The organism is Gracilibacillus kekensis (genome assembly GCF_900143085.1).
Lineage (GTDB): Bacteria > Bacillota > Bacilli > Bacillales > Amphibacillaceae > Gracilibacillus > Gracilibacillus kekensis.
On the sequence record NZ_FRCZ01000009.1, the window covers coordinates 1 to 113,915 of the forward strand.

The 113,915-nt window shown below is 35.1% G+C and carries 93 protein-coding genes, 2 tRNA genes, 2 rRNA genes and 2 pseudogenes; 23 read left to right on the forward strand and 76 right to left on the reverse strand.

Annotated elements, in window-relative coordinates; genetic code table 11:
- On the reverse strand, positions 1-230 hold a 230-nt coding region (locus tag BUC25_RS17200), incomplete at its 3' end, for a helix-turn-helix domain-containing protein (protein ID WP_139251858.1).
- Positions 231-670: 440 nt separating this feature from the next.
- Positions 671-832, reverse strand: coding sequence for a DUF2798 domain-containing protein (locus tag BUC25_RS19920; RefSeq protein ID WP_483188993.1), 162 nt, complete (start codon positions 830-832; stop codon positions 671-673).
- A gap of 440 nt (positions 833-1,272) precedes the next feature.
- Here BUC25_RS19920 and BUC25_RS19635 point away from each other — a divergent pair, with 440 nt between their 5' ends.
- Entirely contained in the window at positions 1,273-1,527 is a 255-nt protein-coding gene (locus BUC25_RS19635; RefSeq protein WP_244535210.1) for a tyrosine-type recombinase/integrase, read from the forward strand.
- A gap of 118 nt (positions 1,528-1,645) precedes the next feature.
- On the opposite strand, the gene groL is transcribed toward BUC25_RS19635, so the two are convergent.
- The 5 genes from groL to BUC25_RS17240 all read right to left on the reverse strand — a co-directional run bounded on the left by groL (position 1,646) and on the right by BUC25_RS17240 (position 7,243).
- Positions 1,646-3,283, reverse strand: coding sequence for a chaperonin GroEL (gene groL / locus BUC25_RS17220; RefSeq protein WP_073203119.1), 1,638 nt, complete (start codon positions 3,281-3,283; stop codon positions 1,646-1,648).
- 64 nt (positions 3,284-3,347) lie between these two features.
- Entirely contained in the window at positions 3,348-3,632 is a 285-nt protein-coding gene (gene groES / locus BUC25_RS17225) for a co-chaperone GroES (RefSeq protein WP_058306250.1), read from the reverse strand.
- Between the two features lie 619 nt (positions 3,633-4,251).
- Positions 4,252-5,703: an N-acetylglucosamine-specific PTS transporter subunit IIBC gene (gene nagE, locus BUC25_RS17230; RefSeq protein WP_073203198.1), complete on the reverse strand. Its 1,452-nt coding sequence runs from the start codon at positions 5,701-5,703 to the stop codon at positions 4,252-4,254.
- Between the two features lie 190 nt (positions 5,704-5,893).
- Entirely contained in the window at positions 5,894-6,721 is an 828-nt protein-coding gene (locus BUC25_RS17235; RefSeq protein WP_073203120.1) for a PRD domain-containing protein, read from the reverse strand.
- A gap of 36 nt (positions 6,722-6,757) precedes the next feature.
- The gene (locus BUC25_RS17240; RefSeq protein ID WP_073203199.1) at positions 6,758-7,243 is read right to left on the reverse strand and encodes a PTS sugar transporter subunit IIA; all 486 of its coding nucleotides are present in this window, start codon (positions 7,241-7,243) and stop codon (positions 6,758-6,760) included.
- 375 nt (positions 7,244-7,618) lie between these two features.
- Between BUC25_RS17240 and nagA the strand changes: the two genes are divergently transcribed.
- From nagA to BUC25_RS17265, 5 genes are all read left to right on the forward strand, one after another.
- Positions 7,619-8,824 (forward strand): N-acetylglucosamine-6-phosphate deacetylase, encoded by a 1,206-nt coding sequence (gene nagA, locus BUC25_RS17245; protein WP_073203121.1) that lies wholly within the window; start codon positions 7,619-7,621, stop codon positions 8,822-8,824.
- A complete protein-coding gene (gene nagB, locus BUC25_RS17250; protein ID WP_073203122.1) occupies positions 8,805-9,539 on the forward strand; it encodes a glucosamine-6-phosphate deaminase in 735 nt (244 codons plus the stop codon). Before nagA ends, nagB begins: the two co-directional genes overlap by 20 nt.
- A 73-nt stretch (positions 9,540-9,612) precedes the next feature.
- A complete protein-coding gene (locus BUC25_RS17255; protein WP_073203123.1) occupies positions 9,613-10,335 on the forward strand; it encodes a GntR family transcriptional regulator in 723 nt (240 codons plus the stop codon).
- Positions 10,336-10,342: 7 nt separating this feature from the next.
- Positions 10,343-11,254: an N-acetylmuramic acid 6-phosphate etherase gene (murQ, locus tag BUC25_RS17260; RefSeq protein WP_280174068.1), complete on the forward strand. Its 912-nt coding sequence runs from the start codon at positions 10,343-10,345 to the stop codon at positions 11,252-11,254.
- 82 nt (positions 11,255-11,336) lie between these two features.
- On the forward strand, positions 11,337-12,236 hold the full coding sequence (locus BUC25_RS17265; protein ID WP_073203124.1) for a Gfo/Idh/MocA family protein: 900 nt from the start codon (positions 11,337-11,339) through the stop codon (positions 12,234-12,236).
- 177 nt (positions 12,237-12,413) lie between these two features.
- On the opposite strand, the gene BUC25_RS17270 is transcribed toward BUC25_RS17265, so the two are convergent.
- From BUC25_RS17270 to BUC25_RS17385, 25 genes are all read right to left on the reverse strand, one after another.
- Entirely contained in the window at positions 12,414-12,977 is a 564-nt protein-coding gene (locus BUC25_RS17270) for a DUF624 domain-containing protein (RefSeq protein ID WP_073203125.1), read from the reverse strand.
- Between the two features lie 29 nt (positions 12,978-13,006).
- Positions 13,007-13,879: a sugar phosphate isomerase/epimerase family protein gene (locus BUC25_RS17275; RefSeq protein WP_073203126.1), complete on the reverse strand. Its 873-nt coding sequence runs from the start codon at positions 13,877-13,879 to the stop codon at positions 13,007-13,009.
- Between the two features lies 1 nt (position 13,880).
- Positions 13,881-14,738, reverse strand: a complete 858-nt coding sequence (locus tag BUC25_RS17280) for a sugar phosphate isomerase/epimerase family protein (protein WP_073203127.1) — start codon at positions 14,736-14,738, stop codon at positions 13,881-13,883.
- A 20-nt stretch (positions 14,739-14,758) separates the two neighbouring features.
- Positions 14,759-15,817, reverse strand: a complete 1,059-nt coding sequence (locus BUC25_RS17285) for a Gfo/Idh/MocA family protein (RefSeq protein WP_073203128.1) — start codon at positions 15,815-15,817, stop codon at positions 14,759-14,761.
- Positions 15,818-15,885: 68 nt separating this feature from the next.
- Positions 15,886-16,701: a carbohydrate ABC transporter permease gene (locus tag BUC25_RS17290; RefSeq protein ID WP_244535211.1), complete on the reverse strand. Its 816-nt coding sequence runs from the start codon at positions 16,699-16,701 to the stop codon at positions 15,886-15,888.
- A 62-nt stretch (positions 16,702-16,763) separates the two neighbouring features.
- Positions 16,764-17,654, reverse strand: a complete 891-nt coding sequence (locus BUC25_RS17295; RefSeq protein WP_073203130.1) for a carbohydrate ABC transporter permease — start codon at positions 17,652-17,654, stop codon at positions 16,764-16,766.
- 238 nt (positions 17,655-17,892) lie between these two features.
- Positions 17,893-19,245, reverse strand: coding sequence for an extracellular solute-binding protein (locus BUC25_RS17300; protein WP_073203131.1), 1,353 nt, complete (start codon positions 19,243-19,245; stop codon positions 17,893-17,895).
- Positions 19,246-19,588: 343 nt separating this feature from the next.
- Positions 19,589-21,103, reverse strand: a complete 1,515-nt coding sequence (locus tag BUC25_RS17305) for a response regulator transcription factor (protein WP_073203132.1) — start codon at positions 21,101-21,103, stop codon at positions 19,589-19,591.
- Between the two features lie 6 nt (positions 21,104-21,109).
- A complete protein-coding gene (locus BUC25_RS17310; RefSeq protein WP_073203133.1) occupies positions 21,110-22,846 on the reverse strand; it encodes a sensor histidine kinase in 1,737 nt (578 codons plus the stop codon).
- The gene (locus BUC25_RS19735; RefSeq protein ID WP_280174069.1) at positions 22,846-22,980 is read right to left on the reverse strand and encodes a hypothetical protein; all 135 of its coding nucleotides are present in this window, start codon (positions 22,978-22,980) and stop codon (positions 22,846-22,848) included. The genes BUC25_RS17310 and BUC25_RS19735 overlap by 1 nt, the downstream gene beginning before the upstream one ends.
- Positions 22,981-23,085: 105 nt before the next feature.
- Complete coding sequence (locus tag BUC25_RS17315; protein ID WP_073203134.1) at positions 23,086-23,808, reverse strand: GntR family transcriptional regulator; 723 nt, start codon at positions 23,806-23,808, stop codon at positions 23,086-23,088.
- Between the two features lie 15 nt (positions 23,809-23,823).
- Positions 23,824-24,837, reverse strand: a complete 1,014-nt coding sequence (locus BUC25_RS17320; RefSeq protein ID WP_073203135.1) for a sugar kinase — start codon at positions 24,835-24,837, stop codon at positions 23,824-23,826.
- Complete coding sequence (gene dagF / locus BUC25_RS17325; RefSeq protein WP_073203136.1) at positions 24,830-25,582, reverse strand: 2-dehydro-3-deoxy-phosphogluconate aldolase; 753 nt, start codon at positions 25,580-25,582, stop codon at positions 24,830-24,832. Before dagF ends, BUC25_RS17320 begins: the two co-directional genes overlap by 8 nt.
- 3 nt (positions 25,583-25,585) lie before the next feature.
- The gene (locus BUC25_RS17330) at positions 25,586-26,689 is read right to left on the reverse strand and encodes a DgaE family pyridoxal phosphate-dependent ammonia lyase (RefSeq protein ID WP_073203137.1); all 1,104 of its coding nucleotides are present in this window, start codon (positions 26,687-26,689) and stop codon (positions 25,586-25,588) included.
- Complete coding sequence (locus BUC25_RS17335) at positions 26,667-27,770, reverse strand: amidohydrolase/deacetylase family metallohydrolase (protein WP_084543518.1); 1,104 nt, start codon at positions 27,768-27,770, stop codon at positions 26,667-26,669. The genes BUC25_RS17330 and BUC25_RS17335 overlap by 23 nt, the downstream gene beginning before the upstream one ends.
- A 202-nt stretch (positions 27,771-27,972) precedes the next feature.
- The gene (locus BUC25_RS17340) at positions 27,973-28,431 is read right to left on the reverse strand and encodes a GNAT family N-acetyltransferase (protein WP_073203139.1); all 459 of its coding nucleotides are present in this window, start codon (positions 28,429-28,431) and stop codon (positions 27,973-27,975) included.
- A gap of 1 nt (position 28,432) precedes the next feature.
- Entirely contained in the window at positions 28,433-29,461 is a 1,029-nt protein-coding gene (locus BUC25_RS17345; protein WP_073203140.1) for a lactonase family protein, read from the reverse strand.
- Between the two features lie 65 nt (positions 29,462-29,526).
- Positions 29,527-31,434 (reverse strand): beta-N-acetylhexosaminidase, encoded by a 1,908-nt coding sequence (locus BUC25_RS17350; RefSeq protein WP_073203141.1) that lies wholly within the window; start codon positions 31,432-31,434, stop codon positions 29,527-29,529.
- Between the two features lie 39 nt (positions 31,435-31,473).
- The gene (locus BUC25_RS17355; protein WP_073203142.1) at positions 31,474-32,355 is read right to left on the reverse strand and encodes a carbohydrate ABC transporter permease; all 882 of its coding nucleotides are present in this window, start codon (positions 32,353-32,355) and stop codon (positions 31,474-31,476) included.
- A 21-nt stretch (positions 32,356-32,376) separates the two neighbouring features.
- Positions 32,377-33,240 carry a carbohydrate ABC transporter permease gene (locus tag BUC25_RS17360; RefSeq protein ID WP_073203143.1) on the reverse strand — a complete coding sequence of 288 codons (864 nt, stop codon included), beginning with the start codon at positions 33,238-33,240 and terminating at the stop codon, positions 32,377-32,379.
- Positions 33,241-33,325: 85 nt separating this feature from the next.
- Positions 33,326-34,615: an ABC transporter substrate-binding protein gene (locus BUC25_RS17365; RefSeq protein ID WP_073203144.1), complete on the reverse strand. Its 1,290-nt coding sequence runs from the start codon at positions 34,613-34,615 to the stop codon at positions 33,326-33,328.
- 576 nt (positions 34,616-35,191) lie between these two features.
- Positions 35,192-35,500, reverse strand: coding sequence for a PTS sugar transporter subunit IIB (locus BUC25_RS17370; RefSeq protein WP_073203145.1), 309 nt, complete (start codon positions 35,498-35,500; stop codon positions 35,192-35,194).
- Position 35,501: 1 nt separating this feature from the next.
- Entirely contained in the window at positions 35,502-35,837 is a 336-nt protein-coding gene (locus tag BUC25_RS17375; protein ID WP_073203146.1) for a PTS lactose/cellobiose transporter subunit IIA, read from the reverse strand.
- 2 nt (positions 35,838-35,839) lie between these two features.
- A complete protein-coding gene (locus BUC25_RS17380; RefSeq protein WP_170862728.1) occupies positions 35,840-37,129 on the reverse strand; it encodes a PTS sugar transporter subunit IIC in 1,290 nt (429 codons plus the stop codon).
- Positions 37,122-38,450 carry a 6-phospho-beta-glucosidase gene (locus BUC25_RS17385; RefSeq protein ID WP_073203147.1) on the reverse strand — a complete coding sequence of 443 codons (1,329 nt, stop codon included), beginning with the start codon at positions 38,448-38,450 and terminating at the stop codon, positions 37,122-37,124. The genes BUC25_RS17380 and BUC25_RS17385 overlap by 8 nt, the downstream gene beginning before the upstream one ends.
- A 199-nt stretch (positions 38,451-38,649) precedes the next feature.
- On the opposite strand from BUC25_RS17385, the gene BUC25_RS17390 reads away from it, so the two are divergent.
- On the forward strand, positions 38,650-39,384 hold the full coding sequence (locus BUC25_RS17390; protein ID WP_073203148.1) for a GntR family transcriptional regulator: 735 nt from the start codon (positions 38,650-38,652) through the stop codon (positions 39,382-39,384).
- A 13-nt stretch (positions 39,385-39,397) separates the two neighbouring features.
- Positions 39,398-40,096: a chitin disaccharide deacetylase gene (gene chbG / locus BUC25_RS17395; RefSeq protein WP_073203149.1), complete on the forward strand. Its 699-nt coding sequence runs from the start codon at positions 39,398-39,400 to the stop codon at positions 40,094-40,096.
- A gap of 254 nt (positions 40,097-40,350) precedes the next feature.
- Here chbG and BUC25_RS17400 read toward each other — a convergent pair whose 3' ends face one another.
- From BUC25_RS17400 to BUC25_RS17425, 6 genes are all read right to left on the reverse strand, one after another.
- Positions 40,351-41,034 (reverse strand): copper homeostasis protein CutC, encoded by a 684-nt coding sequence (locus tag BUC25_RS17400; protein ID WP_073203150.1) that lies wholly within the window; start codon positions 41,032-41,034, stop codon positions 40,351-40,353.
- A gap of 327 nt (positions 41,035-41,361) precedes the next feature.
- Positions 41,362-41,616 carry a beta/alpha barrel domain-containing protein gene (locus tag BUC25_RS17405; protein WP_244535209.1) on the reverse strand — a complete coding sequence of 85 codons (255 nt, stop codon included), beginning with the start codon at positions 41,614-41,616 and terminating at the stop codon, positions 41,362-41,364.
- 199 nt (positions 41,617-41,815) lie between these two features.
- Positions 41,816-42,571, reverse strand: coding sequence for a 2-dehydro-3-deoxy-D-gluconate 5-dehydrogenase KduD (gene kduD / locus BUC25_RS17410; RefSeq protein ID WP_073203152.1), 756 nt, complete (start codon positions 42,569-42,571; stop codon positions 41,816-41,818).
- A 25-nt stretch (positions 42,572-42,596) separates the two neighbouring features.
- A complete protein-coding gene (locus BUC25_RS17415) occupies positions 42,597-43,310 on the reverse strand; it encodes an SDR family oxidoreductase (RefSeq protein WP_073203153.1) in 714 nt (237 codons plus the stop codon).
- 17 nt (positions 43,311-43,327) lie between these two features.
- The gene (locus BUC25_RS17420) at positions 43,328-44,353 is read right to left on the reverse strand and encodes a zinc-dependent alcohol dehydrogenase (protein WP_073203154.1); all 1,026 of its coding nucleotides are present in this window, start codon (positions 44,351-44,353) and stop codon (positions 43,328-43,330) included.
- Between the two features lie 30 nt (positions 44,354-44,383).
- Positions 44,384-45,082, reverse strand: a complete 699-nt coding sequence (locus BUC25_RS17425) for an RraA family protein (protein ID WP_073203155.1) — start codon at positions 45,080-45,082, stop codon at positions 44,384-44,386.
- Between the two features lie 81 nt (positions 45,083-45,163).
- Between BUC25_RS17425 and BUC25_RS17430 the strand changes: the two genes are divergently transcribed.
- Positions 45,164-45,973, forward strand: a complete 810-nt coding sequence (locus BUC25_RS17430; RefSeq protein ID WP_073203156.1) for an AraC family transcriptional regulator — start codon at positions 45,164-45,166, stop codon at positions 45,971-45,973.
- A 36-nt stretch (positions 45,974-46,009) separates the two neighbouring features.
- On the opposite strand, the gene BUC25_RS17435 is transcribed toward BUC25_RS17430, so the two are convergent.
- On the reverse strand, positions 46,010-48,046 hold the full coding sequence (locus tag BUC25_RS17435) for a heparinase II/III domain-containing protein (protein WP_073203157.1): 2,037 nt from the start codon (positions 48,044-48,046) through the stop codon (positions 46,010-46,012).
- Between the two features lie 6 nt (positions 48,047-48,052).
- Positions 48,053-49,114, reverse strand: coding sequence for a glycoside hydrolase family 88 protein (locus tag BUC25_RS17440; RefSeq protein WP_073203158.1), 1,062 nt, complete (start codon positions 49,112-49,114; stop codon positions 48,053-48,055).
- Between the two features lie 353 nt (positions 49,115-49,467).
- Here BUC25_RS17440 and BUC25_RS17445 point away from each other — a divergent pair, with 353 nt between their 5' ends.
- The 6 genes from BUC25_RS17445 to BUC25_RS17470 all read left to right on the forward strand — a co-directional run bounded on the left by BUC25_RS17445 (position 49,468) and on the right by BUC25_RS17470 (position 59,898).
- A complete protein-coding gene (locus BUC25_RS17445; RefSeq protein WP_073203159.1) occupies positions 49,468-50,595 on the forward strand; it encodes a CdaR family transcriptional regulator in 1,128 nt (375 codons plus the stop codon).
- Between the two features lie 67 nt (positions 50,596-50,662).
- Entirely contained in the window at positions 50,663-52,084 is a 1,422-nt protein-coding gene (gene glcD, locus BUC25_RS17450) for a glycolate oxidase subunit GlcD (RefSeq protein ID WP_425292880.1), read from the forward strand.
- Positions 52,081-53,406 carry a (Fe-S)-binding protein gene (locus BUC25_RS17455; RefSeq protein ID WP_073203161.1) on the forward strand — a complete coding sequence of 442 codons (1,326 nt, stop codon included), beginning with the start codon at positions 52,081-52,083 and terminating at the stop codon, positions 53,404-53,406. The genes glcD and BUC25_RS17455 overlap by 4 nt, the downstream gene beginning before the upstream one ends.
- A gap of 900 nt (positions 53,407-54,306) precedes the next feature.
- Positions 54,307-55,509, forward strand: a complete 1,203-nt coding sequence (locus BUC25_RS17460; protein WP_073203162.1) for a polysaccharide pyruvyl transferase family protein — start codon at positions 54,307-54,309, stop codon at positions 55,507-55,509.
- A 399-nt stretch (positions 55,510-55,908) separates the two neighbouring features.
- Positions 55,909-57,693, forward strand: coding sequence for a beta-glucuronidase (gene uidA, locus BUC25_RS17465; protein ID WP_073203163.1), 1,785 nt, complete (start codon positions 55,909-55,911; stop codon positions 57,691-57,693).
- Positions 57,694-57,816: 123 nt separating this feature from the next.
- On the forward strand, positions 57,817-59,898 hold the full coding sequence (locus tag BUC25_RS17470; RefSeq protein WP_170862729.1) for a Sip1-related alpha-galactosidase: 2,082 nt from the start codon (positions 57,817-57,819) through the stop codon (positions 59,896-59,898).
- 337 nt (positions 59,899-60,235) lie between these two features.
- Here the strand turns inward: BUC25_RS17470 and BUC25_RS17475 are convergent, their stop codons facing one another.
- Positions 60,236-61,060, reverse strand: a complete 825-nt coding sequence (locus BUC25_RS17475; RefSeq protein ID WP_073203165.1) for a MerR family transcriptional regulator — start codon at positions 61,058-61,060, stop codon at positions 60,236-60,238.
- Positions 61,061-61,163: 103 nt separating this feature from the next.
- Here BUC25_RS17475 and BUC25_RS17480 point away from each other — a divergent pair, with 103 nt between their 5' ends.
- Entirely contained in the window at positions 61,164-61,598 is a 435-nt protein-coding gene (locus tag BUC25_RS17480; protein WP_073203166.1) for a small multi-drug export protein, read from the forward strand.
- Positions 61,599-62,063: 465 nt separating this feature from the next.
- Here BUC25_RS17480 and BUC25_RS17485 read toward each other — a convergent pair whose 3' ends face one another.
- From BUC25_RS17485 to BUC25_RS17505, 5 genes are all read right to left on the reverse strand, one after another.
- Positions 62,064-63,821, reverse strand: coding sequence for a discoidin domain-containing protein (locus BUC25_RS17485; RefSeq protein WP_084543521.1), 1,758 nt, complete (start codon positions 63,819-63,821; stop codon positions 62,064-62,066).
- 211 nt (positions 63,822-64,032) lie between these two features.
- The gene (locus BUC25_RS17490) at positions 64,033-65,976 is read right to left on the reverse strand and encodes a glycoside hydrolase 5 family protein (protein ID WP_073203167.1); all 1,944 of its coding nucleotides are present in this window, start codon (positions 65,974-65,976) and stop codon (positions 64,033-64,035) included.
- Positions 65,977-66,490: 514 nt separating this feature from the next.
- Positions 66,491-70,318: a sugar-binding protein gene (locus BUC25_RS17495; protein WP_073203168.1), complete on the reverse strand. Its 3,828-nt coding sequence runs from the start codon at positions 70,316-70,318 to the stop codon at positions 66,491-66,493.
- Positions 70,319-70,719: 401 nt separating this feature from the next.
- Entirely contained in the window at positions 70,720-71,790 is a 1,071-nt protein-coding gene (locus tag BUC25_RS17500) for a Gfo/Idh/MocA family protein (protein WP_073203169.1), read from the reverse strand.
- Positions 71,791-72,621 (reverse strand): sugar phosphate isomerase/epimerase family protein, encoded by an 831-nt coding sequence (locus tag BUC25_RS17505; RefSeq protein ID WP_073203170.1) that lies wholly within the window; start codon positions 72,619-72,621, stop codon positions 71,791-71,793. It abuts the gene before it with no gap.
- Positions 72,622-72,776: 155 nt separating this feature from the next.
- On the opposite strand from BUC25_RS17505, the gene BUC25_RS17510 reads away from it, so the two are divergent.
- Complete coding sequence (locus BUC25_RS17510) at positions 72,777-73,655, forward strand: AraC family transcriptional regulator (RefSeq protein WP_073203171.1); 879 nt, start codon at positions 72,777-72,779, stop codon at positions 73,653-73,655.
- A 362-nt stretch (positions 73,656-74,017) separates the two neighbouring features.
- Here BUC25_RS17510 and BUC25_RS17515 read toward each other — a convergent pair whose 3' ends face one another.
- Positions 74,018-75,274 carry a Gfo/Idh/MocA family protein gene (locus BUC25_RS17515; RefSeq protein WP_073203172.1) on the reverse strand — a complete coding sequence of 419 codons (1,257 nt, stop codon included), beginning with the start codon at positions 75,272-75,274 and terminating at the stop codon, positions 74,018-74,020.
- 256 nt (positions 75,275-75,530) lie between these two features.
- On the opposite strand from BUC25_RS17515, the gene BUC25_RS17520 reads away from it, so the two are divergent.
- On the forward strand, positions 75,531-76,418 hold the full coding sequence (locus BUC25_RS17520) for a helix-turn-helix transcriptional regulator (protein ID WP_139251859.1): 888 nt from the start codon (positions 75,531-75,533) through the stop codon (positions 76,416-76,418).
- 156 nt (positions 76,419-76,574) lie between these two features.
- On the opposite strand, the gene BUC25_RS17525 is transcribed toward BUC25_RS17520, so the two are convergent.
- The 11 genes and pseudogenes from BUC25_RS17525 to BUC25_RS17570 all read right to left on the reverse strand — a co-directional run bounded on the left by BUC25_RS17525 (position 76,575) and on the right by BUC25_RS17570 (position 91,080).
- Positions 76,575-77,543 carry a 2-hydroxyacid dehydrogenase gene (locus BUC25_RS17525; RefSeq protein ID WP_073203173.1) on the reverse strand — a complete coding sequence of 323 codons (969 nt, stop codon included), beginning with the start codon at positions 77,541-77,543 and terminating at the stop codon, positions 76,575-76,577.
- 163 nt (positions 77,544-77,706) lie between these two features.
- Positions 77,707-78,846: a Gfo/Idh/MocA family protein gene (locus tag BUC25_RS17530; RefSeq protein ID WP_073203174.1), complete on the reverse strand. Its 1,140-nt coding sequence runs from the start codon at positions 78,844-78,846 to the stop codon at positions 77,707-77,709.
- A 115-nt stretch (positions 78,847-78,961) separates the two neighbouring features.
- A complete protein-coding gene (locus BUC25_RS17535; protein ID WP_084543522.1) occupies positions 78,962-79,861 on the reverse strand; it encodes a helix-turn-helix domain-containing protein in 900 nt (299 codons plus the stop codon).
- Between the two features lie 314 nt (positions 79,862-80,175).
- A pseudogene (locus tag BUC25_RS19470) lies at positions 80,176-80,319 on the reverse strand (IS4 family transposase); the annotation flags it as partial.
- A gap of 122 nt (positions 80,320-80,441) precedes the next feature.
- Complete coding sequence (locus BUC25_RS17540; RefSeq protein ID WP_073203175.1) at positions 80,442-82,631, reverse strand: ADP-ribosylglycohydrolase family protein; 2,190 nt, start codon at positions 82,629-82,631, stop codon at positions 80,442-80,444.
- Positions 82,632-82,814: 183 nt separating this feature from the next.
- The gene (locus BUC25_RS17545; protein ID WP_073203176.1) at positions 82,815-84,422 is read right to left on the reverse strand and encodes a response regulator transcription factor; all 1,608 of its coding nucleotides are present in this window, start codon (positions 84,420-84,422) and stop codon (positions 82,815-82,817) included.
- 3 nt (positions 84,423-84,425) lie between these two features.
- Positions 84,426-86,162, reverse strand: a complete 1,737-nt coding sequence (locus BUC25_RS17550; protein ID WP_073203177.1) for a sensor histidine kinase — start codon at positions 86,160-86,162, stop codon at positions 84,426-84,428.
- Between the two features lie 290 nt (positions 86,163-86,452).
- Positions 86,453-87,331, reverse strand: coding sequence for a carbohydrate ABC transporter permease (locus BUC25_RS17555; RefSeq protein ID WP_073203178.1), 879 nt, complete (start codon positions 87,329-87,331; stop codon positions 86,453-86,455).
- Positions 87,332-87,346: 15 nt separating this feature from the next.
- On the reverse strand, positions 87,347-88,204 hold the full coding sequence (locus BUC25_RS17560; RefSeq protein WP_084543525.1) for an ABC transporter permease: 858 nt from the start codon (positions 88,202-88,204) through the stop codon (positions 87,347-87,349).
- A 301-nt stretch (positions 88,205-88,505) separates the two neighbouring features.
- A complete protein-coding gene (locus tag BUC25_RS17565) occupies positions 88,506-90,161 on the reverse strand; it encodes a type 2 periplasmic-binding domain-containing protein (protein WP_073203180.1) in 1,656 nt (551 codons plus the stop codon).
- 220 nt (positions 90,162-90,381) lie between these two features.
- A complete protein-coding gene (locus BUC25_RS17570; protein WP_073203181.1) occupies positions 90,382-91,080 on the reverse strand; it encodes a YesL family protein in 699 nt (232 codons plus the stop codon).
- 666 nt (positions 91,081-91,746) lie between these two features.
- Between BUC25_RS17570 and BUC25_RS19210 the strand changes: the two are divergent.
- Positions 91,747-92,426: pseudogene (locus BUC25_RS19210) on the forward strand (IS3 family transposase); the annotation flags it as partial.
- 486 nt (positions 92,427-92,912) lie between these two features.
- On the opposite strand, the gene BUC25_RS17585 reads toward BUC25_RS19210, so the two are convergent.
- The 5 genes from BUC25_RS17585 to BUC25_RS17605 all read right to left on the reverse strand — a co-directional run bounded on the left by BUC25_RS17585 (position 92,913) and on the right by BUC25_RS17605 (position 99,623).
- Complete coding sequence (locus BUC25_RS17585) at positions 92,913-93,314, reverse strand: hypothetical protein (RefSeq protein ID WP_073203182.1); 402 nt, start codon at positions 93,312-93,314, stop codon at positions 92,913-92,915.
- A gap of 4 nt (positions 93,315-93,318) precedes the next feature.
- Positions 93,319-94,704 carry a sensor histidine kinase gene (locus BUC25_RS17590; protein ID WP_073203183.1) on the reverse strand — a complete coding sequence of 462 codons (1,386 nt, stop codon included), beginning with the start codon at positions 94,702-94,704 and terminating at the stop codon, positions 93,319-93,321.
- Positions 94,701-95,372, reverse strand: coding sequence for a response regulator transcription factor (locus BUC25_RS17595; RefSeq protein ID WP_073203184.1), 672 nt, complete (start codon positions 95,370-95,372; stop codon positions 94,701-94,703). The genes BUC25_RS17590 and BUC25_RS17595 overlap by 4 nt, the downstream gene beginning before the upstream one ends.
- Before the next feature lie 18 nt (positions 95,373-95,390).
- Positions 95,391-97,487, reverse strand: a complete 2,097-nt coding sequence (locus BUC25_RS17600; protein WP_073203185.1) for an MMPL family transporter — start codon at positions 97,485-97,487, stop codon at positions 95,391-95,393.
- A gap of 438 nt (positions 97,488-97,925) precedes the next feature.
- A complete protein-coding gene (locus tag BUC25_RS17605) occupies positions 97,926-99,623 on the reverse strand; it encodes a beta/alpha barrel domain-containing protein (RefSeq protein WP_342039401.1) in 1,698 nt (565 codons plus the stop codon).
- Between the two features lie 309 nt (positions 99,624-99,932).
- On the opposite strand from BUC25_RS17605, the gene BUC25_RS17610 reads away from it, so the two are divergent.
- The 3 genes from BUC25_RS17610 to BUC25_RS17620 all read left to right on the forward strand — a co-directional run bounded on the left by BUC25_RS17610 (position 99,933) and on the right by BUC25_RS17620 (position 101,194).
- Complete coding sequence (locus BUC25_RS17610; RefSeq protein WP_073203187.1) at positions 99,933-100,169, forward strand: site-specific integrase; 237 nt, start codon at positions 99,933-99,935, stop codon at positions 100,167-100,169.
- 100 nt (positions 100,170-100,269) lie between these two features.
- A complete protein-coding gene (locus tag BUC25_RS17615; protein WP_073203188.1) occupies positions 100,270-100,980 on the forward strand; it encodes a CPBP family intramembrane glutamic endopeptidase in 711 nt (236 codons plus the stop codon).
- 4 nt (positions 100,981-100,984) lie between these two features.
- Positions 100,985-101,194 carry a YdiK family protein gene (locus BUC25_RS17620; protein ID WP_058306279.1) on the forward strand — a complete coding sequence of 70 codons (210 nt, stop codon included), beginning with the start codon at positions 100,985-100,987 and terminating at the stop codon, positions 101,192-101,194.
- Positions 101,195-101,249: 55 nt separating this feature from the next.
- Here BUC25_RS17620 and BUC25_RS17625 read toward each other — a convergent pair whose 3' ends face one another.
- Entirely contained in the window at positions 101,250-101,891 is a 642-nt protein-coding gene (locus tag BUC25_RS17625; RefSeq protein WP_139251860.1) for a redox-sensing transcriptional repressor Rex, read from the reverse strand.
- Between the two features lie 205 nt (positions 101,892-102,096).
- Here BUC25_RS17625 and BUC25_RS17630 point away from each other — a divergent pair, with 205 nt between their 5' ends.
- Entirely contained in the window at positions 102,097-104,022 is a 1,926-nt protein-coding gene (locus BUC25_RS17630; protein ID WP_073203190.1) for an ABC-F family ATP-binding cassette domain-containing protein, read from the forward strand.
- A 26-nt stretch (positions 104,023-104,048) separates the two neighbouring features.
- On the opposite strand, the gene BUC25_RS17635 is transcribed toward BUC25_RS17630, so the two are convergent.
- From BUC25_RS17635 to BUC25_RS17690, 12 genes are all read right to left on the reverse strand, one after another.
- Complete coding sequence (locus BUC25_RS17635; protein ID WP_073203191.1) at positions 104,049-105,347, reverse strand: hypothetical protein; 1,299 nt, start codon at positions 105,345-105,347, stop codon at positions 104,049-104,051.
- 10 nt (positions 105,348-105,357) lie between these two features.
- Positions 105,358-107,154 (reverse strand): carboxypeptidase-like regulatory domain-containing protein, encoded by a 1,797-nt coding sequence (locus BUC25_RS17640; RefSeq protein WP_073203192.1) that lies wholly within the window; start codon positions 107,152-107,154, stop codon positions 105,358-105,360.
- A 16-nt stretch (positions 107,155-107,170) separates the two neighbouring features.
- Positions 107,171-108,658: a hypothetical protein gene (locus BUC25_RS17645; RefSeq protein ID WP_073203193.1), complete on the reverse strand. Its 1,488-nt coding sequence runs from the start codon at positions 108,656-108,658 to the stop codon at positions 107,171-107,173.
- Between the two features lie 797 nt (positions 108,659-109,455).
- On the reverse strand, positions 109,456-110,478 hold the full coding sequence (tsaD, locus tag BUC25_RS17650) for a tRNA (adenosine(37)-N6)-threonylcarbamoyltransferase complex transferase subunit TsaD (protein ID WP_073203206.1): 1,023 nt from the start codon (positions 110,476-110,478) through the stop codon (positions 109,456-109,458).
- Positions 110,475-110,921 carry a ribosomal protein S18-alanine N-acetyltransferase gene (gene rimI / locus BUC25_RS17655; RefSeq protein WP_073203194.1) on the reverse strand — a complete coding sequence of 149 codons (447 nt, stop codon included), beginning with the start codon at positions 110,919-110,921 and terminating at the stop codon, positions 110,475-110,477. Before rimI ends, tsaD begins: the two co-directional genes overlap by 4 nt.
- Positions 110,914-111,618, reverse strand: a complete 705-nt coding sequence (tsaB, locus tag BUC25_RS17660; protein ID WP_073203195.1) for a tRNA (adenosine(37)-N6)-threonylcarbamoyltransferase complex dimerization subunit type 1 TsaB — start codon at positions 111,616-111,618, stop codon at positions 110,914-110,916. Before tsaB ends, rimI begins: the two co-directional genes overlap by 8 nt.
- A complete protein-coding gene (tsaE, locus tag BUC25_RS17665; RefSeq protein ID WP_073203196.1) occupies positions 111,618-112,070 on the reverse strand; it encodes a tRNA (adenosine(37)-N6)-threonylcarbamoyltransferase complex ATPase subunit type 1 TsaE in 453 nt (150 codons plus the stop codon). Before tsaE ends, tsaB begins: the two co-directional genes overlap by 1 nt.
- A gap of 4 nt (positions 112,071-112,074) precedes the next feature.
- The gene (thiL, locus tag BUC25_RS17670) at positions 112,075-113,052 is read right to left on the reverse strand and encodes a thiamine-phosphate kinase (protein WP_073203197.1); all 978 of its coding nucleotides are present in this window, start codon (positions 113,050-113,052) and stop codon (positions 112,075-112,077) included.
- A 165-nt stretch (positions 113,053-113,217) separates the two neighbouring features.
- Positions 113,218-113,294 (reverse strand) — tRNA-Asp (locus tag BUC25_RS17675).
- Positions 113,295-113,299: 5 nt separating this feature from the next.
- Positions 113,300-113,376: transfer RNA gene (locus BUC25_RS17680), tRNA-Met, on the reverse strand.
- A 199-nt stretch (positions 113,377-113,575) separates the two neighbouring features.
- Positions 113,576-113,692 (reverse strand): 5S ribosomal RNA (gene rrf, locus BUC25_RS17685).
- A 66-nt stretch (positions 113,693-113,758) separates the two neighbouring features.
- Positions 113,759-113,915, reverse strand: a 23S ribosomal RNA gene (locus BUC25_RS17690); the annotation flags it as partial.

The following is a 113,915-nucleotide window of genomic DNA, read 5'->3' on the forward strand; positions in this document are numbered from 1 at the left end:
AGTTCTGTGGACCATTTTCCGACACGGCCGCAATTTAACCGACGTTCGTTATATTTCTCTTGAGCATATTCAGATTTATAGGATGCTTTTTGTGAATTACGCTTTAACTCTCTTGAAATGGTAGACGGCGAACGCTGAAGTTTTTCAGCGATGGTACGAATAGGTTTACCTTGTTCATATAGCGTTTCTATACGTGCTCGTTCAAATGTGGTAAGATGACTGTAGCTCATAACAGACCTCCGTGTATGTGTTTGTGTGGTTACTTACATTTTACACGAAGTCGTTATGGGCTGTTTTATTTTAGCCACATTTTTAGGTGTTGCACTTAATATTACAATTCGTCATTTAAAAAAACATTCGCAATAATACTAAATAATATCATGGAAATAATGACACCTGCAATAAAGTAACCGATAATTCTGATAGGTCAAGGGAGACGTCCACCTTTATAAGCCGGAGATCCTTCGATTTTCGGTTGATGATCAATGGCGTCGTTAAACGGTTTATCTGGCTCATCATTGTTATTACTCATATTGCTCGTTCCCATTTTTCAATATAAACGGGAAATTCATCTAATAAAATATCAGCCGACCGGTTTTTGAAAATCGATCGACAATGTGTTTATACTTTTATGAAATGTAAATACTAGGCACACTCAGGAATTACGCGCCTAACTAACATGTAACCTTTTCATGGCAAACCTTGCAGCAGGCTGTGCGATTAATAACTCTATCCAAAATGCAATACAAAAGTTTCTCGGCCAGCTGTAAAAGAAATTCTGGATCGTTTCTAGGCTTACTTCTCTGGTACCTACCCTGGAACCAATCACCATGAGTAATATTTAAAGGATTGTTACACTGAACAGAATATGAAATAATATTCTCGCATAAAATCCATCTGTTTCTCCAACGAATTTCTTTAGCAAACTGTTTGTAATAGGCTCCGCTACCTGTGTCACCAATATTACCACGATAATCCACATAAATGGAATAACCTTTAACGTGTAGAGGTAAACCTCTTTGCTAAAGCCAAATTCCAACCCCATAATAAGTGGTGCAATATATAATCCTAAAAGCAATATAAAAAAATATCAACTAGTCTCACCAAAAACAAAAAATCGTATCGTAAAATTATTGTTGATAACGATGTCCTCGATGAACTTAAGAAACATAAAACAGTACAAAATAACATTAAAATGAGATACCGCGACTCTTATCACGAAAAGGGTTTATCTTTGCTTCTAATAACTATCATCCTGGCTATCCAATTTATATCAAAAAAGTACAATTACGTAGGAAAAGATTATTGAAGCTTGCTGGCTCAAATGAAAATTTAACTCCACACTCTTTACGACATACACACACTTCTTTACTTGCAGAAGCAAAAGTTAGCTTAGAGCAGATCATGGACCGTTTGGGGCACACTGACGATCATACGACTAGAAACATATATTTACACGTTACCAAAGAATTAAAAAAAGACGCTTCCCAGAAATTTGGTCTATTAATGCGGAGTTTACAAAAGTAATAGCACCTGTCATAAAGACAGGTGCTATTACTTTTTATTACACTATGTTAGCAAAATGTTTGCATTTGACTCTCACGTTACTCAAAAAACCACTCATATCAAGGGTTTGGGGGCGATATTACATCATGCCGCCCATTCCAGGCATTCCGCCGCCCATTCCACTCATTTCAGGAGCAGCTCCACCTTCTTCTGGTAGATCAGCTACAACAGCTTCCGTAGTTAAGAACATTGCCGCTACAGATGCTGCGTTTTGTAGTGCAGAACGAGTAACTTTTGTTGGGTCTACAATACCTGCATCGATCATGTTTACCCATTCGCCAGTTGCTGCGTTGAAACCAATACCTACTTTTTCACCTTTTAGACGTTCTACAATGATAGAACCTTCAAGACCAGCGTTAGCTGCGATTTGACGTACAGGCTCTTCTAGTGCACGAAGAACAATGTTTACACCAGTTGCTTCGTCATCTTCAAGGTTTAAGCCTTGTACTTGTTTGTATACGTTTAGTAGTGCAGTACCACCACCAGAAACAATTCCTTCTTGAACTGCTGCACGAGTTGAGTTTAATGCATCCTCAATACGTAATTTGCGTTCTTTTAATTCTGTTTCAGTTGCAGCACCAACTTTGACTACTGCTACACCACCAGCTAACTTAGCAAGGCGTTCTTGTAATTTTTCTTTATCGAATTCAGAAGTTGTTTCTTCTGCTTGTGCACGGATTTGAGCTACACGAGAAGAAATTTGTTCTGGATTACCAGATCCTTCAACGATTGTAGTGTCTTCTTTTGTTACAACGATCTTAGAAGCACGACCTAGTTGCTCAATGCTAGTGTTTTTAAGCTCTAATCCGAGATCTTCTGTGATTACTTCTGCACCTGTTAATGTTGCAATATCTTCTAGCATCGCTTTACGACGGTCACCGAATCCAGGTGCTTTAACAGCTACTGCATTAAATGTTCCACGTAATTTGTTTACTACAAGTGTAGCAAGTGCTTCACCTTCTACATCTTCTGCGATTAATAGAAGTGGTTTACCTTGTTGTACCACTTGCTCAAGAACTGGTAATACTTCTTGGATATTGTTGATTTTCTTATCTGTAATTAGAATGTATGGATCTTCAAGTTCTGCTTCCATTTTGTCCTGGTCTGTTACCATGTATGGAGAAGCATATCCACGATCAAATTGCATACCTTCTACAACTTCTAATTCCGTGTTGAATCCTTTAGATTCTTCGATTGTGATAACACCATCGTTACCAACACGTTCCATAGCCTCAGCGATTAATTGACCAACTTCTTTATCTCCTGAAGAAATGGAAGCTACTTGTGCAATCGAATCTTTTCCTTCGATTGGTTTAGAAACTTTACGAAGTTCTTCTGTAGCAATTTCTACTGCTTTTTCGATTCCACGACGTACGCCAACTGGATTTGCACCAGATGCAACGTTTTTAAGACCTTCTTGAATCATTGCTTGAGCAAGAACCGTTGCTGTAGTTGTACCGTCACCCGCTACATCATTTGTTTGAGATGCTACTTCAGATACTAGTTGTGCACCCATGTTTTCGAATTTGTCTTCTAATTCAATTTCTTTAGCGATTGTTACACCATCGTTTGTGATTAGTGGTGAACCATATTTTTTATCTAATACAACGTTACGACCTTTTGGCCCTAATGTTACTTTTACTGCATTTGCAAGAGTATCTACCCCGCGAAGCATTGCGCGGCGTGCGTCTTCACTAAATTTTAGTTCTTTAGCCATTGTTAAAAAACCTCCTTAAAATTATCAAAAAATATGTTATCTATCGTTCATTTCTTCGTTTTGCTTAGCTTACTACTGCAAGAATGTCACTTTCACGAAGAATTAAGTATTCTTTTCCATCGTATTTAACTTCTGTACCAGCAAATTTTGAGTAAATGATAATGTTTCCTTCTTCTACCTCTAGTGCAATTTTTTCTCCGTTGTCTGTTACACGTCCAGAACCAACAGCTACAACTTTACCCTCTTGTGGTTTTTCCTTCGCAGAATCTGGAAGAACAATTCCACTCGCTGTTTTTTCTTCTTGCTCTACAAGCTCAATAATGACACGATCACCTAATGGTTTTAGCATCTCTTTCGTTACCTCCTTGAATTTCTCATTCATTATTTTTTGATTGTTAGCACTCTTCATCAATGAGTGCTAACACAATTCTTATAATAATGAAATCTGAATTTTTTTGCAAGTATTTTAATAGTAATTCGGCAAATTTTTTTCTACTATCGCAAAACACCCACATACTTCTATGTGTAGACGAACTGGTTCAATTTTATTCTAAATATATGTTAAAATTCAGAATACTTTAATATCGGTCCAAAATATACGAATTATATCAAAAGATCTGGAATGTACTTGCAGCAGAAACCAACTTTTTCATTAAGAAATGTTTATCAAGAAATAAATTTTTCCGTTTTATTAAATTGACTATCAAATAGGTCTGCATAGAGGTGATTTGTACCTACCCACTACTAGCGAGCTGCAGATGGGTCACTTTTAAAATATTGATTACAAACTGTCCGCACTTTAAAATATTTAGATAGTTTCAACTCATTTATAAAAAAAGATTAAAACTTCCATAAAGGTGCTATATTAAATCCTTATGCTTTTTGGTGAAGTTTCTCTGCAAATAAAAAAGGCTATCTAATGAAAGTTACATTTACGTAACTTTCCCAGACAACCTCATCTTGATATATTATTTAGCTCTTATTTTTTTTATTTCATCCGCAACAAATTGCACCTGTGTACCTATAATAACTTGTATACTATTTTTTCCAACTACTTTTATTCCTGGAACACCTGTATTTTTAATGCGCTGTTGATCGACTGCATCAATATCTTCCACATCTAAACGTAAACGCGTCACACAATTGTCAACCGTGATTACGTTTTGATCCCCACCTAAGCCTGCATAAATCTCTTTAGCCATCACCGAAATGTCATCATCCGCAGAAGTACTTGATGTCACTATTCCTTCTTCCGTATCGTCTTCACGACCAGGTGTCTTTAAATTAAATTTCACTATTAAGAAGCGGAATAATACATAATAAATCACTGCGACAACAACACCTTGGACCAATAACATATATGGCATATTTGCTAAAGGTAGTCGTGAGCTTAAAACAAAGTCAACGAAACCGGCACTAAAACCAAATCCTGCTGTCCAATCAAACATTGCCGCCACAGCTAATGATAAACCTGTTAATGCTGCGTGTACAACGTATAAGGCTGGCGCTAAAAACATGAAAGAGAATTCTAATGGTTCTGTTACACCAGTAAAGAAGGAAGCGAATGCTGCAGCCATTAAAAGTGATGCAGCTGTTTTCTTTTTCTTCGTTTTCGCTGTATGGTACATCGCTAATGCTGCTGCTGGTAATCCAAACATCATCACAGGGAAGAAACCTGCTTGATACATACCAGTTAAACCTTTCTCACCTTCACCAGACCAGAAATTCGCAATATCATTAATTCCTGCCACATCAAACCAGAATACAGAGTTTAATGCGTGATGTAAGCCTGTAGGAATTAATAATCTATTAAAGAAGCCATATAAACCAGCACCAACTGCATCTAAATCAATAATTGCTTTACCAAAGTTAACTAATCCTGAGTAGATGAAGGGCCAGACAAAAAATAAAATAGCTGAGATCACCAAACTGGCTACAGCTGTCATGATCGGCACAAGACGTTTACCACTAAAAAATGCCAATGCATCTGGTAACTTTACATGACTAAATCGATTATACATAACTGAAGCTATAATTCCTGAAATGATCCCTACAAATTGATTTTCAATACTTCCAAATGCAGCATTCACACTACCTTCCTCTACTCCTTGTAGTAGAGATACTGAACCTGTAGACAATAAGGTAGTAATAACGAGATAAGCAACAAGACCACTTAAGGCGGCCGACCCATCTTTATCTTTCGACATTCCAAATGCAACACCTACTGCAAACAGAATAGACATACTTTGACCAGATACAATTGATTCACCAGCTTTTATTAGAAAAGCTGCAACTACATTCGCTTCCCCCCAGCCACTCGGATCCATCCAGTAACCAAGACCCATTAATATTGCTGCTGCCGGCAGAACTGCAACCGGTAACATTAATGATCTACCGATATTTTGAAGGTATTTCATTATCATTATAACGTCCTCCTTAAAGTATTTATAATAGTTTTTATTATTTCATTATTCTTACAGACAATATTTATTGTGTTAAAAAATTGCGATTTTCAAAAGAAATCAGACTATTGAACAAAAGATAATAATAATTTCATGTCATCATAGGTAAAAGCTATGATCTAAATTCACCTTGCCTATAGAGTACTAATTAACACTTTTTTAATCTTTCAATGTGAAGTGTGATATATCCTAGTTCAGATGGTGGAAATTGAATACCATATTTACTTGTTATGCCTTCTGTTACTTTTAATGTCAAATTGTAAGAAGTTGAAAATTTGTTTTTAATCACCCTAAACATTTCTTCATCCATTTCATGCAATTCATATTGGTTGACACGAGATAAAGTAAAATGCAAATGAGTCACCAATCTTTGATAAGAAATATCGTCCTCCTTAATGTTCATATTCATTTCTTCTAACAAAAACAGCATCATTTCTCTTACAATAGCTGTATGTCTGATTGTTTGGCGATAATCACCTCCTTGAAGTTTCATCGTGTGAATATGTAGCGCAATATGAGCAGCTTCATCTATTGGAACATCAATATTATATTCTTCCCTTATATGTTGTACTGCCCATACACCAATGTCATACTCATTTCTATACAAAATTTTTATTTCATTTAGCAATTTATTAGGTAAATGTATTCCCTCTTGAATTCGCTCTATCGCAAATGAGACATGATCGCTTAAAACAATATGAATATGTTCGCTTAACTTCGTTCCCAAATAATGTTCAGCGTAGGAAATGATTTCTTCTGAAATTAAAAAATGTTCTTCCGGTATTCGACTAAGGAGCTGTTGAAGCTTTATATTTTCTTTCATTACGAATAACTTTTCTATTTTGTTAGTATTGATCAAGTCATTTTTTCGTTTTCCGAAGGCAATTCCGTTTCCAATAGCAACCTTTTCTTTATCTTGATCAAGAACTAGTACAGCATTATTATTAAAGATTTTTTTTAATTTCACTTCTATCATCTCCTTTCTGATTATTCTATTGGTAGAAAGTACTAATCATGTTATAGTAATAACTATTGACTCTCCTGCCACACATGCCTTTTCTTCCGCAATGTCATACGTTTTATCACTATTGTTACTGTTTGTAATCACCATTGGAGTTACAATATCATCTGCATTATTCTTGATGTAATCTAAATCCACGTCCATTAAAGGATCACCTATATTGACTTGATCGCCTTCTTTTACTATAGGTTGAAAACCTTGTCCTTTTAGGGCAACCGTCTCTAATCCAACATGAATAAGAATTTCTATACCTTCGGAAGTCTGTAATCCTATCGCATGCTTACTAGCTGGAATTTGTACAATAGTTCCTCCAATTGGCGCTAAAATTTTTCCGTCTTCAGGAATAATCGCAATCCCCTCCCCCATCATTTTTTGACTAAATACAGGGTCAGAAACGTTCTCAAGTAATATTAATCGTCCAGAAAGTGGAGCTACTAGTTCCACTTTATTTTGCTTTTTAAGAAATTTTTTAAACATAAACATTTTCCTTTCTTTACATTTTGCATTAAAAAAGACATGGAGAATGAACAAGGTTCTAGGCACCTTCTCATTTCTCCATGCCTAATCTTATTAGTAACATGAGAGTCTATATTTTTTTGTCTAATTATTAAATCTTTTTTATATATTAACACAAACAGGTTCGGTTGTCTATACTGATCAACAATATTAGAAATAAAGAAATAGCTCATTAAATAAATGCATTATACTCCATTTATTATAATATATATGCGCTATTTCAATAAAAATCGATTTATCAATCAAGTCTATCCCAATTGGTTTTAAAGGTATAGACAACCATATATATAAGTGTTATTCTATTTCTATCGATATTATAAGAAGGTGTGATTACAGTTGGATAAACAATCGATTTTAATCAAAAATATTCAGATCTATGCTAAAGATAATCATATAGATAACGGATTTATTAAAATCAAAAATCAACAGATCGAAGACATCAACACAATGGAGAATCTCGAAAATAATGATGAGGATCATATCATCGAATTCCAACATATTGAAGCGAAAGCTATACCAGGATTAATTGATGTTCATATTCATGGAGCAAATGGGGCAGATGTTATGGATGGTACAGAGGAAGCATTGCATACTATGTCTAAAACATTACCTCAAGAAGGAACCACATCTTTCTTAGCGACCACTATGACCCAAAGTGAAGAAAGCATTGGTAAAGCCCTTCAAAATATCGCATCATATAAAGATAAACAACCCTATAATGAAGCAGAAATTTTGGGTATTCACTTAGAAGGGCCATTTATTAATAAAGAGCGAAAGGGAGCACAACCAGAAGAGCATATTAAAGCACCTAATATTAAACTTTTCGAAAAATGGAATAAGCTAGCTAAAAATTATATCAAATTGGTCACACTCGCACCAGAAGTAGAAGGTGGTTTGGAACTCACTAAACATTTAGCCACAAAAGGAATTATTGCGTCTGCTGGTCATACAGATGCTACTGCTGAAGATATTTCGATTGCTATTGACCATGGCTTGTCACATATTACACACTTATACAACCAAATGCGCGGCTTTCACCATCGTGAACCTGGTGTTGTCGGATCTGCTTGGACACAAAATAAACTAATCGTTGAATTGATAGCTGACGGTATTCATTCTGCACCAGATGCTGTAAAAACAGCTTATCATTTAAAAGGAAAAGATAATTTACTATTAATTACCGATGCAATGAGAGCAAAATGTTTACAAGATGGTGAGTATGATTTAGGTGGCCAAAAAGTATTTGTCAATAATCAAAAAGCAACACTACAAGACGGCACACTTGCTGGAAGCACACTTAAATTAGGAAATGCTTTAAAAAATATGATGGAGTTTAGTGAGTGTTCTTTAGAAGATGCAATTATGATGGGATCTTCCAATGCCGCAAAAGAATTAGGAGTAGACAATCGAAAAGGTGCCATAGGGATCGGGAAAGATGCAGATATTGTCTTATTAGATGAAAATAATGACATCCTTCTTACTATTTGTCGAGGGGAAATTGTATACGAAAGGAAACATTCAAATGAAACTTATTCGAACTAAAAATTACCAAGAGATGAGTAAAGAAGCTGCAAGATTTATCAATAAGAGAGTCCATGCAAATCCAGCATTAACATTAGGATTAGCAACAGGAGGTACCCCCATACAAACCTATGAAAATTTAGCAAAAGATTATCAACAAAACGAGACATCTTATCAACAAATTACCACTTTTAATTTAGATGAGTATATCGGTTTACCGGAAACGGATCCTAATAGTTATCATTTTTACATGCAAAAACACCTCTTTAGTAAAATTAATATTCCAAACGAGCAAACTTTTATCCCCAATGGACAATCTGACAACCTGGCGGAAGAATGTATAGCGTACGAAGATCTCATTAAAAAGCATGGAGGGATTGATCTTCAAATATTAGGATTAGGGCACAATGGGCATATTGGTTTTAATGAACCAGGCACTTCTTTTGAGCAACGCACTCACATTGTGAAATTAGCTGAATCAACTATCAACGCAAATGCTCGCTTTTTTGATACCATGCAAGAGGTGCCTAAAAAAGCTATTACAATGGGCATAAGCACTATTATGGAAAGTAAGGAAATATTATTGTTAGTAACGGGAAAAGAAAAATACAATGCATTAACTAAGCTTTTACACGGGGAAATAGACCCTTCTTTCCCAGCCTCCATCTTAAATGAACATAATAATTTAACAGTTATTGCTACTGAAGATGCTATAATAAGTAATAAGATTTCATAAACAATCGAAGTAATTTATCAATGTAAAATAATTAGAAAGAAACACCATGATCTATTGGAAAGGAGAAAGCAAAATGATTGATAAACAATCACCCATTCCCATTTACCATCAACTAGAAGAACAGATAAAAGCGAGAATTGAAAATGGTGAATTGTTACCTGGCGATTTATTACCTTCTGAAAGAGAATATGCAGAACAGTTGAATATTAGTAGAATGACAGTCCGACAAGCAATAACCAATCTTGTAAATGATCGCTATCTTCATCGCATTAAAGGTAAAGGTACCTTTATTACTGAAAAGAAATTTGAACAAAGTCTTAATGGTCTAACAAGTTTTACCGAAGATATGAAATCTCGTGGGATGGAGCCAAGTAATAAACTAATTAATTTTGAAATTATTCCTGCTAAATTAAGTTTAGCTGAACAACTCAATATTCCTGAACACACGCCTGTATATGAAATTAAACGAGTTCGGTTAGCAGAAGGGATACCAATGGCATTTGAGAGAACTTACATTTCCGCCAACCTTATAAAAGGCGTAACAGATGATATTGTAAAATCTTCTTTATATCACTATATTGAATCTGGTCTTGGTTTAAAATTAGGTAGGGCTACTCAAATATTTGAAGCAACAATTGCTAATCAAGAAGAGATCGAATTTCTTGAAATCCCTGAAAACTCACCTGTTTTGTTTATGAAGCGACTAACTAAATTAGAAAATGGTTCACCTTTTGAGGTTGTCAAGTCCTCTTATCGAGCTGATCGGTATAAATTTATGCTTGACCTAGAACGTTAAGAAAGAGTTGATAATTACGATGGATAGAAAAATTACTGAAGAGACTAACAAAAACACTTTAAAAATAGATGAAATGAATGCACTGGAAATGGTACATTTGATGGCAGAGCAGGATCACGAAATCCAATCAGGCATAAAAAATGCACTACCTTATATCGCCGATTCGATAGATTTAATTGTTGATAAATGGCAACAAGGTGGTAGAGTATTTGTTGTCGGTGCTGGTACGAGTGGACGTATTGGAGTGCTAGATGCAGTGGAGTTAGGGCCAACCTTTTCGATTGAACCTGAACGCTGGATTGCTCTTGTAGCTGGTGGAAAAAATGCAATGTGGGAGCCTTTAGAACAACATGAAGATAGTTCCTCAGATGCTATTAAAGAGTTAGAAAAATATCATTTCAATCATCATGATGTTCTAATTGCTATAAGCGCGAGTGGTTCTACTCCGTATTCTGTTGCAGCCTTAGAATACGTACAAGAAGTAAGCGCATCTTCTATTTCAATAAGTTGCAACCATCAAACGATATCAACTAGGTTAAGTAATGTGGGCATCGAATTGATAGTTGGCCCTGAAATCATTAGAGGTTCCACCCGATTAAAGGCTGGTACAGCTCAAAAAATGGTACTTAATATGATTTCGACCGGTTCTATGATCAAACTTGGAAAAGTGTACCAAAATGAGATGGTGGATGTACAGCTTATCAATAAAAAATTAGTTGAACGTGCTGAAACAATGCTTATTCAATTAACAAATCATTCAGAAGCAGAAGTACAGCAATTAATGACGGAAACAAATAATGATATTAAGCTCTCCTTAATAATAGCAAAAGCTAACTGCGATATTACAGATGCTAGAAAGTACTTATCAAAAGCAAATGGTCACGTTAAAAAGGCCATTGAATTCGCAACAAATCGTTAAAACAGTGTGGAAGTTATATACCTTCCACACTTTCTTTATCAACCAAAAAAAATTTTCCAAAATGATAAGGTGAGGGGATGTCATGAAAATTGGTATGATTGGAATTGGTGATATTGCAAAAAAAGCTTATCTACCGATACTTACACAAATAAAAGATGTCGAACTACATGTTTGTACACGAAACAGCAATGTGTTAAAAGTATTAAAAAGTACCCATCCACATATTAATACGTACCAAAGCACCCAAGAATTAATTCATAGTAATATTAAGGCAGCATTTGTCCATTCTAGTACCTCTTCACATGAGTCGATTGTAAATGAATTACTTGAAGCAGGTATTCACATTTATGTAGATAAACCTGTTACCTATGATGGATTTTCCACAGAGAACCTTATTAATAAAGCACGGGAAAAAAATCTAGTTCTAATGGTCGGCTTTAATAGGAGATACGCTCCCACCTATCAAAAATTAAAAGATATAGAGCAACCTAACATGGTCATTATGCAAAAAAACAGAGCGAATTTGGCTACCGATGCTCGACGTTTTATTTTTGATGATTTTATACACGTGATCGATACTTTATTACACCTATTTCCCTACACGCTTGAGCATGTTCACATTCGAGGTAAACATACTAATATGAAATTAGAGCATATTGTATTGCATTTAGAAGCTAAAGAAGGAACCGCTATAGGTGTGATGAACAGAGAAGCTGGAACTACTAATGAAAGTGTGGAAGTTTTTACCGAAAGGGAAATTCTTAGAGTAGCAAATGTTAGTGAGATGACATGTGAAAGCAAAAATAATACATTAAAATATGGTCAAGATAATTGGGAATCGACGCTTCACAAAAGAGGTTTTCACAATATTATTAAAGCGTTTCTTGATGCAGTTAAAGAAGAGAATATCGATCCACTAGTATATGACAAGGATTTAAAAACTCATCAACTTGCGGAAAAATTAGTACTCGAATTAAAGTGATTCCCTTATGTACATGTACATTAAAAATTCCTTTTTCACCTTCATTAATTTGTAACCTTAAACAATCGTAAGTTCTTTTCCAGTTTTTTCACTATCAATTAGTTCTCCAGCTTTTCGACGATCCTGCCCTAATGTAAAAACTGTTTTTCCTGAAGTCTTAGCTGGAATATACTCTGCTTATTTTTGTGCAATGAATGTAACTGATTTGGCAGCAACACTAACACAAAAAAAGCTTGTGATTCCAGGGATAATCATAAAACTAACCCCTATCAAGAGAAAGATGCATAGATAACCTACATTTTTTTTGGGATTTAGACAGGCATGTGAAAAAGATTGTTTAATTTGTGTTAAAGTTGGTACTTCTAACTTAAAATAGTAAATAAAATGTATAATACACAACATTAATAAAACTATCATCGATGCAGCTCCAACCTTAATCAATTCTTGTGTATCAGGTAATATGAAAAGGTTAGTGCTAAGTAGAATAAGCATTATGATCCACATCAAAGCCGCTCGGTTCATGGGAATAAACACGTCACGGTATGCTTGCTTATATGCGTGAAAGATGGCCGATGTTGAAGTATCATGCTGATTGATAACCAAAAATAACGCATAAGTAGCTGGGAAAATACCAAAGATTATGAGTCCTGCTAATGTAAAAAGAACCCATAGCACTTGCGCATATGCATACAAAAAAATAAGCTGTACAACTCTAGCATATTGTTGAAATATTGTGTCCATTATAATTCACCATCACTTTATTATGTGCGTTATTTTGATCGTCGATTTTGCAAATATTGTACTGCCTGCTTTATATTTTCATAAGCATTCGTTCCAGCTTCGCGTTCTACGATCAAAGCACCATTATATCCAATATCCATAAGTGATTGAAAATATTGATCGAACGGTACGGAGCCTTTACCTAGTGCTGTCTCTCTGAATCCCGTTCCACTTTCCACCATTTCTGCGATGAAATCATGACACATCGGTTTGTACCCAAGTGCACCATATACATCACGAGGATCAACATCACCAAGCTTTTTACCATCCTTAACATGCGTATGCACTATATAATCTTTGAGCGTATAAACACCTTGAACAGGGTAATCACCTGTTACCATTACCATATTCCCAGGGTCAAAGTTGACAGATACACCATTCGTGGAGAGTTGATCCAAAAAAGTTTTAAGATGAGCAGCAGGCTCAGGCCCAGTTTCAACTGCAAAATGCGCATCTAAAGAGGTCGCAAATTTTCCAAGTTCGTCGCATGCTTCAAGCATCGCTTGATATACATCATTATCTTGTTGCGGAACAATACCAATATGTGTCGTAACTATTGGTGTACCAAGTTCAACAGCAAGCTCTAAAATTCGTTTAGATTTGTCAATTTTTTCTCTATTTACAGTTCGATCTTGGAATCCATGACCTTCTAAGTCTCCACATAATGCAGAGATAGTTAAGTTATTCTTATCCAAGGATTCCTTTAACCTTTTTTTCGTATCAGTGGTTATAATATCTGGATCCATTTCACCAGAAACAGCATATATTTGGACATTCTCAACTTTCAGCTCTCCAGCTAAATTCAATCCATTCCATAGTCCTTGTTGGAATCCATCTGTGATTACACCGATTGGATTATGCACTTTATCGAACCTCCTTGTTTATAATTGCATCTACATATTGAAGCCCTACTGCCGTACCATATTGACTATTTTCCATTCCTTCGAACTCAATCGATAGCCAACTGTCATAGTTACTTTCTAATATATTGTGAAGAATTTTCTTTATTGGCAAATCACCCTGACCAATAATAGAGCCTCTTATTCTCTTACCACCAGATGTTTGAATCCATCCGTCTTGGAGCTTATCGGCTTCCTCTCGAACATAGAAATCTTTAATGTGTACCATAGATGCATACGGCAAGCATTTCTTTACAGCTATATAAGTATCTTCATCCGCACAAACAAAATTACCAACGTCTAAAGTTAAACGGAAATTAGGATGGTTCACACGATCTATTAAAGCAATCACTCGATCACTACCTTGCAAATACAATCCATGATTCTCAATAGATGTTACGATGCCATAAGTTGTTGCATACTCCGTAATTTCTCGACATGCATCTGCAATGCGATCCAGGTCATTAATAAACGTTGTAATTGTGCCACCTGTTCTTGAAGCTGCATCATGACGCATATGCTTTGCTCCCAGCGCATTGGCAATATCTACATGCTTCTTCACTCTTTCGATTTCTGTTCGATATTGGTCTTCATCTTCTACCGCAAAATTGGCACCAATCGCGTAATTAGATATTTCCAAACCAGCTTTCTGTGCCTGTTGGTAAATCTCAGAAGCGGTATCTAAACTAACCTCGAATCCATGTGGTACAATTTCTACATGTGTGCCTTCATTTTCTTTGATCCACTCAAACATGCCGTCAACAGTTAATTCGTTAGACTTCAAAGCTTTTAATAGACTGTAAGAGCTTACCCCAATATCCATAACTGAATCCCTCCATACACCTAATATAAGGTTATTTCCCGACGCTTCTCAGCAGATTCATAAATTCCATTCAGTATTCTCATCATTTGTACACCATCTTCAACTGAACTAATCGGTTTTTGTCCTTTTTGACAGCAATGAACAAAATGTTTAATTTCCTCTGCAAATGCCTGTTCAACATCTAAATCCGATGTGTCAGTTTGTGGATAAATATTAAGCATCGTATCATACTGTTCTGTCATAAATTTCAATTCAGGTTCTATCTCTAACCCGCCTTTAGTACCATAAAGTTTTACAACCATTTCATCATTCGAAGTATGTAGTGTATAACTAACATCCACCATTAATGATGCTCCATTCTCAAAACGAATGATAGCATTTGCTAAGTCCTCAACACTATTTAAACTTGGATCATAATCCGCTGCTTTATAAAATGATACGTATTTAACGTTTGACCGATTCCCAAGATAATGGTACGTATTAGCACTAATCGAAACTGGTTTGGGTTTACCCATTAAGTACCAACATAAATCTATTACATGTACTCCTAGATCAATTAATGGGCCACCTCCAGATTTATCTTTATCAGCAAACCAGCCCCCAGGATTACCAGCTCGACGTAAAAAAGAGGCTTTGGCATAATAAAAATCACCGAACGTACCGCCGTCCACAAATTGTTTCATCATTTTTGCATTCGGATCAAAACGTCTAACAACTCCTACTTGTACTATTTTACCTTCTAACTCAGATACTTCTTGAATTCGTTCAGCTTCCTCCACACTAATAGCTAGTGGTTTTTCTATCAAAACATGTTTTTGAGCCCGTAGCGCAGTTATGGCAATGTCTGAATGGGTATAATTCCATGTACAAATACTCACTGCGTCTAATTTTTCTAACCGTAACATCTCTTCATAGTTTTCATAAACATTTGAAACACTATACACGTCGGCTACTTGCTTTGCACGTTCTATATTTTGATCACATATTGCATAAATTTCCACATCTGTAAGTTTAGTATAAGCAGAAAGATGCTCTTGCGAAATGGAACCTACACCTATAACTCCTACTTTTAGTTTCATACATACCCTCCTCATTAATTCATCTTTAGTAACTTTTAAGTTAATCTATTAACTTTAATTCTTACTAATCATCCTTTGACGGAACCTGCTACCATCCCTTTCATTATTTGCTCTTGGAAGAATACATACATGACGATAGTTGGTATAACAGCAATTGCCATTGCAGCCATCGTTAATGCATAATCTGTACTATATCCATCCGAAAAAATAGATAAGCTAAGTGGAAGAGTTTTTAAAGAAGTGTCATTAATAAATACAAGCGCAAATACATATTCATTCCAGTAACGTAGAAAAGCAAGAATAGCTACCGTTGACATAGCTGGAACTGACATTGGAAGCATCATTCGGAAGAAAACCCCCCAATAGCCTGATCCATCTATTACAGCGGCTTCATCTATTTCTTTTGGAATCGAAGACATATAAGCGGTTATTAAAAACACTGAAATTGGTAGTTCAAATGCTGTATAGGGCAGTATTAATGCCAAATATGTATTCAACATTCCCACCTCATTCATTATTGAAAACAACGGAACAAGAGTACTATGAATTGGAATGAGCATTCCAATCACAAATAACAACATGACTAAACCCTTTAACCGAAATGTAAATCGCGAAAGTACATATGCTGTCAGCGCTCCTAAAAACACCGTTAGAGCCGTACCTACTACTGTCACAATTGTAGAGTTTATCATAGCCGTTCCCATATCTGCTAATTCCCATGCTCTAGTAAAATTATCAAACGTCCACTCATTTGGTAGCGAATAAGGAAAGCGAAAGAATTCTTCGGTTGTTTTAAATGAACTGATTGCTAACCAATAAAGTGGATAAATCATTAATAAGGAAAACACTAGTAAAAATACCGTTTTTAAAAATTTAAATACCATATTTTTGATTCTTAAGACTGTATGAGAAGAAGCATGTTTTTTTGACACTATATGTTGTTCCATTATATGCCAATCCCTCCTTCATCTTTTCTTTTCATAATTACTTGACTGAAAAGAATCAAAACTAAGCTAACAATTACTATCATCGTCGATATAGCGGAACCAAATCCATATCGATAAATCACAAATGTATTATTATACATATACGTTGCTAATAGTTCTGTGGACTGTGCTGGTCCACCACCCGTCATTACAAATACCTGATCAAATGCTTTCAGACTACCCGAGATGCATAAAACCACTGCAACCTTAATTGTCGTCCACATCATGGGCAGTGTCACATAAATCAATTTTTTCAATCCATTTGCGCCATCAATTTTTGCAGCGTCCTCAATTTCATTAGGTACATTCTGAATAGCCGCTATAAAAATAATAAGATACGGTCCAATATAATTCCATATAATCGGGATTGCAACTGCATACATATTCACACTTCTATCTGACAGCCATGCGCGTGTCCATGTTTCTAGCCCCACTGTTTCTAAAAATGCATTCACTATTCCGAACTCAGGGTTATAAATGTACCCCCAAATCAGACCTACTACAACAGTAGAAATAACCATAGGTAAAAATACAGCTGAACGAACAAACTTTTGGAATAGTGACGTTTTCCGAAGCATTAGGGCAAGTATTAAAGCGATAGGAACCTGCCCAAAAACAGAAGCAGCCACAATAATCAAGTTGTTTTTCAATGCTCGCCAAAAAATCGGATCATTCACTACTTCCATATAGTTAGACCAACCTATGAAACTAGGTTCATTCATACCAGACCATTTAAAAAAACCATAGTAAGAAGACCAAATAATTGGTACTATTACGATAAATGTATAAAGTAAAAGAGTTGGTAGTAAAGTCAACGCCAACAAGTATTTTACTCTTAAAATGTTCTGCATAGTATCCTATCCCCCTTTTTTTCTTTACAAGCCCAAAACATGCTATTAACTGTGCATAAAATAAAAACAACTATCATTAATGACTATAATCCCCAGTGGTAAAGGAAATATCAGATAGCTCGTTCTTAGTTGTTTCTTTGAATGTATACCATGAATATAAAAAGCTATCTCTTTTTAAATTTATGCGTCGAATATAGATCGTCTTTTCAAATCCAAGACCACTGAGGCACCTTATTAATTATTCGTCATCATCTTCTTCAACAGATTGAGCCTGTGCTTGTTGTAAATTCTCTGCTACTGGCTCTAAATCCCCGCCTAACATGATTTCTTGCAATCCATTATTTATTGCCTCTCCGGCTGCTGCTGATAAATACAAGTCATATACTGGGGCAAATTCTGCACCACGTACTAGATTAAATGCATTATAATAAAGTGGAGATACTTTATCTTCATCAATGTCCACATCGTACATAACCATTGAATTACTTTCAGCAATTTCCTTTTGTGCTTCATCGTTACTCAAATAGTAAATGAGCTCTAGTCCCGCTTCCTTCACATCACCTTCAGCATTTTTATTAAGTACAAAGCCACCACCAGGACCACCTGTAATTGTATTTTCCCGACCTTCGCCTTCTGGAATGCTGGGAACTAGTGCTACACCGATATTTTCTAATACTTCCTCAGAACTAGATGAAGCCAAACTACTGATTGTCCAAGAGCCATTTATCATCATCGCTGCTTTTCCTTGAGCGAAATATTGCTCTGCTTGCGTATTGTCAATACTATTTGCACCTTCTTGATAGGCATTTGCATCTACCAGTTCTTTGAAATATCCTAATGCATCAATGAAAACCGGATCTGTAAAAAATGCACCGTTTTGTTCGACAGCATCCATAAACCAATCCGTACCCGTTACTCGGTCGGCAATTGCTCCAAATGTCGTAGATTGTGCTACCCATGGTGCTTGATTACCCATTGCTAACGGAGTGATACCTTGTTCATTAAATACATCTATAGCATCCATTAACTCATCCCATGTTTCTGGTACTTGTACATTGTTTTCTTCAAATAATTCCTTGTTATAAAACAAGTATGATGTTGATGACATCGCAACTGGTACAGAATAAATATCTTCTTCATCCCCATATTCATAAATATCTAATGCTGACGATAAAAACGAATCAGCCCAGTCTGGATTTTCGTCAATTAGTGGAGTGATTGGCTGAATAAGATTACCTTCATAGAACTGATCCGTAAAACTACCCGAATAAGTAAAAAATACGTCTGGAAGTTCCTGAGCAGCTGCTACAGTGCTAATTCGCTGACGGTAACCATCTACTGGAATTGCCTCCGCTTCTACTGTAATATTAGGATTGTCTTCATTAAACTGGTCTATCCGATCACGTATCGTTCTCGCACGAAGGTCATCCCCAGCAAAATTGTGCCAAAAACTAATCGTCGTCTTTTCTTCTCCATTATCAGAGCCATCAGAGTTATCCGAGTCACCATTTGCTTGCTCGTTCTGATCATCACCACATGCAGCTAGTAAAAGTAACAATAAAATACCAATCAAAAAAATCGTTTTCTTCATTTAAAATCCTCCTTAGATTTGATAACCCAATTATATTGTTAGCGCTTTATTTATTTAAGGGGGTAAATCAAAGACTTAGGGTAGACAAAAATTAGAACTACTTCTTTTGCATATTAATACACATACTTTATTTGAGATGTGATTTTTATCCAACTAGGGGTAAAGATTCTTTGCTGCTTATGTAGTAACTAAAATGCATCTCTCGGAAATAAGATCTTATGCTATGGAATTTCATGATATAACCACAGGAGACATTCGTTTATAAAGCTTCGTGCAAGCATTTAGTGTACATATATTACCTAGTTTTATCCCATGACGGACGCACCAAAAGAAGATGCCTAAATCAAGCATCTTCTTCCTGTCTATCTCGGTATTGAGTTGGTGTCAATCTTATATATTTCTTAAATTGCGAAGTGAAATACTTCCAATCTGAATAACCTACTTCACTTGAAATATCTTTTACTTTGGCGGGAGTATATCTAAGAAGTTGTTTTGCTTTCTCTATTCGAAGAGCAGTAAGGAACTCAACATAGGATTTCCCAGTTTCTTTACGAAGCATTTCACTTAGATAATTCGGATGCACGTGAACGTGTTCTGCTACCTCCAATAAAGTTAATGTTTTACCTAAGTTATTTTCCATATAATGAATGGCAATATGCACAAAGTTAACCTCTCTATCCACAATACGTTGATAATCACCCATCACCTCCATAAACGCAGGAATTACTGATTCCTTCGGTGTTGGCAGCCAGTTGGAAATAGTTGGAAATGAATGATAATTCATTGTTTTTTTTCCTACAGAAAGAGCCACCTTATTTACAAAGTGAATCATATGTATAAATAAGGACTGCACATTCAAATGAATCGATTCCGGTGTTGCTTGTGGATGGGTTACTTGTCTTTCTATTACCTGAACCAACCAGTTTCTTAGCCCCTTTGCATTATTTTTATTAAGATAACTGAATAGTTTTTCTTCATACTCTTTTAAGAATTCAGAATTTGAAAGGCCAATTCGATGCTTAATATGATTTTCTCCAATCATTTTACAGTCAGTTAGAAGCCATTTATATAAAATGAGAGAGACTGCTTTTTCATATGATAAAGACAAATCGGTTAAATGTGAAACAATTGTACCGACAAAAAGTGGTTCACATAGGGATTGATAGACTTTACTAGAAGCCATTTGTAATAAATAATCATCATCTAAACAAGGATCTCTTTTCACAATAATAACTGTTTTTTCATTTAGAGACACCCATTTACCATACAAATATTTATTCCACAATTGCTCGTGTTCTGCTAAGTGAACCGATTTTAACTGTGTATCTAACACGAGTATTTGAATCATTGAGTCTTTTAATTCAGGAATAAGCTCTTTAATACTATCCATTGCTTCCTCTGTACCTATACCTTTGATAAAGTTCGTCATAGAGTGTGTTATAATTCTTTGTTTTTCATTTTGATTTATTTGAAATTGATCTTTCGCGTATAATACCTTTTCCCTTGATTTTTCAACAGCTTTCAAAATATCTTCGGGTAAACTTGTTTTGAGTAAATAATCACTAACCCCTTGACGAAGTGCTTCTTGCGCATATGAAAATTCATCATAACCAGTTAATACAATAACTTCTATTGGGAGCTTTTTTTCATAAATATATGAAGCTAATTCTAGACCATTTTTCCCATTCATCTGAATATCGGTTAAAATAATATCCGGCATAATGTTATCGATAACGTCCATCGCTTCTTCTGCAGATGAAGCTGGATTTAGTATTTCAAAACCATAATCTCTCCAAGGAACTACATTACAAATCCCTTCACGAATAATAACCTCATCATCCACTATTAACACTTTCATGGCGGTTCACCTACTCTCTAAAGGAATAGTAAACTTAATACTAGTACCTCTATTGGGACTACTAGTAATTCGAAGTCTCGCAATAGAACCATAGTGTAATAAAAGCCGTAAATTAACATTACGAAGACCATAATTCGGACCAACCACAACTTCGCCCTTTTCATCTGCTAAAAATTGTTCCTGTAATTGTTTTGCTTTTTCTCTCGACATTCCAACACCATCATCGGATACCGTTAGATACAAAAACGTTCTATCCCATTCAGCAACTACTTTTATTTCGCCTTGACGATCGCCACTGGGTAATAGTCCATGAATAATACTATTTTCAATTAGCGGCTGTAATGTCAACTTCAACATATAAAGCTGATTTACTTCATGGGGGATGTGAACATCCAAATGAAAAGAATCAGGATATCGTATCTCTTGTATCTGTGTATAGTGAAATAAGTGAGAAAGCTCCTGTTCCACTGTACAATATTCATTTCCTTTATTTAAACTAAACCGTAAAAAGCTACTTAAAGCAGATACCATTTTTGATATATTTGCTTCACGACTCACCAAGGCCATCCAATGAATTGATGCGAGTGTATTATATAAGAAATGCGGATTAATTTGTGCTTGTAATGCCTGTAAATCAACTTCTCGCTTATGTGATTCATTTTTCTGAATACGATTCATTAACGAACGAATCCGTTCATTAAGCTTATTATAACTAATTATTAATTGACCTAATTCATCACTCGAATGAGATGTCAACTGCCTAATATCTGTGCCAGGATCAGAAGCTTGAATGGCTGTCGTTAGTGAGCTTAGTGGACCTATTACTTTACGCACAAAAAACAATACAAGTCCTATAACCAATAAAGCTGCAATAATTACTGAAATAAAGGTTAACAATAAAAAGTACCTATTTTGGGCTGTGAATTCTTTGAAAGGAATAATTCCGATAAGTTTCCATCCAACCCCTGATAGAGTTGTAGTGATAATCGTACTTTCATTTCCGTTATATTCATATGTGATTGCCTGCTCATTAGTATTACTATCCACTAATGAGTATAACTCCGCTATATCTTGACTACCGGGAAGTTGTTTATCATTACTTGCAATTACAGACCCTTCATTCATCAATAAGGTCGATCCATTCCACTCAAAATCAACGGATTCTAAGTGTTCCTCTATAACCTGTTGATCTAAATATATAGATAGGTAACCAATTAATTTATAGTCTTTTGTACTTCTAATTGGTCTGAACATTGAAATAACTTGTTGCGATTCGATAGAGTTTCGAGAAGAATAGCGAGATGACCACCAATGGTGTTCCAAATTATAGTCAGATAAATCTCGATCGGTTGTTAATATTGGAATCGTGGAGATATTAGGATTATTATTAAGCGGTTCAATTAATATATTAGCTATATATGGCTTTGAAAAAGTTAGATTTGATAAAAATCCATTAATATTCCACCGCTGTTGGACTGGCTTATGATTTGACTTTAAATATTGTTGTACATCCTCATTACCGATTAAGAACACGGACATATTATCAATGTCATTAACAATAAACTCTAGTGAAGTTTTTAGTTGTTTTAGCGAGCTTTGACCCGAAATCGTTGAGCGCTCTTTTGCTAAATGATTCGCCATACTATACGAAAAAATTCCTAGTATAGATAGAGGTAAAAGCACAGCGAGCAATATAAACACAATTAACTGGTTTTGTAGAGACCTCTGAAACCATTTATACATTACTGATCATTCATTTCATGTAACTGCTTACATAATTGATGACCAAAAAAATTAACTGGATAATTTATCCTTACATTACTTTTCAACTTTCGATTAATCGAGAACATTAAAGGATTTAATATAGAACTCTTCATCATTTCCCCTCCTGCACAAAAGCTTTGAAACCATTTATAATATGCCAATCATTATCCCACTTTCCTTCTTTTAACCTAATAATTAATATCATAATTAAAATTTTATTACGTTGTAAAGTCATTGTAATTCACAATATAGTTGTGCTTTTCCGTATTATAATAGCCTTCACTATACTCCACTATACTTCCCTTTTCGTCTCTGGATCGTCTTATTCTTTTTAACACCGCAGTACCTTCTTTAAGTTTTAATATTTCCCCAATATAAGAAGATACCATTGTTACAGTGAACTCATCCCGAAATGATTCAAGGCGAATATTGGACTGCTCCAAATAACGATACAATGAATTAATCTGCACATCCTTTAACTCTTCATCATTTAAATGAAGCAATACAAAGTGAGTGAAATAAATATACGGTTCATCATCTAGATAGTACACTCGCTCTACCTTAATGCAGTTATTACCAAAAATAGGATAAAGATGAGAATCAGTGGGCAATTCAACCTTTTTTATGCTTAATACTTTTTTGTTCATATAGTGTCCTTCTTCTACCAGCACCTCGGTAAAGCGTTTCCCTTTTGAAAGCTTTGAGCCTGAAACGTTAGAAATTACCATCGTCCCTTTTCCACTTTCTTTTTTTAGATAACCTTCTTGCACCAATTCTTTGATGGCATTCCTTACGGTAATTTTACTTACCTTGAATTCTGCTTCTAACTGAGGCTCAGAAGGAATGTTCGTATTAAGTGAGTATTCACCATTTAAAATACGATCCTTCAATATTTCTTTGATTTGCAAATAAAGAAGCCCCTTATTTCTTTTTATATCCATTGTTAAATCCCCTATCTACCTTTTTATATCATCAATCGCACCAGTCATGGTCGACAAGATTTCTGCTTCTGTTGACATCGGCGTATCTCCAACAATCGTACATGCAAGCATACCCGCAGTGACGGCAAACTCAACTGTTTTTTCTTCAGGAAAGCCAGCGAGTTCCCCATGTAAAATCCCACTAGTAAAAGCATCCCCAGCACCAATTCGATCATACACGGAAAAGGATCTATCTTTCGAGAATATAAGAGTATCATTCTTAAAAACATAACCTTTAAGCGAATGCGTGTTATCGCTGTTAATTGTCCGATGAGTTCCTGCGATTGTATCAATATTAAACTCCGTTGCTACCTTTGGAATTAGATCTGTTAATTGTTCTTCTCTTGATATTTTGTCAGTCTCCATTCCTAACGTAAACATGGCATCTTTCTCATTCATCATCACGACATCAGCTAAAGCTAGTAATTCTTCATAATGTGGTTTAGCTTGTGTATAACCCCTTTCCCATAAAGAAGGTCGATAATTACAATCAAAGCAGACAAGACCGCCTTTTTCCTTTACTTTTATAGCAAGTGATTTCATATTGTCTCGAACTTGGTCTGTCATGGCAAGTGTAATTCCACAAAAATGGATCACATCGGCTTCCTTAGCAATTTCGTCTATTGCATAGTCTGATAGTTTAGATGTATTAAAGCTACTTTCCAAACGGTTCGTATAAGTAACACGACTTGCACGATGAGCAAACCCATTCTCCAGAAAAAACATCCCGATATATTTACCACCATTCGAAATAAAATCTCTCCGTATTCCTAAACGTTGCAAGAAAGCAATAGCTGCATCTCCTATTGGACTAACAGGTAATTTAGTAATAAGATAACCATCATAACCTAACTTTGTCATGGCAGAAGTGACGTTTACTCCTGTGCCTGAGAAGGAGTATTTTAATGTGTTTGCTTGTGTTAGCAGTTCGTAACCTGGGACAGTCAAACGCATCATCACTTCCCCAAATGCGAAAACTTTTTTAGACATATTTTGCTACCAAATCCTTTGTGATTGTTAATAATTTTCTTACGCATTCCTCATTTGTGTCGCCTGTATCTTTATCAATAATAGACGAATATACATGAGGAATAATTTTAGGGACTTTCGCTTCCAATGCAATTTCTAAAATATTAGAGATGTTATCTAGGTCAATTCCTCCAGTTGGTTCTAATGAAAAACCTTCTTCCCCACACGCTTTTGCGACAGCTCGAAATTCATCTTCATGTTGTAAACCTTTCATTGGGAAGTATTTCAATGCATTGCCCCCCATATCACGAACAAGAGCAATTGCAGCTTTAACCGGAATCATTGCCTGCTCATCTGATTGTGCACTTATCGGACCAGTTGAAACGTTCACATAACCGACTTTACCAGTTGGAGAAACAAGAGCGTTAATCCAGCTATCATTTTTGCTTAAATTCGCCCGTGTTGCACCCACTGACGTGAAAACTTGATTAATGTGACTACCGGAATAATGTTTCACAATTTCAGCCACTACAGTAGCCTGCCTATTATCACCTGCACCTAAACCAATTGAGACAGCTTGATCAATAGCTGCTCCATATTCCTTCATTGCGCGAACTGCATCTTCAACCGTATCATAATCTTTTGAAAGTACTCCGACCAAAACATATCCTTCAGCTGCTTCAAAAACGTTCTTGGCATTTTCAACACTACTCGCTAAAACATTAAGCGCCACCCGATTTTGATAAAAACGTTTTTCGATGTCCATCTCTTAGATCCCCCCTAAAATAGTTTTTAATTTCTCTTTAATTAGCTGCATCTCTTCACCTTGCAAAGGTCGTGGATCAATATCAAAGAAGCCTTGGCGAACGCCGTAATCACGAGTGTAAATAGCAATTTCCCCTTTCCTTAAATTGTCATTTATTTCCTTCGCTGTTGTATTCAAAATAGCGGGATCAATATGAATCCTGCCTCTAAAAATAGCCCTTCCAGCTTCATCCTGCACTATCTTTACCGTGACGCCGTCTATCGAATTAAGTGAGTTAAGAACTTCAAGGCTTGCTTTTTCTTTTTCACTATTGTCCTCTTTGTCAAAATACTCTTCAAGCGCTTGCAACAGTCCAAAGATTGCTTCCTTTCCAACCTTCATACTTCTTCCAATACAATGCATTTGAACTTTCAGCCAATTAATATATTCTTTCTTCCCAGCAACTATTCCAGAGGTTGGTCCTTCAATCGCTTTGGAACCACTGTAAATTGCTAAGTCAGAAATCTGAACATATTTCCTCAAATCTTCTTCCGCCGCCGCATCTACAATCAATGGAATATTATTTACTTGTGCAACTTCCCAAGCTTCTTCAATAGAAATCATATTCTTTTGAACAGCATGATGAGATTTTACATATAGAATTGCAGCAGAATTTTGATTGACGGCATCTGCGATATGTTCTATTTTCCCTTCATTTGCATAACCCACTTCAACTAGTTTACCACCACCAAGGTGTACCATCGTTTCAATCGGTGCACCATATTGTACGTTATGGCCCTTTAGTAAAATGACTTCATTTTTCGCTATTTCTTCCTGGTGCAGTTTTTCACTTTTACGACGATTCCCTTCAGTAACAATGGCTGCTACAGCTAATGCAATGCCACTTGATGCCGAGTTAACGACAATTGCCGCTTCCGATTGAAGCAGACCTGCGATATGCTCTCCTGCTTTATCCACCAAATCGGATATTTCAACATAATTCTTCCCACCAATTTTCACAGCTTCCATCACCGTATCTGTTGGAGCAGAAACTCCTAAGATACTCATTCTCCCACTTGCATTAATGACTTGTTTTAATCCATATTTAGCAGTCAATGTATTCTCCATTAACCACAACTCCTTTCACATTAATTTGTTTATCATAATTGCGTTCTTCCCCATCAGAATCTTTTAACATTACTGATTGATTCTCAACAGAGAATAATGTCAAATTCGCAATATCTCCTATGGCTACTCTTCCTAGCTCTGGTTTATTTAACCACTTTGCAGCATTGACTGTAACGGCATCAATAACTTCTTCCAGTGAGTAATCCAAATACAAAAACTTTGTTAAAACGTGAGCCATGTCATAAACTGGACCATACAACCGGTTTTCTCGGTAGATGTCTGTACTAATCGTGTCAAACTTAATTCCATTAGCTTTTGCCTGTTCTGCGATTGAAAAAGAGAAGCTTGCATTTCCGTGACCAACATCTAAGTGAACTCCCCGTTTAATTGCTTGCAGTAGCGTTGGAAGTGGTTTACCTGAATCGTCAAATAGATTATTCTTTTTACTATGTAAGTAATGGGTAACAACATCTTTTTCCTTAAGTAAATCAAGAATCTCACTAATAGCAGGAGGACCAGTACCAATATGAATCATCAGCGGCAAATCTGTAACATCGGAAAACTTACGAGCTAATTTTAATGGTTCTAAACCATTGAGTCCTACCACGCTTTTACTGATTCTAGCCTTTAGGCCCACGACAAAATCGCTATGTGTCGTCACTGCTTTTATTAATTTTTTTTCATTTAACCAAGAAAGATTGGATAACTCATCGATTTGCTTTAAACCAATTTTGGAAATATTCAAGAAGGCTAATACATTGGTCTTGGCATTTTTAGAATTTCTAACTAACTCATGTATTTGATCAGCTCCCGTACTGCCAGCATCAACAATGGTTGTTACCCCAGTCTTATAACCAATCTCGTCTATTTCATCCCCATAAGGTTCAAATTCCGGAAAAGCATGCACATGCATATCAATCCACCCGCTCGAAATATATACTTGACCATAAAAATCTATGATTCTATCTCCAATCCCCGTATTTGGTGAAACGATTTCCACAATCCTTCTATCACCTATGACAATATCTACAGTTTTTCCAGTTGTTGTGTGGACATTCCGTAAAACGACTCTATCTTTCAATATAATCATTCCTTTAGTAAATCGAATTGTTTATGTGAACGCTTAAACTGATCTTAATAGTTATTTTAAAAAAGGTTAACATTTAGATCTTAATTAGTCAATATAACGTTATAATGTTTAAAGGTACATGGAGACACTCAAACGGTCAATTTACCCCTTCAAACATCTCCATACTCGATCATTCATACTTAAAATGTACTACTTAATCTAGATAATTAATGGTATTTAATACTGGGGTATTATCAATTGGTATGGCACCAACCTTATTTTTATAGAATTCAATAGGTCCCGCATCTCCAATAATCGCATATGCATAACCATTTTGCTTCATTTGTATTAAACTTTCTATTAATAAACGATATCCGATTCCGTTACCTCGTTCGTCTTGTTTCACACCAGTTGGACCAAAAAAGTTTCGAAATGTAGTATCAAAACATGCAAAACCCGATATCTGGTTATTTTTTATAGCGATAAAACAATTAGAAGGTGTCACCGAGCAAGCTACTTCACATTCACTTGCCCATTTATCTGAGAAGTGTTGTCTAACCCAGTCCACTACCAGATGTTTCTCTGGTGGAACAACTTTCCTTATTGTTACATCGTTTTCTTCTTTTATTTCAATTGATGATAATAGATAAAGGTTTACTAACATATCTGTCATATTATATCCTCTTTTCATGCATTAAGATGCAGGTTGGTGAAGTCATAGAATAATGTACAGGAAGCGTTGTTAAATTCCCGTCATTATTAACTTGAATTACGTTAATGCTATCGCTATGTTCATTTGCTATAAATAAATATTTGCCATCAGCTGATACGGAAAAATTTCGTGGCCATTTCCCCACTGTAGAAGCTTCACTCCATCGTTGAAGGAGTCCACTTTCTAGTATTTTATAACTGACTATCGTATTTCTTCCCCTATTAGAAACATATAAAAATTCACCAAAAGGAGATATATGAATATCAGCACAAAAATTCCCTTCCTTCTGCTCCAGATTTGGAACAGTTAATATATCTTGTAGAAATTGCAATTTATTGGTTTGGTGGACATATCTATATACAGATACTGTTGAACTGAACTCATTCGCAACATAGATAATATTACTACTTATATTCATAGCAATATGTCTAGGACCAGTTCCTTTTTTAAAATGAAATATATTCTTTTTAGTTAATTTCTGATCAACTCTATCTAATTGAAAAACAAATAATAAGTCTTGACCTAAATCGGTTACAAAATATAAATCATTTCTGCCAAGAGGATAAACCATATGCGGATGAGATATATTACTTTCATCTCCTAAAGATATATTTTCGGAAAGTTGACTAACCATTCCTGCATCATCCAAAGGGTGAACCGTTATATTACCACTACCATAATTGGTTATGAACAAAAAATCAGTATCACTATCCACGTGCACATAACATGGTCCAGATCCACCTGTCTCAGTCCGAATACATTCTCTTATATTAATGTCCATTTTATAACAAATTATTTCACCTATGTCCTCTTCACTAACAGCATAAAGAATTTGTTTATTAGGCTCAAATGCTAAAAAAGATGGTGAGGATACACCATCTATATAAGCCTTTTTCCGAAATACTTGTTTATCTGCATCATATTCTACTAATTGAATTGCTTCGTCTCGTTCTGTTCCATAACTCCCTACTATTATCTGATATAAATTCATATTTAATCATTTTCCTCCCCAGGATTTAGCATGTCACCAAATCATTCAATAACTACGATGCTAAATTAATAGATAGGTAATACATGGAAGAAAACATTCGGTGAGGCCATTCGATAATAGTAGCTAGACCAGCCTAACCCTGTTGATTTTTCCACATTCACATTAAAAGGTAACCTTTCCTGTTCTAATTCTTCAATTGCATCAATATTACCATCCAAGTAATCCGTAATTCGCTCTATTGCCGTCTCTAATCTTGCAACAAGTCCTCCATAACGTATGTCTATGATTTCCCAGCCAAAGGGTTTATTAATAGTTAACCACTGTTTTTTATGAGCTGCTCGTAAATCTTTTACTCGCTGGATTATTTCTGGAATTAATTCTAGAGAAATTTCTTTTAGCGTTTCTTTATCTTTTTGATCGTAAGCTGCTTTTAATTTCACACCAACTGATGCCTTTTTTGCTAGTACTTTAGCTAATTTTTCTGGCACATTCCAAATAAAATCTAACTCCGCCCCGGGGTCACGAATGCTTTTTATCTCTTGCATCAATTGTTCATAATGCGAAGAAATTGGTAAGCCTTCGATATGCTTATCAAATAAACCTAACAAAACATCCTGCCATAATAAAAATTTCGATGGATTTGTCTGATCCGCATTTCCCTTTTCCACTCCTGGTATTACATCTAATTTACTTAAGATTAGGTACTGTTCCACAGATATTCCCGTACAAAATCGTGTTCTTTTATACCATTCCGTTTGATCTATGGACTTTTGGTATTGATGTTCCGCATATAATTGTAGACCTAACATTGCTGAATAAAGATTATTTTCATTACCATCATCACCCCAAAGAGTGACGAACACATCTTGAATACCTTCTTCCTTACTAGCTTGAAGAGCCGCTTCACTTGTTTTTAATGATAAATCGTATTTGGTAGCAAACGTGTTCCAAACCCATATACCACCGGCAAATGCTGGTGTATGGCCTAATTTTTTATGTTTATTTATCAATATTTGATAATCTTTCTTTTTTGTATGAAAGTAATCCCAATACATTAACGTTACATTATCAGGAATTTTTTCTTGCATTTCCCCAGAAATCTCAGTTGACATATCGTATTGATCGTCTCCTGATTCTGATGCAAGTTTGATAAACATATCACTCCACATCATAACGTCTAACTCTAGTTTATCTGTTATACCCGTAACTCTATTCAGATGTTCAACCATTATATTTAGACGATCCTTATAACCAAATTTGTTCAAATAAATTCCTCTACCTAATTCTTCTGCTTCATCCATTCCGATATGAAGTCGATTACTACGAAATGGTTTTGTTGCAGCACGAATCATCTTGTCTAGAAATTCATAAGTTGCTTCATTTTCCGTTAATAAGACCCCTCTGGTATCTTTAATGTTTTCCATAGCATCCCATTTAAGAAATTCTTCTAAATGTGCAAGTGTTTGTATACACGGGATCAACTCTATACCTAATTGATTAGCGTAATCATCTAATTCTGTTAATTCTTTTTCTGTATATCGTCCACGCATGTAACCAAAATAAGGGTATTCCTTCACTTCGTAAGTATCTTCCATGTATAACATGGAAGCATTGAACCCCATTAATGCAAGCTTTCGAAACAACGATTTAAATTGATCTACGCGCATTACGGCGTTTCTGGATAAATCGAACATTGGTCCAATGGATCTGAAGTTTGCAGATTCTTTCCATACAAAAGCGTGACCAGCTTCTGCCTTTTCTAAAAATAATCCAAAAGACCGATACACCTGATATTCTTTTTCATAATAAATAGAACCTTGTCCGTCTTTATATTGAATGATTGTTTCAGGATCATTGTTTTTTTCTATTGTTAATGGGATACCATTGTCATTAAGTGTAACATTTACTTCCTTCTCAAGTTCTTTTATACCTGACAGAAACGGTTGATACTCACCTTTTAATGTAATATTCATACAACTCACCTTTCTCCCAATCCTAGTAATCTTCTCTAGTTACCCTTTTACTGCACCTGAAGTAGCACCTTTCTGGAAGGTCTTTTGTGCAAGTAGATAAAATATCAATACAGGAATTACAGTCATAGCAATCGCAGCTGTCATTAATCCATAGTCAGTACCATATTGTGAGCTTACGTTTGACAACAACACTACTATAGGTGCAACCTTCTCATGTGAAACCAATACAAGTGACGAAAACAAGTCATTATATGACCATAAAAAAACAAAAATTCCAACAGTCGCAAACGATGGTAGGGATATTGGTAAAAATACTTTGGTAAACATTTTAAAACGACCACACCCATCCATCACAGATGCTTCCTCTAATTCCTTAGGTATCGTTGCCATATAACCACTAATAACTAAAATAGCAAATGGTAGATTTCCAGCAGTATGAGGAATTATTAATGCTAGATATGTATTTACCAAATCCATATTTATCATCATTCGATATACGGGAACAATTGTCGCAAATGCAGGAATGAGCAGACTTGCGATCAAGATAGCTTGTAAAAGTCCTCTTAATTTAAACTTCATTCGTGCCATCGCAAATGCAGCCAATCCCCCAATAAACAAAACCAGCAATACAACGGAGCCTGAAATAATTAAACTATTTAAATAACTTTTACCAATGTTTACAGTTTCAAAAGCATTGATATAATTTTGCATCGTAGGATCTGTTGGTAATTTAAATGTGTCTGTAATAATTGCTCTTGATTCTTTAAAGGAATTTAGAAATACCCACGCTAAAGGAAAAATAGTTGTCATTGACCACAAAGTTAATACAACGTAGATAAAGACTTTCCCTATTCTTGACTTTGAGAAATATGTTTCTTGAAAATTTTCCCAAAAAGTTAGTTTTTCGGTTTGAGATTGCATATACGAACACCTCTTTTCTTTCTAATATGTCACTTCTTCTTTTTGAAGTAATTTATTCGTAATAAAGGCTAATGTTAGCCCTAAAATTACAATCAACACAGCTAATGTTGCACCATACCCCATGGCTGTATCTCCAAAAGCTTTCTGATACATATATGTTCCTAGAACTTCAGAGGAATTCCCTGGGCCACCTCTTGTAATAATGTAAACCAATTCAAAGATCTTTAATGTTCCTGTAATCGCTAATACAATACATGTTTTTAAATCGCTAACAATTAATGGAATAGTTAATCTAAACATTTTTTGAATCCCTGTAATACCTTCTAATTTAGCAGCTTCGTAAAAATCATTTGGTATTTTTTGAATCGCTGTCAGAAGTATTACAAAGTAGAATCCAACATAATTCCATATCGTGGGTATAGCCACCATATAAAGTGAAGATTGCTCAGTTAGCCATAAAATCCTTTCAAATCCTAGATTCACTAACATTTCATTTAATAAACCATTTCTATAATTATAAATCAAAGTAAATAATAGCCCAATTGCTGCACCTGATATCACTATTGGAAAGAAAAAAGTGGTTCGAAAAAACCCAGAACCTTTTGAAATAGAATCTACCATTATAGCTAATACGAGCGCTATTCCTACTTGAAAAATAGTTACATAAAGCATTAATTCTAAAGAATTAAATAAAGCTGTTTTTGCGATTTCATCATTTAGCAGACGAATATAATTATCTAATCCAACAAATGTAGAATTAAAGAAACCATCTGTTTTATAAAAACTTTGCAAAATATTCTCTACAAATGGATAGTATAAAAAGATACCTGTTATGATAAAGGCTGGTGTTAGAAAGAGGTATATATATATTTTGTCACCTTTCATGTATAATGTTCCCCCTTGTCAAAATAAGCAATGAGGTTGACCCCTAAATGCAGGGACAACCATATCATTGCATTTTATTTTACTATTATTCTGCCATTTTCTGTGCTCTTTCTAAAACTTCTTCGCCTGTTTTATCACCACTAATAATCGCTGGTACACTCGTGCGCATATGTGTAAAAGCTTCCGGATTAATACGGTCATTAATCGGTAATGCAACCGCTGGTGCATCGCTTACTAAATCATGGCCAGCTTTCAAATATTCTGGTAGATCTGTAAGCTCACCTTTTGCCGGTGGCTGACCAGTAGCTCCTGCAATCTTCAAAATCGTTTCTTCAGAAGTTAAGTGATTAAATAAATCTACCACCGCATCTTTCTTATTCTCATCTTCATATGATTTTGTACTGACAAACCAACCTTGTGATGCTCCACCAACAAGTTCACCTGTTTCTCCACCATCTGCGTAGACAGGCATTGGTAGAACGGTTACATCTTCACCCATTCCTACCTCCTCAAGTTGTCCCCAGAACCAAGAACCTTCAAAAATCATAGCTGCTTGTTCTTGTTTAAATAGTTCTTGAGCTAGTGCTAAATCAATAGTTCCAGCATCTGGTGTAAATGCACCCATATCTGAGTGTTTTTTAATATTTTCTAAACCTTCAGCCCAAGCTGGGTCTTGTTCTTCTAATCCCAACGTATAACTTTCCATGCCTCCAGCAGCAAGAATATAATGTTCCACAACATAGTAGGAATCCTCCGTAGACGCAGCAATAGGAACTATATCTGTTTTTGCAAACTCTTCAATAGCCTTTTCATATTGCTCCCATGTCGTTGGTATTTCAATTCCATGTTCTTTAAAAAGTTTTTCATTTACAAAAAGTCCTTCATAAAAACCAGATTGTGGGGCAGCGTAAATATTACCATCACTGTGTCTTTGTTGTTCAAGCATAGAGTTGAAACCAGATAAGTCAATTCCTTCTGCTTCTTCTAAATTCACAACCTTACCTTCTTCGATAATTCCTTCGGCATCAACTGTATTAAAATAAAACATAATGTCTGGTTCGTTATCCGATGAAAAATCTGTATTTACTTTTGTACGAATAGTACCCGCATCAGCAGACTGTGAATCGTTTTCGATAGATATGTGAGGGTTTTCATTTTCAAAATCATCTAACACTTCCTGGAATACTTCTCCTGCTGGATCTGTTCCCGCCATCGTGGTGACAACTCTTAAATCGACTTCTTCCACTTCTGTTTCTTCACCATTATCAGAAGGCGTATCTTCCGAGGAAGAATCTGTTTCTTCATTACCACAAGCTACCAGACCAATTACAAGAAACAACAAACCTAACAGTAGACTCCATTTTGTTTTTTTCAACTTAATTACCCCTTTTCTTTTATTATTTGGACAACCCCACTATGTACAGTTGTCTATACCTAATATAGGTCTAGTTAAATAAAATGTCAATACATTTAGTTGAATTAATGATTTTGTAGTAATCTTTCTAAATTTATAATCACAAAACCCTTTTATATCAATGAAAATTTTTGATTAATATGTTATTACAATTATATTATTAATTCTAAATATCAAATATACATATTATTTTTCAAGCGTATTTTATAAAAATATTTATTTGTTACTACTTTTAGTTGTATATACCGACGAGTACCGCGATGTTCCAGTATTTGGCCTACCTTTCAAAATATGATGAATTATTTACAACTTAAGTTTTAAGATTGGAAAGACAGATTAGCTATTGAAGCGTCAATGGCGAATAAAGGGGAAATGAAATATTTAGAAATTCCAAAAGGCGCTTTCAGTCTTTTTTATAAAGGAGGTAACGCCTCTTATTATAAAATACGGTATGCAATTCATGTTTGAATTGCATACCGTATTACTCTGATTTTACATACTACACCAAATTTAAACTACTACTTTATTAATTTGTGCCTATTTGTAATTTGCTAATTTAATTGCTTGATCTAGAACTTGATCACCTTTCATCATACCGTATGCTAATTGATCAATAACATCACATTTAATTCCCAAAGGCTCAACACACTCCTTAATTCTTTTCTCCAAATAACGAACTTGCGGACCAATTAATACTACATCTAAATCATTCAGATGATTCTGCAATTCTGATTCTGCTACTGCATTAATCTCCGCATCGATAACTTTTTTTTCAGAAGCTTTTTTCATTTTATCTACTAACATAGATGTTGACATTCCTGCAGAACAAACTAATAAAATTTTCATTTTACTTTTCCTCCAATTTATTCATTTTTTCATACATTTCTACCATCTCAATTGCTAATTCTTTAACAGTCATTGCTGTCATTAAATGATCTTGAGCATGGACTAAAATTAGCGGGATCTGTACTTGCTTACCACTAGCTTCATCTTGTAAAAGCTTAGTTTGTTCGTGATGAGCTTTCACAAATTCTTGATCAGCTGCTTCAATTTTTTCTTTTGCTTCTTTCATATTATTTACTTTTGCTAATTTGATAGCTTCCATAGCAAATGATTTAGCATTCCCTGAATGTAAAATAATCGAAAATGAAAGCACTTGTAATTTTTCATTTTCTTGTGACATAGTTATTCCCCCAATCGTTGCTTTAAAGTCTTAACCCCTGCTAGTACAAAAGGTATATAAATCATAATGGATACTGCTAGATTAAATAATTGTAAGGCAATCCCCCGCCAACTTCCACCAGTAACAAGATATCCACTTATAATAGGAGGTGTTGTCCATGGTAATAGCGCGACTGTTCTTGGTACTATACCGATATACAACGCTACATAGGTAATGATCGTTAATGTTACTGGAACTAAGACAAAAGGTATTAACATAATTGGATTCAAAACGATTGGCAAACCAAAAATTACCGGCTCATTAATATTAAATAAACTACCTGGTGCCGACACTTTTGCAACTTCTCGGTAAGGGTGTTTTTTTTGTTTCCGAATAACAATGAAAATAGCAATCAATAATGCTATTGTTGTTCCTGAACCTCCCATAAATACGAAAGAGTCTAAAAATGGTTTTGTAACAATATTCGGCACATCATAAGCTGACATACCTGACTGGAACAGGCTTAGATTTTCTTCTACTAACGGAATATAAATAGGTTCAATAATAGAACCAATTATGTTGGTACCGTGCAGTCCAAAAAACCATAAGATATGGGTTAACAATGCCACTAACAATGCCGCTGGTAATGAATTACTTAAACCTTGTATTGGTTTTTGTATTGCTGTAAAGATTACCTCAAAAATACTTGTGTCAGCTAATACGGATATTAAAGACTGAGATAACCCAACAATAATTAATATGATCATAGTTGGAATTAAGGCTCTAAATGATTTTGTTACACCTGATGGTACACCTTCCGGCATTTTTATAATGAGTTTTGGGTTATTTACAAAAATTCTAAATAATTCAGTGGTTAATAATGATATGATAATACCAACAAAAAGACCTTGTGTACCTAGCCAGTTCATATTTAAACCGAAGTCATTTGTGACAGGTACTAACATAATATAGGACGCAGAGGATATAAGCGATGCGGCTAACCTGTCCACATTATAACTTTTCGCCAAATTATAGGAAATTGTAAACGTTACCAATAATCCTAATACTGCAAATGTACCATTCCAGATACTTCCTCCTACTTGTTGCCAATTACCATCACCAAAAATTGCACTCATCCATTCAACAAAGTTGAACTTTCCAAAAGGTGGAAAGTTATTTATCAAAATAGCTAGTGATCCAATAATCACTAAGGGCATAATAGCAACAAAGCCATCCCTAATTGCAACCAGATGTCTTTGTGAACCAACCTTTCCGGCAAACTCAATCAATTGTTGCATTAACTTATTACTCATCTCCCGTGCCTCCCTTATTAAATTGTGGCAAGTATTCTTTATGCGCACATAGCAATTCATCTAAAAGAGATTTTATTTTTCTTTCATCCTTTATAAGTGGATTTGCAATAAAGGCTTGATAAGCTAGATTATAATCACCACTAATGCTTGCCAATATAACCAACTCTTCAAAGGCTTTCATTTGTAAAATATCTCCTTTGATTTGTGGAGGTAACGAACCAATCGCAATAGGTTTTGGACCATTTTTTGTAATAAAACAATTCACTTCAATCACAGAATCATTTGGCAAGTCAGCAATTGCTCCATTGTTACAAGCGTTAACTGTTTGGATATCTCCCTTATTATTATATATGGAATCGATTAAGCTACAAGCTACATCACTATAAAAGGCTCCACCTCTTTCCTCTAATTGCTTTGGTTTAACGTTTAGATCTTTATTACTATAGATAGTAAATAATGATTTCTCCAAATTTTTCACTACTTTTGCTCTTGTTCCATGTTCCTTTAAAGCTTCTTTATCCTTTGTAAGAATATCTGTTGTTTGATAGTAATATTGATGATAAGGATTTGGAAGTAATTTCATACTATTAATAAATCCTTTGGACCATCCCAGGCTAACTATATTTGCAGGAGAATAATCTAACTTTTCATTAGCTAAATTTGTTAACACTTCATTTGTGCGGTCAATTCCATCCACAAACACTCTTTGTCCAAATACAAAATGATTCATACCAACAAACTCTATTTTCACTTGGTTTGGATTTGCATTGAGAATTTCAGCTGTTGAATGACGCATGTTAAACGGAATATTACATACTCCAATCACTCTTTTATGAGCTGAATGTTTTAGTAATGCCTCTGTAATAATTCCAGCTGGATTTGTAAAATTAATTATCCATGCATTTGGACATATTTCTTGAACATCCTCAGCTAATTCTAATAAAACAGGAATAGTACGAAAAGCTTTCATTATGCCTCCAGCACCATTGGTTTCTTGTCCGATGAAACCATGCCTTAGTGGAATTCTCTCATCCTTTTCTCTTGCGTCGAGCCCACCGACACGGATTTGAGTTGAAACAAAATCTGCATTCCTCAATGCTTTTTTTCGATCTAGTGTCCAATTGACTTGTATTGGTTCACCAGATTTTTCAATCATTCTTTCTGCTAATTTCGCTATGGTTATTACTTTATCTTTACCTTCTTCAACATCTACTAAAGCAATTTCGGTAATTGGTAAACTTTTATAACGACGAATAATTCCCTCAATTATTTCAGGAGTATAGCTTGACCCCCCACCTATAACAACTAACTTTACTGACATACTACTGCTCCTCTCTTATTTTCTTGATGATTTAGAATTTTAATCTGAATTATTAATTTGAGTTCAACAAAATGTATCATACGAATTTATAAATGTAAATACAATTAAATAAAAAACGTTATTCATAATTACATTTGTAATACAAATTTTTTTTTAGTAAACTTAGTATGTCAAACTTTTATGAATGAAGGAGACTACAATGGATAAAAAGCAGTCATTACATACTCATATAAAAAACGAATTATTATCAAGAATTAAAAACAGTACATTTCAAAAGGGTGAAAAAATCCCCACTGAGTTAGAACTGTGTAAAGAATTTGATGTAAGTAGAACTACCGTAAGAGCAGCATTAAACCAATTAACATTAGAAGGTTATCTTGAAAGAGTTCAAGGAAGAGGTACATTTGTTGCAGACAAGAAAGTATCTCAAACACTTTCTCAAACAGTAAAACGCTACATTGACCAAATAGAAGTACAAGGTAAAATAGCGGAAATTATTTTGATAAACCTTTCTGTTATTCCTGCAACTACATCTCTTCAAGCAGCATTAAATGTTCCATTAAATGACCCTATTCAAAAAATCGAGCGAGTTAGAAAAGCAAATAATTCTCCGACTCAATATGAAATATCCTATATTCCTTGGAACGTTGCGCCAGGTATTACAAAAGAGCAGGCAGAAACCTCTTTATATAAAGCACTAAAAAATGATTTTCATGTATCTATTGCTAAAACTACGGAGCATATTGAAATTGCTTTATCAGACGAAACTACTTCTTATTATTTAAATTCAGAAATCGGTCTGCCTTGCTTCTATATTGAAACCGTTGCTGATAATAATGACGGGGATAAAATCGAATATTCCCAATCCTATTTCCGAGGCGATAAAACCAATTTTGTTATCGAAAGGTATTATCCAGATAAAGACGAAGAATAAGGAGAAAACTAGAATGAATATTTTATTTAATGCCGATGATTTTGGATTAACTAGAGGAGTTTCTGATGGTATTATACAGGCACATAAAAATGGGGTAGTCTCCTCAACTACATTAATGATGAATGGGATAGCCACCGATTATGCAGTAAATATAGCTAAACGCACACCTTCTCTAAAAGTCGGGATACACCTTACCCTAACATGGGGAAAACCATTACATTCAAATGTATCAAGTCTTATTGACGCTCAAGGTTATTTTATATTTACCAATCAGTTTCGAGACTTTAACTTACCAGATATAAATGAGGTAAAAAAAGAATGGCAAGCACAAATAGAGGCATTCTTACAAACTGGTCTAACACTTCATCACATCGATAGCCATCATCATATTCATGGATGGGAACCTTTAAAAGAGATGGTCATCGAACTGGCGACTGAATACAAAGTTCCGGTAAGATATACAGATTCATTAAAAGATCAACCTGAAATTTTACTTACGAATTCCCTTTGGTTAGGATTTTATTCTGATGGGATATACAAAGATATCTTTAAGCAACTAAAACATAAAGATCAAAAATCTATTGAAGTGATGACACATCCCGGCTTCATGGACTTAGACTTAGTGAATGAAAGTTCCTATACTTCAGCCAGAGAAGAGGAAATTGAAATACTATGCCAACTTGACCCACCAAATTGGGTAAAAATACTTTAATGACTCAGAATGAGATAAGTCAACGAATATTTAAACACATATCTAGTATCGCACCTGCTACAATCAAGATAAACCGATTAGCACATATAAAGATTGAGCTACTTTCTTCCTGCATCAACCACCAAACCTGATTCAACTAACTTCATAGAGTACTCGTTTAATTGTTTTTGACATAATGTTGCCTCCTAAAAAAGATGTACATATGTTTTATTAGGTCAGTCATAAACGGAACAAGCTGTGGATCATGGATCTAATTATTTATTTTTTAAAGTTTCTAATACTTTACTGTTAAATAAATGTTCATATGACTGATAAAGGCGTACACCTTTTCCAAAATGGTATTCTTGCGCCTGTACCTCATGATGAAATTTTCGGAAATTATCTCCGTTCAACCCAGAACCTGGCATAATGGCTGGACCATTATTTTTCTTTGATTTTTTTACTAAAGATATTAATGCTTCTTTACCACTAAAGCAATCATGTTCCCCGCCAGAGGTCAAAATTCTTTCCACTACATTAGCGTATTTGGTTAATACTTCATACGCTTCATCTATATCTCTTACGAAGTCAAAAGCTCGATGAAATGTTAATCGAATATCAGGGGAAATATTAATGATCTCTTCTAACAAAGCTTCGTTAATCATATGATTCTCTGTTAAAGCACCAAATACGAAATTCGTTACACCTATCTTCAGCATTTTTTGTACAGTCTTTTTCATCTCTGAAACATCTTCGTCTGAATAATGAAATCCGTTGTTATGAGGTCTAAGCATAACTTGTACTGGTATAGAAACATTCTTCGTCACTTCTTCAACCGATTTTAAAGATGGTGTTAATCCATCTTTCTCTATTTTAGATACTAACTCTAAACGATCTACTCCTAGTTGCTCTGCATTTATTGCCTCGTATTCATTTTGTACAATTACTTCTATTATCATTAATAACCAACTTCTTTCTTAATAAAGTGAGACTATGATCAGGGTGTTAGCGTCTGTTTATCCTCACTTTGCCTTGTGTTACTGAAGATTGAAGTGGGGGTCATACAGACGTTTAGCACCGTGATTAATTCTGTTAATAAACGATCACCAAACCCTAGTCCAATTATTTTCTCATCATTATTCTGAAATTTTAAAATAGCTACTTTGGATTGATTAGCACTAACTCTTGTCCCACTGTGTATGTAGCTGGAAACCCGTTTTCTATTAATTCATTCTACTATAGAACACTCAAAATAATATTAAAAATCCAAATCAAAATTTATTGTTTCACCGATAGTTAATATTGAGACTATTAAGATGGCGAAAAGGTATGAGTATTATGTATATCTGGAGCTCTCCCACCAACTGAAATATTAACAGCATTAAGGAAACAGCTTTTGGAGTTTCGACTGTAATTTCTAAAGTATCCACCCCACCAACACCTAGAGCTTTAGCAATTGGTATAATATTTTCTTCGTTAGCACCTCTGATTACCGCAACTACACCACTTTCTATTATTTTACTAGTTATTATCATTATCATTACAGCACCTTAAACAGAATTTCATTTTAAAAGCTCTCATAATTTTTCTAAGATAGCTCACCATAATGCAATAAATTTCACACATAAAAAATCGACTATCAATAAATAAAAAAGCAGGGCTAGTTTGCAAATCAACTAACCCCCTAGAAATGTCTTCTACAATTATTTCAATAACCTACCCTAATTACGATTTATTTCTTTAGGAACTCATCCAGCCACCGTCAACGCATAGAATGTGACCAGTTACATAACTTGACGCTTCTGATGCTAGAAAAACAACTGGACCTTTTAAATCTTCTGGTTTTCCCCAATGGTTTTTAGGGATCCTAGCCAAAATAGATGCACTTCTTTTTTCATCAGCACGTAAAGGGGCTGTATTGGCTGTAGCAAAATAACCAGGAGCAATAGCATTTACATTCACACCTTTACTAGCCCATTCATTTGCTAAAGATTTGGTAATTCCCACTACTGCATGCTTACTTGCTGTATAAGGCAATACCCTATTTCCACCTTGAAAAGAAAGCATAGATGCAATATTTATTATACGTCCTTCGCCATTTTCCAACATATGTTTTCCGATTTCTTTGCACAGTTTAAAAACAGCATGTTGGTTAACATCGATAACAGCGTGCCAATCTTTATCCGGAAAATTTTCAGCTTCCTCACGGCGAATAATTCCAGCATTATTAACTAGAATATCTACTTTTCTATCAAGCCGAAGACTTTCTCTTACTACTCGAAAAATTTCTGCATCTATTGATAAATCAGCTATAATCTCATAGTATTTGCAACCTATTTCTTCTACTAAGGATTTGGTTTCATTTGTATCACTTGAACCAACACCTATAATATCGGCTCCGGCCTCTGCAAGACCTACCGACATTGCTTGGCCTAATCCTTTTCCTGAACCCGTAACTAATGCTAGTTTACCGTCTAATGAAAATGATGATTTCATTTTTATAATTAACTCCTTCCACCTTTTACTTAAAAAACAATAGGGAATCTAAAGAAATCTCATGAATTACAACTTTTGGGTTACTATTTAGAACATAATGGATAACATCTGCAACATCTTCAGCTTGGAGAAATTTTTCTCTTGGAACATTACGACCTTCCCAAAAAGTAGTATCAATAGCCCCAGGATTTATTGTTGTAACACGAGTATTTTTTTCTTTAACTTGTAACGCCAAACCTTGCGAAAACATATTAACTGCTGCTTTTGCTGTGCAATATAACGGAGCATTTGGATTGGCTCTTTTTGCAGCCATAGAACCAATGTTAATAATTAATCCGCCTTCTTGTTCATTAACTTTTCTCAAAAAGTGCTTGGAACATAAAAATGTTCCCAATACATTTACGTCCATTGTCAACTTATAATCATTTATATCCATTTCTTCAATGGCAGATGGAATGGATAACCCCGCAAGATTCAATAAAACATCGACTTTACCAAAATGACTTGCAGCAAGATCCATAAGACTCTCGACTTCACGCTCTGAGGTTACGTCTGTCGCTTTTACTAGTACTTCACTTCCTCTATCTTCTAGTTCTTGCTTTAATCTCATTAAAGGCTCTTCTTTACTTGATGCCAGTACTAATTTTACCTTTTCTTTTGCTAGTAACTCGCATAATGCAGTTCCTAATCCTCCAGTAGCACCTACTATGATAATAACTTTTTCGTTTGTATTTCCCATGCTATCTCTCCTTTTGATTAATTGGTTACTAAAATGCGCCCCAATGCTTTTCCTTCCTTCATTCTCACTAATCCATCTTCAAGATTATCTAATGACAATGTATCACTTATCATATTTTCTAATGGAAATATTTTTTTGTTTTCTATATAGCTTAGTAAGCTTACAGCTTTTTTAAAATTATCAAATGTGTAAACTCTGCTTCCTATGACACTGATCTCCTTAAAAATCACTTGTAAAATATCAAATGTTGTTTTTTCACTAGGGAAACCTACAGGTACAATCGTCCCTCTTACTTTACAAGCTGAGGTCGATAATAAAATACCCGCTTCCGATCCAGATGCTTCAAATACTTTATCAAATCCGTTCCCGTTCGTTATATTGGCGATTTTTTTATCGATATCTTCTATTTTAGGGTTTATGACAGAAAAGCCTAGTGATTCAACTAAATCAATCTTATCCGATTGAATTTCAGAAAAAACTACATTTTTTGCCCCTTCTAATGATGCAACTATTCCAACAATTAACCCTATTGGTCCTGCTCCAATTATAAATACATCATCACCCTTAGCTGTCCCTGCTCTTTCATTTACATGTACCCCAACCGCAAAAGGCTCTGATAAAGTAGCGATGTCATCATTCAACTCACTCGGAATTTTTACCATTTTATCTACGAATACCTTAACGTACTCTGCAAACGCACCATTCCTATGAATGCCTAGCAAATGTAAATTTTTACACACATGAGATAACCCTTTCTTACAAGCTTCACACTCCCCACAACTGATTAAAGGTTCTACACCTACTCGGTCACCTTTTTCAAACTCAGAATTTGAATCATTTATTTTCTCTATAGTGCCTATGAATTCATGGCCAAGTATTACAGGTGTTTTTGCGGTGGGATGATGGCCATCATAAATATGAAGATCGGAACCACATATGCCTGCACGAACAACTTTTATCAAACATTCTCCCTCACTTAATTCAGGGATCGGAACATCTTCAACAGATAATTTATTCCATTCTTTTAAAACTACAATTTTCATCTTATACACTTCCCCTTTAACTTTTTTTATTTAGAAATACCCTCCACGTTTAACCACTTCTTTTGGCGATAATCCATCTAAGACCATCTTTTTTATTTCTTCTTCATTTTCTTTAATTTGCTCTGCCTCTAGTAAGACTTCGTATGCCATAACTTTTGGAATCACAATTACACCGTCAATATCACCAAAAATAATATCTCCAGGATAAATATTAACGCTCTTTATCTGAATTGGAATTTGATAATCTATTAATCGAAATCTACCTAACATTCCATTGGAGGTCTTATATTTACAAAAAACCGGGAAATTTTGTGACAATACCTTGTCAGTATCACGAACTCCACCATCTACAACAGCTCCTCTACACCCCCTTAACACTGAGGCCATCGTCATAACTTCACCCCATTGCGCTGATTCATCATCTCCACTTGTATCCCAAACACAAATAGAATCTTCATGCAGGGCCTCTAGCATATTCGCTCTTTGTTCCATTTCATTTTCTAGGGTTAAATTTTTCGATCCTTTAACTGTAAACGCGATGCCACAAATCCTCATGTTATCCTTCAATGGTGAAATTTCCGGAGGTAACGTTTGGTATAATAATCCTTTTTCTCTTAAAACATCGTTAACAGCAGCAGTAAATAAATTTTGAAACCTATCACATAATTCTTTGTTTGAAATTTTATCGTTGTTTAGCAGTGTACTTTTTTTTGTTTTTATTTCTGACATCAAAATCATCCTTTTCTATTTTTTTAGTTTGCGTTAAAATAATTTAAAACATTTAATAAAAAATGAGGTAATGGAGACACAATGAAATCTTACTTATTTGACCATAATTACAATTTTTGTATTAAAGAAATTAACTTTGTATTAGAGAGAACACCCAATAAAGACTGGAAAATTGATGGCATAATAAATCGCAACTATTTTATCCTTGCCTTTTGTAACAAAGGAATTTCTCACTATTATTTTAATAATCATGAACATCAAATTAACCAAGGTGATTTGCTGTTGTTTGAAAAAGGGGTATCTCACTCGGCTTACAGTGACCCCGATAATCCCTGGGAATTTTATACGGTCCAATTTGACATCCAATTCTTTAATCCTGTAAGTGAAGAGAATTTTCAGCAACTCTCGAATATCATTTCGAGTTCAAATCCTTTTGAATATTCAGCATTATTTACGAAACTTAATCATATGTGGACTGGTAAGAAACAGGGATACTTGATTAAATGTCGCAGTATACTTTTAGAAATACTCTATCAAATGATTCGAGAGAATAGCTTCAATGATTATAAAATGAATCATACTATTCCTATTGAAGAGATTATGAACTATATTCAAGATAATTATCAAAAAACATTTAGTATTGAACAGTTAGCTAACCAAACACAATTTAGTACATCCCATTTTAGGGTAATTTTTAAAAAAGTGACTGGGTACACTGTTTTACAATATCAAAATCATATAAAAATTAGTAAAGCAAAAGACTTACTCTTAAGTGGTGAATATAATGTTTCTGAGGTTGCAACATTAGTTGGATTTGGAAATGTCTATTACTTTAGTAGATTGTTTAAGAAAACAACTGGATTCAACCCATCAAGTTATATCCAAAAATAATTATGTCACTATTCACCATGCTCCCTAATTTCTACATCACACTAATTTCTCTAAGTTATCTTTTGTAATCTTATAAATTTGTTTATTACTTTTATCCTCTAATTGGAGTTGATTTTCCATTATTTTTAATGAATATCCTCCTTCTCCTGCTGGAGGCTCTACGTAAAACTCGTTGTTATCTAAATTTCTAACATGCCATTGCGTAATCTTTTCTGTTGAATCTAATGCAGTAGCGTATACAATGAAATGTTCTTTTTTTGGTTTAATATTTGAAAAAGTGTAAACTAGCCCACTCCCTTCCTTACCCTGACCTTTCTGATTTGGTTTTGGATGATAATAATCATGAACGTAACTATTCTTAGTTATTATTTGAACTTCCTCATTATTATCTTCTAAATCTGGGGTCACTTGAAAAAATTTCATTGCCGCATCATTTCTTCTAACTACCAGCTTTGTATTGGATGCTTTATTAAAGCTAAGTTGATTATCACGGTTATTTAGTAGAAAGTGACTGTGTACTTTAACCGGTACTTTCGAAACAATTCTATCCACAATAAATAGTGTATTAGGCATTGCTGTAATCCACGTTCTCTCAGCTTTGATTATTGGGTCACCATAAACACTTGAAGCCTCTGAAGTAATAACTGAGACTTGATCAATATCCTTTATTAATTTTAAGTGATTTAAAGGCTCTATTGGATTAAATACATTTCCTTTTACTTCCTTCTGTTTCAACCAATTGAACGGTGCTTCTTCATCAAACTCAAAAGTCCATGTATTATGCGAATTAGTACTCGTTGACTTTGGTTGTGCTTCCAATCTATAACAACAATGACCTGGATCAACTAGTAACCTCTCATTTAAATGGGATAAAATAAAACTATTTTGATCTTCGTGTCTATGAGCTGTAACATTCAGTTTCTTATATCCCCCCTGTATTCCTAATATTGTTTTAGGATTAATCCACTGATCTCGAACCATAATTGTTCCTGTTTCAAAAGCGATTGTCTTTGGTAATCCTGCTTCTACTGGATTTAAAGGTTTAATACTATCCTCAAGCATTAGCAAGGTGAAAAATTGAAAGGTATTAAAAAAGCCAAAACTAGCTAATTCAGTTGGTTTTAAATCCGTGTCTTGGTATGTTTCATCAAATAACCATTTTGCTAATCCAGCCTCTATTGGATGACTTTCTCTAGCCCTATTAGCAATGTGAATTAATACATCTCCAGACGGTCGAAATACGGCTGCCGTATCACCAAAATTAATTGATCTAGGATAGCTCTTAACCCCAAATCCTGTTAGCGGTTTCATATACATAAAACTAGCTACTGCCCAAGGTATGGATGCGGTATAACAGGACATATCTAATTTATCTTTTAATGAACGATCGAATCTTACTAATACTTCATATAGATGGCTTAAATGCATGGTTGCATAATTCCAATACTGCAAACATTCTCCATAACTATCCTCATTATATAATTTTGATTTTTCACGATATAAATTCACTATTTTTTCGAATTCGGATTCATCTCCAAGTATAACGGAAACAGTACCATATCCATTTAGTAAAACCATATCCCAATTACAAGAGTTCTCTATTTCTTTGTTAAAAAAATTCTTACATGGTATTTGGCACTTTTCTTTTAAGTTATCTTTTATATAGTTTATTTCTTCCTTTGAAAATAACTCTGGGACTAAATCTAAAACAGTTGCCATTCCCAAACCTACGTGTGCTGTTTCTAATACTCCTCCTGTTGGTTCTTTTATATTTCTAAACGGAGGGCCTATCCATTCTATTTTTGGTTTGGCGCATATTTCCATAACCACCTCATATAACCATGTTTTCAGAGTTGATTGCTTTGTCATTTTGTATACAAAGGCCGCATCACTTAACCTTTCCCAAATTAAATGCCACCAATCTTGAGTATCAGCAGGTTGAATTAATCCTGGCTTTTGAGTATTTTTCTCAACTCTTCGCTCTAGACTATTCCAAAGTTTTTTTGCTTGTAGGTTGTCTTCGATACATCTCTTTAGTTGAACAAATTCGTCTCCCTTAAATAATATACTCATATTAAATCACCCCTTATACAATCTATTTAAATCTATAATTCCATTTTGATAAGCCTCTGCCAACGCAAGCATAAATGGACCAAAACTATGAGGTTCGTCTTTATAAGGCAACTTTAATGTAACATAGGCTTTAACTGTTCCTTTTTCCTCTTCTTCACCTGGACATAAACAACCAGGGCAACTTTGCTCTGTTGAAAAATCTTCATTAATACAAATATCATTTAATCCTCTTATTCCTTTATGGAAAGCATTATTGTAAGCTTCGAATTCTAGTAATCCTAGTCTTAATCCCGTTCCCAAACCATAGAGAATTAATCCAGTTCCTGAAGATTCCTCATAAGAATATTCTAATGGTATTTCTTGTCTCCATAACCCTCTCTTGGATTGGTGAGGTAATAACGCATTAGAAAGTTGTATGAAATACTTCTCTGCCTTCTTTCTGTGAGGCGATTGCTTTGGTAAATGCTTCACTAACTCAGTTAAAGCAAAATATCCCCATCCATTCCCCCTACTCCAATGATCTTGAGAATACAATCCTTCGCCAACAAAATTTTTGCATTGATGCAAAAGACCAATTTTTTCATCGAAGAATTCTTCATACATAAGAAATGCCTGATTAACGGCTTCATCAATATATTTTTCTTCCTTTAATCCTAACCCGGCAAATAGCAAAAAAGGTGTTGTAGCCATAGCGGCATCTATCCATATTAACTTCTTTTCTTGATCAAAAAGAGTGGTGACAATACCTTTATCATCTCTAACTGCTGTCATCATTTCATCTGCATAATCTCGAATTTCTGACTCTGCTTCCGGAAGATAACCTTTCATAAACATATAGGCTTTCGGTATTCCACCTATTTTATAACTAGGGAAATTATAATTAGGATGTTCAATTTGATTTGGAAATTTTCGCATAATATTTTTGCAGCGGGTTAACAATTCTTTGTTTTGATTAGCTTCAGCTGTTAGTACTAACGCGTAGTTGGCTAAAAGCCCATAATAGTGTTTTATCTCTGCAGTGCTTTCATAATGATTGTATAAATTTTCAGAAATTGTTAATGTATTCAATAAACCAACACTCCCAACTTATTTTTATCTTAAATAATTAAATCTAGCTAGCTAATTGACTACTATCATAATAGTAATAAAGTGATTTATCCATGAATAAAAGAATTATTTTTTATCCAATATGATTATTTTGAAAAGTCAAAAAGTTCATTGGTTAATCTATTACAAAAGCTAAGTTGCATGTTAAAGCTATTATAGTTTATAGAATTGAATTGCCCAGTTTATTCCAACTTGATAATTAACTTAGCTGTCTAATTACCTTCAAACTATTTAATATTGGAAACAAATTTCCGTTAATGATTAAAGAAATATTATTATTTACCACAGCTTTTATAAAAAAAGGAGGTTTTTTTATGCTCCGCCCTTCTCTAGCGAAAAATATTATTTCAAAAGTCACCAGCCTACTCGATGAGGATATTATCGTTGTAGATATTAGTGGTGTTATTATTGCAAGTACGAATGAGAAAAGAATAGGGGATTGTCATGAAGGCGCACTAATCGTTTGTCGTACAAGTGTAAAATTAACAATAACTAAAGCTGATGAAGCAAAACTCAAAGGTGTCAAAGCGGGTATTAATTTACCTATTTTTTTCAATGAAAAAATCATTGGAATCATAGGTATTACTGGTGAACCGGATAAAGTATCTTCATATGGTGAATTGTTAAGGAAAATGACAGAACTGTTAGTAAAAGAAAACTATTATTTCGAACAATTAGAATGGGAAGCACGATCCCTTGAGATGTTTGTATTTGATTGGATACAACAAAAAGAGTGGTCATCTAGCTTTTTGAGTCAATCACAACTTCTAAGCATTGATTTATCCTCAGATAGACAGGTGATCATTGGTCACTACTTACAAAAGGAAGGCAATTTTATCTCAAGTGAGATTTGGAATGATGTCATAAAAAACTTTACGCGGATTAAAAGAGATATATTTGTTCGTTGGGGTACAGAAAGGTTTCTAATAATTCGATCGAGAAAGGAGACAAAAGAAAGTACTCAACACTTTTTAAAACAGATCCAAATTTATTTCGAGGATAAATACCAACAAATTGTTTCGTTCGGGGTAGGTCATCTTACCGCATCTAATCGATTATATCAATCTTTCGAACAAGCAGAACGCGCACTTAATGTCGCTATAAGGAAACAATCTATTATTTTTGATGATGATCTGCGGCTGGAGATGTGTCTACAAGATATACAACAACACACCCGCTTAGAATTAGTAGATCGAACAGTGGCCCCGATTATGAAAGATCAAGAGTTAATTCATACCATTGAGGCATTTATTTCAAATAATCAATCGATTAAAGATTCCGCAAAAGCCCTGCACATTCACATTAATACGTTACATTATCGCTTTAAAAAAATAGAAAAGCTTACAAATCTTAATCCTCGTGACTTTCAAGACCTAACTACACTTTATCTTTCTCTTTCCTTTTTAGATGATTATCTAAAAATAAAGAATAAGAATACTTAATTTTTGTTTATTCAAACATAGTATATTTAATTATATGAATTATAATGAAATAAGTTAGATATAGGAGATGATAACGTTGATAACCACAGAAATAAAGGAAGCATTGATTCATCTTGTGGGGACTGAAAACTATGATGATTCTAAAGTGAGTAAATTGGTCTATTCCTATGACGCAACTCCACAGTATCAATCGATGCCAGCTGCAGTAGTAGCTCCAAGAAACAAGGAAGAGGTTGCTGAGATTGTAAAACTTTGTAATACACATTACATTCCAATAATTCCAAGAGGATCTGGAACGAATCTTTGTGCAGGAACTTGCCCGACAGAGGGTGGCATTGTTCTCCTTTTCAAGCACTTTAATTCGATCTTAGAAATTGATGAGGAAAATTTAACTGTAACAGTAGAACCAGGCGTGATTACATTAGATATGATAAAAGCAGTTGAAGCAAAAGGGTTGTTTTATCCACCCGATCCAAGTTCAATGAAAATATCAACAATTGGTGGAAATATTAACGAGAACTCTGGAGGGTTACGCGGGTTAAAATATGGCGTTACTCGAGATTATGTTCTCGCATTAGAAGTGGTTTTACCATCTGGTGAAATCATTCACACTGGCGGAAAGCTGGCTAAAGATGTAGCAGGTTATGATCTAACACGATTATTTGTTGGAGCAGAAGGCACATTAGGGATCGTTACACAAGCAACACTCAAGCTAGTTCCCATGCCAGCATTTAAAATGACGATGCTCGCTCTCTATCACGATTTAGAATCAGCTGCCAATAGTGTTTCAAAAATTATAGCCAATAAAATTATTCCTACTACTTTAGAGTTTCTAGATCAAGCGACATTAAAGGTTGTAGAAGAATATGCTCAAATTGGTTTACCGACTGACGTAAGTGCGGTGTTATTAATTGAGCAAGATGGTCCGATGGAGGTCGTACAAGAAGATATGAAAAAATTAGCTAGTATTTGCCAACAAGAACAAGCTGTCTCTGTAAACGTAGCAGAATCAGAAGAAGAGGCTGATAGTTTACGAACGGCTAGAAGATCAGCTCTTTCTGCTATGGCAAGATTAAAGCCAACGACTATTTTAGAAGATGCAACCGTTCCACGCTCTGAAATTGCTAAAATGGTTGTATCAATAAATGAAATTGCAGATAAATATGAGGTGAATATTTGTACATTTGGTCATGCTGGTGATGGAAACCTTCATCCTACTTGCTTAACTGATGCCCGTGACGAAGAAGAAATTAAAAGAGTAGAAAAAGCTTTTGAGGATATTTTCATCCGAGCGGTAGAACTTGGTGGAACCATTACTGGCGAACATGGTGTAGGTATGATGAAAGCTCCTTACCTTCATTTAAAGCTTGGTGATGCTGGTATAAACGCAATGCAAGCAATCAAACAATCACTCGATCCAAACAACATTATGAATCCCGCAAAAATTTTCGCAAAAGATACAAGAAAAAGAGTGGTGGTGACAAAATGACAACCTCAAAAGAACAAGAAACGATTCAACAACAATTCAAGGAGCGAATGGATGAAGATGAATTAATGAATTGTATGCGTTGTGGCTTTTGTTTACCCGCCTGTCCAACGTATGTTGAATCAGGCTATAAAGAAGAACATTCTCCAAGGGGGCGTCTTGCCTTAATGAAGGCAGTAATAGATGGGGATATTGAACTTGATAAAGACGTTGAAAATTCACTAGATATGTGTTTAGGATGTCGGGCATGTGAGCCAGTTTGTCCTGCTGGGGTCAATTATGGTCATTTATTAGAAGAGGCACGTGACACGATCCATCAAAATAAAAAGCATAGCTTACTAGTCCAAACGACTCGTAAATCAGCATTTTATGGACTATTTCCACACCAAAACCGGATGCGCTCATTAACAGGATTCCTAAGTTTTTATCAACGCTCAGGGTTACAAAAAGCTTTTCATAAGACTAAATTAAATCATTTATTACCTGAAAATCTATCATCAATAGAGAAAGTATTGCCAAAAGTGCCTACAAGAAAAGAAATGAAGGATCGACCGTCGTATGTTCCAGCTGTATCAACTGCCAAAAAACGGGTTGCCTTTTTCCATGGATGCTTAATGGATACAATGTTTAGGCAAACAAATGATGCAACTATCCAATTACTTAAACTAGCGGGCTGTGAAATTGTCATCCCACAAGACCAAGCATGCTGCGGAGCCCTTCATGCTCATAGTGGTGAGAAAGACGGCGCAAAAGAACTCGCCAAACGCAATATTATTGCATTTGAAAAACTAAAAGCTGATTATATAATTACCAATGCTGGCGGTTGTGGAGCCTTTTTAATTGATTATGACCATCTTTTAAAAGATGATTCGGAATGGGCAGATCGTGCCAAACAGTTCACGGAATGTATCAAAGATATTTCTAGTATTCTTGTAGAGCTAGATTTTCATAAAAGATCTCTACATTTACAAGAACAAATTATCACTTATCAAGACTCTTGTCACCTTCTTAACGTAATGAAAACTTCGAATGAACCACGAATACTATTAAAAGCGATTGACAATGTAGAGTACCGTGAAATGGAGAAAGCGGATAGTTGTTGTGGATCTGCGGGTATTTATAATATTGTAGAAACAGAAATGTCGATGAAAATATTAGATTCGAAAATGGTTAATGTTAAAGAAACACAAGCAGTCACTATAGTAACAGCTAACCCAGGATGTTTGCTACAGATGAAGCTTGGTATTGAACGAGAAGGATTAAGTGATTCCATACGTGCAGTGCATATCGTGGATTTACTTTTAGAAGCAACTAATTCGAAATAGCTATAATTAAGATTTCAAAAGAAAAGCCACTAGATAACTCTATAAGATCAGAAGGTTTTGATTATAATATCCATCTTAAGCTAAGTTGAGAGCTCAACGTAAAATAGGATGATGAGTAAGGTATGTTATTTTTTTATTGCCCAGTACAACAATCAATGTTTTTTTTATTTTGTGATTAGTGCATTTTCAAGATACTCTATTTGTCTAGTAATAATGCTACTATTTCAGGCAGAGCAACTAGTATGTCTAAAAAATAGTAGAATTTATTAGATTTTTAGGGTATCATATCACCTTACACTTTTATTAGAGTTAAAATAAGCCACTCCTTTTAATAGATTTCTACAAAGATACAAACTCATGCAAAATAGGGGTTGCTTTATTTTATATGTGTTGCATTGATTACTTAAAGCTGTTTCATTAATAAATAAATCATTTTTGTAAAGCCTACTCTTTATTAATTCGAAAACGGATTTTTGAACCAGCAAAATAATTTTTAGCTACTGAAAAATATAACTCTTTTTCCATTTCAACTAATTGTTCAATTTTTCACTAAGCTTTCCTCTCAACTAATCCAACTCCTCCTGATGGCGTTTGTGTTCCCTCTCCCCTATAGACTTGGCTTTATAATAAATAACCATTTAGCTATTCTCTCTAAATAAATACAGGTGCCTCAACTTTTTCAAATTCGAACACTTCAAACTTAAAATGACTTCTAGAAATTATAGAGGCTTTTAGTTCTGTATTATCATCGCTCACCAAGTTCCATAATATAACGTAATTCTAACACTTGAATTAATAAAGTTTAGATGCTCTCCTTTTTGTTAATATATTTCATTTACTTGAATGATTAAAATCAATACAATTTCCATAAGCTTTAAATTCAAACAAGGAGATGTAATAATGAACAAAACTACTATAATACTGAGGTCTGCGTGGCAAGTAATGAACATTGGAGACATTTCCCACACTCCAGCGGCTCTTGAATTATTAGAGAAAAATATGCCCGGTGTGGAGGTAATAGTATGGGCATCTGATGACCTTACAGAAGAAGCTATTACAATGATGCGTAAACGATTCAATAACCTTCAAGTTGTTAAGGGGAGTATACTAGAAAATGGGAAAGCGACTAATATAGAACTGCAACAGGCTATTGATAAAAGTGTTTTTCTATTACATGCATCTGGCCCATTACTCGTCGGTCATGAAGAAGTGAAAGCGTATACGAAACATACTGGGAAACCATATGGTGTCTTTGGTATAACTTATGGAGGATATAATGAACCAAATTGGACAGGATTAACAGAACTCTTGTCTCAGGCTTCTTTCCTTTATTTTAGAGATTCACCATCACTTGAAAAAGCTATAAAGGAAGGTATTAAAGCCCCTATAATGAAGTTAGGCCCTGACGTAGCATTCTCTTTTGACATCCGAGACGACTTAAAAGCGAAAAGATTTCTGAAAGAAAATGATTTGGAAGAAAATCATTTTCTGTGTTGCATAATAAGATACAGGTATACACCTTTTTGGAGAGTAAAAGGGACAGAGTTCGATGAAAGTAAACATGAAATAAATGAATCGATGAAGGAAAAGGACAACGAAGAAATAAGACAGGCCATTATTGAAGTTGTCAGAAAAACCAAATATAAAGTATTAATTTGTCCTGAGGATCAAACCCAAATGGTTCTGAGTAAAGAAATGTTACTGGAAAAACTTCCTGAAGATGTAAGGGAGAGAGTCGTTTGGAGAGAAAAATTCTGGTTAACTGATGAAGCATTAAGTGTGTATATACGATCCGCTGGATTATTTGGTAGTGAGATGCACTCCCCAATACTCTGCATAGGTCATGGAATACCTGCAATTGTGTGCAGATGGAAGGAACAATCAACTAAAGGGTACATGTGGCAAGATTTTGGTCTTGGAGACTGGTTATTTGATTTGGATAAAGAGTCTGATAAGAAGAAAATTGTTCCAGCAGTGTTGAACCTTGCAATGAATAATAAGGATGCAAAAAACAAAGCATTAGAAGCCAAGAAGCATGTAGAAAAGTTACAAATAGAAATGATAGACACTTTGCAGCAAGAGTTAAACAAAATCTCCATATAAACTCCTATATTAAGTAATCTAATAGATCGGTAATAGACTTCTTTTATATAATTAATAAATGACAAAATTTTCGAATGAATGATCATACGATTAAAGCATTCAATATTAAAATCAATCATCACCGACATCTAAATGTTTTGATGATCCCCAGCATCAAAACATTTAGACTAAGTTTTTAGGAGACCGTCCATTTGATAGCTTCGAACAGTTGTTAATATAATTACTTGATTATATATAACAGTTTAATCATAACATTCAATGAATTTTATATTATTTCAGTTCAATAAATTATAAATTGTTACATTTCAAAATAATGTTTAAGTTAGGTCTAAGGTGCTGTTTAGTAGAATCTATTTTTTAGATAAATTAAGATAAATTGATAAATTTGGAGGTATATCTATGCTTTATCCATTGGATAATGGAATACGAGAAGTAAAGGAATTATCGGGACTATGGAATTTTAAAGTTGATTTTAAAAACGAAGGATTTGAAAAACGTTGGTACGAGAATCCTTTAGCGGATACAATCGAAATGCCTGTTCCTTCTAGTTACAATGACCTTACAACGGATACTGCTATTCGTGACCACATTGGAGATGTATGGTATGAGAGGATAATTTTTATTCCTAATGGCTGGGTAAATCAACGAATTGTTCTAAGAGTAGGCAGTGCTACAAATCATGCTGTCATGTGGGTGAATGGCCAAGAAGTTGCGAGACATAAAGGCGGATATTTACCCTTTGAAGCAGATATAACTGATTTGGTTAAACAGGGTGAGAAGAACCGAGTAACAATCGCAGTTAATAATATCTTAGACTGGTCTTGTCTCCCTTCTGGAGAAATAAAAACATATAAAGATACAAGTAAATATCCAGAAGGATATAAAACTCAAGAAACTTATTTCGACTTTTTTAATTACTCAGGTATACATAGACCTGTTCGTTTATATACAACCCCGAAAAGTTATATTGAGGATGTTACTGTGCAAACAGATATTCAAGATAGTAATGGTGTTATTAAATACAGTGTGTCTACCCAAGGGGATATAGCATCAGTTAAGGTCAGCGCCTTCGATGAAAATAATAAGTTGGTAGCTACATCAAAAGGAAAGAACAATCAATTTATAATTAAAAATGCTCATTTATGGGAGCCTGGTAATGCATATTTATACTCCCTGGTATTTCAAACTGAAAGTGAGCAAGGTGTGGTTCAAGACCGATATGAGTTACCTGTTGGAATACGTACTGTTAGAGTTGCAGGGAAGCAACTTTTAATTAACGAGAAACCGTTTTATTTCAAAGGATTCGGAAAACATGAAGATTCAGATCTTCATGGTAGGGGAATGGATGAGGTTATTAACGTAAAGGATTTTAACTTATTAAAATGGATTGGAGCTAATTCATTCCGTACTTCCCATTATCCTTACTCAGAGGAGCTTATGAGGTTAGCTGATCGTGAAGGATTGGTTGTTTTGGATGAGGTCCCAGCTGTGGGAATGTGTTTTTGGAGTGAAACGAATACTGTTTTTAATGAAGAACGTGTAAATGAACAAACATTAGAGCACCATTTACAAGTGATAAGAGAAATGATTAAAAGGGATAAAAACCATCCATGTGTCGTTATGTGGAGTATTGCAAATGAAGTTGCAACAAATGAAGAAGCATCAGAGCCATATATTAGAGCGGTTGCTGAAGAAACGAAAAAACTGGATTCTACACGTCCAAATACAATTGTCCATACTATGTGGCCATCTGTTGATAGGGTTAGCCAATATGTAGATGTTATTTGTTTAAATAAATATTTTGGATGGTATTCCGACCATGGTAAATTAGATTTAATCGAAAAGCATATGGATAAAGAACTTTTAGAGTGGTATGAGAAGTATAAAAAACCAATCATTATTACTGAATATGGTGCAGACGCAATTGCCGGTTATCATCAAGTCCCAGCTGTAACGTTTACAGAGGAATTCCAAATTGAACTATTACACCAATTTCATAAATCTTTTGATAAACATGATTTTGTTATTGGAGAGCAAGTTTGGGCATTTGCCGATTTTGCGACAAAACAAGGTTTGACACGGGTAGTTGGAAACAAAAAAGGCATATTCACAAGACAAAGACACCCAAAATCAGCAGCGTTTTATCTTCAAAAACGTTGGTTGGGAAAGAACCCAAAATGGTGAATATAGAAATAAGTAAACTCTTTTTGTGTTAGAAGATGGTGGATGTTACAGGAGGAATAGTTAATGTATCGTGTTAAAGCGAAGAATGATGCAATCATATTAATGCATGACGAGATGCCAATTATGCAAGAAATAGCACCATATATTCTTTTGGATGATGGACAAGAAATCCAGGGATATTTAAAAAATCTTGAATGTAAAAAGGAAGAAAAAGATTTTGAGGAATTTTACGCCTACAAGATTCTATTTTCTACCTATGATGAAAATATCCATTTAACGCTCGATATGAATGTTTATGGAGATAAGCTATTTACTATAGTCTCAGGAACGCTACCAATTAACTCATTTGAAAATACAAAAACATTTAGGTCAGAATCCTCCATAGAATTACGGATTAAATCGTTAAACGTGAACGGTGGTTTTTTGGGGAATTATCTATTTTCAAAATGGTGGACAAGGCCTCAATTTGGGAAAAACATATCCGAATTGAAGCCTCAAACTCAATCACTTATATGGAAAGAAAATGACTTATACTATCATTTGTTGCCATTGAGTGATGATAATTTTAAAACTATGTTAAGAGGGAATGATGACGGTTTAGTTATTAGTATTTCTCCACATTCGAGTGGATTTACAACCATTTCCTCGAAAGCTTTTATACTTGGAAACAGTAGAGACCCTTTTGAATTAACGAAAGTTACCACAGATACAGGCTTTGATGTTTTAAATTCAGGGGGAGTCCCAGGGAATCAAAGAAAATACCCTGAAATTTTTGAATACCTTGGTTGGTGTACTTGGGATGCCTTTTATCATAATGTTAATTCGGAGAAAATTTTAAATAAAGCAAAAGAATTCAAAGAAAAAAACTTACCTGTTAAATGGCTCATGATTGATGATGGTTGGTCTGAAACTAAAGATGAAAAATTACTTTCATTAAAAGAAGATAAAACAAAATTTCCAGAAGGATTAAAAGGAACAATAAATTTATTGAAAAACAATTTTGGATTTAGCATGGTTGGTGTTTGGCATGCTTATACAGGATATTGGCAAGGTATACATCCAGAGAGTATTTTATTAAATACACTGAAAGATAGTCTATATAAGACTGCAAGTGGGAGAATATTCCCATCACCAGATGGGCATAAGGGATTCTTATTTTGGAATGAATGGCACAATTATCTAAAAAAGCAAGGAGTAGATTTTGTTAAAGTAGATAATCAGAGTGCTTTAATTGATTTTGTAAAATTCCAAATTCCTATTGGGAAAGCAGCAAAAAATTCACATGCGTCACTAGAAGCTTCAGTTGGACTTCATTTTAACAGTACAATTATTAACTGTATGGGTATGTCTGCAGAGCAGTTATGGCATAGACCAATGACCGCCCTTTCACGAAATAGCGATGACTTTTATCCAAATAAAGAACAAAACTTTAAAGAACATGCTTTACAAAATGCATATAACTCATTTTATCATCGAAACTTTATATGGGGAGATTGGGATATGTGGTGGACAAAGCATGAAGATGCTTTAAACAATGGTATTTTAAGAGCTGTAAGTGGAGGCCCGTTGTATATGAGTGATCGTCTGGGGGAAACAGAGCCAGAACAACTTTGGCCACTAATCCTATCTAATGGGATAGTTCTTAGGTGTGACCAAGGTGGAGTACCTACTGAAGATTGTTTATTAAAGAACCCACATGAAGATAGTATTCCTTTAAAGGTTTGGAATACATCTGGTAATTCAGCAGTCATCGCAGCATTTAATATTAATCTTAAGGGTCAAGAAGTAGAGTGTGAAATAGGATCTAAGGATATTCCAACTTTGGAAGGTAATAGATTTATTTTATATGATCACTTGGAAAAGAAAACATATCTATTAGACCAACATTCTACTTTTTCTTTCTCATTACGCGATAATGAAGTGAAATTATTTATACTCGTACCTATAGAGAATGAATTTGCTTCAGTTGGCTTGTTAAATAAATATATTTCACCAGCTACACTTAAAAATCAGTTCGATTACGGTGAAAAGAAAATCATTATTTTAAAGGGTGGAGATGGAGTCTATGGCTTCTACTCCACAACCAAACCAAAAGAAGTTTTAGCAGATGGAAAATCGGTTCCAATTTCCCAACAAGAAGCATTATATACTGTCAAAATAGAACCTTCAGAGTCGGAAGTACTGCTAGAAATTCTATTGGATTAAAGTTCAGTAAATGAAAGAGGCGTATACTTGCGAGCAAAGATTTGTTTTTAGAAAGAATAATTAGGTAATGTACTGTCAGGTATTAAAATTCTCTATAAGTTTTAAATGTAGTTTTAGCAACGTCATTGTCATATGGCGTTGCTTTTTCACTAATACGAAACCTTTTTAATAATTAATAAGCTTCTTGTTAAAATCGTTTCCAATATCAGTGTGAAACAATTCAGTTTTACCTTATAAAGAGATACGAAATATATTGTAGACCCCCCCAATAATTAAGTGAGTTTTATGAAGATAGATAAATTGTAAGTTAAAGAGAAGAAAGAATGCTATAGCTCGTTTAGTTTTCTTCTACTTTTATCATTATTTTGGTTACATAATTATCCTCCACACTTAAACTCGCACCTTCCATTACATATAGAAATTCTTCAAAACTATGACCACAAACACGGTATCCTTCCTTAGTCAAATAATCTTTTATTTTTTCATAAGTTTCATGAATGGTCAGATAACTTCCTTTATGATAACCAACTGCATATTTCCCGGATTTTTTACTTATCTTTTCTGCTAAATCAAGTTGATGCGTTCTGAAATACAAGTTAGAATAATTTAAGTAATCTCCTGCCTCTACTTGCTCTTGACGAATTAAGGCTCCAGCATTATCAATGAAAAGTCCTTCTTGCTTCATATATTTTAAAAACAACATACTTACCTTCGTAGCATCTTTGTCAGGTAAATTTAAAATATTTTCACTTAATACGTACCATTCTGTATCCATCTCCTCAATTGTGAACCGATCAAAATTCAACTGTAATGCTTCTTTGATTTGCTTTTTTTTGTTTTGAATTAGTTTTTGTGTATGTTGCATTTTTTTAATTTTCATTTTCACTATTTTTTCCTTTTCAGTTAACAATTCAATCGAGCTTTTTAAACTTTTGAACTGTAAGAAATTTTTGATTTCAGTTAAAGACATACCAATTTCTTTTAGCATGTCAATCACAATAAATATTTCTACTTGATGAACAGAATATGAGCGATAACCATTTTCTGATCTATATTCCGGCTTTAAAAGTCCAATTTCATCATAATGAAAAAGTGTTTGCTTTTTTACACCACATAAATCGGCAAACTCTCCAGTAGTAAATATACTTTTTTTAGAATCCACTTTTTTCACCTCTTTATTCTTGTGTATATGGTAACCATATACCTTATGATTATATCACGGAAGTGCTTAAAGTTAGAAAAAATAAAAAAGGTGTGATGAAAATATGATGAATTATATTTGGTTAGCAGCGACTGCTTGGTTTATGGGTTTTTTTCCATTGTTTGAAATATATTTAGCAGTCCCAGCTTCTATGGGACTTGGGTTAGATATAGTTTCCTCAGTGTTTTGGTCTTGGCTCGGAAACTTTATGGTTATTCCATTTATTTCTTATTCTTATGATTGGCTTACTAAATTCAAAAAGATCAATAAGTACTTTATTAAATTGGCAAACTCTAAGTCGAGTAAAAAATTAAATAATGGTGGATTTCTAATTATTCTTATTGCGACTCCTATATTCGGTTCATGGGCCACAGGAGTTGCGGGGAAAATAATCGGGATAGATAGAAAGCGACTTTTTTTATCTTCAGGAATTAGCATCGCAATTTATGGAATGATTATCAGCATTCTTACTCAGCTTGGTATTGACACCTTTTCTTAATTCTAAAAAATGCCTTTCATAAGTTAAAAGCAAAAAATTACTTTTCTATGGATAGCGTTAGTGAGGAAGAATATTCATTGATTTTTGATAGTTTCTATAAAAGAAGTCTACAATTCAAAAACCTAGAACCATCTGCGCTAGGATTACTGGGTTTATTTAACTCTATATCAAATAAGGCTCAAAAGTGGTGCAATTTATCTTTTAAACTGACGCCCTTGGTTCCTACAAATAGTTTCTTTAAATTCCTAAGAATGCTTAAATTTAATGAATTTCGTTTTCCTCTGCCAAATGTGCGCCTATCGCTTCCTACATGTTCACCCTCACTATTTACAACCTTGCGTTAAGCTAACTGTTACTTCTACCTTCACAGTTCAGGACTTCCACCTTATAGATTGCGCCCATGCCGGGCACACAACTAAAAAGGCGAGGGGGTGCTAATAAAATCCCCTCACCTTTTCTTATTTATTAATGATAAGCTCTAAAATCATTGATTTGCCACCAAGAACTCTTGCTAGTATTAATTGCTACAACAATATAACGCCCTGTGGTAGCTGAAAATGAAACATCAATGAGTTGATTAGTATTATTGGCTACACTAGCAACCGGTGTACCCCAGTTATAATCATCAGATATATAAATATCAACACCATCCGGAAAGTTTCCCGGATCATCTGAACTGAATTGAATTCGGCTTATTGATTGAGACGAACCTAAATCAATGCGGAACCATTGACCAGATTTCATGCTTGCGCCAGAGTAATAAGCAGAATTCTGACTAGCATCTATGGCATTATTTGGGTCCGTATGTGGTGTACCAAAAGCTGTTGCAGTCCACTTATCTCTAACTACTTCTCCTGAAGATTGCCCATCACTCTGATATTCGTAAGCCCCACGATCTATAGCACCAGAAGGGCGTGCATTTCCCTCAAAGTCTTCTGAAGGAGCTAATGAGGAAGTTCCACTGTCTTTAGCAGGAGAACTCGACTGTAGCTTGAAGTTTCCAGACCAAGGGTTAACCATCTCTGGATCCGTTACAATATCATCACTTCCTTGGGTATTAACAATTCCATTAAAATATACATTGTAATTATAGTTGACATTATTGTTATCCCAGTTACGATTTACTGGTTTACTAGAATCTTCTGCATACATTATATTATTGAACAAATTGACATCATTGCTATCTCCAGCATATATTTCTCCATAATCTAGCTTTTGGGAATTGTGAAATGCAGTATTGTTTACAATATCTACGTGTTCACTAGAAAACGAATGTATTCCTGATCCACCATTTAAATAACTTATGTTATTTTCTATAAGTGTACGACCTTCATAAGCCTCTCCAGTCCATAGTGAAGAACTTTGTGAATTTTTAGAATCATCATAAATGATCCCATTACCATCTGAGATATATCCTCGAGCTCCCCAATGAATAGTCGTATAGTTATTATAAACCTTGTTCCTCCTAATGATATTTTTGTAACCAGTATTATTATCTATATCCCTAGGATGAAAGATTGAAATTCCACTTGTTGCGTATATCGTATAATGGGAATTTTCATATACTTCATTATCTTCAATCGTAATATAATCTGCATGTTCCGTACATATTCCGCAGCCAGGTAAATCACTTACATTCATGTTTCGAACCTCAATATGATGTGGAACATTGTCATTTGCATATTTCATAAAGACACCGTTTGTGTTAGTTGGAGCTAAGTAACTCCAATTTACAGTTCCTGAATCTACATTATCTACAAAGTGTTCAGAGCGGTTCCAAGCATCACTAGAAGAAATATTATCGTTATTCCCTTTAATTTCTAGCCCATCTATGCGAATATATGATGCTCCTTCCACTAGGATTACGTTCCACGCTGAGTCTGTAAACAACACGGGATTATGCCCAGGATATGCAGTATAGGTAATATAATTGTTGGATGTCCCAGAGCGCGAAATTCGAAGGACTGCCTGACCATCTGCTGTATCATGTGTGCCGTTCATTAAAAATACGGTATCCCCAGGTTCAGTTTGATCATGTGCATGTTGTACAGTCTTAAATGCATCCCCCTCAGATATACCATAATTTGAATCACTCCCATTTTCCGGATCCACAAAGTATTCATGAGAAGTTGCATGTACAGTATCTAACTCTATCACCAACCCAATAAACAACGCTGTCATGAAAATCACTGGTAATATAAAGAACATTCTTTTAGTTTTCATCTAAATTCCTCCTCTACCTTGTTAAAAATCTTAGAATCTTATAATTTTTATACTTATTGCTTCAAAATTTACTTATATCCTAAATATCTAAAAATACTACATTACAGGTTCAATACCCACGGTAATCGTCCTTGTTTCACGTTTTAACTTGTTAATAATTGTAGGATGAGCATCATTTATTCTAACAATTCAAATAAAGTGAAATACATTATTAATCATTTTGTTTAGTTATTTGAAAGATAGTCGCTTCATTGGGTTGTAAATTAACATGAACATCCTTGAACTTATTAGAGTCAATCTCACCATAGTAAACTTCTTTTACTTTCCATCCTTTCTTTAAGGATATTGGGATTGTCTTTTTCACCGAGGCATAATGAATGATTACAATAACACATTCTTCCTCACTTAATTCATGTTCTGTTATACCAATATGTTTGTACTCCGTTTTAACTAATCGGTGGAAACTCATAGAACTAAACACTTCTCTATATATCTTCCAATATGGGTAATCATCTGGATGATAGGCTAATTCTTCCTCTTGTGCAACGTTTAATTCTATTGGATACGACAAGAAATAAACTTCGCCTTTACCATAACTATTTTTTGAAAAACATATATTTCCATCTTCTTCAGTTCCTATTATCCTAGCCTTATTATTGTTCAAAGATAGCTTTGTTGAATTAAATAGTTCTAATTGAAAATTTCCTTTTTCACTTTTTATACCAATTTTTTTACCCCGCCTTCTCTTGCTTCTTGTTTCAACTTGTAATCCGGTAATATCTTGAAAATCTAACATAAAACCATCTGCCATGGATATATATAAAGTAGCGCCATTTGCTACACGTTCTAAAAGTTCTTTCCATCTCTTCCTTGGCACACCCTCTACTCCACTAATACTTGGAAGTAAGTATATATTTGAATCTTTTAATGGTTGATCTTCATATTGGAATTCTATATCTACATTAGCTTGTTTAGATAATATAAAAGAACCTAGAGCTGAGGCCCAATGGTCTTGATTGGTATTTATAATACACACACCATCTATTTTACGAGGAGGTAGTGTTTCAAAAGGTAATTGATCTATAACATTCTTTATTCTGTGCATTTCAATTAATGTCGGTTTTACCTTTCGATCCTCTCGAATCAAACCTAGCTCCCCTTCAACTGCTATCCACTCGTATGGAGCAGCATCCAATTTTGTTTGATCATAAGCACACCACCATAGCATTCCATGACAGGCATGAGACCATAAGGAAAACATACTTGCTCGAGCGAAATTACCCGCAACCTCATCACTTGAAATCATCGGACCCATAGTTCCCATTTCTTCTGCAAAACATGGTTTACCACCTAAACCTGAATAATATAAGCTCTCTGCAGTAGCATGTACGATAGGTCTAACTGTATTTATGGGATCTATTCCTACATGCGGGGTCCACAGTGGATAAGGATGAGTTGTTAATATATCTGTTAGTTCCCCTTGATCTTGCATTGTCCAATTCCCTACGGGGCTAAGACTATGCATCCCTGATATTAGAGGCCTGCTTTGGTCTTCAATTTTTATTGCGTTAGCTATTGAAGACGTCCATAACCATGCTTCTTCACTTGTTTCCACATTTTCAATGCAATTGCACTCATTTCCTAAATCCCAAGCTATAATGGCACTTGAATTTTTCGTATTTTTAACGAAATATCTCACAAATCGATTTTGCCATTTGATTGACTCAGGATCAGTTAATATGGCCTTCCCTTCTAAGGCAGAAGGTACAAATAATCTTCCACTCATCCAGCCTGTTATTAATCCGACTATAAGTTTAATATCATACTTTTCAGCTAACGCTATTAATGTGTGAAAACGATTCATCATTATTTTTGAAACACCTGATCGTTCTGTATCGTTATCTAGGAAGCTAGCTTCGCCAAATCTATATTCCCTTCTTGTTCCCGCTACACCGTAGAGACGATGAATGGGTTGAAAATCAGACCAGAGGGGAAATACTCGCAATACTTGTACACCTTCTTCAGACAATTGACGAAAGTCCTGATCAATAGTTTCAGGCTGCCAATCTGACCACATTGAAGTGCCAGCGTGTGACGCCCAGTAATTACAACCTATAAAAAAGTTTCCTTCTAAAGGTAAGATCTTGTCATGCACCGATATGTTCCTCCTTGCATAATAGCAATAAACTTCTTACGGGAATTATTAATTATATTTATTTATCAGCTATAGTTTTTGCATAGTTATAATATAGTTATAATATATTTAGAATTTCTAAAGATATAAAAGCAGGAATATAGCATGAACTGGCTTAACAGTACATGCTATTACTCCTGAAATAATTACTATTAGAGCATACTACTCTTCTGAATGTTGCGACTATCATATTTTTTAAGGAATAGTGCTGCCCAAATAATATTGTTGCAAGTACCAACCATACTCCTTTTGCCGTTGTTTCGTTAAAGAAATTTTCCTTATCTGAATCTGAGCTTGAGTCTATATCAGTATCATCCTCAAATCCAAAAACACCATAGGTAGAAGAAATGGGACATTCAATAAAATTAAATTATTCATTACGATGTTTCTTTTAATACGAAAATTTTTCCGATTTAAGGTTATCAAGTAATAGAATTGTACATGTCTTTATTAGGCAGTATTTTCCCTAGACACACTACTCTTGCAATTTATTTGCAATATCTATTAGAACATCAGCTTGTGCTTCAGTAAGTGCTTTGCCAGTTTGCGCTTCGACTTGATTAATAAAAGCCCCGAGCTGGTTGTTTCGTGCTTTTATGTTTTCTTTTTCATCTGATTTCTTTGCCGCATTCACTTTTGCAAGAATTCCTTTCAGCTTCCCTTTATCACCGTTATTTCCCAAAACATATTCTTCTGTTAGCGAAGACAGATTGGCAAAGCTTACTTCTTCTTCACCTTCCACCATTTTCAAATTCCCCCATTTTGATGTGTTTTTCCAAGAATCTTCAAATAGATTACTCCATTTGTTCGTATTATGTCTTGTTCCACTGTCATCATGAGTATCATTAACTTGAATATCAAAGCCAACTGTTTTGCCTATTTCTCCAGTTGTAGACGTTAATGGTAACTTCGCTTCAACAATATAGCCTCCCTCAACCATACTTGTTTCAGCTACATAATCATCCGTAGTTCCTGACAATAACCCCGCATAGCTTACACGATACTGATTGTCATCCTCTTCGTAACTACTCGTTTTTGAATTATTTTGATCCAAGAAAAACTCGATTGAATCTTGATTATGAGAATCAGTAGCAGCATTACTCAGATATGAATCGTTTACTTCTGCAAGGACATACAGATTATTTTCATCCCAAAGCACTCTTACTGTGGCATCTGCAGAAGGTAGATTTGTATTATATATCTTGGTAGTTTCAACGCTCATCGTTGTATCCCAGATGGAATCAATCACACCATCAATCTCAGGTGTTCCTTTAGCAGCCTCCATATTTTCTATAACGTCGAGATCTAAATCTGGATCTGGAATTGGTTCTGACTCATCTATTGGATCCGGAATAACAACAACGTCATCGTTGATAGGATTATCACTTGTATACGGCGTTTCATAAGCACCTATATCAAATTTATTATTATCACCTTGGGGACGTTGATTACCGTCAAAGTCTAATTCCGGAGCTCTAGTTTGTGTTCCATAATCAATTGCCGGAGAACTCTCTTGTAAGTTGAAATCATAGTTTCCTTCTTCTATTGAGACAAACTTCGGATCAAACACTCTATCATTTGTTCCCATCACTTTTACCGTTCCAGTATCTTCATCTGTTCCTGTATAGTAAAGATTGTTAGCAAAATTTACATTAATCGAGTTAATATTGTCATTAACAGGCTTACCTTCTTTTTCGTAGACAATATTGTTTAGGAAATTGACATTTCTACTAGCATTGGCAAACATGTTAGCATAATTCATATGCGGGCTTTTACTGTTGTTAAATAAAGTATTATTAATAACATCAACATTAGCAGCTTGATAAGAATGGATTCCTGACCCACCGTTTTCGTATACGATATTATTCACAACTAATGTTCTTCCATCGTAATCTGGACTGTGATCAAGGATAATTCCATTGCCATCGGAATAAGCTTCTATTTTTTCCCACTTCACTTTAGTTTCATTATTATGCACAACATTATTTTTGACTACCAACTTATAATCTTCAGTATTGTTATCAAAATCAACATTATTGATGAGACTTATTCCACTTGTTGCATACATTGTGTACCAACTATTACTGTGGACATGATTATTTTCAATTGTAATATAGTCGCCTCCACCACCAATTCCACCACCAGCCACATGATGGATATGATTATTTTTCACAATAATATGATGGCCATCAAGACTAATACCGTTGGTGTTGGTCATCGCATACTTACTCCAATCGGCACCCCCTTCAAGTACCTTTTCATCATAGTTAGCCTCAGCCTCTGTTAAGGTGATGTTGTTATTATTTCCTTCGACTTCAAAACCATCGATAACAATGTAATTAGCATTAACACCCACTAAATCCCATACTCCTTTCACATCATCCGGTAAAAAGATTTTCGGTTTATTTTCCAGATCGTAAGCAGTATAAGTAATATTGTGAGTTTCTTCGTTTATTGGATCATAAGCCCCTGACCTTGTTATATCGACAAATTTATCATCATTATCCTGAGCACTGTAGGTCCCTGGCATAACGTATACTGTGTCACCAGGACTAGTCATATCTGCCGCATGCTGAATGTTCTTAAAAGGAGCATCCGGAGATAATCCGTCATTGTCATCCGATCCATCTGGACTAACATAGTATTCCATAGGCTCTCCAATATATGGCTGTTCTTCATATAGTTTTCCAGGGTTTGGATTCACTTCAGCTGAGCTTCCTGTAGCCATAGATCCAGATAACTCTACATCATCAATTAAAATTGTTGATTCTTCTCGCGGACCTTCTTTCACTTCTAAATAGAAATCTTTTACCCCACCCATGTATGATGCATTTTGCATTGGTTCATTACTAACTACTTGGTTATCATTAATAAACATCTCATAACTTTGTGTGTCTATATGAAAGACTGTTTTAATCTTTATTACTTCATCTACATTCCATTCTGCTCTAGCAGCCATTGCTCCAGAAGCTGAATCATCGGATCGTGCATATATGTGGCCATCACGAGAGATGACATAAATTGGACTTTTTAAAGATCCTTCTGCATTAGTTAAATTGAAAAAATACTCTGCATTTTTATCCTTAAGCATTACCGTTTTTTCAATCGTAAAACTATTCATTTCAGGCGGTGTAAGTTCACTTACATGAAATGGAAATCCGATAATACCTGGATTCGAATCGGCAACCGTCACTTCTGCCCAACGACTATCATTCTCTTCTACAATTCGAACAGAAGTATCAGATGAATTGTTAATACGTGTCCCATCTAGTAATGGAGAAACTAAAACATCTCCCGTTTCAGTACCAGCAATAGTTGAATCATTATCTGTAGTTTCGAAAGTTGTTGTTCTAAAAACTTGATCACCTATATGAGGTGCTTCATCATTGTATACTTCAATTCTGTCATAATTTGCTAGTGGGCTTGAGCCTGGTGCTGGTTTTAACTGAATTACATTGGCACCCGCTGACAGTTCAACTCCAGAAATCTCTTCAAAATTCCAAATATTCCAGCCACCAGTTGGAGATCCATTGATGCCATAAGTCTGCTCCCCATTTACTGTAAGTGTCCCTGGCCTACTTGCACTAGCTAAACAGTATCTTAACCTAAGGGTATAGGTACCATCTTCCGGCACCACCACTTCGTTCCATTGTAAATAACCATTCGAATTTGCTGAAACCCCTACATAACCAGTCCCTGTAAAGCCCGGAGCATTAGCAGTGTTATTTCCGAAGGTATTATCTACATGTTCTGCCACAGCACCTGTTTCTGCTTCAAATATAGTACTATAACTCATAACTTCAAGATAATCAATTTCAGGACCTTCTTCACCTTCAGAAGATATCTTAATTTCATTATCCCCATCATGTAACGGTACTACTGCTGTGACTTCTTGCCAATTTGGGGCAATATCCGCTCCGGTTTTTTCCCCTTTAAATGTTGTAATTAATTGACCGTTAACGGATAAGGAAAAAGGTCTAGGTGAAGGATTCTCTTCCGTTGAATTATGACTGTACTTAAATTTGAGGATGTAATTATTCGTTGAAGGTACGCTCACATTGGTCCACGTAATACTTGCTGAATTTGATTTAGCGCCAAGTTTTACTACCCCACTCCCTGAGTACCAAGATCCATCACTCACACCATAGGTTTCAATATCTGAACTCACTCTGATATTGTCTGGGTCCTCGGCTTCGTATAGGTTAATATTAGCAGCATACAATATACCGTTAAGTAGCCCAAATGTAGCAAAAACTCCGACGATTATCATTGTCATTACAACTAAACTTATAAATTTTTGCAACTAACTCATCCTTCCGTTTTAATATAGTAATAAACCACGTGTCATAATTGCTATATGCAATTAAATGAATCTCAACATAATGCCCCTCCTTTTACTATTTATAACTTACACTTCACATAATATTGTAAGCGCTTTCTGATTTATAGTAAGCAATATAAATAATTCTGATATTTTATTAACTTTTTTATTTAATAATTCATTTAAAAAATTATTTATATCAAGTATGTAAGCTTTGTTAGCGAATAATGTGAAAAAGCGGAGATCAATGGAATTTAAATAAGATGACCCCTGTTCAATACAGGGATCACCTTCAGAAAACAGCCTAGACTTTATTAGATTGTCCTTTTCCAAGAGTACACATTATTTCTTCAGCAGACTTTTTAGCGCTATCATTTCACATCTTAAATAGTCCAGTCAATCTTAACTTCGTGCCCTGTTCTGGATGATTCGTAGATGGCATCTAAAATGAGATTATTTGTTAATCCGGTCATTGCGGAAGTAATTGGTTTTTTACCTTCTCGTATACATTCTATAAAATGCTTGCTCATGCCAACACGGTCTTCCTCCGCATTCTCAGGCTTAGGAATGTCAATGTCAATTGATTGATCAAACCGCTCTGTCAATAATTTACCAGAGTCACCTTTAATAGATGCACCACCTTCAGAACCCATCAAATGGATGAACGGTGCATTGTCACTGTTCATATGAACAGCCCAACTGACATCCAAAGATAATGTAGAGCCATCCTCCATTTTGATCAACGCTGTCGCAAGATCCTCTACGTCATAGTGCCCGTCCCAGTTTGGCGTTCCCCATGAACCGATCCCTCGTTTTTTCGGACCGAATTCATCGTATGTTGTTCCAAATACAGATACTGGCTTCGGATTGCCCATTAACCAAAGCGTCAAATCAAGCATGTGAACTCCAATATCAATCAGCGGACCGCCACCAGCAACTTCTTTTTGTGTAAACCAGCTTCCCCAGCCTGGAATCCCCTTACGACGAAACCATCCTGTCTTAGCATTGTAAATATTTCCAAGTGCGCCATCCTCTATTTGCTTCTTAACGTGAAGAGAGTGCGCCATCCAGCGCATTTGATGCGACACCATGACTATTTTTTCTGAATTATGCTGAGCGCGAACAATCTCTTTAGCATCATCACCACTAATTGCCATCGGTTTTTCCACTAAAACATGCTTGCCGGCCCGTAATGCTTCAATCACAAGAGGTGCGTGATATTTATTTGGTACACCAATAATAACAGCGTCTAAATTATCATCCTGGATCAACTCTTCCGCGCTTGGTAAAACTCGATTGATTCCAAGTTCTTGTGCACGCTTCTTGGCAAGCGGAAGATTAACATCAGTTACAGCCTCAATGCTCACATCCTCTTTCAATTGATCAAACGTGTTCATATGTACGTTACCAATCGAGCCGGTACCGATAATTCCTAAACGAATTTTCTCAGTCATTTACAAAACTCCTCCATTACCTTCAGAATTTAATTCTGCCCAAATTGCTTTGACTCGACGTAGACTTTCTTTAACATCCTCGGCTGGATCATGATGGTGCGGTTCATGCTCAATTGTGACAGGACCTTCGTAACCCAGTTCTTTCAGAGCGGCAAGTACGCCTTTAATATCAACAATCCCATCACCCAATGTACAAGAATCATGTCCACCAACCGCTTTAACATCTTTAAGATGAACGTGAAGCAAATAATCTTTCAATTCGTGAATGGCTTTTACAACATTATAACCGTGTGTCGCAAACCAGCCGGTATCAATAGCTGAGCCTACCCATGGGGTGAACGAATCAATTTTATCAATCACATCTTGCGGTGTTTTCTCTGCTGGATGATTTTCTAAGCCAAAATAAATGTTATATTGCTCTGCGAGTTCCTTAACAATTGGCCCGTTATCAGGATGGAAGCCTTGCGCAAGTAATGGTGTTTCGATCATTTTCGACGTTTCGAAAATCTTTGTCGCCTCTCCTCGTGTTACACCTGGTGCTCCAAACCCCGCCGTATAAGATATGACCTCCACTTCATATTTTTTTAAAATCTCTAAAGCTGTTTTGATCATTTCTGGTGTTGCACGTACTGGATCTAGGTGCGCGACCCATAATTCAATCGCATCGAATCCGGATTCTTTGATAAGCGCTATTAACTCCTCAAATTTACTAGCAAAATTTGGCCCATGAAATGCCTCTACTGTTGCCTGGTGGCATTTGCCCCAATCATCACTGTTTGTATAATTGAGTTCTCGTGCTACAAAGTTTGCTGTCATAAAAGCCCATTTCATATTCTAATACCTCCCATTTTTTGAAACAAATAGTAAACATTAACTCTAAAAAAACTAGATTGTTTCATGGCTCTATGATACGATGAATTCAACAAAAATGCGTGTCAGTTTTTCAGCTTTTTATCCCATTTTTTCGGTCGAGGTGTAATATCGCAATGACTATTTTTCCAAAGTATTTATCTGAATTTCCAAATCAGCAGAGCTCATTTCCATTCCATCTCTCAATTCATGAAATCCAATCATATTTCCCATCACACCGGCATGATTTCCTTGAATTTTCATTTGTTATTGAAGGACGCGGAACAGAAACTATAAATGGAAAAAAGCATGATATGAAGCCCGGAACGTTCACGCTTATCCTGCCTTACCAGATTCATGAAATTCATGCCGAACCAGATCAGCCCCTCAAGCTGTATAATTGTATTTTCGGGATGGATCTCCTCTTTGAATCAAATGTAAAAAACTTCGCACTCAATGGACTATTGTTTGATTACTCTGATGAGAGAGCACTGGTACCATTTGTACAACTTGATGGCGAGCTATTGAGAGGGATTAATATAATTCTTGAGGAAATGCTCGCTGAATATCATGGTGAAAAGCCGTGGAAGGAAATTATGATTAAGTTGAAATTGCTGGAAATACTGGTTATCTTTGAAAGAACCCGTCAGCATTCCGTCTCTGTTTTTGATCGTAACGAAGGGGCTGTTAAGAAAAATACGATCTGGCCGATTGTCCATTACGTCCATACCCATTATCAAGAAAATATTACATTAACAGAAATTGCAAGGCAATTTTTCGTGAGTGCTCCTTACCTCAGTGAGCTTTTCAAGCAGCAAATTGGGCAGAATTTCATTGCCTTTTTGCACGAGGTGCGGATCAGACATGCTTGCAGTCTACTAAATTCAACCGACCTGTCAATCGCAAATATTGCAATGGAAGTCGGCTACAGCTCATTCAAAACATTCTCACGAGTTTTCCGAGAATTCAAGAAAATGACACCAACAGAGTATCGTAGAATTTATAAAGAAAATTAATACTATCTTTTATACGCTCAGCATGAATAGCCAAGAAAGAGAATCATCAAGAAAATTCATATTTTCGATTTTTTTTAGAAGCTACAAGGCCAATAAAGACATAATTAATGTTTCTTACAAAAAACTCTCGACAAATTTCATAACGTCGAGAGTTTCTGGTTCAATCTATTAAAATTGTGCAATTCCTCTAGACATACAAAAAGGAAAATACTTCTTTATTTCATCATCTTATAAATATAGTAGTAGCCGAAATCAATCAAGTAATAAACTACAAAGACTTAAAAAGCAATTATAGTAAATAGAGTAATTTTGGCCGGACAATTCTTACTTTAATTAGTTGATAGCATTTTACCTACTACGTACTAATTTACTGGATCCGCACGAAACAACTCTGGATCTAACACTTTCCAATTAGCAGGAGGGCTTCCGAAATCTGGAACATCCATCATTTCTCCATCTCGTAATGCAGAATCATGCGCAATAAGACCTGGCACTAAATAGTCTGCAGCTCTCCAAACATGATTAGGAGGAAGATCCCCTGTGTGCAATGATTTCATGAAATCATCAATTAAGAACTGATGTGACCCTAAGTGTCCGTTAGGTTTGCCAGTATAACTCAAAGGTAATCGGTCTTCATTATGTATCTTTGCTAATGAAGTTTTAAAGTCGTTTTGTAGTACTTGATGCAGCTGTTGTCCATCCGATTTATTTTCTAGATGAATATAAGCATCTTGACAGCTTAACTGGTCTGTTAAATCTATGACTTCTCCCCACTTTAGGGAGCTCCAAGATGAGCCATTTGCATGTTCCTCATAACTACCTTTTGTTCCGAACATACTCATATAAACACTATTTTGTCCTCCCCATCCAACTCTACGGAATTCATTTAGTCGAGCCATTCCACCATCGGATGTACGAATCATTGCTGTTTCATTACTAAATCGATTGTTCCATAAGTTAGCTCCTTCACGGAAAATACCATCTTCATGTTTATCGACATAACCAAGACATGACACTTTAGTAGCTTTTGCTCCAGTAACAGAGAGAATCATACTTACTGTATGAGTTGGATAGTACATAGGCGGTATGCCAGCTACTTTTTTCCAATCAGATCCTCCTGAATATTGATATGCTTCATAAAATCCATGTGACATATCATGTAGATATTGAGCATCCCCATGAACGAAATCACCAAATTCCCCTGTTTTAAATTGATCTCTACAATAGACGGTACAAGGGTAATAATAGCTTGTTTCCCCTGTCATGTAGATGAGGCCAGTTCGTTCTACTTCTTCGATAATCTCTCTTATTTCTTCCAAGCTTTGAGCAGTTGGCACTGCCGAGTATACATGCTTGCCCGCTTGCAGTGCCTGGATAGTTTGTGGTCCGTGTAAATGCCTTTGTGTGAATAATGCGACAGCATCAACATCACTTTTTAAAACTTCTTCTAGTGAGGAAAACGTTCTCTTAATACTAAATGCTTTAGCAAATTTATCACGACGCTCTTTTTTTACCTCTGCTAAGACTACTTCCTCTACATAAGGATGTGACTTAAACAAAGGAATAAAGCATTGTGAAAATTGCCCTGCCCCGACCACCGCTATTTTAAATTTCTTCATTAATAACCCTCCTGAATAACTTTAGTAGATTTGAAAATTTAAGTAGAAGAGTTCCAAAAAAACTTTATTAAAATAAGGAATTAATATTAAGTTTTTCTACTTCTCATTTCGTTTTCAGAACTCATCGTGATTACCCTCATTCTACAAAAAAAGAAATACGTTGTATTTAGATTCAATGTATAAATATGTGTCCATTAACACTTTTTTTGATAAAATAAGTTTAGACAATAGTTATACGAAGGAGGCTTAAGGGGAAATGGTCCGTGACCTTGTTATGCTTGACCCTAGTGAAACTTTACAATATCTCCCTAATTATCATTATCCACCATATATTACCTTAGCTCATTTGTTTCACGCTCCTGATCCATGGGTAAAAGAGTTTGGAATTCATAAACAATACCAAATTCAGTACGTGCTTAACGGGGTAGCTGAGTATTCGTTTGAAAACAAAACCTATATCACCCGCAAAGGGGATATCACATTTCACCGCCCTGGTGAACTCCATGAAGTTCGAACAACCGTTGGAGAACAGTATAGTTGTATCTCATTAGTTTTTCATTTTGGTGATGCACATTTTCCTGCTAACGAACTTTTTTCTGAATTACATGACCTTGGTAACTATTATGATCATCCTATAGGAGAAAAGCTTCAAAACATCGTTACCCTATATCATCAACCTGGTTTGCTCTCTCAAATGGAGTGTCAGCAATTACTTCTCCAAGTGCTTGCTGATTTAGTAAACGAAAAATCAACAACTAAGAACCTCACCCGCGTTCAAGAAAAGAACTCAATTAAATTAATAAAAATTAAAAATTATATTATCGATAATTTCAATGAAAATATTCAGATTAAAGATTTGGAGCACCTATCTGGTTTAAGTAAAAACTATTTAACAATTTTATTTAAAAAGGAATATAATATTTCTCCTATGCAGTATTTAACATGGCTTCGAGTTCAAAGGGCTAAAGATCTTGCAATTAACACTAATCTATCTATTAGTGAAATTGCACACGAAGTCGGCTATGCGGATGTTCATACCTTCGGTAAGATGTTTAAGAAGAAAGAAGGCTGCAGTTTATCAGAATATGTTTCATCCTTTTATTTAACAAATCGTAACAGGTTAATTCATCCAAGACAAAGTTGAGTAACTCACAAGTGAATGGAACCCAGAATAGTACTTTTTTGCTTGTAAAATAGAAATAGAGAACCTAAAGATGGAAAGGGTGTCACTTCCCAACTTCGGTTGGGAAGTGACACCCTTATTTTCTAAGATTTACTGGTTTTGTCCCAGTCTCCTCATTTAATTAAGTTCTTTTATTACTGCATCAGGTGTGTCCCCTCTTAATGCCTGGAGCATATTTTTGGCGGCAAATAATTTCATTTCTTCCCTTGTCTCAGCAGTTGCAGACCCGATATGAGGTAATGTAACCACATTTTCCATCTTTAATAATGGATTATTAAGTTGAATTGGTTCTTGCTTAAATACATCTAATCCTGCCCCCTGGATCAACTGATTTTCGAGTGCGTTAATTAAACCGGCTTCATCCACAACAGCACCTCGTGAAGCGTTAATAAAAAAGCTTGTCCGCTTCATTTTTCGAAAGGCTTCATAGTCGATAAGGTGATAGGTTTGTTCCGTTAGAGGTGTCATCAATAGAATAAAATCAGAAGTCTTTAGTAGCTCATCCATCTGTTCATAATGTGCACCTAGCTCACTTTCTATCTTATGATTACGACTTCTGTTGTAGTAGCATACATCCATTTGGAAGCCTACCTTAGCTCTTCTTGCCACTTTTTCGCCGATTCTTCCCATACCGATAATACCAAGCTTTTTATGATGTACATTGTGTCCAAACAATGAAATGTCAACAGATTTGGACCATTTTCCATTTCTTACATATTGATGTAGTTCTGGTATCCTTCTAGCTGTTGCAAGAATTAAGCCAAATATTAAATCAGCTACTGTTTCATCTAACACGTATGGAGTATGTGTTGCTATTATTTTTGATCTTTTTATTGCCTCAATATCAAAATTGTCATATCCAACAGAAATATTGCTAACAACCTCTAATTGTGATGCAGCTTGTAGAAATTCCTGATCAATATTATCTTTGAATGTAATCAGCCCATGAAATGACGGGATTTTCTGTAACAATAAACCTTTGGGGATTTTTTCCGGGTGACTCCATCTTTCTAATTCTACTTCAGCTTCTAAATAATCTACTACTGATTTCGGGATTGGTTCTGTTACTAATACTCTTTTCTTCATCTACTCACTCCATTTCAATTGTAGCTTTTGATTGTTGTATTTAAAACCTCATTCATTTATATTTCAGACCTTATATTCATATATAATTCAAGCTGTTTCTTCGATTGATTAATCTGAAACCTTAATAATCGGACAATTCAATTTTTCCATCCATTTATTAGAATTACTTATTAAATGTTGGAATAGTTATCTCTTTCCCACCTTGCATTGCGGAATCATGCGCACATATTCCTGCTGCTGTCCAATTAGCTGCCGTTACTGCATCAATTTTTGGTAACCGATTCTCTATTATACTACTCACAAATTCGTGAACCAGATGTGGGTGGGAACCATGATGAGCCCCCCCTTGTAAAACAGATAAATGTGGATTATCTTCATCCAGATGCTCTTGTTTTGTCATAAAATGTGAGATTTCAGAGGGTAGAGTCTCAGATCTATTTTCAGTTACTACTTTACTATAAGTACTTACCCTCCCTCTTCCCTCGATTTTATTTTCCATTTCAAAGCGAACTAAAGGCTCATTCTCTAGATGCCACTCTAATGATGCTTTTTTACCATATATATTAAAACTTTCCATATAGCTTCTTGCGGTTTCGAATAAGCTTCTTGTAACTTCAGCACTAAGACACTTTCGGTCAAGCTGAAAAATAGCTGTTTCAATAGGGTATGGGTTACCGTATTGTTGTTGGAGTTCCTCCCTCATTGTACCTGATCCAAACGCATGAACCTTGACTGCTTTAGCATCCGATATTGATAATAGTGGGGCTATTGCATGAGTAGAATAATGCATGGGTGGAAGTCCTTTCCAATACGGAGGCCAATTTTCCATATCCTGATAATGTGCACCACGTAAGAATTGAATTGCTCCTAGCTCTCCATGCTTATATGCCTCTTGGGCATATAAATACTGATGAGTATATACTGCCGTTTCCATCATCATATAGTTTTTACCACTTGTTTGTTGAGCAGCAACTATGGCATTTAATTCCTCTATTGTTGTTGCCATTGGAACAGTACAAGCGCAATGTTTCCCCGAATTCAATACTTGAATTGATTGTGTGGCATGAGAATGTATCGAAGTTACCAAATGAATTGCATCAATGTCATCTTCCTCTAAAAGATCGTCTAAGGAAGAATATCTACGCTCAAAATTAAATTTGTCCCCATAGTTCTGAAGTAGTTGCTTATTAGTATCACATATGGCCACTTCTCCTATATTAGGATGAAGCTTATAAATAGGTGCAAACTGTCCACCAAATTGTAACCCTACTATCCCCACATTAATTTTATTCCTTTTTCTCATCTTTTATCTCCTCCATGTGAAAAACTATTAATTAGAAATATGTAATATTTCTAATACTAATTATAGGTTTATTTAAAGATTGATAGTATAGATTTAGAGATGAAAAACATGGACTTTATTCTGATATATAACCTTTTAAATTTAAATCTATTCGATATATCTGATTTAAATATGTTGAAGGAGAATAACCCGTAACTTTTTTGAATACCCTACTAAAATATAACGGATCTTCATATCCAACTTTTTGACTGATTTGTGAGATATTCATATTACTATTTTTCATAAGTTCAGTGGAGCGAATTATTCGCATCCGTTCATGATATGAAGAAATAGAAAAGCCTGTGTTTCCTTTAAACACAGTGCTGATATAATTATAGGTTAACTGTAATTCATCACTTAACATCTCGACGTTTAATCTTTCATTATAATGAGATTCAACATACTCTTTAACCTTTTGGACTATCCGATTTGAATTACTTGAACAGCTTTCTAGAACTTGCTGTCTATATATAATCAAGAAAAACTCCATCGTCAAAGCTGCTGTCGTTAAATGTTTCAGTATTTCGCGGGAACGAAAGGTCCACAACATATCGCTTATTTTCCGTTCAACAAAAGTACGGTTTTGTATAGTTAATTTTTTTGGAAGAACAAGTATAGAACAGTAGTCTTCTCGCTTAAATAACTCTTGTGCCTCAGAAATCTTAGTCATAAATGAAGATAATTTAAAGTGGGACTTCTCATCTTCAGTATCAAAATGTATCCAAAATGTTTTTGTCCCTGCCAATGCTGAAACGGTTCCCCAGTGGTGTAACCCTTTTTTTAATAACAAAACATCTCCCTCATGCAGCCAATACTCTCGCTCTTCCTCTATTACCTGCATCCTTCCCTTATATATATAAATAAAGACATGAAAGTCTAATAATCGATTAGGATGCAACCAATTAGAAGTTGTAAATGTTTCTCCCATATCTAGAACAAATGGCATTTTTTCGGTCCTTAACTCAACATCGTACAATTATACCGCCTCCTTATTAAAAATTTCAAAATGACTATATTTAGTAATTTACTCAACTTGCGCACCTAGAAAAACCTAGTTCATTTTAATACCTGTAAACCTAGTAATTGTTATACTGGATAATTCAATCTAAGATAAGCATAAAAAAACATCCCAACTTTTGGTATAGTTGATTTGACGAGAACCACATACCATACAGAAGGGATGTCCCCTATATGAAATCGAATAATGACGTAATTAAGCAACTACACAATGAATTAACTGTGATATTTAAAGAATTACACGTAATAAAACATTTAACTTTAAGGATAAGAAAAACCTTTTAAAAAGGCATTATTTTGAGATGCGTGGTCAAAGCAACGTGCTAGTAATTTAACAGGTTTACTGCAATTTTGCTCAGAAGAATCGTCTACTATTATTACTTTTGAACGATCATGGTTCGTTAACTTCATTACACTACACATCGTATGCTCTATGTAGATCTTGTACCTTCATAGTTGTCTTTCTTTTTCATCAAAAAAGCAAAGTAAAATAGTCAGAAAATTCACAATTCATTTATACGCCACTAGTGAAAATACTGTTATAATCCTTTGATTTTATATTTCTTATAATGAGTATGACTTCCTTTAGAATTAGAAAAGCCTATTTGTCCATGCATATATGGCTCTTTTTTATCCTTAAATTCTAATATCAGTTGATCATTTACATAACACTTAAATTCATTTCCTATAGCTCTTACTTTTAAAGTATAGTTAGCATCAATTTCCCAATTATATTTCGCAGATTTTAATACCTTATAACCTTTATTGTTTTTATATAAAACAAGTTGATTCAACTCTGATAAACCTATGGCATAGGAACGAATTCCACCTTGCACTCGAAAGTTTATACTATGATTATTACCTACTTTAGGTAGTACAGTTGCTTCAAATTCATAATCAGTCCATTTTAAATCTCCTGTATAAGCTTCGGCTGATTCACCAAAGTAACTACCACTTAATTCACCATCTTCTAACTTCCAGTTACCCCTTAAATAAGTTAGTTGACTTACTTCTATATGAAGTTCATTCCATTTCTCCAAATGTTCATTCTTAAAGTCTATTTCATAATGCGGTTTACCAGTAAAGTGGAAATCATCTAAAAATGCAATTAAAGTAGGTAATACAGATTGTCTATTTTCTTCTTGAACAGGAATTAACTCCATTCCTGCTTCTTCAATGCATACATCAGCCATATATGGTATTTTATATTCTATATCATTCCATTCGCTTATCTTTAATTCGAATTTTTCCCCATAAATCCTTTGATTAGAATTCCTATCTTTAATATAAATTGTCGCCAATACCTCTTCAATACTTCCTTTAGGTACTTTCACCTTACACTTTAATGTTTGTCCTGGATATAAAATAGGTGAAAAACTTGGATCATACCGACTATCATCAAAATCTTCCGGAGTATAATAAGTTTTTACGAACGTTCTATAACCAAATCCACCATTAGCATAATCAAATACTACTTTTAAAGACCGTTCACCACTAGCTGAATCTTCCGCTGTATTCATTAAGAAACCTGTCACATCTGATCCAGCATCACTCTCTACGCGAAACGCATGTGTTGATCCAGGATATTCAAAATGGAATATTCGTTCTTTCTGATTAAGAATATCTCTCCACTTTTTCGGTGGCTCTACTCCAGCAATTTTATATCCAAATTGTGCAATATATGAAGCTCCCCAAGGAATATCTAAAATATTTAAAGTTCCGATTACACTTGAGCAACATAAGAAATCATTAATGGGTTTCTTCCATGAATCATCTATTCCATTAAGACCATTAATAACACCCAGAACACAGCCTACATTTCCTACATTACAATCAGTATCCCAACCACACATATTACAAATGTTAATAGAATTCGAGAAATCCCCACGGCCATATAAAATAGATAAAACAATGACAGCTGCGTTCGGAATGATATGGCAATTACCGGGGTATTTATCATATCCGTAATTTTCATACACGTATTTAAAACAAGATCTCCAATTATTTGGTTCCTTTTTATAAAATTTTATAATATCTCTCGTCATTTCAGCATATTCACAATTTTCCGGAATAACACTTAAGCCAATTTCAATTAGTTTATCTACATTTTTCTCTGTAAAGGCTGCAGCAATCACAGCTGCTATAAACATACCACCATATTTACCATTCCCATCATGTGAAACACTAGCCACTTTTCCTGCATACTCAGCTGCTAATTGGGGTCTACCTGGTGCAATCAGGCCCCATACATCTATAAAAATTTGTCCACCGATTTGTTCAGCCACAGCTTCGCCATTTTGTTCTATAGATCCAGATCTCGGTGCAGATATCCCATTTTTCATATTTAAATAGGCAGTGTGCTCCGTAGATTTCCCGTATCCTCCCCACCAATAAAAACCATGACCATCAGGGGCATAATTTAACCACGTATCTCCCATTTCTTTTGCAGTAATATTCCTGGTATATGTGTAATCTTCCAAAGACCTTAAAATGAATAAAGGACCATTTGTATCGTCATCAGCAGCAAAATTTTTAAAATGATGAGGGTAACTACTGATTTCTCCAAATGCTTTCGCAATTCTAGCATAATCCCATTGTTCAATATTCGCTCCATGTCGCACACCTATTACTTTACCTAACCAGCCAGCATAAACCAATTCGATATAATTTGAATTAAGTAAATTTATTAATTCCGAATCTAATTTCAATGTCACTTTACTTTTCGCCATTGAGTTACCTCCCAAATTATAATTTAGTCTAACAGTTATAGATTGATGAGTTTATGCCAACAGACAAGAAAAATTTATTAATCTTTTACCTCATTTATCTTATATGTCACCTATTTCAGATATATCCTTAAAAGAGATCAAATGAGGACTCTAAGTGTATACATCATCTTACTTATATTTTATTCATAATTTTCTATAAGCGTTTGGAGTCATCCCAAAATGCTCTTTGAAAATTTTGGAAAAATAATTAGCATTTTGATAACCCAATTCATCTGCAATATGATAAATTTTTAGATTTGTATGTTTTAGCATTTGAGCCCCACGCTCTATTTTTCTTCTTGTGATATAATCACTGATTCCTTCATCTTTTTCTTCTTTATATAAACGCGATAAATAAACCGGGTGAAGATATACTTGATCAGCAATTTGCTTTAATGAGAGGTCTCTTGAAATATTCGCTTCAATGTAATGTTGAACTTTTCTAACAATCATACTTCTGCTTTGATTACTTTCATTACTTTCATCTGTTATTACTATCTTAATTCTATTAAAAATACTATAAATCCATTCTGATAAATGATTAACTGAACTTAATTTTTTGCCTTCAAAAATTTCATTCATATCCCCACCAATAATTTCTGGTAAACTAAAACTATTTTTATGTGCTATATAAATGAAAGATGATAAGATCAAGTAATAAGCTTCTAAAATATTTATTTGTTTTCGAGAATTTAATTCATGGAATATTTTTTGCAATTTATTCTCCGCACCCATCCAATCATTAGCTTCTAACAATTGGGTAAGCGTAGGTGGTTCGTACAAACTTTGAAATTCAAATATTTTTTCATCATTAGTAATACCATTGGATTTATCAATATAAACTATATTATTATCAAGACTTTTTAGTAATGATACCAAGGCTTGTTTGTACATTCCTGGCAAATTATTTATCAATGATCCTGCGTCACTTGAATAAATTGAAACAGATGATTTGATATACTTTTTTACACTATCTTTAATCTGCAATAAATCCCTTTCAAGATTAAATAAAATACCCTCATCGTCTATTACTTCTTTCTTTTTAATGACAAACATTAGGAAGCCTTGATGATCTATCGCTGACCAACAAAAGAATTTTACCGCTAAAATTTCTTCAACTATATTTTTAATTGAATATTCAATATATGAAACGTCATTCAGATCAAATTTCATTGGGATTTCATCGATTCTAATAGCTATAAGATATACCTGATCATTAGATTGAAAATCTAGTTTATATTTTTTAAATTGTTCATCTAATTTTATGGGATCACCCGCTTTCCCATACAATACATTTAATAAAATATCTGCTCTCCAATTAGATAAGTTTTCCCTTATACTATCCATAGCATGACTAAAAGAAACTTCATGCGATTTCTCTTCTTTTATCTTTTTAATTAATATATCAACTACACTTATAAGTTCTTCTTCCGAAACTGGCTTTAATAAATACTCACTTACTTCGTTTTGAAGAGCAGTTTTAGCATATTCAAATTTGTTAAAGCCAGTTATTATAATAAATTTTATGCTGTGATTTGATTTGCGCATTTCTTTAATCATTTCTAGTCCTGTCATTCCTGGCATTTTAATGTCTGTTATCACAATATCTATTTGATTTAGTTGAGCGATTGACAATGCTTCCTTAGCAGAATACGCTGGTAAAACTGAATGAACACCTATATTGTCCCAATCTATTGTATAGACAAGTTCATCAACTAAGTGCGCATGATCATCTACAATTAATAATTGCATTGTTTACCATTCCCCTTTTTTATGCCATGTAAGATCTACAATAAATCCACTGGGACTTGAATTTATTATTTTTACGCCAGACTCCTCACCAAATTTCAGTTTTAACCTTTGATGAACATTCCATATTCCACATCCCATTTCATTTTGTAGCGGAGTGTTAAGTTTACCTTGAAGAATTGAGATTTCATCATTCGCCATACCTTTTCCATTATCTTTAATTCTTATAAGATAATTTTCATTACAAAGCTCTCCAGAAATCGAAATCAAACCATCGTCTTCTTTGAGTTCAAGCCCATGAACTATACAATTTTCTACTATAGGCTGAATTAAAAGTCGTGGAATTTTTATTTTTTTCATTTCTTCAGGAATATTTATTGTCAATCTAATTTTATTCGTTTTTAAATTGTAAATTTCTACATAATTTTCTACTAAGTTGAGTTCTTCTTCCAAATTCACCATTTCTTCATCAGTTCGAGTAGTATATCGATAGTATCCACCTAAGTGCAGACACATTTTTTCAACCATTTCGTTTCTATTTAATCTAGCCATACTCTTCATATACGCTAAGCAATTATATAAAAAGTGAGGGTTTATTTGTGATTGTAACTGTTTAACTGTTGCCTCTTTTGCTCTTACTCTCTCTTCATATACGGTTTGAATTAAGTTTTGAATTTTATAGGCCATTTGATTAAACTGTTTTAACAAATAACCAAATTCGTTGTTATTTTGTTCTATTATTCTTACTGAGTAATCTCCTTGCTTCACGCTCTCTACACCTTTTAACAATTTCTTTATTGGTACTTGTACGGTTTTATAAATGTAAAGAATTGATAATATACTCAGAAAAATCAAAAAACCAACTATCGCATAATAAATCTGCCTTATTTCGTTTATTGGAGAAACTACAATATCTAAAGGAGTATAATCAATCAAATACCATCCTAAAGATTCTAATTTTATATGTGTAAATAAATACTTTTGATCAGCTATTTTTATTATGTTATTCGCAGTATCTTTGTTAAACAATTCCATATTAGAACTAATTGCTTTTTTTAACTTTTCACTTTCCTCTTCATCAATAGAACGATTATAGATAATATCACTTGAGGAGTGAAACAAAATAGGGTCATTTTGTCCATCTACTTTGTAGTCATCTAAAATATCTTGTATGTTTTTTTCTGAAAACACAATCTCAGTAATTAAACTCGCCGAAGATAAATTGTTTACTGAAGTGTATGATGGTGCTAATATAAACTTAACAAAATCACCTACTGAGGAACCCTCGCTTTTTTCATAAGTCCATTCTTTATCTACCCTTAATTTCAATTGATCCAAATCATAAGTCCTTGATAATTTGGGAGATATAACCGTCTTTGTTCTTGGAAAATACATAGCCATTTCATTTTTCCAATTTCCTGATGCTTGTTGTAATTGTAATTTCTGTTCAATATTCCTTTTGGTCCAAATACTGCTATATAAATCATTAGTAACATGTTGATTTCGATATAACTTGATACTTGGATCATAATGTAATGTAATTGCTGATTCAGTAAGTTTATTAATATTAGTTTCTATTTGATGAGAAAGAAACTTCAATTGATTTAATTGTGAAATCTCTATTTGATTATTCACTGTCTTTAAGCTAACTTGGTTGGAATATAAAAAAAGACCAGTTACAGGTATAATAATCATAAGAACTAGTAAAAGTAACCTATGAAAAATTTTCCTCTGTCTTTTCATATTCCCACTTCCTTCATTAATTATGATTTAGAGTTCACCAAAAGTATACTCTCATTTCATATTACTTTTATTTAAAAAATTCCAATTGAAACGCATTCCACTTTATGATGAAAAGGTTTACATTAATGTGTCTATTTTGTTAGCTGAATAATAGTTGTAGATTGGAAAAATTAAATAAATCTTATTAACTATTACTTAGCTATTATATTTATTAAAGATAGTTATTTCCAAAAAATATAGGAGAAGATTAGTTAAAGCCGCATTAGATTTCTACAAGGCTTCAACTCTCTTTATTCTTTTACTCCTCCAAGCACAATCCCTTTAACGAAATATTTTTGAAGAAACGGATAAACTAATAATATTGGTAAAGCCCCAATGAAAATTTGAGCTGATTTAACAGTTCGTTCAGAGATATTTGCCATTTCTTCTGGGGATAAATTTAATTGTGAAAAATCTTGTTGCACTATTACTGTTTGAAGAAAGGTGGCTAATGGATAGTTACTAGAACTACTCATATAAATTAAACCATCGAACCATGAGTTCCAATGGAATACCATCATAAATAAAGATAAAGTTGCTATTGCAGGCATAGACAATGGTAGATATATTTTAAATAAAGTTTTAATGTGTCCTGCTCCATCCATAATTGCAGCTTCTTCAATTTCTTTAGGTATTGACCGAAAAAAGTTAAGTAATAATACAATATGGAATGCTGAAATCGTATGAGGTAATATTAGTGACCACATTGAATTCATTAAACCCAACTCAAGAATTAAAATATAGTTTGGTATTATTCCACCAGAGAAAAGCATCGTAAAAACAAAAAACCATGTTATCATAGCTCTTCCTTTGATTATATCATTACTTTTTGATAATGGGTAGGCGATCAGCATGGTCATTAACATCGGTATGACCGTACCAAGTATCGTTCTTTGAATTGAAACAAAAATTGAATTAACAAACTTTTCATTTCCTAATGTCTCTGTATATGCATCAATTGTAAAGTTAACAGGCCATAACCCTACAAAACCTGCTGCCGCTGCCGCACTTCCACTAAAAGAAACGGCCAAAACATGAATCAGAGGAATAAGGCAAAGAATCGCCAAAAGAGAAAGGAAGACATAATTAAAAACATTAAATATTTTGTAGCCTCTATTTTTATAGTACATGATATCACTCCTGATTTAGAAAATTTTGTAGTCTGCAAATTTATATGCTAATCGGTAAGCGATTACAATGAATATAAATCCAATTACAGATTTGAACATTCCCATTGCTGTGGCAAAACCGAAATCTCCTTTGACAAGTCCCACTCGATACACAAATGTATCAATTATATCTCCTGTTTCATACACTAGAGGATTGTATAAATTGAAAATCTGGTCAAACCCTGCATTCAGGATATTTCCTAATGACAAAATACCCATAACAACAATGATTGGCATCATACATGGAAGGGTAATATGCCATGTTTGTTTCTTCCTTGTTGCACCATCCATCTCTGCCGCTTCATATAGAGAAGGATTTATACCTGCTAAAGTTGCGAGATATACTATTGTACTAAAACCAAACTCTTTCCAAATGTCACTTATGATTACTGTCGGACGGAACCATGTATTAGAACCTAAAAAGAAAATAGGATCTATTCCAAAGAACCCCAAAAAGTTATTTACTAACCCACCTTCAGGAGAAAGCATATCAAGTAGAATTCCACCTAGAATAACCCAGGAGAGAAAATATGGTAAGTATACCATTGTTTGTATCGTTCGTTTAAATACCATTTTTCTAATCTCATTTAATAATAACGCAAATGCAATTGGTACTATTAACCCCAAAACAAGCTTTAATACAGAAATGATTACTGTATTATAAATGACTTGAAGATTTCCTGAGTAAGAAAATAAAAATTCAAAATGTTTTAAACCAACCCATGGCGACTCAGCAAAACCAAGCCATGGCTTAAAGTCTTTGAATGCAATTATAAGCCCCGCCATCGGTATATATTGGAATACAATGCAAAATATCACACCCGGCACTAACATGAGGTATAAAGGTGCTGCCCTCTTCCAATTAAGTTTTGATTTTTTTACGGTTCTTCTCTTGTTTTCATGGTTGTTTATTTCATTTGTCTCCTCCACTTTTAACTAATCTCCTCTCGTTTAATGGCTATAAAATAATAATAACAATAGAATTTTAATGATATAAGTAATGTAAATTAATATTTGTTATACTTTATTAACTTTTATTTAGGTTCACCATATTACGCCATATGAAAAGTCTGCCCCAGTTAAATACATTTGGGACAGACTTTTACCCTTCATACTATTAATTCCAAAAAAATATTTAGTCAGTAGCGTTTTGAACTTCTTGATACCAATTATTCACTTCTTCAGTAATCTCTTTTCCTCCATTTGCATACCATTCCTCAACAAACTTGTCAAAATAATCTAAATCTTTATCGCCGTAAATTATAGCTAAGTAAGCTTCTGACTCCATTTGCTGCAATACATCCCATCGAGTTTCCATCGTATCTGTTGGCGGTCCTTGATATTTATCTACAACAGATATATCTTCTTGGGACATTAAAACACTTGCCGCTTCTTTCCGTATATCGTTTTGTCCTGCAACCCTTTTCTCATAAGGTGTTGTTGGTTCGGCACCTTCATGAAGCTTAGCTAAGGTTTCCACTTCTAAATAAGGGTCTATAAGTGGTTGAGTCGTCAAGAAGTATTTAGACACTAAGAGTTTCTTACCATACTCGAAATCCTCATCATTATAAGAAACTTCGCCATCTTTCATTACATAATCGATTCCCTCTGCATACCCATATTCAAATTCATGTCCTGCCTCTGGATCAGCACCCTCATATAACCTATTGAGATATAGAAATAGTGCATCTATATGCTCGAAATCCTTATGAACCAACATGCCTCCTTGAGTAACGCTGCTTCCTTTTCGACCTTTTAAACCATCTGGACCTGCAGGAATTGGATATGGTTTCATATGAGCATCCTCATCTAATTGTGTAACATCACTTAGAGGCCATGTTCCCGCCCAAAAAGGACTTGCTGACATTCCTGCTTTACCACTTGTGATAAGTTTTATTGCATCATTTCCTTCTTGCACACCAAACTCTGAACTTATATAACCTTTTTCAAACCAACTATTTAATTTTGCGAGACCTTCTTTCATGCTAGGTTGTACGGATCCCCAGACAAGTTCACCTTCATCGTTTTCAACCCATTGCTTTGGAATTGCATCTCCGTATGCACCGAATACCCATGAAGTATCAGCAATCCAGTCGGAAATTTCATAGCTCATCGCCATTCCAAAATCTGCTTTCTCGGCAGTGAATGCATCAAAAATTTGGTCAACATCATCCAATGTTTCAGGAGCTTCTAGTTCTAGTTCTTGCATCCAATCTTCTCGTAGCCATAATACTGGATCATTATTCATAGCTGACGAGGGAATAGGAATTCCATACACACCGTCTTCTCTAGTATATTTATCAAAGGCTCCATCTACACTACCAATGTATTCTTTAACTTGCTCCGATGCATATTTCTCATAAGCATCAGAAATATCCATCATCTGACCAGAATCGATAAGCTGAGACGTAAAAACAGGATCAAACGACATCATAACATCTGGCAACTCTGAACCAGCAGTCATATTGAGGTTATACTGAGTATCACATTCCTCCTGAGTTGTTTCCCAGATATAATTGATTTTTATTCCCAGTTCTTCCTCTGCCCAACGAGTGTGCACATTATCTTCCAACGAATCTCCATCTGCATACTGAATAGTATTACTACAACTCACAGCATCAATTGTTATTGGTGGATCATATTTACCTTGTTCAAATCCCTTACTTGCTTCTTCCGTTTTATCTGAACCTTCTTCCTCCTTTCCAGTTTCTTCAACATCATCACTACATGCGATTAATGTGAATGAAAGTACTATCAAGACTAACCAATTACTCAACCATCTTTTGTACATTTTGTATTCCCCCTAATATATTAATCAATTCTGCTTACAAATCCATTTTAATGTAACCGCTTACCGTTTTATAGATAATTAATTTAATATTATGGATACTTTATTAACTATATAATGAATAATCTCTTTGAAATACTTAAGTGTTCATGTTTAGTACCTAGTGGAATAATTCTCCGTTCCCAATAATACGTATTGTATCAAAGTCTAATCTAAGAAAACATTAAATAGTCTGAGTTTTTAATTTAGATGTAATTTTAGAGAACGAAATATAAAAATTTCCGAATACAATATATGCTATTGATGAGGCAATCATAAATGGAATCAAGAATGTGAAAACAAAAAAAGAGACATAAAAAATTGCGATTGTAACTAGTACAGATAATATCGAAGTGAAAGGATGCATTGAAAATAAAAGTAACGATTGTTTTAATGTGACTAGAAAACTTAAATGGCAGTGAACAGTTAAAGAAAAGAAGTTTTGAATGATTGCTACGAAAAAGATACCGATAGGAATGGAAAAATATACAATATAACTGCTACTAAAACCTAACGCAAAAAAATAATAAAACAAAGAAAAGGAGATACTAGTAAAAACAAGCCCCCCAAGCACACTTCTCATATAATTTTCCTTGTAATATCGCCAATATAATTTCATGATTTCTGCATGAGCATCCCCGATGACCCACCTTCTTACAACTCCAAATAAAGCAGTCGTTGCTGGATAAAATACAAATGGAAGTAAGAGTGCGATAGTATAGATCATTAACAAACTATTTGATTCTGTTCTAATAAACATTGTATTAATAATTAAATATATAATTGGAAAGTTAAATAGACACCAAAGTAAATTAACTCCAATTAAACGTACTATCCATTGAGAAATATTTAATAATCTTCCAATTAAGCCGGTCATTTCCATAACTTCAACTCTCCTTTATTAATTGTTAATTTCACCAATCGACACTCTAAATAATAAAATTATAAATATAATTATGTTTTAATTATTATTTTGCTTTACAATTTATTTTTTACACTTAAACTTATCCATTTAAATTTTATCAATAATTATTTCATTATTATATAAGATAATTTTAATATTTCTGATACTTTATAAACATGATGCTAGCGATTATTAGAAATAATAGAAAACCCCAATTGGGTGTCGAATCACTTCAACCTTAAGTGCTACACAAATAAAATACCTATTCCCTTGTACATATCTGTTTGATTCAGTTGGGAACTTCCATCTATTTTCTATCATTACAAGAAAAGTAGTTTCTTTGCTAGAACCATACTTGCGTCATAATCCGTGCTGCTTTGAATGTGATCTTGGATGCCATACTATCTAATTTCTTCTTGATCTGCATGAACAACTTAAAGACACGGCTCCCTTTATTCTTTAAGCTTTTAATTACAAAGTTTTCTAATGTTTGTATTAATAACTGTGCAAAGGAAATAAACAGTAATAAGATACAATGATTGAAAAGGATGCTGCAAAATAATGAAAGATCATATTTACAGAAGAGGGGGTAAATATAAGAAAAATAGATCTAACTGTGGTACAGCTTGGAGATTTGGACTATTAATGATAAGTTTACAAAAGCATGCCTCTGGAAAACCCCGTGCAGAAATTATTAAAGACTATGAATTAACTCCTTCATCCTATGATAAGTGGGTCCGACAGTACCAGAATAGTGGATCGTTCCAGGAAAAAGACAATCGCACATCAGAACAAGAAGAGTTAGTCAAACTTCGTAAAGAAAAGCAACAACTGACCATGGAAAATGGTATATCAAAGCAGGCCACGCTGATTATGGGACGAAAGTGATGTGATCCGGAATAATCGTCACAAATACTCGGTATCAGCAATGTGCGACGTCCTAAATGGTCCGAAGTACATACTATTATGAAGCAAAGATTCGTGATGACCAAGACGAAGAATTAACAGATCTGATTCTGAATATTTTTAAGAAAAGCCGAAATAACTATGGCCAACGAAAGATCAAAGTAGAGGTAAAAAAGATGGATTGGATCGTTTCCCGAAGTCGTATTGGGCGTATCATGAAAGAACAAGGACTTGTTTCCAAGTATACCGTTGCTCAATTCAACCCGTCTAAATCTTCATGTAATGACTCGGAAGTAGGGAATGCACTCAATCGAGCGTTTGACCAGGATCAAGAACTTAAAGTAGTTGTAAGTGACTTAACGTATGTGAGAGTTGGACAGAAGAGGCATTATATCACAATGCTTATTCAATTAACAAATCATTCAGAAACAGAAGTGCAGCAATTAATGAAAGAAACAAATAATAATATTAAACTTTCCTTAATAATAGCAAAAGCTAACTGCGATATTACAGATGCAAGAAAGTGCTTGTCAAAGCAAATGGTCACGTTAAAAAGGCCATTGAATTCGCAACAAATCGTTAAAACAGTCTTTAGGCCACTTATACAAATATGTGAGCAATGCAAGATAATGCAATAAGATGAATGTATTTGGGGCTAAGTGGGGCTGGTTTGGGGCTAATAACTATAGCGTGGGCAGATGGATGTGAAGGAATAAAAAAACCTCTCACAGAATAATGTAAGAGGTCAGTTTTTCATGAGATATTCTTTGATTAATTCTTCATCAATCTCTTTATTTTATTGGCGGCCACTTTTAAATACTATATTCCAAGGTAATAAAATACTCTCTCTATAGTTCTGTAAGTCTAATATTCATCCAAATAGGATGGTGGTAAATGTAAGTATCTTAGTTTATTTTTGCTTTTGGAACAGTAAAAAACGTAATGACTGTAAATAAGAAAAAAGCAATCAATAAAATCGTACCGCCAACAATAAAGTAGACCATCACAAACATTTCACTAAAGTTAAAGGGATTAAGATTATAAAACCACATCCCTGAGGTTAATCCGATTGCACCAAGCATGGCAGAAATACTGTGGACTGTGACCAACTTTTTATATTTGATCTCAAATAATTGATAAAAAATTCCCCAGGCGAATACAGACAACCAGCCCACTAATAAAATATGTGCATGAATTGGACGAAGCGAATATTCCATCACGCCGGCCATATGAGAACCTAAATAGGTTCCAAAAAAACCAAAAATTGCGGAGAATTGAATCAGTCGTATACTCCATTTCTTTTCCATAGATTTATTCCTCCTTAAATTGTGGGAGATATACCACAACTTGTGTGCCTTCTCCATCTCGACTTATAAATTGAATCTTTCCTTTATGCAAATGTATAATTTCTTTAACAATCGCAAGACCAAGACCTGTACCTTCTTCATTCCGGGATTGATCGGCTCGATAGAATCGTTCCGTAATATGGGGTAAATCCGTCTTCATAATTCCGATTCCATTATCTTTAACCATAATCGAGCATCCGTCTTTCTCCTTCGAAATCTGAATACGAATAGAACTGTCTTGTGGCGAATATTTAATAGCATTAGAGAGTAAGTTATCCCATACGTAATTCATTAATTCCTGGTCAGCAAAAACATTACCCTTAACAAGTTTCAAACGAACATCAAGTTCCTTCTCATCCAAACGCCATCGATAATGTTGGACGTTTTCCTTAATCTGCTCATCTAACCGGTAAAAATTTGCATTCAACTGATAAACAGGTTGATCCAGGGTACTTAGTAGAAGCAATTGCTTTGCAAGTCCTGATAAACGTGTCGCTTCTCTTTCAATAACATTTGCATACTGCCTTTGATCAGAACCTTCCGCGGAATCTGCTGACAGTAATTCTGCATATCCTTTAATATTCATTAAAGGCGATTGCAGATCATGCGAAACGTTCGTGATGAATGTTTTACGTGACACATCATTTTGACGTAGACGATCAATCATTTCATTGAAGCTGTGTACCAAATCGCCAATTTCATCCGGCCTTGAAATAGCTAGCGTATGACTATAATTATCATTTGCTACTTCCTTCGCTGCCTGTTGCAGTAGACTGATTGGACGTGTTAGCTGTCTCGCCATCCAGAGCATCCCTGCCAGATTAACAACTGCAAGAGAAAGAAGAAATGCCAGAAGAAGTGTGTGGATGTCAGAAGACAACAGGTTCATATCCGGCCGTAAATAGAGAGCATAAGCTTGATTGTCTATTTCAAGTGGAACGCCGACTGTATTACTAAGCCGATTTGAAAAGTGACTGGTCATAAAAAAAGATAAGCCTGTTGTCTCCCCGGTATAGATTTTATGATCTTCAATCACTTTTCGCGCCTGATCAGTTATAGTCAGGTCTTCAAAAGGTTTTCCAAATGATTTGATTTGCTCGTTTGAATCAAGCAAAGCTATTTGGTAACCAAGATTTGCGACCGATGTTAGAAATGGCTCAAGCGCAGAGGTGTCGCCATGCATTTGTTCGAGCGTCAAGGCAACCTCCTGCGCTCGCTCCAAGTTTTGCGCTGTCGTTTCTTGTTTTGTGAAAGACAAATAATATACATTGGTTAGCACAATACCTAAAACAATACTTAATACCAAAAACAATAAGCTTGTTTGTATAAATTGACGATAAAGTGTCTTCATTGAACCACCTCTAACCGGTAGCCAATGCCACGAACTGTTTGGATCTCTATCTTTGCACCATAATTATTTAAACGTTCACGTAAGCGTTTGATGTGTGTGTTAAGTGAAAAATCATGTTTCTCCTCCACTTCACCCCATACTTCCATCAGTATGGTTGATCGGGGAATCGTTTGACCATATGAATTTGCTAAAATAGCAAGGATGTCAAATTCTTTCATCGGTATGATTAACGTCTCGTCATTTATGGCCACATCATAGGTCGAGCGGTCCAGGTGAATATTAGCCAATTGAATTTTTTGACGTTGAGCTTTTCCATAGCGACGTAGAATTGCTTGTAAGCGAAATAGTAATTCTTTTGGCTCAAATGGCTTGACCAGATAATCCTCTGAGCCTGCTAGAAAGCCTTCCTCTTTGTCTTCTAATTGACCTTTAGCTGTGACAAGAATGACTGGAATATCCATTTCCTGAGATAAGAAACAAGTCAACTCAAAACCAGACATCCCCGGCATCATTACATCCACAATAGCAGCACTTACTTCCTGGTCTTCAAGTAAAGAAAGTGCTTCTTGCGCATCTTTTACTAAAACAGGTTCATAGCCTGCCTGTTGCAATTGAATAGCAATTAATTTACGAATATGAAGTTCATCATCCACCACTAAGATGCGCATGAAGCTATACCCCCCTTTTTAAACTTGAGTCGACTTGTCTTTTTCAAAGAATAGAATCAGTGCAGGTAATAAAATCCCGCGAACAAGAAAAGTATCAATTAAAATACCGATGGCAACGATAAAACCAAAGACAAATAAATCGGCAATCGGCATGGTCATCAGCGCAGCGAATGTAGCCGCTAAAATAACACCTGCCGACGAAATGACACCGCCTGTTGAGGTGATTGAGCTTTTTAATGCAGGTTTAAGAACATTTTTCCTACGCTCTTCTATAAAACGAGATACTAAAATTATATTATAATCTATCCCAAGTGCAACAAGGAAAATAAAGGAATACAATGGTACACGTGTACTGATAGCATCATAACCAAATAGTAGATCGACTGCAAAAATACCAATGCCAAGTGCCGCTGTAAATGATAACAGAATGGTGGCCATCATATATATCGGCATTTTCCAGGATCGTGTCATAAAGAATAAGAATACGACAATCAATAATGTCTCTGCGAAAACGACTTTTATAATATCCTGGTTATTTACATTCTGTTCATCAACCAATTTCTGTGTAATTCCTGACCAATGAATGGTTATCGAATCATCGAATTCCTTTGTGCTTGTTCTCATCTCCTCTACAGAATCCATCGCCTCTGTTGAATAAGGATTTAATGAAAGAGCAACAGAATAACTAGTTGCTGTACCATCATCCAGTTCATTAACGGGACGGAACGACGCAATAGATTCCTCGTTATCCAGAAATTCCTCAAATGAAGTTCGTAATTCCTCATCCAATGTTTCATTGCTTTCCAAAACAACTGTCATTAGAGCTAACTGACCTTTATCAAATTTTGATTCGACAATTTCATAACCAGCACGGGAAGGTAAGTTCTCAGGGAACGATTTCACCGTGTCGAATTCATATTTAAGATTAAATAAGTTAAGTGATGCTAATGCAAGCAACGCCAAAACAATTCCTCCTAATAATAAAGGACGATTTGTTACAATTTCTGCAATGCGTGTCCAAAAGCCTTTTTCTTGTTTCGGTTGTTTCCCATAGTGTGGCACTCTCGGCCAGAATGCTTTACGTCCAAAAAGAGTGAATAGAGCTGGAACAAGTGTAACAGACGCCAGAATGATTACAATTAGTGCCGCACTGAATACCGGAGCAAAATTTTGATAATCACGGAATTCAGCCATAAAGAGAACAAACATGGCTGCAAGAACTGTCGCTCCGGCAAAGAAAACAGGCTTTCCAGTCGCTTTCATTGCTACAGACATGGCAGTATGCTTATTAGAATGCATATAAAGCTCTTCTCGATAACGAGAAAACACGAATAGTGAATAGTCCGTCACTGCGGCGAACAACAAAATACTCATAATCGAAGTAGTCGCATTGTTAATTTCTAAACCACCTGCACCAAGCAGACCGATGATTTGATTCGTTACTTGATAAACGATCGCTGTAGCAAGTAATGGGATAATCGCAAGTAAGGGTGAACGATAAATGACGATTAATAGAAGCAAAATGATCCCAATCGTTGCAATCAAAAGATTGAAGTCTGCTTCTTCAAATAACTTTAACGTATCCCCAGCAATTCCTGCGGGTCCAGTTACATAAAAGTCAAATGCATTTTGTTCTTCTCCAAAGGTTTGTCCCATAGAAAGTATCTCATCATTTATTTCAGCATATTTATCACTTCCGATACCTGGTTCAAGTTCGATTGGGAAGATGAACGTCTGGCGATCTTCTGAAAAGAATCCTTCTAATGCCTGGGTGGGCAGTACGGAAAGGTCGATCATCTCTTGTACACCAGTTAAATTTGCCTCTTTAATTTTTTCGAGAACAGGCTGAATTTTAGTAACTTGCAGCTCATTTTGCGCATCAAAAACCAGGATACCTGGTGTGGCTTGATCATCTGGAAAGAGCTCTTTGACTTTATTTTCTGCAATGATACTTTGTGCATCATCCGGCAAGGATTGAAAACTTGCACTTCGGTAGTCCGATGCTTTAGGTCCAGCACTCAAAAGGACAGCCAGGATAACCCAAATTGTAATGGTGATCCACATTCCTTTTCGTGTTGAAACGAAGTTGGTAATTGGTTGTAAGACTCGATTCATATTGTCACTTCCTTTATAGTATTCATACCGAAGTCTACAGTATAAATATAAACGGAATATGAACTCTACATGAATAGTAATATTACTTAATAGATCGATAGAAATGTTGAAACGCGTAAAAGAAAAAAACTAATTTTGCTATTTCTAATACACACGCTATTAATCAATTTATAAAAACATTATTGTTTAAGCTTTTGAAGATTGCTAGCGAAACACACGAATGTAAACTTGTCCTATATATTTTATTTTTTTAATGCATTAGTAGGTGAGGTATAGAAAAAAAGTAGCATTATCTTTATATATTGTGTTTAAATCCATAATTTGTAAGGGGATCTAAGTGTAATTATTGTTTACATACACACTACTTTTACTTGGGACAAAAGCTAAATAATGTTATTGTGAATTTTCAAAAAAAAGAAGAAAGAAAACTCTCTCCTACTAGTCGTCCTTATCTTTATGAAAAAATGAAAAGATCAGAACAAGACCTCCAATATAAATCACAATAGCAAAATATGCAGGAAGTAAATGCATAAATGTGGTATAGCCAATAGCAATGTGGATGGATATAGCTGTAATAAATGCAGGTAAACCTCCTACTAAATAAGCCCACCACATCCACTTCTTCCCTTGTTGAAAGCCCCAGAGAGACAACATTAATACAAGAAGCCCCACACTCAGTAAGGCACTTCCAAATCCAGCCCGGTCATGTGCAATAACTGGAATCAGCCTATCATTAAAAGACTGCAGTTGTTCTGGAGTCATACATAAATAAAGAAGATCGGTTGAAACAAATACGGAAGTAACACCATAAAGTGATATAACAATACCACCAAGTACGAAAGAAAATCCTAATATAACAAATAGAAATTGTCCCCATACCGCCTTTTTCCAAATCCGGTGATTTCTTTTATTATTGGAAGTAGGTGTACCTGATATTCCCCTGGTAGAAAAGAATCCTTTCATATAAAAAGGTAGTAATACGAGCCAAAACAAAAGGTGTAGCCAATCAAAATAGCCAAATCCGATAAATAAAAAGATTCCCAAAAATCCTGAAACGGCAGCTACATCGGTCGCTTGTTTTGCCCACTTTATACCATATCTTATCCCGTGTTTCGCTAAATGCATATAGATGATCCCACCTGAGATCATTGTGCCAGCAAGCGTCATTCGATCATGGGCCATAAACCACATTACTCGCTTATTAAACTGAAAAATCTCTTTTCGTTCCATCCTTAGAAACGCTTCATCGTAAGGCAATATTATCGATGTAACACTGAATAATAAAGCTAGTAATCCACCTATAGATATAAATAGACCAAATAGCCAATAGGCCCTCCAACCTTTTTGCTGCTCGGTCGGTAGTTCTTCTTTAGATAACAATGCTTCATTGATTCGATTCGTTAATCCTGGACCTGAAAAAACATAACCATCTGTTAACAACACTAGATCAGCACCAGCTTCTATGATGTCTAGTGCGTGCTGTGGCTCTTTAATGCCACCTGAGGTAATAATTGTTTTTGAATAACCACAATCCCTTATCTTTTTGATCTTCGACATATATTCTTCCACGTTGTTTTCATCGAGACTTAGTAAAATCCCTGAAAATTTACTTTGCAATTCAAAAATAGACTCCTTCAATTTTTGTTCAGAGGGAATGGCACAGTAAACTGGTTTAGATGTAAGTGAAATTAAGCTTTGTTCCTTATTATCTATAATAAAACCATCCGCATAAGGGTCTAGTGTTAGAATCAAGTTTTCCAATTCCCTATCTGTTCCTGACAGGCGTATGAATATGGGTTGTTTCGTCTTTATACTTCTAAGCTTGGTAACGGTGGCATGAAGTCCTATTGAGCCTTGATCACTCGGAAATTCAATCGATTGATTTTCTGTATCAACCAGCGGGAACTGGTCACCATCCTTGCGCTCTAATGTAATCGGTCCAACTTCCAAGAACCCAAAGCCCAGATTGGTGAAAGCCGTAGTTCCCGTTAATAAAGGATCTATTTTCCCAGAAAGTCCAACAGGATTTTCAAATGTAATTCCATCAAAATGTCGCGAAATTGCAGGAGAGCTTTCATGTCTTCCTAAAAAGTCAATAACGTGGGGACCAAAAGGAACGGAAGCTATTTCACTCATTCCACGATGAATAAACTCCCTAGATGTATAACTGGAGAATCTGTGTATTATTGGTTTAAAAATGGTATGATACGACCAATCCGGCATAATTCATTCCTCGCCATTCTAGCTAATTGTACGTCAAGTGTAACATGTAATAGAAGAACGGACACTGGAACAGATACGTTTGAATCTTTTTTTAGAAAGAATGGTTCAGAGAAACGCTTATTCGTGTTGGTATAAGTCTTAATTATAAACTTACAATATTTATAACAAATTACAATAGCTGATTCTATTACGAATAGTTATATTGATCAAAAGATTAAAGAAATGATAAAACTAGCAAAAGTGAAAAAAATAACCGTTCCTGGTCTAAGGCACACACACGTTAACATCTTAATTAATAAGAACATCAATGTTAAAGCTATTGCAGAACGTTTGGGAAATACACCAGGAATGATTTATAATGTGTACGGTCATGTTTTTAAGGAATTGGAAGAAGAGAGCGTCAAATTATTTAAGTGGAGTTTAGAAGAAAGTAGGGCTAACAGGGGGGCTAGCTCTTAATGAACATGCCCTTTATCCAGTGTTTATTAGCGAATCTAGAAATAATTTATGTTAAAATACATATCATGAAATAAAAAGTATTTAAGGGAGTCGTTAAACGTTGCCTAAAAAGTATATTTACCTCATCATAACGTATATCGCAATGCAGCTGTCAGGAGTATTAGCATTGCCTTTTGTACAACAAATAGAAAATCCAGAAGCTTTTTCTGTAGGTTGGTCTGTGGCAACTTTTGCGTTAGCATTGATCATCTCTATTTATTTTTTACGAGATGAAGTGTCAGAGTTTTTCCGAACCGAACAGAAGCAAATTGGAACTATTATCCTCTGGTCTGTGTTAGGTTTTATATTAGTGTTTATTACACAAATTGTTGCCGTAGTAATTGAGACCTTTGTCTTCGGAATAAAGCCTGGATCTCAAAACACCATGGATCTGATGAATATTGCTAGGCAGGCGCCAATTTTCATAATAATTATTTCGGTATTAGGACCTATTCTAGAGGAGCTCGTTTTCCGAAAAGCAATTTTTGGCAGCCTTCATAAAAGAATGAATTTCTTTTTTGCAGCATTATTATCAGGTATTATATTTGCAGCCGTTCATATGGATTTCAGTCATTTATTAACCTATACAGCAATAGGAATGGTTTTTGCGTTCTTATATGTAGAAACGAAACGAATTATTGTACCGATTATCGCTCATATGGCGATTAACACATATGCTGTTATCGGACAGTTATCGATAGACCCTGAACAAATAGAAGAACAATTGAAACAATTGGAGCAGTTACAGTTGATTATTATTGGAGGCTACTAGAATTATGCGTATTTCACCATTACGATCTGCCTTTTTATACATTGGTTTAGGTGCATTATTCACCTATATTGCCATCCAATCGGCAGAAGAAACCGTATTTAACTTTATAACAATAGCATTGGCGTTATTTGCTACCATCGACTTTGTCGTTGCGATTCGTTTAATAACGTTACATTATCGAATAAAAAAAGCAAAAGAAAACGAAAAAAAATAGATTTTCAAAAGAGAGCATGAAGTCGGCGGACAACTTCATGCTCTTTTTATTAAAATCACTCTTCATTTTCCAGTGGATAGTGCTTCATAAAATAGACAAGTGACTGTAATTCTACTGCTAAATCAATATGGTGTACACGGACACTTTCCGGAACGGTAATTCTTGCAGGAGTAAAGTTAAGAATACCTGTCACACCAGCCTTTATCAAGCGATCGGTTATGTTTTGAGCTTCTGAAACAGGTACAGTTAAAATAGCGACCGAAATATCACCTAGATTTTGTTCCATATCCTCTATATGATGAACCTCAATATCCCCAATCGACTTTCCAACTTTTCGCTTATCTGCATCAAATGCTACCTCTATTTTGGTATTATTGTTTTTAGTAAAATTATAATTTAAAAAAGCGGTCCCTAAATTCCCAACACCAATTAGCGCTACAGGTGTATTTTCATCCTGATCCAACGTTTTTCGAAAGAATCCAAGCAAATATTCGACATTATATCCATACCCCTTTTTCCCTAATGCACCGAAATAGGAGAAATCACGACGAATTGTAGCAGAATCGACCTTCATTGCCTCACTTAGTTCTTTTGAAGAAACGCGTGATTTCCCTTTGATATGGAGATTATTTAAGAAACGATAGTATAATGGTAAACGTTTCGCTGTTGCTTGTGGTATTTTATTTTGATTTGACATCATTCATTCCCCTTACTCTTTACGCTTTGGTTTTGTGAATGTTTTTACTTACTATCTATCTTAACAGAAAAGCTTGTACTTGTCGTGAAATTATTCACTTATTCATAAAGTGAGGATCGAACCTTTTTGTTTCGGTGTTACAAATAACACTGCTTGCAGGTATATCTGCTTTTAGATACACTTACTATATTAGAGGTGAATGGATATGATTTATTTACAGGTGAATAATTTAACAAAACGATTTGGCGCAGAGCTAATCTTATCGAATATAAAATTAGAAATAAAAAATCAGGATCGTATAGCAATTGTCGGTCGGAATGGTGCTGGTAAATCTACCTTACTAAACATTATTTCTGGTCAACTGAGCTATGATGAGGGAGAGATTCATAAACCAAAAGATGTTTCCCTCGGTTATTTGGCACAGCATTCCGGTCTAGATTCCACGGAAACCATTTGGGACGAGATGGTGAAAATTTTCACTTATCTAAAAAAAGAAGAGCAAGCATTACGTAACATGGAACAACAAATGGGAGATCCTGAACTAATTGCAAACACGGAACAATATGAGCAATTATTAGCTAATTATGATCAAAAACAGGAAGATTTTAAGCAAGCGGGCGGCTATCAATATGAAGCAGATGTAAAAGCAGTATTAAACGGCCTTGATTTTCCAGAAACGATGTGGACAACATCGATTGCTACACTAAGTGGTGGGCAAAAGACAAGGCTTGCGTTAGGGAAGTTATTACTGACAAAACCGAATATTTTGATTTTGGACGAGCCGACCAACCATCTGGATATACAAACACTCACATGGTTGGAAACGTATCTAAATAGTTATCAGGGTGCCGTTGTCATTGTTTCTCACGATCGCTATTTTTTAGATAAAACTGTGAATATTGTCTATGAAATTTCACGCCATCATTCTACAAAATTCCATGGCAATTATAGCCATTATTTGAAACAAAAAGCGGCCAATTATGACAAAGACCTCAAACTCTATGAAAAACAACAAAATGAAATTAAAAAAACGGAGGAATTTATTCAGAAAAATATTGTAAGAGCTTCAACCACTAAACGAGCTCAAAGCAGACGAAAACAATTAGAAAAAATGGATGTCATGGATAAACCAGCAGGTGATGAGAGTTCTGCAAAATTTTCCTTCACTATCGAAAAAAGAAGCGGAAATGATGTCTTGAAAATTAATGATTTGGCTTTTCATTATCAACCATCAGACCCTTATATCTTTTCTAATCTGCACTTACACATTGAACGGGGCGACAGTGTGGCTTTGGTCGGACCAAATGGTGTGGGTAAATCAACATTACTAAAAACGATTATTGGCCAATTACAGCCTGCATCTGGTCACATTCAGTTAGGTGCTAACGTCGAAATCGGCTATTACGACCAGGAACAAACACAATTAAATACGAAAAAAACGGTATTAAATGAGTTATGGGACGACTATCCGATGATGAACGAAAAGGATATTCGTACAATTCTAGGAAATTTTCTTTTTAGTGGGGATGATGTATTGCGGAATGTTTCTGCCTTAAGTGGTGGAGAAAAGGCTCGTCTGGCACTTGCAAAATTAATGATGGAAAAATCTAATTTCTTATTATTGGATGAGCCAACCAACCACTTAGATTTAGATAGTAAAGAAGTATTAGAGGCTGCCTTAATTGATTATCCTGGTTCTATTCTTTTCGTTTCCCATGATCGTTACTTTATTAATAAATTGGCGACACATATCCTTGAGATGCAAGCTAATAAGACGACCCTTTATATCGGGGATTATGATTATTATGTCGAAAAGAAGCAGGAAGAACAAGAATTAGCGGAACTGAAAAAATCAGAAAAACAAACAGTAGAAAAGACAGAAACTACAAAATCCAACTTTGAGAAAGAAAAGCAACACAAAAAAGAACAACGTAAAAAAGAACGCCGAATTCAGGATATAGAAGATCAAATTGAACAATTAGAATCGGAAATGGAAGAAATAGATACCCTTTTATGTGATCCAGATGTTTTTCAGGATCATGAGAAGGCCTTAGAACTTACTACAAAAAATGATACACTAAAAGAAAAGCTTGAAGCATTAATGGAAGAATGGGAAACATTGCATGAGTAGGAGCTGGCAAATGCCAGCTCCTTTTCTCACTCACTTACAAGGTGATAGCTTTTATAATACCACTTTCGTTTTTTATTCGGCGATAAGAATCCAAAGTGGATCGATCTGCCACCAAGTCCTAGTGACAATTCCAGCCAATCTTCCTGCTCATATAATCCAAGCAAATATTCCTCCGCTTGTTTCCTGCTAGTTGTACTTCTAAAATCAATGTCTATCCCATCTGCCGTAATATGATCACTAGTTAAGGAACCACCAACTGTAGGATGTTGATTATAGCGTAATGGTCTCCACCAGTTCCGTATTATAAGAGGCTCGTTTACTAATTCTCTTATTTGGTCCGCTAGCAATCCTAATGCCGCTCCTTTCCTCCACCAATTATATGGTGGTAGAAAGAGTGTCATACCAAGTTGTGCAGCTATCTCCTGATGATGGGGCACAAGCATTTCTTCAGCAGAAAAATAGTTTACTCCAACATCTTCTAGGTAGTTCTGAAATCCGTTTAAGGTCATTGGATAGTTTGTTGGCTCACAATTCTCTCCATCAAAATAAGAGAGCGTTTGCTGCCAAAGAATATCGGTTCGATCGGCATAATCAACTAGCGGAACTAAAGGTTTAATTTCAACATGTGCATGATCATCATGGTGGCTGGCATACTCACATAACCCTTCCTCTATTAAACGACGATCATTGAAGTAAATCCTTGTTATTAACGGTTGTATAGTAAAAGCACTTAACATCGCGCGCATAGCCGATCGGTCATAATTTTCATTCTCTATCGTGATACCTCCTGGTGCTGTTCCTTTTATCGAAGGTAGACGCAAATCGCAGGCTAACCCGGTCTCATGACCACTGTGATCAGGGGTATTACCTCCGGTTTCTAAACTGACATCATTAATTGTTATCGGTGATGCCTCTGGATGAAGCTGCAGATAGTGATCACGATACCATACAGATGCTTGCTGGATTGTATCATCTAACCAGTTCGTACCGTAATCATGATGGTCCCAGTCTTGTGATCTTTCTATATTTGCAAATGTAATTTGGTCTCCTTCTGACATCAGTAACCATCTTGGTGCATTTTCTGCTCTTAACCAATCATAAGTTGGCCCTGGAACGTCCACACGTCCGTCACCATGTACTCTATTCCTTCCTGCTTTTATCGATTGAATTAAATTAATAACGTAAATAAGATCTTCATCTAATTGATCATTAACTTGAATCCAGTGATAACCCAACTTAAACAAATGTTCTTTTAAACAATAAATATCCTCGGGATCATTCATTCCATTTGTTCCAACACTCGCCGACAAATAAAATTGATTCATTTTATCACTCCTATTTTAAATGGGAAACTGTGTAATCCCAATTTAAATGGCTATACGGGTTAGGAGTCTTAGGAAGCTTCGTACAAATATAACCAATTAATTGGATCGAAGGTAATACTTCCGTTTCGATTTCTTTTTTTGGTTCTTTTTGCAATTTCATTTTATAATGACTTCTTTTCCTTGGATGCACTGTGACATTCTCTGTTTTTTCAAGAAAACCACTTTTACTGACAGTCATCTGATAGTTACCTGGCTCTAACTGAACACGGTAATTACCTTGTTCATCCGCTGTAATTATAGTATTTTCTTTACTTTCAGGTTCTGTCATTGCAATTTCGGCCCCATCAAGTGGCTTATCTTGCTGATCGAGGATCTGACCTATAAGAGTACCATTAATTTTACGTATTTTTCCTTTTAATCGAATTCTCTTTAAGCGTTTGTCGTCCAGTCTTGTTTGTTTAATGGTAGCAAAGTCTTTGAGTGTTGCTTTTTTTATTATTTGTGGTGAGACCCTTTGTTTTTCAATATTTTTAATATTGACAGTAGGTATCTGCTTCGCAATATGTGCTACTTTTAATGGTTCTATACGCTTTGTGGCTACTAATTTATGAATCTGATTTTTATTAATCGTAGAAGCTACTTGGTCGAGTATAATTGGACCAAAAGCAAACTTTCTTCCTTCTTGCAAGTCCGTGATTGCTGACTCATTTTTCTTCGATTCCTTTTCAAGTGTGATCGATACGTTACGTACGAAAAGCATTGCTGTTGGATATGCTGGTAATATTCCCACTGGAGGATCTTCACCATCCGATAATAATTCTGAATCATTTTGCCATTTCCAATTCTGATTCATTAATAAACTTGGCTGGAACCAATTCCGTACGATTTCGACCCTAATTACTTCTGCCTTCACTTCAATGATATCAATATCTAATTGTGCTTCTTCTATCTCGTCATCTGTTGTTAATTCTGATTTTGAATAGTAGCCGTTCTTTAGTAGCTCACTAATTTCTTCTCTGTTTAAAGTTACGATTGTCCATTTTGCCCGCTGGTCGTCCTTATAGAAAGCAGGAGGTATAAAGCTTGTCTCATAAAATTCACGATCTATTAAGACATCGGTACGGCTTGAACGATTAAAGTCATCCTTCCAATTCGCCCACAGTTGTTGAATGCCTAAACCAGATAACTCATCAATGGTGGCAAATGCTTTTTCTATTTCACTTTTATAACCCATTACTTCCCAATCTCTTACTACTTGTTTGACTTGACTCTCCAACTGCTGGACATGTACCTCATTTAATTCCTGTTGTTGTGGGTCTTCTTCATATTTATGTTTAATTATTGCCTCGTGTAATTCTTGTTGCACATCAAAATACTGTTCCTCTCGCTCTCTGTAAGCTATTAGATGTGCGGAAGGCATCATGGCTGCCTCGTTTTCTTCGTTTGTGATTGGCTGATATAGAAAATCTTTCGCAGACTGTAATTCTTGTTTTTCTTTCTCTGAAAGTTTATTTTTGGCTAGTGTTACATTTGCAAAAATATGATCTAATATGTCCCAAATCATAATTCCACTATGATTCCATATCGGACGAACTTCTGGTATTAAATTCATATTCACTGCAAAGTCAGCAGCTGCACGCAAGCGCTCTTGTTCGGATAAAGAAGAAGAACGATCTCCAAAAGATAAATCATCTTCTGTTAAAGGAATCGCGATTGGGTTGTACGCAATAAATTGAGTGTCTTTCATCTCTTCTTCCAAATATACTTTACGTATCTTCTCCATGATTGCAATAGCAGCATTATTCATAGTAAATCACCCTCTCCTATGTCCAATTTTCTACATCCGGGCTTGGATTAGGCAATTTAGGCAATAACTTACATTTAAAGCCAATTAATTGTAAGCCTGGAACACTTAAACCCTGTTCTGTTAGATGGGATTCGAAATCTGTTCTTTCATCCCCTCTTTGGTAAGAGCCTCCAGCTATCTTTACTGGACCAATTTTAATATCTAAACCTGCATCAATATCCCGTTTAAAACTACTTTCTTCTTCATGTAATTCATTAAAATCAACTTGAACATTCCGGACAAAAATCGCAGTTGTTGGGTAGGCAATCATCGAACCAGTCGGCGGTACTTCACCATCAGAGAGTGCAGTTGTTAAGTTAGCCAGATTAGGCATATCTGGTGAAAACCTCCAAGCATCACTAAGTAGAAACTCTGGGGCAAACCATGGTCTTGAAATCATTGCTTGCGCTACTTCAAATGACATCGAGAAATTACTTGTATCCTTCACTTCTCGTTCTTTTTCAGTTTCACCTGATGTAGATGGTTTAAACCATTTTAATAGAGAAGGTGTGGCACTACCTTCCCATTGATTTGTTGTTTTTTCACTATGTTCGCTTACTTCCGATTCTTTAAAGGAGTAATTCATCCAACCATCCGAAAATGGTAATGAGGCAGGGATTAAAGAAGTCCAGTAAAAGGTGGATCCATTGACAGGATTGGTAATCTCCGCTTTACGTAAATCCTCTTGGTATTCCGCTTTTAGTAATTGCAAATCTCGTTGTGTCACCGATTCAAGAAAAGCATAAATTCGCTCCACATCATATTTATAACCAGTGCTGATCCACTTATTTAGCGCCGATCGAACCTTGCTGCGATATAATGGTGCATTTAGAGCAAAGTCCTGGACAGCTGCTGCATCATCAGAATTTAATGCATTTAACCTTTTGGTATTATACAATAAAGCTTCATCCACATATTCTCCCTCATAGGTCCTGTACGCTTTTATTAAAGCACTGTCATCAATTTTCTCTTTCTTTTCACCAGTCATCAAATCTTCTACTTCTGTCACTTCTTTTAATAATCCTCGTACTCTCTTTACACGTTCTTTTAACTCTTCATCCAATTCAGCAGTGGCAACCTCACTAAACTGTAGAATATTTTTATAAATGGACACCATACTGACACCATCTTGGTTAAAGCTGGTCGTATCAAACATCTTTTTCTGAGATTCTTCGTCATAAATTCCACTTGGATTTGGGACAAAATTGGTTAGTTGGGACCATTCCTCTGCTAGAAGCATCCTTTGTCTTACATCCTCGCCTTCTCCTTCACCACCACCGATACCTCTGGTAGCAAAAAGAAAATCTTCCGGGCGAAAAGGGATCCCTGGTTGGCACCATGCAATAAATTGGTCATTTGGCAAAACTTCTTCGTTAATTTCATCGATATCGGGTTGTGCTGTCATCGACTCATATAACTTTGCTAACAGCGCTTTGGAAATTTGATCTTCCTTAAATTTCGCCATTAATAAACCTCCTATTTATTTAGTTTTATGTTGAAAGCTTTACGTGATCTCGTGAGGTTGGATATAGTATTCACATGTGAGGAGTTCCTGTTGGAAAGTGGGAGAATAAGTTCTTAGGTGCAAGTGTAGTAAACCGTCTTCACCTCCTTCAATTCTATTAAATCAAACTACTTATGTTAATACTAGAGTTTCATAGATCTATCGTCAATCCAACTTTCCGCTTACTTTAACCTCGGGTACACCTTTAAATATAGTCAATCATTCACTAGTTTTTAAAACAATTAGATACATCTTAGTATTTTATATTTATTTATTTCATTACTTTTAATCATTTCGTTTTTTTCTGTCCACATAGTTATCCACTTATTAAGTATTGATTTTTCACTTCTCAACAGGTTTGTCCACATCATCCACATTTTCATCCTGGTTTATCCACAAAAATGCATTGTTTTAAACCCTTGGTATCATTACTTTTTTAAAGTTATGCACAAAATGCTGTTTCACATGTGAATAACTCTAGAAAAGCAAATAAGAAAAGCGCAGAGCGCCCGCTTAGAAATGTAGCGACTGGAGCGAATCAACTGAGATAAAAGACTCACGGTGAGCTTGCGAGCCGATGATGACTTTCAACTGAAGGCATAAGGACGACTAAGCCTCTGGTTTCACCAATCGGCAAGTCTTCTTTATCGTAGGGCGATTTCGTGAAGTCGCCTAGTTTCTGGCGCTCGGAGCTAGACATGACGCCACTTATATACTTTCTTTACAAACAAAAAAACTAGGACAACGAGTCCTAGTTTTTAACGAGTTGCATATTTTTCTATACTTAAACTGGGGTTGGCGTTGAGATCCCATGAAGCTCGATGTCCTTGTTGAAATGCAATGGATCCGGCAGCAGCTATCATTGCGGCATTATCCGTACAAAGAGACAATGGTGGAAATAATAACTCCATCTCTTTTTCAGATTGAAACTTCGTTTGCATCACAGAGCGAAGCCCTTTATTTGCCGCAACTCCCCCTGCCACAATTACTTGTTTTACTCCATATTGCCTGGCTGCTTGGTAGGTTTTCTCTGTTAACACATCCACTACACTTGCTTGAAAACTTGCTGCTACATCTTCTTGTTTTATAGTTTCCCCTTTTTGGTTCGCATTATGAAGCGTATTAATTACAGCTGATTTCAGCCCACTAAAACTAAAATCAAAAGAACATTCTTCCAACCAGGCCCGAGGAAAATCAATCGAAGTTTTTCCTTCATGAGCTAATTGATCAATTTTTGGCCCACCTGGATATGCTAAATTTAGCGTTCGAGCAACTTTATCATACGCTTCTCCTGCCGCATCATCGCGCGTTTCACCAATGATCTCAAAAGCGCCATGTTCTTTCATCAGAATTAGTTCTGTATGTCCTCCTGACACAACTAATGCCAACAATGGGAAGGAGAATTCTTTTTCCAATCGATTTGCATAAATGTGTCCTGCAATATGATGTACACCTATTAACGGTTTTTGATGCGCATAGGCTAAACCCTTTGCAGCATTTACTCCTACTAATAGAGCACCCACTAAGCCTGGACCTTCTGTCACTGCAACCGCATCAATATCTTTCATTTCTAAACCAGCTTGATGGAATGTTTCTTCCAACACCATCGTCATTTGTTCGACATGATGCCTTGATGCTATTTCGGGTACTACACCGCCAAAACGTTTGTGACTTTCTATTTGCGAAGCTACTACATTTGAGATAATTTCTTTTCCATCTTTAATAATTGCTGCAGCCGTTTCATCACAACTAGTTTCTATTCCTAAAATATATTCACTCATAAATTCACCCACAATACTATTGCATCCTCTTGATTATCGGTATAATAGTTTTTTCTTATTCCACCGGGTTGCAATCCGAAATTTTTGTACATTCTTTGAGCAACAATGTTTGATACACGTACTTCTAATGACAAAAGCCTAATTCCATGCGCAATTCCATAATTAATTACATATTGAAACAAGCCTTGGCCATACCCTTTACCTCGATAGCTGGGATCAACTGCAATATTTGTTATCTGAGCCTCATCTAGAATCATCCAGCAACCACAGAATCCTACAATATTATCATCAACTATCGCAACAAAATAGACCGCATAATTATTATTTTTAAGTTCTTCATAATATATATCTTCAGGCCATGGCTTCGGAAAGGATTGTTTATCAATGTTCCTGACCGCTTCAATATCTGATTCTTTCATTTTACGAAATTGAACCTTAGCCATGTTGTTTGTTTTCCTGTTCTTTTAACCAATTTGCTTCCGCTTCTACCATGCGAATATAATTGGGAGTTAATTCATGGACCGATTCTGGACTTTTCTGTGCACCCAATAATGCTAATATACCTGGCCGTGGTAAATGATCGATAACACTAGGAATCGATGCCGCTTGACCGAGCTTTTCTTTTATAATCACTTGATGGAGTTTAATATCCTGACTTAAAAAAACAACGGGCTGTTGTAAAGATTTCAATTCTTCTAACCATTGATCCATTTTAATATTTTGATCCTCTTTTTTAATGAAAATACGGTCATGGTTATTTTCATATAATCCGGTATACACAAGACCTCTACGTGCATCAAAAAAGGGAGAAATCAATATATTTTGTTGCCTCACATTATGTGCAAGCAATTCTAAACTGGACACAGCAACAATCGGAATACTTAAAGTCCATGCCATTGTTTTCGCAGTTGCTAACCCGATGCGAACACCTGTGTATGATCCCGGTCCCTTTGCGATAACTATTCGATCCAATTGATCAGGAGTTGTTTCTGTTTCTTTCATTATATGGTCAATAGCTGGCATTAATCCGATTGAATGATTTCTTTTTATATTTGCTGTATATTCTGCTTTTATTTCATCGTCCTTGCTAATTGCTACACCTAGCACTTGATTCGAGGTATCGATTGCTAACACATTCATTAGTATAACTCCTTACATATCTCTTCAAAATAGTTTCCAATAGGTTTAAAGCTGATTGCTCTTTTATATTCATCTAATCGTTTTATTTGAATGGTTAGCCGTTCTTCAGGAAGATACTCTTCTATAAATGTTGCCCATTCAATTACTGTAATACCATCTCCATTAAAATATTCCTCAAACCCAATATCTTCTTCACTATTTTCTAAACGATACACATCCATATGATATAGTGGTATCTCACCAATATACTCTTTTACAATCGTAAACGTCGGACTATTAATGGTTCTTCTTACACCTAGACCTGCACCGAGGCCCTTCGTAAATGTAGTTTTTCCTGTTCCTAAATCACCCTCTAAAGTAATCACATCTCCAGGACGTAATAAAAGGGCTAGTTTATTTGCTAGTCGTTTCGTTTCCTCTTCTGTATATGTTTCAAATATATATTCATTCATAATTTCACCTTCTTAGATGAGTATAGCCTGACTTTTCTAATCTTTTCCTTTGGCCATTATGTTGCATCCAGACAATACCTTTTTTATAAGTATCTTCTTTTACAAAACCTATCTTAGTAATTGCTGTACCTGTCTTATCGGCACTTATTTTGAGTTGTTCCCAATTATGACTGGATACTGTGCCAAGAAGCTCAAAGTCTTCACCACCCGATATTTTCCAATCAAATTGCATTTCCTCACTAAAATCTTCTAGCAAAGGGTGGCTGGGCACCTTATCATAATCAATGACAATAGTTTTACGAGAAGCTTCTGCTATTTCAATTAGTTCATTTGCAATACCATCGCTAACATCATTTAAACTTATTCTATCAATCGCTGTACATTCATTTATAAAATTCACTCTTGGCTCTGGCATGCGATGTCGATCGATAAAATACTGATACTTATCGCAAATTGGTTCATCCTTGTTTAATAAAATATGTAAACCACAAGCAGAATCACCTAATTGTCCCGTAACAAAGACAATATCATCCTCTAATGCACTGCTTCGATATCTTACTTTGTTACGTCTAATTGTACCAATTACGGTAATAGATAAAGATAACTGCTTACCTGATACCGTATCTCCACCAATTAAATCCATACGGTATCGTCTTGCAAGTTGCTGCATCCCGTTGTAGATCTGTTGTAACGACTCTTGTGACCAACTTGTTGGAATGACTATCGATACTAAATAAGATGTGGGTTTCCCCCCCATTGCGGCTATGTCACTTATATTAGCTGCTAAGGCTCGGTAACCAATATGAAAGGGCTCTGTCGTTTTGGTTGAGAAGTGAACATTTTCAACCATGGTATCTACAGTGGTAATAATATCTTCATTAGTATGTCTCAATATTGCTGCATCATCACCAATTCCCTTTATTGTAGTTGATTGCTGATAATATTTAGGTTGAATTGACTTAATAAAATCAAATTCTTCCATATTAATCCCTCAGATCTGGTTGATTTATCTTTAATATACAAACATCATACCAAAACAAAAAGTAAATGGAAACGAATTTGTGTATCTTCTATCTCAACACACAAAAATATCTAAATACACAAAAAAACCTTAAGCATTAAATCTTAAGGTTTGCTAGTCATAAAATGGCGGTCCGGACGGGACTCGAACCCGCGACCTCCTGCGTGACAGGCAGGCATTCTAACCAACTGAACTACCGGACCAAATTTGGTTGCGGGGGCAAGATTTGAACTTGCGACCTTCGGGTTATGAGCCCGACGAGCTACCAGACTGCTCCACCCCGCGACAATAAAAATAATAAATTATACTGTTTTGCTTAATCACACGGTTATTTCAATGTATGATCTCTGCATCTTCTAGCATCCTCAATGAAGCTTGATGCTTCGAGGTTACTCGATGCTAAATCGGTGGATGTATTGCTCGTTGCTCCACCCCGCGATAATAAAAATAATATACTATCTTGTTTAAATAATAAATAATATATGCCTGGCAACGTCCTACTCTTGCAGGGGCGCGAGCCCCAACTACCATGGGCGCTGGAGAGCTTAACTGCTGTGTTCGGCATGGGAACAGGTGTGACCTCTCCGCTATCGTCACCAGACTGGGATATACCCTAAAAACTAGATAAGAAGTAAAACAAAACTCAAACCAACCGTGCTTTATTAGTATAGATAAGTCCTCGATCGATTAGTATTCGTCAGCTGCACATGTCACCATGCTTCCACCTCGAACCTATCTACCTCATCGTCTCTGAGGGATCTTACTCTATCGAATAGATGGGAAGTCTCATCTTGAGGGGGGCTTCATGCTTAGATGCTTTCAGC

What these genes read in the sequence shown, in the direction of transcription:
- uidA (WP_073203163.1), top strand. Translation starts at nt 55,909, where the DNA reads ATGCTTTATCCATTGGATAATGGAATACGAGAAGTAAAGGAATTATCG.
- BUC25_RS17550 (WP_073203177.1), bottom strand. Translation starts at nt 86,162, where the DNA reads ATGAAAAGACAGAGGAAAATTTTTCATAGGTTACTTTTACTAGTTCTT.
- BUC25_RS17285 (WP_073203128.1), bottom strand. Translation starts at nt 15,817, where the DNA reads ATGAAACTAAAAGTAGGAGTTATAGGTGTAGGTTCCATTTCGCAAGAG.
- BUC25_RS17330 (WP_073203137.1), bottom strand. Translation starts at nt 26,689, where the DNA reads ATGGAGAATACATTGACTGCTAAATATGGATTAAAACAAGTCATTAAT.
- BUC25_RS19735 (WP_280174069.1), bottom strand. Translation starts at nt 22,980, where the DNA reads ATGAAGAGTTCTATATTAAATCCTTTAATGTTCTCGATTAATCGAAAG.
- BUC25_RS19920 (WP_483188993.1), bottom strand. Translation starts at nt 832, where the DNA reads ATGGTGATTGGTTCCAGGGTAGGTACCAGAGAAGTAAGCCTAGAAACG.
- groES (WP_058306250.1), bottom strand. Translation starts at nt 3,632, where the DNA reads ATGCTAAAACCATTAGGTGATCGTGTCATTATTGAGCTTGTAGAGCAA.
- BUC25_RS17355 (WP_073203142.1), bottom strand. Translation starts at nt 32,355, where the DNA reads ATGCAATCTCAAACCGAAAAACTAACTTTTTGGGAAAATTTTCAAGAA.
- BUC25_RS17235 (WP_073203120.1), bottom strand. Translation starts at nt 6,721, where the DNA reads ATGATAGAAGTGAAATTAAAAAAAATCTTTAATAATAATGCTGTACTA.
- BUC25_RS17370 (WP_073203145.1), bottom strand. Translation starts at nt 35,500, where the DNA reads ATGAAAATTTTATTAGTTTGTTCTGCAGGAATGTCAACATCTATGTTA.
- kduD (WP_073203152.1), bottom strand. Translation starts at nt 42,571, where the DNA reads ATGAAATCATCATTTTCATTAGACGGTAAACTAGCATTAGTTACGGGT.
- BUC25_RS17310 (WP_073203133.1), bottom strand. Translation starts at nt 22,846, where the DNA reads ATGTATAAATGGTTTCAGAGGTCTCTACAAAACCAGTTAATTGTGTTT.
- BUC25_RS17455 (WP_073203161.1), top strand. Translation starts at nt 52,081, where the DNA reads ATGACAACCTCAAAAGAACAAGAAACGATTCAACAACAATTCAAGGAG.
- BUC25_RS17525 (WP_073203173.1), bottom strand. Translation starts at nt 77,543, where the DNA reads ATGAAGAAAAGAGTATTAGTAACAGAACCAATCCCGAAATCAGTAGTA.
- BUC25_RS17360 (WP_073203143.1), bottom strand. Translation starts at nt 33,240, where the DNA reads ATGAAAGGTGACAAAATATATATATACCTCTTTCTAACACCAGCCTTT.
- BUC25_RS17500 (WP_073203169.1), bottom strand. Translation starts at nt 71,790, where the DNA reads ATGACTGAGAAAATTCGTTTAGGAATTATCGGTACCGGCTCGATTGGT.
- BUC25_RS17385 (WP_073203147.1), bottom strand. Translation starts at nt 38,450, where the DNA reads ATGTCAGTAAAGTTAGTTGTTATAGGTGGGGGGTCAAGCTATACTCCT.
- BUC25_RS17645 (WP_073203193.1), bottom strand. Translation starts at nt 108,658, where the DNA reads ATGGCGAAATTTAAGGAAGATCAAATTTCCAAAGCGCTGTTAGCAAAG.
- BUC25_RS17515 (WP_073203172.1), bottom strand. Translation starts at nt 75,274, where the DNA reads ATGAAGAAATTTAAAATAGCGGTGGTCGGGGCAGGGCAATTTTCACAA.
- tsaE (WP_073203196.1), bottom strand. Translation starts at nt 112,070, where the DNA reads ATGAATGAATATATATTTGAAACATATACAGAAGAGGAAACGAAACGA.
- groL (WP_073203119.1), bottom strand. Translation starts at nt 3,283, where the DNA reads ATGGCTAAAGAACTAAAATTTAGTGAAGACGCACGCCGCGCAATGCTT.
- BUC25_RS17240 (WP_073203199.1), bottom strand. Translation starts at nt 7,243, where the DNA reads ATGTTTAAAAAATTTCTTAAAAAGCAAAATAAAGTGGAACTAGTAGCT.
- tsaD (WP_073203206.1), bottom strand. Translation starts at nt 110,478, where the DNA reads ATGAGTGAATATATTTTAGGAATAGAAACTAGTTGTGATGAAACGGCT.
- glcD (WP_425292880.1), top strand. Translation starts at nt 50,663, where the DNA reads ATGATAACGTTGATAACCACAGAAATAAAGGAAGCATTGATTCATCTT.
- dagF (WP_073203136.1), bottom strand. Translation starts at nt 25,582, where the DNA reads ATGGACATCGAAAAACGTTTTTATCAAAATCGGGTGGCGCTTAATGTT.
- BUC25_RS17610 (WP_073203187.1), top strand. Translation starts at nt 99,933, where the DNA reads ATGATAAAACTAGCAAAAGTGAAAAAAATAACCGTTCCTGGTCTAAGG.
- BUC25_RS17625 (WP_139251860.1), bottom strand. Translation starts at nt 101,891, where the DNA reads ATGTCAAATCAAAATAAAATACCACAAGCAACAGCGAAACGTTTACCA.
- BUC25_RS17470 (WP_170862729.1), top strand. Translation starts at nt 57,817, where the DNA reads ATGCAAGAAATAGCACCATATATTCTTTTGGATGATGGACAAGAAATC.
- BUC25_RS17605 (WP_342039401.1), bottom strand. Translation starts at nt 99,623, where the DNA reads ATGAGTGAAATAGCTTCCGTTCCTTTTGGTCCCCACGTTATTGACTTT.
- BUC25_RS17425 (WP_073203155.1), bottom strand. Translation starts at nt 45,082, where the DNA reads ATGTCAGAAATAAAAACAAAAAAAAGTACACTGCTAAACAACGATAAA.
- BUC25_RS17630 (WP_073203190.1), top strand. Translation starts at nt 102,097, where the DNA reads ATGATTTATTTACAGGTGAATAATTTAACAAAACGATTTGGCGCAGAG.
- BUC25_RS17375 (WP_073203146.1), bottom strand. Translation starts at nt 35,837, where the DNA reads ATGTCACAAGAAAATGAAAAATTACAAGTGCTTTCATTTTCGATTATT.
- BUC25_RS17430 (WP_073203156.1), top strand. Translation starts at nt 45,164, where the DNA reads ATGAAATCTTACTTATTTGACCATAATTACAATTTTTGTATTAAAGAA.
- BUC25_RS17415 (WP_073203153.1), bottom strand. Translation starts at nt 43,310, where the DNA reads ATGGGAAATACAAACGAAAAAGTTATTATCATAGTAGGTGCTACTGGA.
- chbG (WP_073203149.1), top strand. Translation starts at nt 39,398, where the DNA reads ATGAATATTTTATTTAATGCCGATGATTTTGGATTAACTAGAGGAGTT.
- BUC25_RS17510 (WP_073203171.1), top strand. Translation starts at nt 72,777, where the DNA reads ATGACTATTTTTCCAAAGTATTTATCTGAATTTCCAAATCAGCAGAGC.
- BUC25_RS17315 (WP_073203134.1), bottom strand. Translation starts at nt 23,808, where the DNA reads ATGGATATAAAAAGAAATAAGGGGCTTCTTTATTTGCAAATCAAAGAA.
- BUC25_RS17350 (WP_073203141.1), bottom strand. Translation starts at nt 31,434, where the DNA reads ATGAATATTACATTAAAAGGTGAGTATCAACCGTTTCTGTCAGGTATA.
- BUC25_RS17280 (WP_073203127.1), bottom strand. Translation starts at nt 14,738, where the DNA reads ATGGATATTGGGGTAAGCTCTTACAGTCTATTAAAAGCTTTGAAGTCT.
- BUC25_RS17555 (WP_073203178.1), bottom strand. Translation starts at nt 87,331, where the DNA reads ATGTACTATAAAAATAGAGGCTACAAAATATTTAATGTTTTTAATTAT.
- BUC25_RS17620 (WP_058306279.1), top strand. Translation starts at nt 100,985, where the DNA reads ATGCGTATTTCACCATTACGATCTGCCTTTTTATACATTGGTTTAGGT.
- BUC25_RS17565 (WP_073203180.1), bottom strand. Translation starts at nt 90,161, where the DNA reads ATGTACAAAAGATGGTTGAGTAATTGGTTAGTCTTGATAGTACTTTCA.
- BUC25_RS17380 (WP_170862728.1), bottom strand. Translation starts at nt 37,129, where the DNA reads ATGAGTAATAAGTTAATGCAACAATTGATTGAGTTTGCCGGAAAGGTT.
- BUC25_RS17300 (WP_073203131.1), bottom strand. Translation starts at nt 19,245, where the DNA reads ATGAAGAAAACGATTTTTTTGATTGGTATTTTATTGTTACTTTTACTA.
- tsaB (WP_073203195.1), bottom strand. Translation starts at nt 111,618, where the DNA reads ATGAATGTGTTAGCAATCGATACCTCGAATCAAGTGCTAGGTGTAGCA.
- BUC25_RS17270 (WP_073203125.1), bottom strand. Translation starts at nt 12,977, where the DNA reads ATGGACACAATATTTCAACAATATGCTAGAGTTGTACAGCTTATTTTT.
- BUC25_RS17570 (WP_073203181.1), bottom strand. Translation starts at nt 91,080, where the DNA reads ATGGAAATGACCGGCTTAATTGGAAGATTATTAAATATTTCTCAATGG.
- BUC25_RS17255 (WP_073203123.1), top strand. Translation starts at nt 9,613, where the DNA reads ATGATTGATAAACAATCACCCATTCCCATTTACCATCAACTAGAAGAA.
- BUC25_RS17320 (WP_073203135.1), bottom strand. Translation starts at nt 24,837, where the DNA reads ATGTCTAAAAAAGTTTTCGCATTTGGGGAAGTGATGATGCGTTTGACT.
- BUC25_RS17460 (WP_073203162.1), top strand. Translation starts at nt 54,307, where the DNA reads ATGAACAAAACTACTATAATACTGAGGTCTGCGTGGCAAGTAATGAAC.
- BUC25_RS17545 (WP_073203176.1), bottom strand. Translation starts at nt 84,422, where the DNA reads ATGCAATTATTAATTGTAGATGATCATGCGCACTTAGTTGATGAACTT.
- BUC25_RS17400 (WP_073203150.1), bottom strand. Translation starts at nt 41,034, where the DNA reads ATGATAATAGAAGTAATTGTACAAAATGAATACGAGGCAATAAATGCA.
- BUC25_RS17505 (WP_073203170.1), bottom strand. Translation starts at nt 72,621, where the DNA reads ATGAAATGGGCTTTTATGACAGCAAACTTTGTAGCACGAGAACTCAAT.
- BUC25_RS17585 (WP_073203182.1), bottom strand. Translation starts at nt 93,314, where the DNA reads ATGGAAAAGAAATGGAGTATACGACTGATTCAATTCTCCGCAATTTTT.
- BUC25_RS17560 (WP_084543525.1), bottom strand. Translation starts at nt 88,204, where the DNA reads ATGTTAGTGCCGGGTGTGATATTTTGCATTGTATTCCAATATATACCG.
- BUC25_RS17405 (WP_244535209.1), bottom strand. Translation starts at nt 41,616, where the DNA reads ATGATAATGATAATAACTAGTAAAATAATAGAAAGTGGTGTAGTTGCG.
- BUC25_RS17345 (WP_073203140.1), bottom strand. Translation starts at nt 29,461, where the DNA reads ATGAATTTATATCAGATAATAGTAGGGAGTTATGGAACAGAACGAGAC.
- BUC25_RS17390 (WP_073203148.1), top strand. Translation starts at nt 38,650, where the DNA reads ATGGATAAAAAGCAGTCATTACATACTCATATAAAAAACGAATTATTA.
- BUC25_RS17435 (WP_073203157.1), bottom strand. Translation starts at nt 48,046, where the DNA reads ATGAGTATATTATTTAAGGGAGACGAATTTGTTCAACTAAAGAGATGT.
- BUC25_RS17340 (WP_073203139.1), bottom strand. Translation starts at nt 28,431, where the DNA reads ATGACAGATATGTTAGTAAACCTTTATCTATTATCATCAATTGAAATA.
- BUC25_RS17590 (WP_073203183.1), bottom strand. Translation starts at nt 94,704, where the DNA reads ATGAAGACACTTTATCGTCAATTTATACAAACAAGCTTATTGTTTTTG.
- nagB (WP_073203122.1), top strand. Translation starts at nt 8,805, where the DNA reads ATGAAACTTATTCGAACTAAAAATTACCAAGAGATGAGTAAAGAAGCT.
- BUC25_RS17265 (WP_073203124.1), top strand. Translation starts at nt 11,337, where the DNA reads ATGAAAATTGGTATGATTGGAATTGGTGATATTGCAAAAAAAGCTTAT.
- BUC25_RS17295 (WP_073203130.1), bottom strand. Translation starts at nt 17,654, where the DNA reads ATGCAGAACATTTTAAGAGTAAAATACTTGTTGGCGTTGACTTTACTA.
- BUC25_RS17595 (WP_073203184.1), bottom strand. Translation starts at nt 95,372, where the DNA reads ATGCGCATCTTAGTGGTGGATGATGAACTTCATATTCGTAAATTAATT.
- BUC25_RS17485 (WP_084543521.1), bottom strand. Translation starts at nt 63,821, where the DNA reads ATGAAAACTAAAAGAATGTTCTTTATATTACCAGTGATTTTCATGACA.
- BUC25_RS17480 (WP_073203166.1), top strand. Translation starts at nt 61,164, where the DNA reads ATGATGAATTATATTTGGTTAGCAGCGACTGCTTGGTTTATGGGTTTT.
- BUC25_RS17640 (WP_073203192.1), bottom strand. Translation starts at nt 107,154, where the DNA reads ATGAATAATGCTGCTATTGCAATCATGGAGAAGATACGTAAAGTATAT.
- BUC25_RS17290 (WP_244535211.1), bottom strand. Translation starts at nt 16,701, where the DNA reads ATGGTATTTAAATTTTTAAAAACGGTATTTTTACTAGTGTTTTCCTTA.
- BUC25_RS17420 (WP_073203154.1), bottom strand. Translation starts at nt 44,353, where the DNA reads ATGAAAATTGTAGTTTTAAAAGAATGGAATAAATTATCTGTTGAAGAT.
- BUC25_RS17540 (WP_073203175.1), bottom strand. Translation starts at nt 82,631, where the DNA reads ATGGCGAAAAGTAAAGTGACATTGAAATTAGATTCGGAATTAATAAAT.
- rimI (WP_073203194.1), bottom strand. Translation starts at nt 110,921, where the DNA reads ATGGCTAAGGTTCAATTTCGTAAAATGAAAGAATCAGATATTGAAGCG.
- BUC25_RS17520 (WP_139251859.1), top strand. Translation starts at nt 75,531, where the DNA reads ATGGTCCGTGACCTTGTTATGCTTGACCCTAGTGAAACTTTACAATAT.
- BUC25_RS17305 (WP_073203132.1), bottom strand. Translation starts at nt 21,103, where the DNA reads ATGAAAGTGTTAATAGTGGATGATGAGGTTATTATTCGTGAAGGGATT.
- BUC25_RS17530 (WP_073203174.1), bottom strand. Translation starts at nt 78,846, where the DNA reads ATGAGAAAAAGGAATAAAATTAATGTGGGGATAGTAGGGTTACAATTT.
- BUC25_RS17445 (WP_073203159.1), top strand. Translation starts at nt 49,468, where the DNA reads ATGCTCCGCCCTTCTCTAGCGAAAAATATTATTTCAAAAGTCACCAGC.
- thiL (WP_073203197.1), bottom strand. Translation starts at nt 113,052, where the DNA reads ATGGAAGAATTTGATTTTATTAAGTCAATTCAACCTAAATATTATCAG.
- BUC25_RS17600 (WP_073203185.1), bottom strand. Translation starts at nt 97,487, where the DNA reads ATGAATCGAGTCTTACAACCAATTACCAACTTCGTTTCAACACGAAAA.
- BUC25_RS17635 (WP_073203191.1), bottom strand. Translation starts at nt 105,347, where the DNA reads ATGAATCAATTTTATTTGTCGGCGAGTGTTGGAACAAATGGAATGAAT.